108 protein-coding genes, 2 tRNA genes and 1 riboswitch (2 of these 111 cut by a window edge) are annotated in these 111,847 nt (G+C 67.6%); of the genes, 59 read left to right on the top strand and 51 right to left on the bottom strand.

The genetic code is table 11. The features are described from left to right. The 7 genes from ACIQJ5_RS15135 to ACIQJ5_RS15105 all read right to left on the bottom strand — a co-directional run. On the bottom strand, positions 1-1,093 hold the 5' portion of the coding sequence (locus ACIQJ5_RS15135; protein ID WP_402845079.1) for an MFS transporter. It extends 191 nt beyond the left edge of the window; 1,093 of the gene's 1,284 nt are visible here — the first part of the coding sequence; it begins with the start codon at positions 1,091-1,093; its stop codon lies beyond the left edge, outside the window. 72 nt (positions 1,094-1,165) lie between these two features. After that, complete coding sequence (locus tag ACIQJ5_RS15130) at positions 1,166-1,810, bottom strand: anthranilate synthase component II (protein ID WP_402845078.1); 645 nt, start codon at positions 1,808-1,810, stop codon at positions 1,166-1,168. After that, positions 1,788-1,952 (bottom strand): hypothetical protein, encoded by a 165-nt coding sequence (locus tag ACIQJ5_RS15125; RefSeq protein ID WP_231091291.1) that lies wholly within the window; start codon positions 1,950-1,952, stop codon positions 1,788-1,790. The genes ACIQJ5_RS15130 and ACIQJ5_RS15125 overlap by 23 nt, the downstream gene beginning before the upstream one ends. Further along, positions 1,952-2,734 carry a class E sortase gene (locus ACIQJ5_RS15120; RefSeq protein ID WP_231091292.1) on the bottom strand — a complete coding sequence of 261 codons (783 nt, stop codon included), beginning with the start codon at positions 2,732-2,734 and terminating at the stop codon, positions 1,952-1,954. The genes ACIQJ5_RS15125 and ACIQJ5_RS15120 overlap by 1 nt, the downstream gene beginning before the upstream one ends. Positions 2,735-2,782: 48 nt before the next feature. Beyond that, on the bottom strand, positions 2,783-3,016 hold the full coding sequence (locus tag ACIQJ5_RS15115) for a cell division protein CrgA (protein ID WP_231091293.1): 234 nt from the start codon (positions 3,014-3,016) through the stop codon (positions 2,783-2,785). Between the two features lie 160 nt (positions 3,017-3,176). Next, entirely contained in the window at positions 3,177-4,076 is a 900-nt protein-coding gene (locus ACIQJ5_RS15110) for a rhomboid family intramembrane serine protease (RefSeq protein WP_231091294.1), read from the bottom strand. 5 nt (positions 4,077-4,081) lie between these two features. Further along, a complete protein-coding gene (locus tag ACIQJ5_RS15105; protein WP_231091295.1) occupies positions 4,082-4,639 on the bottom strand; it encodes a peptidylprolyl isomerase in 558 nt (185 codons plus the stop codon). A 114-nt stretch (positions 4,640-4,753) separates the two neighbouring features. Between ACIQJ5_RS15105 and ACIQJ5_RS15100 the strand changes: the two genes are divergently transcribed. After that, positions 4,754-5,278, top strand: a complete 525-nt coding sequence (locus ACIQJ5_RS15100) for a DNA helicase (RefSeq protein WP_231091296.1) — start codon at positions 4,754-4,756, stop codon at positions 5,276-5,278. Next, the gene (locus tag ACIQJ5_RS15095; protein WP_231091297.1) at positions 5,275-5,757 is read left to right on the top strand and encodes an aminoacyl-tRNA deacylase; all 483 of its coding nucleotides are present in this window, start codon (positions 5,275-5,277) and stop codon (positions 5,755-5,757) included. Before ACIQJ5_RS15100 ends, ACIQJ5_RS15095 begins: the two co-directional genes overlap by 4 nt. A 1-nt stretch (position 5,758) precedes the next feature. Here the strand turns inward: ACIQJ5_RS15095 and ACIQJ5_RS15090 are convergent, their stop codons facing one another. Then, positions 5,759-6,094 (bottom strand): hypothetical protein, encoded by a 336-nt coding sequence (locus ACIQJ5_RS15090; RefSeq protein WP_402845075.1) that lies wholly within the window; start codon positions 6,092-6,094, stop codon positions 5,759-5,761. Positions 6,095-6,153: 59 nt separating this feature from the next. Beyond that, complete coding sequence (locus ACIQJ5_RS15085) at positions 6,154-6,996, bottom strand: hypothetical protein (RefSeq protein ID WP_402845073.1); 843 nt, start codon at positions 6,994-6,996, stop codon at positions 6,154-6,156. Between the two features lie 99 nt (positions 6,997-7,095). Here ACIQJ5_RS15085 and ACIQJ5_RS15080 point away from each other — a divergent pair, with 99 nt between their 5' ends. Together ACIQJ5_RS15080 and ACIQJ5_RS15075 are read left to right on the top strand one after the other, a co-directional pair. Beyond that, the gene (locus tag ACIQJ5_RS15080) at positions 7,096-7,452 is read left to right on the top strand and encodes a hypothetical protein (RefSeq protein WP_402845071.1); all 357 of its coding nucleotides are present in this window, start codon (positions 7,096-7,098) and stop codon (positions 7,450-7,452) included. A 205-nt stretch (positions 7,453-7,657) separates the two neighbouring features. Further along, complete coding sequence (locus ACIQJ5_RS15075) at positions 7,658-8,902, top strand: ROK family transcriptional regulator (RefSeq protein ID WP_231091310.1); 1,245 nt, start codon at positions 7,658-7,660, stop codon at positions 8,900-8,902. Between the two features lie 2 nt (positions 8,903-8,904). On the opposite strand, the gene ACIQJ5_RS15070 is transcribed toward ACIQJ5_RS15075, so the two are convergent. From ACIQJ5_RS15070 to ACIQJ5_RS15055, 4 genes are all read right to left on the bottom strand, one after another. Further along, the gene (locus ACIQJ5_RS15070) at positions 8,905-9,921 is read right to left on the bottom strand and encodes a MerR family transcriptional regulator (RefSeq protein WP_402845069.1); all 1,017 of its coding nucleotides are present in this window, start codon (positions 9,919-9,921) and stop codon (positions 8,905-8,907) included. Continuing rightward, positions 9,918-10,589 (bottom strand): HEAT repeat domain-containing protein, encoded by a 672-nt coding sequence (locus ACIQJ5_RS15065; RefSeq protein ID WP_402845067.1) that lies wholly within the window; start codon positions 10,587-10,589, stop codon positions 9,918-9,920. Before ACIQJ5_RS15065 ends, ACIQJ5_RS15070 begins: the two co-directional genes overlap by 4 nt. Before the next feature lie 78 nt (positions 10,590-10,667). Then, a complete protein-coding gene (locus ACIQJ5_RS15060) occupies positions 10,668-11,351 on the bottom strand; it encodes a type 1 glutamine amidotransferase domain-containing protein (RefSeq protein ID WP_402845065.1) in 684 nt (227 codons plus the stop codon). A gap of 33 nt (positions 11,352-11,384) precedes the next feature. Continuing rightward, positions 11,385-11,948, bottom strand: a complete 564-nt coding sequence (locus ACIQJ5_RS15055; protein WP_231091314.1) for a TetR/AcrR family transcriptional regulator — start codon at positions 11,946-11,948, stop codon at positions 11,385-11,387. 58 nt (positions 11,949-12,006) lie between these two features. On the opposite strand from ACIQJ5_RS15055, the gene ACIQJ5_RS15050 reads away from it, so the two are divergent. Then, positions 12,007-12,933 carry an NAD-dependent epimerase/dehydratase family protein gene (locus ACIQJ5_RS15050; RefSeq protein WP_402845063.1) on the top strand — a complete coding sequence of 309 codons (927 nt, stop codon included), beginning with the start codon at positions 12,007-12,009 and terminating at the stop codon, positions 12,931-12,933. A 115-nt stretch (positions 12,934-13,048) separates the two neighbouring features. Here ACIQJ5_RS15050 and ACIQJ5_RS15045 read toward each other — a convergent pair. Further along, positions 13,049-13,121 (bottom strand) — tRNA-Ala (locus tag ACIQJ5_RS15045). Between the two features lie 12 nt (positions 13,122-13,133). Continuing rightward, positions 13,134-13,207: transfer RNA gene (locus ACIQJ5_RS15040), tRNA-Ile, on the bottom strand. A 119-nt stretch (positions 13,208-13,326) separates the two neighbouring features. On the opposite strand from ACIQJ5_RS15040, the gene ACIQJ5_RS15035 reads away from it, so the two are divergent. Beyond that, on the top strand, positions 13,327-14,046 hold the full coding sequence (locus ACIQJ5_RS15035; RefSeq protein ID WP_402845062.1) for a VIT family protein: 720 nt from the start codon (positions 13,327-13,329) through the stop codon (positions 14,044-14,046). Positions 14,047-14,114: 68 nt separating this feature from the next. Here ACIQJ5_RS15035 and ACIQJ5_RS15030 read toward each other — a convergent pair whose 3' ends face one another. The 7 genes from ACIQJ5_RS15030 to dnaA all read right to left on the bottom strand — a co-directional run bounded on the left by ACIQJ5_RS15030 (position 14,115) and on the right by dnaA (position 24,169). Beyond that, on the bottom strand, positions 14,115-14,516 hold the full coding sequence (locus tag ACIQJ5_RS15030) for a DUF3566 domain-containing protein (protein ID WP_231091317.1): 402 nt from the start codon (positions 14,514-14,516) through the stop codon (positions 14,115-14,117). Next, positions 14,513-17,053, bottom strand: coding sequence for a DNA gyrase subunit A (gene gyrA / locus ACIQJ5_RS15025; RefSeq protein ID WP_231091318.1), 2,541 nt, complete (start codon positions 17,051-17,053; stop codon positions 14,513-14,515). Before gyrA ends, ACIQJ5_RS15030 begins: the two co-directional genes overlap by 4 nt. A 58-nt stretch (positions 17,054-17,111) precedes the next feature. Next, positions 17,112-19,163, bottom strand: a complete 2,052-nt coding sequence (gene gyrB, locus ACIQJ5_RS15020; RefSeq protein ID WP_231091319.1) for a DNA topoisomerase (ATP-hydrolyzing) subunit B — start codon at positions 19,161-19,163, stop codon at positions 17,112-17,114. A gap of 119 nt (positions 19,164-19,282) precedes the next feature. Beyond that, complete coding sequence (locus tag ACIQJ5_RS15015) at positions 19,283-19,765, bottom strand: DUF721 domain-containing protein (RefSeq protein ID WP_231091320.1); 483 nt, start codon at positions 19,763-19,765, stop codon at positions 19,283-19,285. Then, on the bottom strand, positions 19,758-20,933 hold the full coding sequence (gene recF, locus ACIQJ5_RS15010; protein WP_231091321.1) for a DNA replication/repair protein RecF: 1,176 nt from the start codon (positions 20,931-20,933) through the stop codon (positions 19,758-19,760). The genes ACIQJ5_RS15015 and recF overlap by 8 nt, the downstream gene beginning before the upstream one ends. 84 nt (positions 20,934-21,017) lie before the next feature. Beyond that, complete coding sequence (gene dnaN / locus ACIQJ5_RS15005; protein ID WP_231091322.1) at positions 21,018-22,160, bottom strand: DNA polymerase III subunit beta; 1,143 nt, start codon at positions 22,158-22,160, stop codon at positions 21,018-21,020. A gap of 605 nt (positions 22,161-22,765) precedes the next feature. Next, a complete protein-coding gene (dnaA, locus tag ACIQJ5_RS15000; protein ID WP_231091323.1) occupies positions 22,766-24,169 on the bottom strand; it encodes a chromosomal replication initiator protein DnaA in 1,404 nt (467 codons plus the stop codon). 316 nt (positions 24,170-24,485) lie between these two features. On the opposite strand from dnaA, the gene rpmH reads away from it, so the two are divergent. The 9 genes from rpmH (at position 24,486) to ACIQJ5_RS14955 (ending at position 37,231) form a co-directional block, all read left to right on the top strand. After that, positions 24,486-24,623, top strand: a complete 138-nt coding sequence (gene rpmH, locus ACIQJ5_RS14995) for a 50S ribosomal protein L34 (RefSeq protein ID WP_067196091.1) — start codon at positions 24,486-24,488, stop codon at positions 24,621-24,623. An 8-nt stretch (positions 24,624-24,631) separates the two neighbouring features. Beyond that, positions 24,632-24,967, top strand: coding sequence for a ribonuclease P protein component (rnpA, locus tag ACIQJ5_RS14990; protein ID WP_231091324.1), 336 nt, complete (start codon positions 24,632-24,634; stop codon positions 24,965-24,967). Continuing rightward, entirely contained in the window at positions 24,964-25,326 is a 363-nt protein-coding gene (gene yidD, locus ACIQJ5_RS14985; RefSeq protein ID WP_231091325.1) for a membrane protein insertion efficiency factor YidD, read from the top strand. The genes rnpA and yidD overlap by 4 nt, the downstream gene beginning before the upstream one ends. Then, positions 25,323-26,468, top strand: a complete 1,146-nt coding sequence (gene yidC / locus ACIQJ5_RS14980; RefSeq protein ID WP_231091326.1) for a membrane protein insertase YidC — start codon at positions 25,323-25,325, stop codon at positions 26,466-26,468. The genes yidD and yidC overlap by 4 nt, the downstream gene beginning before the upstream one ends. Positions 26,469-26,481: 13 nt before the next feature. Then, positions 26,482-26,979 carry a R3H domain-containing nucleic acid-binding protein gene (locus tag ACIQJ5_RS14975; protein ID WP_231091327.1) on the top strand — a complete coding sequence of 166 codons (498 nt, stop codon included), beginning with the start codon at positions 26,482-26,484 and terminating at the stop codon, positions 26,977-26,979. Between the two features lie 2 nt (positions 26,980-26,981). Next, on the top strand, positions 26,982-27,623 hold the full coding sequence (gene rsmG / locus ACIQJ5_RS14970; protein WP_402845057.1) for a 16S rRNA (guanine(527)-N(7))-methyltransferase RsmG: 642 nt from the start codon (positions 26,982-26,984) through the stop codon (positions 27,621-27,623). Positions 27,624-33,344: 5,721 nt separating this feature from the next. Continuing rightward, positions 33,345-34,250 carry a ParA family protein gene (locus tag ACIQJ5_RS14965; RefSeq protein ID WP_308071099.1) on the top strand — a complete coding sequence of 302 codons (906 nt, stop codon included), beginning with the start codon at positions 33,345-33,347 and terminating at the stop codon, positions 34,248-34,250. Continuing rightward, on the top strand, positions 34,250-35,332 hold the full coding sequence (locus ACIQJ5_RS14960) for a ParB/RepB/Spo0J family partition protein (RefSeq protein WP_231092754.1): 1,083 nt from the start codon (positions 34,250-34,252) through the stop codon (positions 35,330-35,332). Before ACIQJ5_RS14965 ends, ACIQJ5_RS14960 begins: the two co-directional genes overlap by 1 nt. A gap of 1,554 nt (positions 35,333-36,886) precedes the next feature. Further along, the gene (locus ACIQJ5_RS14955; RefSeq protein ID WP_231092755.1) at positions 36,887-37,231 is read left to right on the top strand and encodes a tryptophan synthase subunit alpha; all 345 of its coding nucleotides are present in this window, start codon (positions 36,887-36,889) and stop codon (positions 37,229-37,231) included. Positions 37,232-37,471: 240 nt separating this feature from the next. Here the strand turns inward: ACIQJ5_RS14955 and trxA are convergent, their stop codons facing one another. From trxA to ACIQJ5_RS14935, 4 genes are all read right to left on the bottom strand, one after another. Continuing rightward, complete coding sequence (gene trxA / locus ACIQJ5_RS14950) at positions 37,472-37,795, bottom strand: thioredoxin (protein ID WP_402845054.1); 324 nt, start codon at positions 37,793-37,795, stop codon at positions 37,472-37,474. An 85-nt stretch (positions 37,796-37,880) separates the two neighbouring features. Beyond that, positions 37,881-38,834 carry a thioredoxin-disulfide reductase gene (gene trxB / locus ACIQJ5_RS14945; RefSeq protein ID WP_231092874.1) on the bottom strand — a complete coding sequence of 318 codons (954 nt, stop codon included), beginning with the start codon at positions 38,832-38,834 and terminating at the stop codon, positions 37,881-37,883. 67 nt (positions 38,835-38,901) lie between these two features. Next, positions 38,902-40,518 (bottom strand): murein biosynthesis integral membrane protein MurJ, encoded by a 1,617-nt coding sequence (gene murJ / locus ACIQJ5_RS14940; RefSeq protein ID WP_402845052.1) that lies wholly within the window; start codon positions 40,516-40,518, stop codon positions 38,902-38,904. Further along, a complete protein-coding gene (locus tag ACIQJ5_RS14935; RefSeq protein ID WP_402845050.1) occupies positions 40,511-42,781 on the bottom strand; it encodes a DUF6049 family protein in 2,271 nt (756 codons plus the stop codon). The genes murJ and ACIQJ5_RS14935 overlap by 8 nt, the downstream gene beginning before the upstream one ends. A gap of 113 nt (positions 42,782-42,894) precedes the next feature. On the opposite strand from ACIQJ5_RS14935, the gene ACIQJ5_RS14930 reads away from it, so the two are divergent. From ACIQJ5_RS14930 to ACIQJ5_RS14905, 6 genes are all read left to right on the top strand, one after another. After that, positions 42,895-44,466: a methyltransferase gene (locus ACIQJ5_RS14930; protein ID WP_402845048.1), complete on the top strand. Its 1,572-nt coding sequence runs from the start codon at positions 42,895-42,897 to the stop codon at positions 44,464-44,466. Then, positions 44,463-44,891, top strand: a complete 429-nt coding sequence (locus tag ACIQJ5_RS14925) for an SMI1/KNR4 family protein (RefSeq protein ID WP_231092760.1) — start codon at positions 44,463-44,465, stop codon at positions 44,889-44,891. Before ACIQJ5_RS14930 ends, ACIQJ5_RS14925 begins: the two co-directional genes overlap by 4 nt. A 39-nt stretch (positions 44,892-44,930) precedes the next feature. Then, on the top strand, positions 44,931-45,590 hold the full coding sequence (locus ACIQJ5_RS14920; protein WP_231092761.1) for a GNAT family N-acetyltransferase: 660 nt from the start codon (positions 44,931-44,933) through the stop codon (positions 45,588-45,590). A gap of 33 nt (positions 45,591-45,623) precedes the next feature. Further along, positions 45,624-47,054: a CCA tRNA nucleotidyltransferase gene (locus ACIQJ5_RS14915; RefSeq protein WP_231092762.1), complete on the top strand. Its 1,431-nt coding sequence runs from the start codon at positions 45,624-45,626 to the stop codon at positions 47,052-47,054. Positions 47,055-47,159: 105 nt separating this feature from the next. Further along, positions 47,160-48,242 (top strand): magnesium and cobalt transport protein CorA, encoded by a 1,083-nt coding sequence (locus tag ACIQJ5_RS14910; protein WP_231092763.1) that lies wholly within the window; start codon positions 47,160-47,162, stop codon positions 48,240-48,242. 39 nt (positions 48,243-48,281) lie between these two features. Then, positions 48,282-49,274: a malate dehydrogenase gene (locus ACIQJ5_RS14905; RefSeq protein ID WP_402845045.1), complete on the top strand. Its 993-nt coding sequence runs from the start codon at positions 48,282-48,284 to the stop codon at positions 49,272-49,274. A gap of 25 nt (positions 49,275-49,299) precedes the next feature. Here ACIQJ5_RS14905 and ACIQJ5_RS14900 read toward each other — a convergent pair whose 3' ends face one another. Then, complete coding sequence (locus ACIQJ5_RS14900; protein ID WP_402845043.1) at positions 49,300-50,451, bottom strand: hypothetical protein; 1,152 nt, start codon at positions 50,449-50,451, stop codon at positions 49,300-49,302. 145 nt (positions 50,452-50,596) lie between these two features. Here ACIQJ5_RS14900 and ACIQJ5_RS14895 point away from each other — a divergent pair, with 145 nt between their 5' ends. The 4 genes from ACIQJ5_RS14895 (at position 50,597) to ACIQJ5_RS14880 (ending at position 54,714) form a co-directional block, all read left to right on the top strand. Further along, on the top strand, positions 50,597-51,199 hold the full coding sequence (locus tag ACIQJ5_RS14895) for an HD domain-containing protein (RefSeq protein ID WP_402845041.1): 603 nt from the start codon (positions 50,597-50,599) through the stop codon (positions 51,197-51,199). Positions 51,200-51,318: 119 nt separating this feature from the next. After that, complete coding sequence (locus ACIQJ5_RS14890) at positions 51,319-52,632, top strand: GAF domain-containing protein (RefSeq protein WP_231092767.1); 1,314 nt, start codon at positions 51,319-51,321, stop codon at positions 52,630-52,632. Between the two features lie 81 nt (positions 52,633-52,713). After that, positions 52,714-54,264 carry an aldehyde dehydrogenase family protein gene (locus ACIQJ5_RS14885; protein WP_231092768.1) on the top strand — a complete coding sequence of 517 codons (1,551 nt, stop codon included), beginning with the start codon at positions 52,714-52,716 and terminating at the stop codon, positions 54,262-54,264. A gap of 57 nt (positions 54,265-54,321) precedes the next feature. Next, the gene (locus tag ACIQJ5_RS14880; RefSeq protein ID WP_231092769.1) at positions 54,322-54,714 is read left to right on the top strand and encodes a DUF779 domain-containing protein; all 393 of its coding nucleotides are present in this window, start codon (positions 54,322-54,324) and stop codon (positions 54,712-54,714) included. A gap of 5 nt (positions 54,715-54,719) precedes the next feature. Here ACIQJ5_RS14880 and ACIQJ5_RS14875 read toward each other — a convergent pair whose 3' ends face one another. Continuing rightward, positions 54,720-56,114 carry a PLP-dependent aminotransferase family protein gene (locus ACIQJ5_RS14875; protein ID WP_231092770.1) on the bottom strand — a complete coding sequence of 465 codons (1,395 nt, stop codon included), beginning with the start codon at positions 56,112-56,114 and terminating at the stop codon, positions 54,720-54,722. An 87-nt stretch (positions 56,115-56,201) separates the two neighbouring features. Between ACIQJ5_RS14875 and ACIQJ5_RS14870 the strand changes: the two genes are divergently transcribed. Then, entirely contained in the window at positions 56,202-56,876 is a 675-nt protein-coding gene (locus ACIQJ5_RS14870; RefSeq protein WP_402845037.1) for a YitT family protein, read from the top strand. Positions 56,877-56,934: 58 nt separating this feature from the next. Here ACIQJ5_RS14870 and ACIQJ5_RS14865 read toward each other — a convergent pair whose 3' ends face one another. Both ACIQJ5_RS14865 and ACIQJ5_RS14860 read right to left on the bottom strand, forming a co-directional pair. Beyond that, positions 56,935-58,170, bottom strand: coding sequence for a hypothetical protein (locus ACIQJ5_RS14865; protein WP_402845035.1), 1,236 nt, complete (start codon positions 58,168-58,170; stop codon positions 56,935-56,937). After that, positions 58,170-58,349: a hypothetical protein gene (locus ACIQJ5_RS14860; RefSeq protein WP_402845033.1), complete on the bottom strand. Its 180-nt coding sequence runs from the start codon at positions 58,347-58,349 to the stop codon at positions 58,170-58,172. Before ACIQJ5_RS14860 ends, ACIQJ5_RS14865 begins: the two co-directional genes overlap by 1 nt. A 206-nt stretch (positions 58,350-58,555) precedes the next feature. Between ACIQJ5_RS14860 and ACIQJ5_RS14855 the strand changes: the two genes are divergently transcribed. The 4 genes from ACIQJ5_RS14855 to ACIQJ5_RS14840 all read left to right on the top strand — a co-directional run bounded on the left by ACIQJ5_RS14855 (position 58,556) and on the right by ACIQJ5_RS14840 (position 64,050). Continuing rightward, positions 58,556-60,214, top strand: coding sequence for an ABC transporter substrate-binding protein (locus tag ACIQJ5_RS14855; RefSeq protein ID WP_231092774.1), 1,659 nt, complete (start codon positions 58,556-58,558; stop codon positions 60,212-60,214). Between the two features lie 77 nt (positions 60,215-60,291). Beyond that, positions 60,292-61,365 carry an ABC transporter permease gene (locus tag ACIQJ5_RS14850; protein WP_402845031.1) on the top strand — a complete coding sequence of 358 codons (1,074 nt, stop codon included), beginning with the start codon at positions 60,292-60,294 and terminating at the stop codon, positions 61,363-61,365. 1 nt (position 61,366) lies between these two features. After that, entirely contained in the window at positions 61,367-62,362 is a 996-nt protein-coding gene (locus ACIQJ5_RS14845) for an ABC transporter permease (RefSeq protein WP_231092776.1), read from the top strand. Continuing rightward, positions 62,359-64,050, top strand: a complete 1,692-nt coding sequence (locus tag ACIQJ5_RS14840; RefSeq protein ID WP_231092777.1) for an ABC transporter ATP-binding protein — start codon at positions 62,359-62,361, stop codon at positions 64,048-64,050. The genes ACIQJ5_RS14845 and ACIQJ5_RS14840 overlap by 4 nt, the downstream gene beginning before the upstream one ends. A 75-nt stretch (positions 64,051-64,125) precedes the next feature. Here the strand turns inward: ACIQJ5_RS14840 and ACIQJ5_RS14835 are convergent, their stop codons facing one another. Beyond that, complete coding sequence (locus ACIQJ5_RS14835; protein WP_402845028.1) at positions 64,126-65,256, bottom strand: hypothetical protein; 1,131 nt, start codon at positions 65,254-65,256, stop codon at positions 64,126-64,128. Positions 65,257-65,331: 75 nt separating this feature from the next. On the opposite strand from ACIQJ5_RS14835, the gene ACIQJ5_RS14830 reads away from it, so the two are divergent. The 8 genes from ACIQJ5_RS14830 to dnaB all read left to right on the top strand — a co-directional run bounded on the left by ACIQJ5_RS14830 (position 65,332) and on the right by dnaB (position 72,075). Continuing rightward, positions 65,332-66,612, top strand: coding sequence for a hypothetical protein (locus ACIQJ5_RS14830; protein WP_402845026.1), 1,281 nt, complete (start codon positions 65,332-65,334; stop codon positions 66,610-66,612). A gap of 144 nt (positions 66,613-66,756) precedes the next feature. Then, positions 66,757-67,254: a GNAT family N-acetyltransferase gene (locus ACIQJ5_RS14825; RefSeq protein ID WP_402845024.1), complete on the top strand. Its 498-nt coding sequence runs from the start codon at positions 66,757-66,759 to the stop codon at positions 67,252-67,254. A gap of 72 nt (positions 67,255-67,326) precedes the next feature. Continuing rightward, positions 67,327-67,989: a peptidase M23 gene (locus ACIQJ5_RS14820; RefSeq protein WP_402845022.1), complete on the top strand. Its 663-nt coding sequence runs from the start codon at positions 67,327-67,329 to the stop codon at positions 67,987-67,989. Positions 67,990-68,168: 179 nt separating this feature from the next. Further along, positions 68,169-68,540 (top strand): 30S ribosomal protein S6, encoded by a 372-nt coding sequence (rpsF, locus tag ACIQJ5_RS14815; protein ID WP_231092782.1) that lies wholly within the window; start codon positions 68,169-68,171, stop codon positions 68,538-68,540. Between the two features lie 5 nt (positions 68,541-68,545). Further along, positions 68,546-69,061, top strand: coding sequence for a single-stranded DNA-binding protein (locus tag ACIQJ5_RS14810; protein WP_402845019.1), 516 nt, complete (start codon positions 68,546-68,548; stop codon positions 69,059-69,061). A gap of 37 nt (positions 69,062-69,098) precedes the next feature. Further along, complete coding sequence (rpsR, locus tag ACIQJ5_RS14805) at positions 69,099-69,353, top strand: 30S ribosomal protein S18 (protein ID WP_040168021.1); 255 nt, start codon at positions 69,099-69,101, stop codon at positions 69,351-69,353. 11 nt (positions 69,354-69,364) lie between these two features. Further along, positions 69,365-69,817 (top strand): 50S ribosomal protein L9, encoded by a 453-nt coding sequence (rplI, locus tag ACIQJ5_RS14800; protein ID WP_231092784.1) that lies wholly within the window; start codon positions 69,365-69,367, stop codon positions 69,815-69,817. Positions 69,818-70,698: 881 nt separating this feature from the next. Beyond that, positions 70,699-72,075, top strand: a complete 1,377-nt coding sequence (gene dnaB, locus ACIQJ5_RS14795) for a replicative DNA helicase (RefSeq protein WP_231092875.1) — start codon at positions 70,699-70,701, stop codon at positions 72,073-72,075. A gap of 466 nt (positions 72,076-72,541) precedes the next feature. Here dnaB and ACIQJ5_RS14790 read toward each other — a convergent pair whose 3' ends face one another. The 6 genes from ACIQJ5_RS14790 to ACIQJ5_RS14765 form a co-directional block, all read right to left on the bottom strand. Beyond that, entirely contained in the window at positions 72,542-73,000 is a 459-nt protein-coding gene (locus ACIQJ5_RS14790; RefSeq protein ID WP_402845017.1) for a hypothetical protein, read from the bottom strand. Between the two features lie 115 nt (positions 73,001-73,115). Next, positions 73,116-74,759 (bottom strand): ABC transporter substrate-binding protein, encoded by a 1,644-nt coding sequence (locus ACIQJ5_RS14785; RefSeq protein ID WP_402845015.1) that lies wholly within the window; start codon positions 74,757-74,759, stop codon positions 73,116-73,118. 49 nt (positions 74,760-74,808) lie between these two features. Further along, complete coding sequence (locus tag ACIQJ5_RS14780) at positions 74,809-75,762, bottom strand: ABC transporter ATP-binding protein (RefSeq protein WP_231092787.1); 954 nt, start codon at positions 75,760-75,762, stop codon at positions 74,809-74,811. Next, positions 75,755-76,777, bottom strand: coding sequence for an ABC transporter ATP-binding protein (locus tag ACIQJ5_RS14775; RefSeq protein ID WP_402845013.1), 1,023 nt, complete (start codon positions 76,775-76,777; stop codon positions 75,755-75,757). Before ACIQJ5_RS14775 ends, ACIQJ5_RS14780 begins: the two co-directional genes overlap by 8 nt. A 4-nt stretch (positions 76,778-76,781) precedes the next feature. Further along, positions 76,782-77,963: an ABC transporter permease gene (locus ACIQJ5_RS14770; RefSeq protein ID WP_402845011.1), complete on the bottom strand. Its 1,182-nt coding sequence runs from the start codon at positions 77,961-77,963 to the stop codon at positions 76,782-76,784. A 25-nt stretch (positions 77,964-77,988) separates the two neighbouring features. Continuing rightward, a complete protein-coding gene (locus ACIQJ5_RS14765; RefSeq protein WP_231092790.1) occupies positions 77,989-78,906 on the bottom strand; it encodes an ABC transporter permease in 918 nt (305 codons plus the stop codon). A 157-nt stretch (positions 78,907-79,063) separates the two neighbouring features. On the opposite strand from ACIQJ5_RS14765, the gene ACIQJ5_RS14760 reads away from it, so the two are divergent. After that, positions 79,064-79,591, top strand: a complete 528-nt coding sequence (locus ACIQJ5_RS14760; protein WP_231092791.1) for an Lrp/AsnC family transcriptional regulator — start codon at positions 79,064-79,066, stop codon at positions 79,589-79,591. 56 nt (positions 79,592-79,647) lie between these two features. Here ACIQJ5_RS14760 and ACIQJ5_RS14755 read toward each other — a convergent pair whose 3' ends face one another. From ACIQJ5_RS14755 to ACIQJ5_RS14735, 5 genes are all read right to left on the bottom strand, one after another. Further along, the gene (locus ACIQJ5_RS14755; protein ID WP_402845009.1) at positions 79,648-80,295 is read right to left on the bottom strand and encodes a hypothetical protein; all 648 of its coding nucleotides are present in this window, start codon (positions 80,293-80,295) and stop codon (positions 79,648-79,650) included. Positions 80,296-80,402: 107 nt separating this feature from the next. After that, positions 80,403-81,104 (bottom strand): SGNH/GDSL hydrolase family protein, encoded by a 702-nt coding sequence (locus ACIQJ5_RS14750; protein WP_231092793.1) that lies wholly within the window; start codon positions 81,102-81,104, stop codon positions 80,403-80,405. Between the two features lie 103 nt (positions 81,105-81,207). After that, positions 81,208-82,935, bottom strand: coding sequence for an acyl-CoA dehydrogenase (locus ACIQJ5_RS14745; protein WP_231092794.1), 1,728 nt, complete (start codon positions 82,933-82,935; stop codon positions 81,208-81,210). A gap of 75 nt (positions 82,936-83,010) precedes the next feature. Continuing rightward, positions 83,011-83,961 carry a DUF4349 domain-containing protein gene (locus tag ACIQJ5_RS14740; RefSeq protein ID WP_402845006.1) on the bottom strand — a complete coding sequence of 317 codons (951 nt, stop codon included), beginning with the start codon at positions 83,959-83,961 and terminating at the stop codon, positions 83,011-83,013. Between the two features lie 85 nt (positions 83,962-84,046). Beyond that, positions 84,047-84,967 carry a LysR family transcriptional regulator gene (locus tag ACIQJ5_RS14735; RefSeq protein ID WP_231092796.1) on the bottom strand — a complete coding sequence of 307 codons (921 nt, stop codon included), beginning with the start codon at positions 84,965-84,967 and terminating at the stop codon, positions 84,047-84,049. Between the two features lie 71 nt (positions 84,968-85,038). Here ACIQJ5_RS14735 and ACIQJ5_RS14730 point away from each other — a divergent pair, with 71 nt between their 5' ends. The 8 genes from ACIQJ5_RS14730 (at position 85,039) to ACIQJ5_RS14695 (ending at position 93,122) form a co-directional block, all read left to right on the top strand. Then, a complete protein-coding gene (locus ACIQJ5_RS14730) occupies positions 85,039-86,787 on the top strand; it encodes an L-aspartate oxidase (RefSeq protein ID WP_231092797.1) in 1,749 nt (582 codons plus the stop codon). A 185-nt stretch (positions 86,788-86,972) separates the two neighbouring features. Then, the gene (locus ACIQJ5_RS14725; protein ID WP_231092798.1) at positions 86,973-87,704 is read left to right on the top strand and encodes a hypothetical protein; all 732 of its coding nucleotides are present in this window, start codon (positions 86,973-86,975) and stop codon (positions 87,702-87,704) included. 45 nt (positions 87,705-87,749) lie between these two features. Then, a complete protein-coding gene (locus tag ACIQJ5_RS14720; protein ID WP_231092799.1) occupies positions 87,750-88,214 on the top strand; it encodes a helix-turn-helix domain-containing protein in 465 nt (154 codons plus the stop codon). Then, complete coding sequence (locus ACIQJ5_RS14715; protein ID WP_231092800.1) at positions 88,211-89,509, top strand: MFS transporter; 1,299 nt, start codon at positions 88,211-88,213, stop codon at positions 89,507-89,509. The genes ACIQJ5_RS14720 and ACIQJ5_RS14715 overlap by 4 nt, the downstream gene beginning before the upstream one ends. A gap of 31 nt (positions 89,510-89,540) precedes the next feature. Next, a complete protein-coding gene (locus tag ACIQJ5_RS14710) occupies positions 89,541-90,719 on the top strand; it encodes a trans-sulfuration enzyme family protein (RefSeq protein ID WP_402845001.1) in 1,179 nt (392 codons plus the stop codon). A 1-nt stretch (position 90,720) separates the two neighbouring features. Further along, on the top strand, positions 90,721-91,464 hold the full coding sequence (locus ACIQJ5_RS14705) for an SDR family oxidoreductase (protein ID WP_402844999.1): 744 nt from the start codon (positions 90,721-90,723) through the stop codon (positions 91,462-91,464). Positions 91,465-91,473: 9 nt separating this feature from the next. Next, a complete protein-coding gene (locus tag ACIQJ5_RS14700; RefSeq protein WP_402844997.1) occupies positions 91,474-92,289 on the top strand; it encodes an acyl-CoA thioesterase in 816 nt (271 codons plus the stop codon). Beyond that, on the top strand, positions 92,286-93,122 hold the full coding sequence (locus ACIQJ5_RS14695) for a suppressor of fused domain protein (RefSeq protein ID WP_402844995.1): 837 nt from the start codon (positions 92,286-92,288) through the stop codon (positions 93,120-93,122). Before ACIQJ5_RS14700 ends, ACIQJ5_RS14695 begins: the two co-directional genes overlap by 4 nt. Positions 93,123-93,125: 3 nt before the next feature. Here the strand turns inward: ACIQJ5_RS14695 and ACIQJ5_RS14690 are convergent, their stop codons facing one another. Further along, positions 93,126-93,734 (bottom strand): TetR/AcrR family transcriptional regulator, encoded by a 609-nt coding sequence (locus ACIQJ5_RS14690; protein ID WP_402844993.1) that lies wholly within the window; start codon positions 93,732-93,734, stop codon positions 93,126-93,128. 81 nt (positions 93,735-93,815) lie between these two features. Between ACIQJ5_RS14690 and ACIQJ5_RS14685 the strand changes: the two genes are divergently transcribed. Together ACIQJ5_RS14685 and ACIQJ5_RS14680 are read left to right on the top strand one after the other, a co-directional pair. Further along, positions 93,816-94,985 carry a hypothetical protein gene (locus ACIQJ5_RS14685; RefSeq protein WP_402844991.1) on the top strand — a complete coding sequence of 390 codons (1,170 nt, stop codon included), beginning with the start codon at positions 93,816-93,818 and terminating at the stop codon, positions 94,983-94,985. 32 nt (positions 94,986-95,017) lie between these two features. After that, a complete protein-coding gene (locus ACIQJ5_RS14680; protein WP_402844990.1) occupies positions 95,018-95,242 on the top strand; it encodes a hypothetical protein in 225 nt (74 codons plus the stop codon). A gap of 382 nt (positions 95,243-95,624) precedes the next feature. Here the strand turns inward: ACIQJ5_RS14680 and gnd are convergent, their stop codons facing one another. Further along, the gene (gene gnd, locus ACIQJ5_RS14675; RefSeq protein ID WP_402844988.1) at positions 95,625-96,683 is read right to left on the bottom strand and encodes a phosphogluconate dehydrogenase (NAD(+)-dependent, decarboxylating); all 1,059 of its coding nucleotides are present in this window, start codon (positions 96,681-96,683) and stop codon (positions 95,625-95,627) included. Positions 96,684-96,840: 157 nt separating this feature from the next. Between gnd and ACIQJ5_RS14670 the strand changes: the two genes are divergently transcribed. Both ACIQJ5_RS14670 and ACIQJ5_RS14665 read left to right on the top strand, forming a co-directional pair. Then, the gene (locus ACIQJ5_RS14670) at positions 96,841-97,488 is read left to right on the top strand and encodes an acyl-CoA synthetase (protein WP_402844986.1); all 648 of its coding nucleotides are present in this window, start codon (positions 96,841-96,843) and stop codon (positions 97,486-97,488) included. Beyond that, a complete protein-coding gene (locus ACIQJ5_RS14665) occupies positions 97,481-97,882 on the top strand; it encodes an amino acid transporter (protein WP_231092810.1) in 402 nt (133 codons plus the stop codon). The genes ACIQJ5_RS14670 and ACIQJ5_RS14665 overlap by 8 nt, the downstream gene beginning before the upstream one ends. Before the next feature lie 50 nt (positions 97,883-97,932). Here the strand turns inward: ACIQJ5_RS14665 and pnuC are convergent, their stop codons facing one another. The 4 genes from pnuC to ACIQJ5_RS14645 all read right to left on the bottom strand — a co-directional run bounded on the left by pnuC (position 97,933) and on the right by ACIQJ5_RS14645 (position 101,692). Then, on the bottom strand, positions 97,933-98,616 hold the full coding sequence (gene pnuC, locus ACIQJ5_RS14660) for a nicotinamide riboside transporter PnuC (protein ID WP_231092811.1): 684 nt from the start codon (positions 98,614-98,616) through the stop codon (positions 97,933-97,935). Positions 98,617-98,690: 74 nt separating this feature from the next. Continuing rightward, positions 98,691-98,819: riboswitch (FMN riboswitch) on the bottom strand. A gap of 71 nt (positions 98,820-98,890) precedes the next feature. Then, the gene (locus tag ACIQJ5_RS14655) at positions 98,891-99,727 is read right to left on the bottom strand and encodes a phosphotransferase (RefSeq protein WP_402844983.1); all 837 of its coding nucleotides are present in this window, start codon (positions 99,725-99,727) and stop codon (positions 98,891-98,893) included. Continuing rightward, a complete protein-coding gene (purB, locus tag ACIQJ5_RS14650; protein ID WP_231092813.1) occupies positions 99,727-101,106 on the bottom strand; it encodes an adenylosuccinate lyase in 1,380 nt (459 codons plus the stop codon). Before purB ends, ACIQJ5_RS14655 begins: the two co-directional genes overlap by 1 nt. A gap of 52 nt (positions 101,107-101,158) precedes the next feature. Then, the gene (locus ACIQJ5_RS14645; protein WP_231092814.1) at positions 101,159-101,692 is read right to left on the bottom strand and encodes a low molecular weight protein-tyrosine-phosphatase; all 534 of its coding nucleotides are present in this window, start codon (positions 101,690-101,692) and stop codon (positions 101,159-101,161) included. A 119-nt stretch (positions 101,693-101,811) separates the two neighbouring features. Here ACIQJ5_RS14645 and ACIQJ5_RS14640 point away from each other — a divergent pair, with 119 nt between their 5' ends. Both ACIQJ5_RS14640 and ACIQJ5_RS14635 read left to right on the top strand, forming a co-directional pair. Next, positions 101,812-102,087: a hypothetical protein gene (locus ACIQJ5_RS14640; protein WP_402844980.1), complete on the top strand. Its 276-nt coding sequence runs from the start codon at positions 101,812-101,814 to the stop codon at positions 102,085-102,087. Beyond that, positions 102,084-103,370 carry a hypothetical protein gene (locus ACIQJ5_RS14635; RefSeq protein ID WP_402844978.1) on the top strand — a complete coding sequence of 429 codons (1,287 nt, stop codon included), beginning with the start codon at positions 102,084-102,086 and terminating at the stop codon, positions 103,368-103,370. Before ACIQJ5_RS14640 ends, ACIQJ5_RS14635 begins: the two co-directional genes overlap by 4 nt. A gap of 14 nt (positions 103,371-103,384) precedes the next feature. On the opposite strand, the gene ACIQJ5_RS14630 is transcribed toward ACIQJ5_RS14635, so the two are convergent. Beyond that, entirely contained in the window at positions 103,385-103,783 is a 399-nt protein-coding gene (locus ACIQJ5_RS14630) for a phage holin family protein (protein ID WP_231092817.1), read from the bottom strand. Between the two features lie 70 nt (positions 103,784-103,853). On the opposite strand from ACIQJ5_RS14630, the gene ACIQJ5_RS14625 reads away from it, so the two are divergent. The 5 genes from ACIQJ5_RS14625 to ACIQJ5_RS14605 all read left to right on the top strand — a co-directional run bounded on the left by ACIQJ5_RS14625 (position 103,854) and on the right by ACIQJ5_RS14605 (position 109,219). Further along, the gene (locus ACIQJ5_RS14625) at positions 103,854-104,945 is read left to right on the top strand and encodes a histidinol-phosphate transaminase (protein ID WP_231092818.1); all 1,092 of its coding nucleotides are present in this window, start codon (positions 103,854-103,856) and stop codon (positions 104,943-104,945) included. A 284-nt stretch (positions 104,946-105,229) separates the two neighbouring features. Beyond that, a complete protein-coding gene (locus tag ACIQJ5_RS14620) occupies positions 105,230-106,384 on the top strand; it encodes a thiamine pyrophosphate-dependent dehydrogenase E1 component subunit alpha (protein WP_402845282.1) in 1,155 nt (384 codons plus the stop codon). Then, on the top strand, positions 106,381-107,364 hold the full coding sequence (locus ACIQJ5_RS14615; protein ID WP_231092819.1) for an alpha-ketoacid dehydrogenase subunit beta: 984 nt from the start codon (positions 106,381-106,383) through the stop codon (positions 107,362-107,364). Before ACIQJ5_RS14620 ends, ACIQJ5_RS14615 begins: the two co-directional genes overlap by 4 nt. Positions 107,365-107,378: 14 nt before the next feature. Next, positions 107,379-108,689, top strand: coding sequence for a dihydrolipoamide acetyltransferase family protein (locus tag ACIQJ5_RS14610; protein ID WP_231092820.1), 1,311 nt, complete (start codon positions 107,379-107,381; stop codon positions 108,687-108,689). A gap of 149 nt (positions 108,690-108,838) precedes the next feature. Beyond that, positions 108,839-109,219 carry a DUF2255 family protein gene (locus ACIQJ5_RS14605; protein WP_231092821.1) on the top strand — a complete coding sequence of 127 codons (381 nt, stop codon included), beginning with the start codon at positions 108,839-108,841 and terminating at the stop codon, positions 109,217-109,219. Positions 109,220-109,222: 3 nt separating this feature from the next. On the opposite strand, the gene ACIQJ5_RS14600 is transcribed toward ACIQJ5_RS14605, so the two are convergent. Then, complete coding sequence (locus ACIQJ5_RS14600; RefSeq protein WP_231092822.1) at positions 109,223-110,248, bottom strand: acyltransferase; 1,026 nt, start codon at positions 110,246-110,248, stop codon at positions 109,223-109,225. A gap of 34 nt (positions 110,249-110,282) precedes the next feature. Further along, complete coding sequence (locus ACIQJ5_RS14595) at positions 110,283-111,554, bottom strand: ATP-binding protein (RefSeq protein ID WP_231092823.1); 1,272 nt, start codon at positions 111,552-111,554, stop codon at positions 110,283-110,285. A 136-nt stretch (positions 111,555-111,690) separates the two neighbouring features. Between ACIQJ5_RS14595 and ACIQJ5_RS14590 the strand changes: the two genes are divergently transcribed. Then, on the top strand, positions 111,691-111,847 hold the 5' end (the start) of the coding sequence (locus ACIQJ5_RS14590; RefSeq protein ID WP_402844972.1) for a hypothetical protein. It continues 257 nt past the right edge of the window; the window shows 157 of its 414 coding nt (coding positions 1-157); the start codon lies at positions 111,691-111,693; the stop codon falls past the right edge of the window.

The raw sequence follows: 111,847 nt of genomic DNA, 5'->3' as shown, positions 1-111,847 counted from the left end.
CCGAGAACCGGCCGATCGCGATGATCGCGCCCTGTGCGGTGGAGCGCAGCAGCGTGGGGAACGCCTCCTGTGTCCACACCTTCATGATCCCCTCGAAGGCGAACGCACCCCCGACGGCCGCCAGCAGCGCACTCACGGCGTACGTGACGAGGTTGAGCCCCGCGACCACGACGAGCAGCTTCGACGCGATCATCAGGACCGCGCCCACCTGAAAGTACACAAAGCGACGCGGGCCGTCGGCGATCTTCATGAACCAGAGGTATCCCAGCACGGCGACCGGCACCATCGGCAGTGCGATCAGCGCGGCCTGTCCCACGGTGGCGCCACCATAGGTCACCACGATGTACGTGCCGAACTGTCCGCTGGTGTTCGCGACGAGGTTCGTGAACGCGTAGAAGGCGACGAGAGCGAGAAACGGCACCAGGAAGGGCGGACGGAGCAGGTCGCTGATGCGGGCGCGATCAGCACGCTCGCCGGACGTGCCGGCGCGCTTGCGGGTGCGAGCGGCCTGCCACGCGGCGGATTCCGGGATGGTCAGCCGTCCGACCAGGACGAGGGCGGCAACCACGCCGATGTGCGCGAACAGGACCTGGGCACCGGCACGCCCCCAGTCCCCGACCACGCTGGCGAGCACCGTGTTGACCACGATCCCGATGATCCACAACAGGTTGGAAAAGCCCAGCAGACGCCCGCGGTTCCGCTCCGTCGCCGCCTCAGCGATGGTCGAGAGCGAGACCGGCAGGTCTGCTCCGGTGCCGAGGCCGAGCAGCACGGCGCCGAGGACCACCATCTCGAACGACGGTGCCACGACGAGCGCTCCCACAGCCGTGAGGATCAGCACCATGGTGGCGGTGAAGACCGGACGACGCCCGAGCCGATCCCCCAGCCTGCCGCCGATCAACGCTCCGAAGGCGATCGACAGCGTGAGGGCTCCGGCCGCGACGCCCACCTGCCACTGGGTGAGGCCGAGGTCCTGCTGCAGGATGACGATCGAGGTGCTGAAGCCGGTGATGGCGGCGGAATCGATGTAGGACGCCATACCGGAGACGACGGCGACCCACCAGGGACGAGAGTGCAGGGGACGAGCGGACATGGCTTCTCCTTCGAAGCACGGGAAGGTATGCCGCCACACTAACGGATGATTGTCGTGTAGACAATCATCCGTTTATCGATGCGGTGTGAGCGTCGCCGCACGCGCGACCGCACCCGCGTCCCCGGTCACCTCGAGCCAGTTCGCCAGCATCCGGTATCCGTCCGTCGTGAGGATGCTCTCCGGATGGAACTGCACGCCGTGGACCTGCGCTGATCGATGCACGATACCCATCACCACTTGCCCCGCCCGAGCCGTGATCCGGAGTTCGGAGGGCAGTGTGCTCTCCTCGACGGTGAGCGAGTGATAGCGACCGACCGGAACCTCCGCCCGCACCCCGCGGAACACGCCGGTGCCATCGTGGCTGACCGCGGACACCCGGCCGTGCATCGGCTCGGGGGCGACCCCCACGACACCGCCGAGCGCGACAGCGATGGCCTGGTGTCCCAGACACACGCCGAGGAGGGGCACATTCGCCCTCACAGCGGCCTTCACCACGTCGATCGAGGCGCCGGCATCCTCGGGGCGACCGGGCCCCGGCGAGATCAGCACACCGTCGTAGCCGCGGACAACGGCGGTGGCATCGGCGATGTCATCCGCCTCGATGAAGTCGACACCCGCGCCGAGCTCGACGAGATACCCCACCAGCGTGTGCACGAAGGAGTCGTGATTGTCCACGACGAGGATGCGTGAAGCGCTATTGCGTGATGGTGTTGGCATCCGCGGGCGGGAAGAACGTCGCGCTGACCCAGGGGAACGCGTACCAGAACAGGCCGTACAGGATCGCGGCGACCACGACGAGCACGATGATCAGCTTCACGAACCAGGGTCCGGGAAGGACACGCCACAGAGCGCCGTACATCAGCTCTCCTTCGGGAGATAGAGCGACGCCGGCTGCTTGCCGTCTGCCACGCGCGGGGTGAAGGCCTCGAACACGGCGTAGCCGATGAGGCGCTCCGAGAAGCCGTACCGCGGGCTGCACGTCGTCATGGTCAGATAGCGCCCCGTCGCCTCCACCGTGGTGTTTTGCGGCGTGGGGTCGAGCACATCCACGGAATCCGGGGTGACGTAGACCATGTTTCGGTACCGGTAGGTGTACCAGCCGTCCGGGGTTTCCACGACCACCGCGTCGCCCACCTGCATCTCGGGCAGGTTCATGAACGGGGCTCCGTGGCTGCCACGGTGCCCGGCAACCGGGAAGTTGCCGATGTCTCCCGGCATCGCGGTGTCGTTGTAATGGCCGACCATGCCGAGATCGAGGCTCTCCCAGGTGGCGGTGCCCTCCGCGATCCTGACCTCCTGGCCCAGACGCGGGATGTGCAAGGTGGCGAACACCTCACCGCTGGCCGGCTCCTCGATGGGAGGCGGGTCAGCGACCAGGGTGTTGTACTTCTGCGAGGGGTCCGACGTGGGCAACGGCTGACCGCTGTTCTTCGCGTCGTCCGCCCAGGTCTGGCTGACATCCTGCGCCTGCTGGTTGGCCGCGGCGCCGAGGATCATGTCGCCGACCCACATCTGCCAGACGACGAAGAGCAGCACAAGCACACCGCCCGTGATCAGCAGTTCGCCGAGAACGCCGGTCACCGTGACGCGCCCGCGTTTGCGGGCGCGCGCTGCTCGGCGCGTAGGAAGCTCGGTGGTCACAGCGCGAGCCTAGTCAGACACTCTGGGAAGAATCCACACGCGGTGGAATCAGCGCCACCGCATCGTCATCAGGAATCCGATGAGTGCGATCCCGAAACCGATGGCGAGGTTCCAGCCGTAGATGCCCGGGATGGGGAACTGCTGGTCGCTGAGGTAGAACACCAGGATCCAGGCGAGACCGATCAGCAGGAACCCGATCATGACCGGCTTGAACCACACCGGGTTCGGGGTCGCGTCGGGGTGTACGTTCTCGCGCTCTTCCGGCGTTCCTCGTCGTGCCATGCCGACATCCTATCGACCCGCACCGAATCTGACGATCCGGGCCGTCCGCACCCGGAAATCACACGGATGTGATTTTCATCCCCAGGCTGTGGATAACTATGTGGACAACGTGTGCAGAAGCCCGGGCGAGCCGTGGACAACCCCGCCCGGACCGGGCGTGTCAGCCGACGATCGGATGGACCACCGGCAGGAGGAACACCGACGCGCACAACAGCAGCGCGAAGCCGGCGAGGAGGCCGATCTGCAGTCCCCGCTGGGACCGCTGACGTGTGGCGGCGTAGATCGCGCCGACCACAAGACCGCCGATCAGACCGCCGAGATGAGCCTGCCAGGCGACGTTGAAGCCCGGAATGAACCCGATCAGCAGGTTGATTCCCACGATGACGAGGATCTGAGTGATGTCACCGCCGAGACGCCGCGTGATCACGATGAGAGCGCCGAACGTTCCGAAGATGGCACCGGATGCGCCGACGACGAACTGGTCGAAAGCAAGGAACGCCATGAGCACCGAACCGGCGAGGGCGGAGATCACGTAGAGGGCGAGGAATCGCCAGCGGCCGAGCAGTGGCTCCAGGATGCGTCCCATCATCCACAGGGACAACATGTTGAAGAACAGGTGCAGGAAGCTGCCGTGCACCAGCGTCACGCTGAGTGCGCGCCAGGGCTGCACGTTGGATCCGAGTTCCGGGGTGATGGCATAGCCCACGAAGGAGAGCGCGCTGGTGACGGCGACGCCGATGGGCCCGGGGATCATCTGGATCAGGGAGACGACGATCGTCACCGCCATGATCGCGTAGGTGACACGCGGGGTGCGGGAGCCGGAGGCGGCGACGACCGCTCCGCTCCCGCGACCCCATCGACGTTCCGCCTTCTTCTGTGCCGCGGTTCGCTGGGCGGCCTGCTGCTTCATGCACTCCGGGCACACGACGCCGACGGCGCCCTGTGTCTGGCATTCCGGGCAGATCGTGCGCAGGCACTTCTGGCACAGCACGAAGCTCATCCGGTCCGGATGGCGGTAGCAGAAGTTGTCCCTGTTGCGGGTGACCTCGGCGGACGTCACGTGTGTCAGACCGCTGCGATGTCGATCGAGGAGATCACGACGGGCTCGACCGGACGGTCGCCGGCACCCGTGCGCACTGCGCCGATCTCGTCGACGACCTTGCGCGATGCGTCGTCGGCCACCTCACCGAAGATGGTGTGCTTGCCCGTGAGCCACGGGGTGGGGTCGGTGGTGATGAAGAACTGCGAGCCGTTGGTGCCCTCGACGGCGCCGGTGATGGCATTGCGACGCAGGCCCGCGTTGGCCATGGCCAGCAGGTAGGGCTTGCTGAAGTCGAGCTCCGGGTGGATCTCGTCGTTGAAGCTGTAGCCCGGGCCGCCAACGCCCTGCCCGAGGGGGTCGCCGCCCTGGATCATGAAGTTGGGGATGATGCGGTGGAAGATGACGTCCTTGTAGAGGGGTCCCTCGCCCGGCTTGCCGGTAGCGGGGTCGGTCCACTCACCGGTGCCGTCAGCGAGGCCGATGAAGTTCTTGACGGTGACGGGTGCGTGGTCACCGAACAGGTTGACCACGATGTCGCCGTGGTTGGTGTGGATGGTTGCGACTGCAGAGTGAAGAGCCATGTGGCGATTCTCGCAGAGTTGACCGTGAGACCGGCGGAAAGGCCCGTCAAGGGGGTCGATTCCAAGGCGTGGTCTGGCAAGATGGGGACGTTCGTTCTGATAGGGAGGGGTCACATGAACCTCAGCCGCAAGCGTAAGAAGGAGCTCCGCAAGCTCCAGGACACGGCCAACCAGCTGTGGGCCCACCAGCAGGACCTCGCAGGCGACGCCGCCGAACTCGCCCGTGAGGCCAGTCGCCAGCTCGGAAACTTCGGCCGTGAGCAGGTCGTTCCCACCGTGCAGCACGCGTACGAGTCGCGTGTGGCGCCGGTCGTGGATCGCAGCGTCAAGGCCGGCCGTGAATTCGTCGACCACCGCGTCGTCCCGGTCGTGGGCGGAGCCATCGGCACCGCGCTGTCCGCCTGGGACGCCGCCAACAACACGCGCCACCGCATCAACACCACCGGCGTGCAGCGCGCGTTCGCTCGCGCCGTCGAGCCGATCCAGCCGCAGAAGAAGGGCATCGGTGCGGGTGGCGTCATCGCCATCGTCCTCGGTGCGGCTGCGGCGATCGGCGTGCTCTACGCCGCGTGGCAGACGCTGCGCGCCGACGACGAGCTCTGGGTCGCCGACGACCCGCTGTCCGCGCCCGACGCGTGACACAGTCCACGGATCGAGTCATCGAGGCCGCGCGTGCGCGCGGCCTCGATGTCGATGTGCGTGAGCGACCGCAAGCGGGATCCTTGGAGGAAGCAGCCGCGCTCCTCGGTCTCCAGCCCGCCGACATCATCAAGACGCTCGTCGTCAAGCGGGCCGACGACACCTACCTGTTCGCGCTGATCCCCGGCGACAAGGCCATCTCCTGGCCGAAACTGCGAGCCGTGGTCGGAGTCAACAAGCTCAAGCTCCCGTCCCCCGATCTCGCCCTCGCCGCGACGGGCTACGAGCGCGGCACGATCGTCCCGATCGGCAGCACGACCGACTGGCCCATCTACGCAGACGAGTCCATCGTCGGACGCCGGATCGCGATGGGAGCCGGCGCACACGGGTACAGCCTGTTCGTCGACGCCGACGCGCTCATCACCGCGTACGGCGCCACGGTGGCAGACATCTCCCAGCCGATCACCGAGATCCGCTGACTCAGGCGCTGCCGAGCATCGCCCACAGCAGGAACGGTCCCATCAGCAGCAGATAGATGCCGCCGAGGCCCGCTCCGACGGCCCCCACCACAAGTCCGAGGATCGCTGCTGTACGAGCAAGACCGTGCGTCCGGCGAAGCGTCCTGACGGCGAAGACGATCGCCAGCACCGACGCCGCGACGCACGGCAGGACCAGCAGCAGGTTCGGCTCCCCGAGTTCGTTGCGGATGAACATCCAGATCAGGCCGACCAGAGCGCACGCCAGCGATGCGTATGCGAACCTGATCGCCCGCGCCCGGTCGTACGACCCGACGGCCCCCGGCTGTGGTTCATCCATATGCTCCCCCTCCCGGCTGAGCATAGGCGATGCTCGCATCCCTGGAGGAGATGCGAGCATCAGCCGGGAATCGTCGTATCGACCCGCGCTTCCGCCGTCTCGGCCGCCAGCCTGTTCCAGAAGCGACGCTGCGCCTCGCCGGGAAGAAGATCCTCGATGCGACGGCGGAGCTCGAACAGACTCAGGCTCGTGATGAAAGTGTCCGGGCGGAACATGCGCTCCTTCTCGAAGACGACGGTCAGGGCGCCGACAGGCGTGACCACCCACGTGTGGTCGATGCTCTGCAGGCCACCCTCGTCCACCAGATCGACGGAGAAGCTCAGCTGCCGCCCGTTGCCCGCGTCCAGTTGCTCGGCCATGCCGGGGCTGACGCCCCGGATGGCGTCGGCGATCGCGGCGAAGACCTCGACCCGCGGCGCGAGGGGTCGCACCGCAGATCGCTTCACGGGCACGCGGAACTCCGCGGGCACGTCCGTGGAGTTCGCGAGGCTCGCGATCTCGAGCACCGCGGGGGCGAGGCTTTCGAACGGCTGCAGCCACAGAACGCCGTCATCGGACGCGGGAGGAGTGGCAAAGCGGGATTGCGTGACCCCGTGACGGCTCACCCAGAACGCCTCCGTGCGTGCGGCTCCGGGGAAAGAGGAGGAGATGCTGACCACGGCGGACATCTCCGCGTGCGCGGCGTACAGCAGTTCGAAACCCGGAGCCGGGCGGCCCGCTGTGATGAGGACGCGACCGGTCACATCGACCAGGTCGAAGACGTCCAGCGTCCGGCGGCCGTATACGCTCGCCGGGTCGAGCGACGAGTCGAGCGGGTGAGCGGAGAGGAACTCGGGGTTGAGCCTGTCGGTGAACTCGCCGAGGTGCTCGTTCATCGCCCGAAACTCATGAAGCTGCTCCATCGCACCATCGTGCCCTATCTCGTGGCACGGCACACTGGACTTACTCCACCAATTTGAATTAGAGTGGTCCGCACCGACGACGCGCAAGGAGGCGGACCGGTGTCCATAGCCCCCGACGAGGATCTCCTCGTCATGGATGTCTACGCCGCCTATCCGCACAGCAACGGGTTCGCCCCCGACGGCCGGGCCGTGGTGGGCGACGCGACCCGGGCCGCGCTGCACCTGGTGGACCTCCCGAGCGGCGCTTCGAGCGAGCTCATCGATCTCGGGTATCTGGCCGACGAGGAGATCCTCTGGTTCGACGTCGCCCTGCGCGCACCGTTGCTCGTGACCGCGCGAGCCGGACACCTGCTTCTCGTCAGCCTGGACAACGGCGAATCCCGCCTGCTGCACCGTGCGGCGAAGGACGCCTCACTGGATCACCTGGTGGCGATCACACCCGTCGACGCTCTCTGACCCGCACACGAAGAGGACTGCCCCTCCCGGATCCGGGAGGGGCAGTCCTCTTCGTTGGTCAGCCCTTGATGGCGCCGGCCTGACCCGCGCTTCGCAGGAACTGCTTCCGGGTCGACCGCAAGCCCCCGGCAACCCTTCTTCAACCCGCTGGAATAAGGTGGGGGAACGCAGACGCGGCTGTCTTTGTTCGATTCGAGGAGCTCCAGTGACGCAGAACCACAGTCGCGGCACCAACATGCCGCGGGTCGCAGACTTCAACGAGGGCATCGTCCTGAGTTCGATCCGTCGCTCTCCCTCGGGACGCAGCCGGGTGGAGCTGACGGAGGAGACCGGCCTGTCCGCCCAGACCGTGTCGAACATCTGCCGACGGCTGCTCGACCAGGATCTGATCGTGGAGACCGGCAAGCAGGCGGTCGCGTACGGCAAACCCCGCACGATGCTCGAGCTGAACCCCTCCGGCTGCTACACGGTGGGCGTGCACATCGATCCGGCCGTGATCACGTACGTCCTCCTCGACTTCACGGGTCGCGTGGTGGTGGACGCCAGCCATGAGACCCCCGCCGTCCAGGACCCCGGCGCCGTCGTGTCGCAGATCACCACGCAGATCACCGCCCTGATCGCGGAGGCGCCGATCGATCGTGAGCGCATCATCGGCATCGGCATCGCATCCCCCGGTCCGGTGGATGTGGCCCGCGGCCTCGTGCTCGATCCGCCGCACCTCCCCGGCTGGCAACGCGTGGCCCTGCGGGACGAGATCCGCGAGGCCACGGGCCTGCCCGTCCTGCTGGACAAGGATGTGACGGCGGGCGCCGTCGCTGAGCAGTGGGCCGGAGCGTCCGTCGGTCCGCGAGACTTCGCCTTCCTCTATCTGGGGACGGGTGTCGGCCTCGGAATCGTCATCAACGATCAGGTCGTGCGCGGCATCTCCGGCAACGCGGGCGATGTCGGGCTCCTTCCGGTGTCCTCCGAGGAGTTCGGCGATCGCTACACCGGCAACTTCCGCGCGTTCTGGCAGTCCGGCTCACCGCAGAGCCTGGCGGAGCAGGCGGTGGCAGCCGGTATCCTCCCCGCTGGCACCGACATGTCCACGCCCGTTCTCGCCGAAGCGGCCTTCCGCGAGCTGTGCGCGCGAGCCGACGCCGGCGACGCCGGCGCCCAGGGTCTCCTCGAATCCGCCGCACGCTCCACCGCGTCGGCGATTCTCACGATCACCAATCTGCTGGACATCGACTCGATCGTCGTCGGCGGTGCGATGTGGGAGCACGTCTCGGAACGCTTCCTCGCCACGATCCGCCCTCTGGTCGCGCAGCACTCCATCGCCCGTCAGCTCCACGAGGTCACGATCGAGGGCACGGCGCTCGGTGCCGATGTTGCCGCCATCGGCGCGGCGTGCCTGGTGCTGGACGACAAGTTCTCCCCGAGCCCCGCCACGCTGCAACTCGGGCGCTGAGATCACGGCGACTCCCCCGCGCCGTGGGAGTCGAGGACATACTGCGCGGTCAGCGCGGTCGCACGGTCTTCGTCATCGAGCAGGCTTTCCAGGACCGGACGGGTGACCGCGGGCGGGTAGGGGACGAGCGCGGCGGCCAGCCTCCGCCGAGCCGGGGCCTCCGCCGACGACAGCGCCTGCGCGACGACGTTCACCGCAACATCGATGAGCCCGGTGCGATCGGCCAGCGCCGCGAGAGCATCCGATGCGTCGACGTCGCCCTGTCCGCTTCGGATCAGCTCCACCAGTGCGGCCATCGAATCCGCCTCGTCGTCTTCGGCGCGGGCGATGATCGCCCGTCGCCGGACCCGCTCATCCGGATGGCTCGCCGATTCTCTGATCACCTGACGCGCGGCTGGGCTGTCGATCTTCACCAGCGCGTCGAACGCACGGCGCCGTCGGCCGGGGTCATCTGACACGAGGGCATCGGCCAACACCGCAACCGCGGCATCGCCGCTGCGCGCGATCGCCCATTGCAGAGCACCGGCGGCGTCTTCCCCCTCCTCACGGAGCATCGCATCGATCAGCACCGGGAGGTCGCGCTGGTCCGCATCCTGCGTCCGCAAGGCGAGTCGCTGGCGTGCAGAGGCGTCCGACTTCTCCAGCCGGTGCATGAGGTGGATCGTTCGCAGCACGTCATCCCAGCTCCGCGGCTCGGTCGCGGTGATCCCCTCCAGGCGATGCACGAGTTCCTGTGCCTGCACGATCTGGCGACGGGTCTGCTCCACCACTCTCGTCACCACGATGGCCGGATCGAACTCACGATCATCGATCACCTCACTGATCTCTGCGAGGCTCAGCCCGAGCGACCGCAGGCTTTCGACGTGCAGAAGCCGGCGCATGTCCTCATCGGAGTACTCCCGGTAACCGCCCGTCGTGCGACCAGATGCAGAGACCAGCCCGATGCGGTCGTAGTGGCGCAGCATACGAGCGGAGATGCCCGAATGCCGCGCCACGTCGCCGATGAGCACGACGCTCACTCCCCCGGAGCCGGAGCCGACCGAAGCGCCACGACGCGTTTCGCCTCGGCGATCGCGGACTCGAACCCGGTTTCGGGATCGGCCATGATGGCCAGCGTGGCAGCGGCGTGCGCGTCCACGGCTGGATCGGCGTTCTCGATCTCCGCCTCAACGATCGGCTCGACGAGGTCACCGAGCACGGCGAAGGCGCGGCTAAGGCTTCGCTGGGTGTCGGCATCACCCCGGCCGAGCTGGGTGACCAGCTTCCGGGCGAGATCCGCTTCCTCCCCCGACGGTACGAGTCCCGCCGCGGTACGCCACGCGGCACGGGCCACCTCGACGTCCGCGTCCGTCAGCAGGTCGTCCCGGAGGGCCGGCCAGGTTCGCCGGTCACCGATCTTCGACATCGTGTGCAGAGCCTGGCTCCGCGCCCGGGCGGATGGCGAGGAGAGTTCCGGCAGCAGTCGCGTCACGGTCAGGTCGCGATCCTGGCGGGTCAACGCCCAGGTGAGCATGTCACGGACGAAGAAGTCCGCCTCGTGCTGGCAACGTTCCACGAGCACCGCGACGTACGCGGGATGCGGGCTGGTGCCCGCGGCGAGAGCCGCCTGAAGCCGGGCGGATGCGTCCGGTCCCCACAGCGCCTCCCGGAGCCGTTCCCCGGGGCTCACGTTTGTGTTCTCTGTCATCTTCTGACCTCCACTCACCACCATCCACCTTGTCACCGTGACAAGGTCAAGCCAGCAGATGACATCGGTTCGAGGTCGTCAGAGCATCCCGGCGACGAGCCGTGCCGTGGCTTTCGCGGATCCCGGGTTCTGTCCGGTGACCAGACGACCGTCCACGACGGTGTGAGAAGCGAACGGCAGCAGGCCCTTCTCGTACTGCGCACCGCGGGCGATCATCTCCTCTTCGGCGTTGTATGGCACGAGCTTGTCCACGCGCGCCAGCACCTCCTCACGCCAGGCGAACCCGGTGAGTCTGCGCCCCGCGACGAGCAGCGACCCATCCGAGAGCCGGGTGTTCAGCAGACCGCAATATCCGTGACAGACGGCGGAAACGATGCCGCCGCCCTGCCAGATCTCGCGGGTGATCCGTTGCAGCCCTGCACTGTCGGGGAAGTCGTACATGACCGCGTGACCTCCGGTGAAGAAGATCGCGTCGTAGTCGCCGGCGTTCACGTCGGCAGGCGCGAGCGTGTCCTCCAGGAGTGCCATGCGAGCGGGATCCTCCCGCCATGCCCGCGCGGAGCGATCATTATTGGGAAACGTGAGCGACCTCGGCTCCAGCGGCACCGCACCGCCGGCAGGACTCACGATCGTCTGTTCGAAGCCTCGCTCCTCGAACACCTGCCAGGCGTGAGTGAGCTCGGAGAGCCAGAGTCCCGTTGGGTGTGATGGATCGTCGTAGTGTCCGACGTTCGTCACGACGTTCAGGATGCGTCGGGTCATGGTGCACCTTCCTTCTGCGAGTAAGGGCTGTTGTCAGATGAGTGCCGCGAGGGCGGCGCGCACCCGGTCAGCGCGCTCCTCACGTGAGGCGGCGCGCAGTTTGCCGTCAAGGAAGAGGAACGCCAGGCCGTGTGCCGCGCCCCACAGCCCGGTGGCGAGCGCGACCGGGTCTCGATCGGGGAAGAGCGCCGCGGTCGCGCGCGCCAGAAGGTCGTGCAGCCGTTCCGCAGCCAGCACGCGCTCATCGTTGGCGTCATCGCACTCCTTGCCGAACATCACGCGGAACAGTGCGGGATGATCGGCGGCGAAGTCGACGTACACGACCGCGAACTCCAGGAACTCCTGCGGCGACTCCGGCAGAGCACCGTCCGGGGCGAGGAGGTCCCACAGGTCCCGGAATCCCTCCGCAGCCACGGCGGACTCCAGGGCGTCGCGATGGGGGAAGTGCCGATACGGCGCGGTCGATGAGACACCGACCTCTCGCGCCACAGCACGCAGCGAGAATGCCTCACCGGACTCCAGTGACCGGCGCGCCGCCGCCACCAGCGCGGCGCGAAGATCCCCGTGGTGGTACGGACCCGCTGATGATGTTGACACCGCTAACTTCCCCTCCTTATGATGTGAACACCGTTAACATACCGCATGAAGGGGAAACGTGCAGACCATACTCGGAGCGAACGGGCAGATCGCCATCGAGCTCGCTCGGGAACTGGATCACCGGGCAACGGACGACATCCGGCTCGTGAGCCGCAACCCGCGCGCGGTCAATCCCACCGACCATCTCGTGAGCGCCGATCTGCTCGATCCCGCCCGTACGGCGCAGGCCGTTCGGGGCAGCGAGATCGTGTACTTCACTGCGGGGCTGCCCGCCGACACCGAACTCTGGCAACGCCAGTTCCCCACGATGCTGCGTAGCGCGCTCGACGCAGCGCGCGCGGCCGGGGCCGGTTTCGTGTACTTCGACAACACCTACATGTATCCGCAGGACGCACGGGTGCAGACGGAGGACACCTCCTTCGCCCCCGTCGGGCCAAAGGGCCGAGTCCGCGCCGACATGGCGGAGATGGTCCTGGAGGAGATGAACCGCGGCGACATTCCTGTCCTCATCGCCCGCGCGCCGGAGTTCTACGGACCGGGGCGCACCCAGAGCTTCACGAACACGCTCGTCATCGACCGGATCGCGGCCGGCAAGAGGGCACTCGTACCCGTGCGCGACGACCGTCGCCGCACGCTCATCTGGACTCCCGATGCCAGTCGCGCGCTGGCGCTCCTGGGCAACACCGCCGACGCTTTCGGCCAGACCTGGCACCTTCCCACGCCGGAGGAACACCCCACCTATCGGGAGTTCGTCGCCCGCGCCGCGAGCGTCTTCGGCCGACCCCCGAGGCACACGGTGGTGCCTCGCTGGGCGCTGAGCGCTGTCGGGGCGTTCTCCCCCGGGGCGCGGGAGATCCGCGAGCTGCTCCCCCGCTACGCCCAGGACAACCTCTTCGACTCGGCAAAGTTCCGTACCCGCTTCGCCAACTTCGCCGTCACCGATCACCGATCCGGACTCGAGATCATCCGAGCGGCCGTCGCCTGAGCCGCGCGAAAGATAGGAGCGCACTTCTGAAGCGGATCGGGGGTGTGTTCTCGATCCTTCCCGCGGGAAACGACAGAAGCCGAACCCTGAGGGGTTCGGCTTCTGTCTGTAACTGTGGAGCCTAGGAGATTCGAACTCCTGACATCTTGCTTGCAAAGCAAGCGCTCTACCAACTGAGCTAAGGCCCCGAGATGAGGGAGTGGGGGTACCAGGACTTGAACCTGGGACCTCTTCATTATCAGTGAAGCGCTCTAACCGCCTGAGCTATACCCCCGAGCTTGCGCTCGGCAACCATACGAGTTTAGCCCACAGATCGACGCAACGCGAAATCGGTCGGGTTTGCACGGCTGTTTCGCGTTGCCCGGGCGTGGCGCAGTGCGGTTCACTGAACACATGAGCACCCCTACATCCCATCCCGGAGAAGCCCACGACACCGGCCTCAGCCAGCGATTGAACTGGCTGCGCGCCGGCGTCCTCGGCGCCAATGACGGCATCGTCTCGGTTGCCACCCTCGTGGTGGGCGTCGCTGGGGCGACGGCGGAGGTGGGCGCATTGGTCACGGCCGGTGTCGCCGGTCTCGTCGGCGGTGCGATCTCCATGGCGCTCGGCGAATACGTCTCGGTCAGCAGCCAGCGCGACAGCGAGCGAGCTCTCATCGCGAAAGAACGCCGGGAGCTGGCCACCATGCCCGACGAGGAATTCGCGGAGCTGGTTCAGCTCTACCGCGACCGGGGGCTCACGGAGCAGACCGCGCACCAGGTGGCCACGGAGCTGACCGCGCACGATGCGCTCGCTGCACACCTCGAGGTGGAACTGCACATCGATCAGGATGATCTGGTCAATCCGTGGCACGCGGCACTCTCGTCCGCCTTGGCCTTCACCATCGGCGCACTATTGCCGCTGCTCGCCATCCTGCTGACCCCGATCGGGTGGCGCATCCCGGTGACATTCGCCGTGGTGCTTCTCGCGCTCGCGAGTACGGGGACCATCGCGGCGCGCATCGGCGGCAGCTCGCCTGGACGGTCCGTGCTGCGACTGGTTTTCGGTGGAGCGCTGGCACTGCTCGCAACATGGCTCATCGGCACCCTGCTGGGGACGACGGGGCTGTTCTGAGGACGACCGACTGGTCCGGAAACGAAGAAGCGCCCCTTCCGCATCGGCGGAAGGGGCGCTTCTTTCGGTCAGTTGGAGGTGAAGCCGACCAGCAGGCCGCCGGTCACCTTGACCGCGAGGTTGTAGACAGCGGCGGCGATCGCGCCCAGCACTGTCACCACAATCAGGTTGATGATCGCCACGACCGCACCGAAGGCCATCACCTGCGGCAGGCCCAGGTAGCTCTTCAGGACGAACGACGGGCTCAGGCTCGAGATCAGCGAGGAGACCGTGTCCACCACACCGGTGGTGGAGACCACCGTGTAGATGAGGAAGAACATCACGACAGTGACGACCGCGACAGCGACGGCTGCCAGGAAAGACAGCTTCACCGCAGACCAGAAGTCGATGTAGACCAGCCGCAGGCGCACCTGCTTCGTGCTGGACTTGTTGCTCGACTTCTTGGCGAGCTTGTCAGCTACCGTGCTCATTCAGCACCCTCTCCGGACGTCTCGGACGACTCGGTGTTCGACTCGTCCTCTTCATCGCCGAGACCCCGCTCACTGTTGCGAGCGATGGCGAGAATCCGATCGTCCTTGCCCAGCCGGGCGAAGACCACACCCATGGTGTCACGGCCCTTCGCCGGGACCTCGGCCACGGCAGAGCGTACCACCTTGCCACTGGCAAGAACCACGAGAACCTCGTCGTCCTCGGCCACGATCAGGCCGCCCGCAAGATCTCCACGGTCATCGTTCAGCTTGGCCACCTTGATGCCCAGACCGTTGCGTCCCTGGACCCGGTACTCGCTCACCGCCGTGCGCTTGGCGTAGCCGCCCTCGGTGACCACGAACACGAAGCTCTCCGGCGCCACGACGGATGCCGACAGCAGGCTGTCATCGCCGCGGAACTTCATTCCGCCGACGCCTTCGGTGGTGCGGCCCATGGGGCGCAGCGTGTCATCATCCGCGGTGAAGCGGACCGACATGCCGTGCCGCGAGATCAGCAGGATGTCGTCATCGCCGTTGACCGCGAGCGCGGAGACCACCTCATCATCCTCACGCAAGCGGATGGCGATGACGCCGGCCTGACGGTTGGTGTCGTAGTCGCTGAGCGCCGTCTTCTTGATGCGACCCTGACGAGTGGCCAGCACCAGGTACTCCGCGGAGGTGTAGTCACGCAGATCGAGGATCTGACGGATCTGCTCGTCCGGCTGCATCGCGAGGAGGTTCGCGATGTGCGAGCCCTTCGCATCGCGCCCGGCCTCGGGGATCTCGTACGCCTTGGTGCGGTAGACCCGGCCCTTGTCGGTGAAGATGAGCAGCCAGTGGTGCGTGGTGGTGACGAAGAAGTGCTCCACGACATCGTCAGCGCGCAGCTGCGCACCCTTCACACCCTTGCCACCGCGGTGCTGCTGACGGTAGTTGTCGCTCCGCGTGCGCTTGATGTATCCACCGCGGGTGACGGTGATGACCATCTCCTCCTCGGGGATGAGGTCCTCGACGCTCATGTCGCCGTCGTATCCGTGGAGGATGTGGGTGCGTCGCTCGTCGCCGAACTTGTCGACGATTCCGGACAGCTCTTCCGAGACGATCGTGCGCTGGCGGGCGTCGGAGGCGAGGATGTCCTTGTAGTCCGCGATCTTCGCACGCAGCTCGTTGGCCTCATCGATGATCTTCTGGCGCTCGAGAGCGGCGAGACGACGCAGCTGCAGCTGCAGGATGGCGTCGGCCTGGAGCTCGTCGATGTCCAGGAGCGCCTGGAGTCCTTCATTGGCCTCGGCGGTGGTGGACGAACGGCGGATGAGCGCGATGACCTCGTCCAGGGCGTCCAGCGCCTTGAGAAGGCCGTCGAGGATGTGCATGCGCTTCTCGGCCTGAGCCAGGCGGAAGGCCGTACGACGACGGATCACGTCGACCTGGTGCGCCACCCACAGCGTGATGAAGCCGTCCAGCGGCAGCGTGCGCGGTACACCGTCGACGATCGCCAGCATGTTGGCGCCGAAGTTCTCCTGCAGCGAGGTGTGCTTGTAGAGGTTGTTCAGCACGACCTTCGCCACGGCATCGCGCTTCAGCACGATCACGAGGCGCTGACCGGTGCGGTCCGAGGTCTCGTCGCGGATGTCCGCGATGCCGGTGATCTTGCCTTCACGAGCCAGATCGCCGATCTTCACCGCGAGGTTGTCGGGGTTCACCTGGTACGGCAGCTCGGTGATCACGAGGCAGGTGCGACCCTGGATCTCCTCGATGTTGACCACCGCTCGCATCGTGATCGAGCCGCGACCGGTGCGGTACGCCTCCCGGATCCCCTTCGTGCCCAGAATCTGCGCGCCGGTGGGGAAGTCCGGGCCGGGGATGCGCTCCATGAGCGCGTCCAGAGTCTCCTCACGGCTGGCCGTCGGATTGGCGAGCACCCACTGCGCACCGGCCGCGACCTCGCGGAGGTTGTGCGGCGGGATGTTCGTGGCCATGCCGACCGCGATTCCGACGGATCCGTTGACCAGCAGGTTCGGGAACCGCGCCGGCAGGACCGTGGGCTCCTGGGTCTCACCGTCGTAGTTGTCGGTGAAGTCGACGGTGTCTTCCTCGATGTCCCGGACCATCTCCAGCGCGAGAGGCGCCATCTTGGTCTCGGTGTATCGCGGAGCAGCCGCCCCCATGTTTCCGGGTGAGCCGAAGTTGCCCTGGCCGAGTGCCAGCGGGTAGCGCAACGACCACGGCTGGACGAGGCGCACGAGGGTGTCATAGATCGCCGAGTCACCGTGCGGGTGGTACTGACCCATCACCTCGCCGACGACGCGGGCGCACTTGGAGAACTTCTTGTCGGGACGGTAGCCGCCGTCGTACATCGCGTAGATGACGCGGCGGTGCACCGGCTTCAGGCCGTCACGGACATCCGGCAGCGCTCGGCCGATGATGACCGCCATCGCGTAGTCCAGGTAGCTGCGCTGCATCTCCAGCTGCAGGTCGACCTGGTCGATCTTGCCGTGGTCGTGCCCGTCGACGATGTTCTCGCCGTTCTCGTCCGTCATGTTCGTTCTCTTCGTTCGTCAGTTCTGCGTCGTGGGCAGGGCGTCGTGGGCTTCCGGATCAGATGTCCAGGAAGCGGACGTCCTTGGCGTTTCGCTGGATGAAGTCTCGGCGGGACTCGACGTCCTCGCCCATCAGCACCGAGAAGATCTCGTCGGCGGCAGCCGCATCCTCGATGGTCACCTGGCGGAGCGTACGGGTGGCGTGGTTCATCGTGGTGTCCCACAGCTCACTGGGGTTCATCTCGCCCAGACCCTTGTAGCGCTGGATGCCGGCGTCCTTCGGGAGCTTGCGACCATCCGCCTGGCCCGCGGCCATGCGCGCGTCGCGCTCCTCGTCGCTGAACACGTACTCGTGCTCGCCCTGGGTCCACTTCAGGCGGTACAGCGGCGGCATCGCGAGGTACACGAAGCCGGCCTCGATGAGTCCGCGCATGAAGCGGAACAGCATGGTCAGCAGCAGGGTGGTGATGTGCTGGCCGTCGACGTCGGCATCCGCCATCAGCACGATCTTGTGGTACCGGGCCTTGTCGATGTCGAACTCTTCGCCGATGCCCGTGCCAAACGCCTGGATCATCGCCTGGACCTCGCGGTTGGCGAGCGCCTTGTCGAGACGCGCGCGCTCCACGTTGAGGATCTTCCCGCGTAGGGAGAGGATCGCCTGCGTGTGCGGGTCGCGCCCCTGCACCGCGGAACCGCCGGCGGAGTCACCCTCCACGAGGAAGATCTCGGAGATCGAGGGATCCTTGCTGGTGCAGTCCTTGAGCTTGTCGGGCATCGCGGCCGACTCGAACACGCTCTTGCGGCGCGCGGTCTCGCGGGCCCGACGCGCCGCCATGCGGGCGGATGCGGCGTCGATGGCCTTGCGGACCACGTTCTTCGCCTGCACCGGGTTGCGCTCGAACCAGTCGCCCAGCTCGTCGCCGACAACCTTCTGCACGAACGCCTTGGCCTCGGTGTTGCCGAGCTTGGTCTTGGTCTGTCCCTCGAACTGGGGCTCCGAGAGCTTCACCGAGATGACCGCGGTGAGTCCTTCGCGGATGTCCTCACCGGTGAGGTTGTCGTCCTTCTCCTTGAGGAGGTTGTTCGCGCGCGCGTACCGGTTCACCAGCGTGGTGAGCGCGGCGCGGAAGCCCTCCTCGTGCGTCCCGCCCTCGTGCGTGTTGATGGTGTTCGCGTAGGTGAAGACGTTCTCGGTGTAGGAGGTGGTCCACTGCATGGCCACCTCGAGCGAGATCTTCCGTTCGCTGTTCTCCGACTCGAAGTCGATGATCTCGTCGTTGACGACATCGGCCTTGCGCACCCGGTTGAGGTACTCGACGTAGTCGGTGAGCCCGCGCTCGTAGTGGAAGACGTCGCTCGGCTGGACGATCTCGATCTTGCCCTCGCCGAGGTCCTTCTCGTAGGCGCTGGCCTCGCGCTCGTCGCGCAGGGCGATGCGCAGGCCCTTGTTGAGGAAGGCCATCTGCTGGAAGCGGGTGCGCAGCGTGTCGTAGTCGAAGTCGGTGGTCTCGGTGAAGATCTCCGCGTCCGGCCAGAACGTGATGTGCGTTCCGGTGTCCTCGGTCTCTTCACCCTGCTCCAGCGGCCCCTCGGGCACCCCGCCCTTGCTGAAGGTCTGACGCCACGCGTACCCCTGCCGACGCACCTCCACCTCGAAGCGCGTCGACAGCGCGTTCACCACGGACGAGCCGACGCCGTGCAGACCGCCCGAGACGGCGTACCCGCCGCCGCCGAACTTGCCTCCGGCGTGCAGGATGGTGAGGACCACCTCGACGGTGGACTTCGTGGGATCCGACGCATGCGGATCCACCGGGATGCCACGGCCGTTGTCGATGACGCGGATGCCGCCGTCTGCCAGGATCGTCACATCGATGTTGTCGGCGTAGCCGGCGAGCGCCTCGTCCACCGAGTTGTCCACGATCTCGTAGACCAGGTGGTGCAGACCGCGCGGGCCCGTGGAGCCGATGTACATGCCGGGGCGCTTGCGGACCGCCTCCAGGCCCTCGAGGATCTGGATCGCGTCGGCCCCGTAGTCGCCGCGGGGGGTTGAGTTCGTCCCCTGTGCGTCGGTCGTGTTCTCCGGCTGGTTTTCAGGGGTGTCAGACGTCATCGCTCAGGTTGCTCCAGATCTTCCAAAGGCAACCTCCATCCTATCAAGAAAGCGGTCCGCCAGCGCCCTGAACGCGCCTGTGCGCTCACAGAATCGTTGCGCAGGGGATCGTACGTGGGTCAGCCGTAGGTATCGCGCGGGCCCCGCCCTGGAGCCGTTCTGGGGCCCCAATTCCACGAGGGGACGTCCGGCCCGAGAAAACGGATGCTCTGCACGCCGGCCTCCGGGTGACGCAACTGGATCTGCGTCAGGATGTGCGAGCGCATCAGTTGGAGCTGTTTCGTCCATGCCGTGGTGTCGCAGCGGACGGTGAGGACGCCGTTGACGTACGACACCGCCTCCGTGTGGGCAGCGGTGTCGGGACCGGCCACCTCCGGCCACTGCAGGAGGAGGTCCTCCTGGGCCAGTTGCGGGTTCCAGCCCGCCTGCTTGGTGAGCGCGGCCAGGGCATCGCCCAGTCCCTGCGGATCACGCCCGGGCATGAACGGCGCGTTCGCATCATCCGGATCCACGCGGGTGCGGCGCTTGCGCCGCTGGGGGGCCTTCAGTCCGCGCAACCGCAGATAAGTGGCCAGCGTCTCCGGGACCTCGTCGTCACTCATCGGCGTCTTCCGGTGCCGATTCATCGATGCCGATGATGGTGCCGTGCTGCACCCGCACCGTCCGGGCGCGCAGCCCGATCGGCACGTCCTCCTCCACGGCTGAGGTGATGATCACCTGTTCGTAGTCGGCGACGAGGTCGGCCAGCCGGCGGCGGCGGTCGGCGTCCAGCTCGGCGAAGACGTCATCGAGGATCAGGACGGGGTCGCCCACTCCGGTCTCCTCGCGCAGGAGCTCGGCCGAGGCGAGACGGAGAGCGAGCGCCACCGACCAGGACTCGCCGTGCGACGCGTATCCCTTCACGGGCAGTCCGCGAACCTGAAGAAGGAGATCGTCCCGGTGCGGGCCCACGAGCGTGAGTCCGCGTTCGAGCTCGGCCGGTCGTTTCGCGGCGAGAGCGGTGCGGAAGAGATCGGCGGTGCTGCCGTCGGCCGCCGATTCGGCGGTGGTCTCGTCGTCCTCGGGCTGAGCGCCGGTCACCGAGAGCGCCCACCCGAGGCCGGGATGATGATCCTCACCGGCAATGGCCGTGTACGCCGCGGCGAGCGGAGCGGCCAGCTCCTGTGCCAGCGCCGTGCGCGCGTCGATCAGCTGCGAGCCGAGTGTCACCAGCTTCTCGTCCCAGACATCCAGTGTCGACAGCCCTTCGCCCCGGACACCACGTGCACGCGCCGACTTCAGCAGAGCATTGCGCTGACGGACGACCCGCTCGTAGTCGGCGATGATCGAGGCCATCCGCGGGCGGCGCTGGATGAGGAGCTGATCGGTGAAGCGCCGACGCGATGACGGCTCCCCCCGGACGATCTGCAGATCCTCCGGCGCGAAGAGCACGACGTGCGCGTATCTCGGCAGTTCGGCCGGCTTGACCGGCGAGCCATTGATCCGCGCGCGGTTGGATCCCTGTTTGTTCAGCTGCAGCTCGAGCTGCACGCGACGCTCACCGTGCGCGAGGCGGGCGCGCACGAACGCCGCGTCCTTGCCGTTTCGCACCATCGGGGCGTCGGCGGAGACGCGATGTGAGCCGAGGGTGGCCAGATAGGCGATCGACTCGGCGAGATTCGTCTTTCCCTGGCCGTTGCGGCCGACGAAGACGTTCGAGCCGGGAGCCAGCGGGACATCCGCGTGCTCATAGTTGCGGAAGTCGGTGAGGCTGAGGTGCTCCACGAACATACGTCAACGATCTCCGTGCGCCATCGCAGAACGGCGTGAGCAGCTCACGCCGTTCGCTGCGAGCCGGCGCGTCAGCATCGCGGCTCAGCGCAGCAGCAGGTTCGGCTGCAGCAGGTACTTGAAGTTGTCGCCGCTCGCGCCCTCCACCGACGTCTGCGCGGTGATGAGCACGGGGCTCAGCTTGTTCGCGTTGTCGCTGGAGGTGAACGTGATGCGGGTGAACTCGCTGCGCACCGCCGACAGGGCGTCCTGCAGGTACTGCGGGTTGAGGCCGAGAGTGACGTCGTCGCCGCCGGTGAGGGTCGCGTCGACGGTCTCGGATGCGCGAGCCTGCTCATTGCCGGAGGCGTCCATCGTGACGCCGTCGGCGGAGAACGTGAAGCGCAGCGGGGCGGAGCGGTCGAGCACCAGCGCCACGCGACGCACGGCCTCCATGAGGTCGGCGGTGTTGACCACCGCGTAGTGCTCGGTCTGCTCGGGGAACAGGCGACGAACCGGCGGGAAGTTGCCCTTGATGAGCAGCGAGGTGACGGTCTTGTTGCCGGCGGTGAAGGCGATGATCTCGCGGTCCGACGATCCGGAGAAGGCGACCGAGATGGTGTCGCCGTGGGAGAAGGTCTTACCGACCTCCTGCAGTGTCCGAGCCGGGACGAGAGCGCTGGTGTCGGCGGCCTGTCCGTCCCACGCGATGTCACGGACGGCGACGCGATAGCGGTCGGTGGCGACCAGGCTGAGCTGCGTGCCGCTCACCTCGAGCAGCACACCGGTGAGGACCGGGGTGACGTCATCACGCGATGCGGCGAAACCGACCTGTGCGATGGCGGTGGCGAAGTCCTCCGCAGGGACCAGACCGGACTCGCCGGTGACCTCGGGGATCGCGGGGTACTCGGCGACGGGCATCGCAGCCAGGGTGAACCGAGCCGAACCGCACGTGAGCACGATGGTCCCGTCGTCCTCGACCGCGATCTGGATCGGGGCGTTCGGGAGACGGCTGGCGATGTCCGAGAGCAGGCGACCGTGCACGAGGATCGTGCCGGGCTCGTCCACCGTGGCCTCGATCGTGGTGCGTGCGGAAGCCTCGTAGTCGAACGCCGACAGCGACAGACCCGACTCGGTGGCCTCGATCAGCACGCCCGCAAGGATCGGCTGCGGGTTGCGCTGCGGCAGCAGCTTCACCACGAACGACACAGCTTCGCTGAAGACATCACGATTGACGTGGAACTTCACGACCGCTCCCTCTGCTCATCCCGGTTCCCGGGTTTCCCATGGTAGTGCCCGTGTCTGCGGAGTCCATGACCGACCTCGACCCGGCCAGGCACCCTCCCCCTCCATCCCCAAGGTGATTGAACCGGGCTTCATTGAGAGAGATCTGGTTAACAGTGTTAACGCTTGTGGAGACTGTGGATAACTCAGTGCTTTCCAGTCGAGACAAGGGATTGCGACGCGGGACTCCTGTTGAGAGCGGTGGAAAGCCCCGAGAAATCAACGATCGGCGCGAACGCGTTAACGCGGAAGTTGTCCACAGGCTGCTCCGAATCGCTCACAATCACCCACCGTATCGTTCGAGTTGTCCACAGGTTATCCACATGGGGATTTCATGGCGTGTCGCAGGTGTGTCGTCGCGGCCCGAGGTGTCCGCGTGCCGCGGTTTCTCGCACCCTGGCGCGGTTTTCGAGGTCGCGAACGAGGGGGCGCTGAGCGTCCGCGTGTGCCCGTTGGTGAGGGGTGAGAGGGGGTGAGCGCTGTGGATGGACCTGTTAACTCAGCGGTTAACTGCGTCGCGGTTAACCCAGTCGCCCCGTGGCGGAGTCGCGTGCTGGGTGAGCGTCGTTTCAGCGGCGTCCGAGCTGGGTGGTGATCTCGCTCACCTGGTTGAAGATCGAACGGCGCTCCTTCATCAGGTCGCTGATCTTCTTGTACGCGTACATCACCGTCGTGTGGTCGCGGCCGCCGAAGAGCTGGCCGATCTTGGGCAGCGAGAGGCTGGTCCGCTCACGGCACAGGTACATCGCGATCTGCCGCGCCGTGGCAACGGCCTGCGAGCGGCTCGAGCCGTAGAGGTCATCGACGCTGAGCTTGAAGTACGCCGCCGTCGCGTTGATGATGTCGGTCGGCGAGATCACATTGGTCTCGGTCTGATCGATGATGTCACGCAGCACCGTCTGGGCGAGCGTAATGTCCAGGCTGGAACGGTTGAGGCTCGCGAAGGCGGAGACGCGGATCAGGGCGCCCTCGAGCTCCCGGATGTTCGAGGAGACCACCGTGGCGATGTACTCGAGCACTTCGTCGGGGATCTGCAGGCGTTCGCTCTGCGCCTTCTTGCGAAGGATCGCGATACGCGTCTCCAGGTCGGGCGCCTGCACATCGGTGATCAGTCCCCACTCGAAGCGACTGCGCATGCGGTCCTCGAAGCCGGTGAGCAGCTTGGGCGCCACATCGGAGGTGATCACCACCTGCTTGTCGTGGTCGTGCAGGGTGTTGAACGTGTGGAAGAACGCCTCCTGCGTCTCCGCGCGTCCCTGCAGGAACTGGATGTCGTCGATGAGCAGGATGTCGACGTCGCGATACCGCGCCTGGAAGGCCGCACCGCGGTTGTTCGCGATCGAGTTGATGAAGTCGTTCGTGAACTCCTCGCTGGACACGTACCGCACCCGTACGCCGGCGTACATGCTGATCGCGTAGTCGCCGATCGCGTGGAGGAGGTGGGTCTTGCCGAGACCGGAGTCACCGTAGATGAACAGCGGGTTGTAGGCCTTTGCCGGTGCCTCAGCCACTGCCACGGCAGCGGCGTGGGCGAAGCGGTTGGACTGGCCGATCACGAAGTTGTCGAAGGTGTACTTCGGGTTGAGGCGGGTGTCGCTGCGAGAGGAGAACGAGGGCACTGCTGCCTGAGAGGGCGCCGGCGTGGAGGGCGTCTCGATGATCGGCGCGATCTCGTCGGGTGCGGCTGCCAGCGGCAGATTCTCCAGCTCCGGGTTGACGACCACGCGGAAGGTGCTCGCGGCGGGCTGGGCGTCCACGGTTGCGAGCGCCTCGAGGATCGACGCGCGGATGCGCTTGATCTGGACGGCGGTGAGGTCATTGGGGACGTCCAGATAGAGCGTGCCGCCCATGATCCCCTGCGCCACAGCGAGGTTCAGGAAGCCTCGCAGCTGAGGGGTGACCCGCTCGTCCGTGTCCAGGTGTGCGAGTACCGCTCGCCAGACGGGTACGTCCGGGATCTCCTGCTGCGTCATGTTCGTCCCCCTCCAATGGTCTGATCTCGGCACGGCTGCCGGTCACGTCGGGGTGGACCTGTGGATAACTCGTGCTGGAGACACGCTAAACGAGTGGCCGGGCGAGAGCAAACTCCTTGTGGGAACTCGGTGCGCGTCGCTGCTGTCGACTGGGCATCACCTGGGGATAATTGTCTGTTCAGCCCGCTGGTTTGCACGGGAGCACCCACTCGACGTAGCCTAGATCGGTTGACTTGTGCCTGTTAAGGCACGAGCCTTTGTCCGCACGTCTCCGGTCGCAGTGATCCCGGGTGACAGCATTTCCGGAGTTAACACTATGAGCAAGCGCACTTTCCAGCCGAACAACCGTCGTCGCGCCAAGAAGCACGGCTTCCGCGCCCGCATGCGCACCCGCGCCGGTCGTGCCATCCTTTCGGCACGCCGCGCCAAGGGCCGCGTCGAGCTCTCGGCGTAACCCCCTCGGTGCTCGCGCGTCCGCATCGTCTCACCCGCGGCGCCGACTACAAGTCGGTCGTCCGTCGGGGAGGTCGATGCGCGGGCCCGTCGACCGTCACGTACGTGATCCACTCCGGTGAGGATCGTCCGGCACGGTTCGGGTTCATCGTGAGCAAGCAGGTGGGTGGAGCCGTGGTGCGCAATACTGTGCGCCGCCGGTTGAAGGCCATTTGCGCGGAGGCTCTGCCCTCCGTGCGACCGGGCGCGGATGTTGTCATCCGCGCCCTTCCGTCGTCTGCCGGCACGGGATTTCCCGAGTTGCGCGATGAGGTCGTTCGCTGTCTCGGCAAGCGCGCATCATGAGTGTCCTCCCGGCGGCCTACACCGGCACGGCGCGCTTCGCGGGTCGTGACTTCTTCCGTTCGATCCCGCTGTGGCCGCGCGATGCCACCCTGGCTCTCCTGTTCGCCTACCGTAAGGTGATCTCGCCGCTCTACGGCGAGGTGTGCAAGTACTACCCGTCCTGCTCGGCTTACGGCGTGGGTGCCGTTCAGCAGCACGGCGCGGTGAAGGGCATGGCCCTCGCCGTGTGGCGGATTCTCCGCTGCAACCCCTGGTCACTGGGCGGCGTCGATGACGTCCGGCCCCACAAGCACTTCCACTACGGACTCACCACGCGTGGGTTCGTCGTGCCCTCCTCCGCAGAAAGGACCGCTTCGTGACGAATCTCCTGTTCGCCGCGGCCAGCGCCACGCCGAGCCCGTCTTCTTCCGCTGCTGCGGGTGGTGGGTTCGACCTCATCAGCATCATCCTCTGGCCGCTGAAGTGGGTCGTCGAGCTCATCCTGGTGGCCTGGCACTGGCTGTTCTCGTCGGTGGGGATGAACCCGGCCGGCGGTCTGACGTGGGTGCTGTCCATCGTCGGTCTGGTGATCGTCGTGCGTGCCGCCCTGGTGCCGCTGATGGTCAAGCAGATCAAGTCTCAGCGGCGCATGATGGAAATCGCGCCTGAGATGAAGAAGATCCAGGACAAGTACCGCGGCAAGCGCGACCAGCTCTCTCGTGAGGCGATGAGCCGCGAGACCATGGCGCTGTACAAGAAGCACGGCACCAGCCCGATCTCGGGATGCCTGCCCATCCTCGTGCAGATGCCGATCTTCTTCTCCCTGTTCTCGGTGCTGCGTGATGTGAAGGCGCACGCCGACGCCGGGAAGGGTGGTGTGTTCTGGCTGTCGCCTGAGCTCACCCAGCAGTTCAACGACGCGAAGCTGTTCGACGTCGCATCGCTGCACGACTCGCTCGTCGACGCATGGACCAAGCACACCGAGGGCTGGCAGGTCACGGTCACGATCCTGGTGATCCTGGTGATCCTGATGATCGCTTCGCAGTTCATCACGCAGCTGCAGATCATCTCGAAGAACCTGTCCCCCGAGGCCAAGACCGGCCAGGCCTACCAGATGCAGCGCATCATGCTGTTCATCCTGCCGTTCGCCTTCGTCTTCTCGGGAGTCTTCTTCCCGCTCGGTGTGGTCATCTACTGGTTCGTGTCGAACCTCTGGACCATGGCGCAGCAGTTCATCGTGATCCGCAACCTGCCGACCCCGGGCTCGGAGGCGTGGAAGGAGCGCGTGGCGCGCCTGGAGCGCAAGGGCAAGACGCTGGACCCGAAGGGCAACGTCATCTCGATCGCCGAGTACGAGGCCGAGCAGCAGCGCCTGTATGAAGAGGCGGAGCGCCTGAAGGCTCAGCAGCCGAAGCGCCAGCAGCCGATGGGCAAGAACCGCGCGAAGAAGCAGGCGCAGAAGCAGCCGGGCACGAGCTCCCCGGAGACCCGACCCGCACGTCCCGACGAGTCGTCGAAGTAGGAGAAGATCAGACATGACCGATTCCCCCGTCTCCGACGACCGCACGCCCGCAACCGTCGCCCAGCTTGAGGAAGAGGGCGACATCGCGGCGGACTACATCGAAGGTCTGCTCGACATCGCCGACATCGAGGGTGATCTGGAGCTCGATGTACGCCAGGGGCGTGCGTACGTCTCGGTGGAGTCCGATGACGCCACGCTGCGCGTACTGTCGGACCCCGACACCGTGCAGGCTCTCCAGGAGCTCACGCGCCTCGCCGTGCAGAGCAAGACCGGACGTTTCTCGCGGGTGATCCTCGATGTCGGTGGCTCTCGCGATGCCCGCCAGGTCGAGCTCACCGCTCTCGTCGATCGCGCCATCGCACGTCTCGACGAGGGTGCCTCTCAGGCGTCGCTGCCGTCGATGTCGTCGTACGAACGAAAGCTCGTGCATGACATCGTGGCCGAGCGAGGTCTCGTGTCCGAGTCCTACGGTGAAGGCGCCGACCGCCACACCGTCATCCGCCGCGCCTGATCGTGACCGGCGAAGGCACCACCGCAGTGGTGGAGACAGAGCCCGCCGCTGCGGTTCTGCTGTTCGGTGACCGCATCGGGCTGGCCCGGCGGTTCACCGCGGCCCTGGCTGCCGAGGGCGAGGAGCGTGGACTCATCGGTCCGCTCGAACTCCCCCGGCTGTGGACGCGACACATTCTGAACAGCGCCATCGGTGCTCCCCTGTTCTCCGGACGGGTCGCCGATGTCGGCTCGGGTGCCGGCCTTCCGGGCCTGGTTCTGGCGATCGCGCGTCCCGATCTGGAATTCACGCTCATCGAGCCGATGGAGCGCCGGGTTGCGTGGCTCACCGAGCAGACCGAGGCGCTCGGGCTGTCGAACGTCACGATCTTCCGTGGCCGTGGTGAAGAGTTCGGAGACGACGGCACCTTCGACGCGGTGACCGCGCGGGCTGTCAGCGCGCTGCGGACGCTGATTCCGTTCACCGCTCCGCTTGTGCGCGACGGCGGTGAGCTCATCCTCTTCAAGGGCACTTCCGCACCGAACGAGATCGCGGCCGCGGAGAAGTCGATCCGCAAGTTCAAGCTGTCAGATGTACGCGTCGAGGTGCTCGGCGAGGACGTGCTGACGGAAACGACTCGCGTCGTTCGAGCCACCGTCCGATAAACCCCTGATCAAATCTGGTTTCCCTTCGTTCTCGCGCTGTGAGAGCGATTCTCCGCGATTTGTGATGTGAGTGGACCTGGGGTCCACCGTGATCGGGGGCATTTCGGCCCGGTTCGTGTCTTCGCGTTCGCGGGTTGACTCATCGACCGTCGGCGTGAGTTGATCCTTCGGTGCTCGGTGCTCGGTGCTCGGTGCTCGGTGCTCGGTGCTCGGTGCTCGGTGCTCGGTGCTCGGTGCTCGGTGCTCGGTGCTCGGTGCTCGGTGCTCGGTGCTTGGTGCTTGGTGCTTGGTGCTTGGTGCTCGGTGCTCGGTGCTCGCTCCGCACATGATTTATACACGTTTCAGGCTTGGCGCGGCTGCCGTTCTCGACGGGCAGGCGGCGCGGGTGCCGTGTTCTGGAGCATGGACACCATCCCTCACACCTTGTGCTGCCAGTCGCACGGGGTGCGCAGTCCGGGAGGATGTGCCCGCTGGGTTCGTGGTTCGTGGCTGGTTGGCCTCTCCTGGCTACCGTTCGCCACGAGGTCTGCCGGAGGCCCGCGGTGAGCGCTGGGCTCTGGTAGTCGGGTAGTCGGGGCTCGTGGATGGCGCGCTCCCGAGGTGGCTGGGTGCAGCGACATCGTGGTGTGTGACTGGCGGATGGCCTGGAATGGAGAGCTTTCCCTGACATCCTCCTGCTCGTGATTCATCCGCAGTTCCCTCCCGGGCCGCCGGCGGTTGCCAGGCTCATACGGTCAGCTCTCCCCTCACTCGCGGGCTGGCGAAGCGGATCACCATTGACCGGTGAGCTCGGTCCCGGCGTCTCCTCAGCTCGCGCGCTTGGTGCCGCGATCCTGGTTCCGGGCGCATGCGCTTCCGTGTTCCGGATGTCGGGCTATGGGGCACAGTGTCTGGTTGCTGGTTGCTGGTTGCTGGTTGCTGGTTGCTGGTTGCTGGTTGCTGGTTGCTTGTTGCTTGTTGCTTGTTGCTTGTTGCTTGTTGCCTGTTGCCTGTTGTCTGGCCGTCTGCGTCTGGGGCTGCGTCTGGGGCTGAGGCTGGGGCTGGGGCTGGCCCTGGGGCTGGGTGTGCGGCTGGGTCTGGGTCTGGCGCTAGGTGCCCACCGTGTGGTTCTTGCGGTCTGACTTCGACGCACACGTGCCCCTCATGCGGCGTTCGCGGCCTGCTGGCCGGTGCCTGGCGTCGTTGGACGCTGAGGACCGAGATTAGTACCGGCGCCATTGCGGGATTTCGCTTGGAGCCGAGGCGTTTGGCGGGCTGTGTTTACGTGATCTGGTCCGGTGTGCTGATCACCCGCACGTAGCCAGCGTTCGTTGTGGGACTGACGCTGCGTAGATGAACCCGCGCCGATACCGGTTCTCGCGCGGTACTTCCTGGCGCGACGGCCACTGTGCAGGGTCGTTGGGCGAGTATCTGGACTTCACTTCTGACCGGCGGGTGCTGCTCGTTCGACAGTCAGCTATCGTCGGCGGGTGGCGCGACCCCCGGCCCTGTTCCCCTCGTCTCGAAGGGTGGCGTTGATCTCGTAAGCAGCCCCCCTGGTATGGCATGCCGCGTCCTTACCCGCCTCCCTTGGCCTGCTCGTGATGGGGATCTGACTGCGGCGCGTATGCGGCAGTCCTCGTAGGCCGGTCATGATTGAGCGATCTCGCCTCCTCCCGAGTGCCGGATGTCGCCCTGGGACGTTGTTCCACGTGAAACACGCCGGACGAGGTGAGATGCCCGCCGAGGTGATCAGCCGTCTTCAGGGAGCAGTGACAGCCTCGTCAACTCGCTCATGCGCCGTTACGCCGTGCGTTGAGTTTCCGGTGAAACGTGTGTTTCACGTGGAACCACTCAACAGTGGTGGTTCCGCGGCGCATGGACGTCCTCCTTTGGGGCTCACGGCCGTGGCGCACGCGGCCACGGTGGTCCCCAGTCAGTTGACGTTTGTCGCAGTGCGGCACTCTGGCTCCGCGCAGTGACGCTGCTCCTCGTCTGTGGTGCTTCACGTGACACACCACAGGCGGTGCCGGTGTTCTCGTCCATTCGTTGTCTGGGTCCACATCTTCCCGGCAGAAGCGAACACAATCCCGGGGTTGCGTCACGCTAAGTCGCGGTGCGCGGTGGACACGCGCGTGAGTGGGAACAGAACCGCGCTCAGGTTGTCTCGCTCGAGATGACGCTGGTCCTCCTTCTCGACTGCCCTCGCGTGGAGGGGGGGCAGGGGTCAGGTTCTCCGGGCGCGGCGGTGGGGCCACCGCCGATCAAAGGTCGGTTCTGCTGTGTTTCACGTGGAACATTCGGCGAGAGGGCGTGCACGGCATTCTCTACGTACGTGGCCAGCAACGGCGCGGGTCCGGACCTCGCACGAACAACGCGATTGGGGGGGCGTAGGCCTGGCGGTGATCCTTGGTTTGCCCTGTCTGCCCCTCCCCTGCTTGTTGGCGTCTCCGACTCTCGGCTCCGTTCTCACTTCCGCCCCGGATCGCATCTTCTGGCTGTTTCACGTGAAACAGCGCGCCCTCGTGCGCTGCGTCGAAGACCACAGCTGACCGCTGTCGCCGACGATGCCGCACAACCGCTCCGCCAGCCTGTCGCAACGGGCGAATAGATGACTTGCCCGCGATGCGGGCTGCGCCTTATCGGCGGCCTCCGAACTCTCTCGAGTGCACAAGTAGGGCGTGCGCGGCGCTCCACGCCTTGTCGGTGTTTCACGTGAAACAACGTGGTCACCCCCTCCGGGTACCGCGGCCGTCTCCTTTTGAGGCGGTCTGAGTTGGGGCTCCGGTCGATATCGTTCGACGGATGGGGGTTTCCCAGCTGGCGCCTCACCGGCGCCGCTGTGTTTCACGTGAAACACAGCGCTCTGGGTGGGGGCTGTGGCGACCGGGGCTAGGCGCGCCTCTGTGGAGCCTGGCTGACGCGCAGTGGGCGTCGACGGTACGCCTGGCTGTGGGCGTGGTCGCCGGATGTTCGGCACCTATGTTGACTCCAGGACCAGTGTGTCGAGCGGAGCGGCCGACGCGCTGTCGAGGCGCGGGTGAATGCATGATGTGCCTGTGCCTGTGCCTGTGCCTGTGCCTGTGCCTGTGCCTGTGCCTGTGCCTGTGCGTATGCCTGTGGTCCGTCTGCGCGAGCGCGTGCGTTCGGCCTGTGTTCGTAGGTGCGCGCTCGGCTGTGGCTGTGGCTGTGGCTGTGGCTCTGGCTGCGGCTGTGGCTGTGGCTCTGGCTGCGGCTGCGGCTGTGGCTCTGGCCATGGCTGCCTGCGTGGTTGTGTGCTTGGACGCGCGATTGGGTGTGTGCGTGGCTGTGGGCTTTGGTCTGGGTGTGGGTGCGGGTGTGGGTGTGTGCGTGTGGGGGTGTGTACCTGTGCCTGTACCTGTACCCGCGTGCGTGCCCCGGTATGCTTCCGCGTCCGCGCGTCTGAGCGCTTGTGTTCTTGCCTGTAGAGGTGCATGTGACGCCGGCCGTGCGCGTTGTCGTGGTCGTGCGCTAGCAGCCATGGGGGCGCGATCCGTGGGGTTAGGTGGCTACTTGACCGGAGTGGTCCGATGAAGTCCGTTCTCTACTGACCGACGGCGATGTTCCGGAGTGCGTGCTGATGGCAGGGCAGTCGCGGAAGTCCGGAGATGACCACCTAGCGCTTCCACCCTTCCGGTGTTTCCACAGGAGGTTCGTCTGACCGCCAGCGCCTGCGGAGACCGGTCGTCTGACACGGTGAGCATTGTCGCTTCGGGTGTCGAGGGCCAGGTAGAGAGGGTGAGCCTGCGGATCCATGCGCCCGCAACCCCATTGAGCATTGGACCTTGGGCTGTTTCACGTGAAACGTTGGCACCCAGTCGCTCGGCATCGGGACAGCCGCGAAGAACCACTGGCGATCTGCGTGCTGGGGCGTCCGCGTACGGTGGGACTGGCCTCTCAATTCGATGACGCCTCCCCCGATATTTACAAGCCAGGCCGTCGATGTGCCGCAACGCGGTGACCCTTCGGTCGCACTATGCGCGAGATCACCTCGTAGAAGGCGAAGGGTCACGTGCGAACGGAAGCCCATTCCTATACGGGCAGGGAGTGCTGGGCGACTCCGCTCGAGCCGTGATGTCGCCTTTGCCCTTAAACGAGCGACGGGAGCGATCGGACTCCACGACATCGGAGTCTGCGGGGCGCGGGCCGAGTCGGTCGATACCTAGTGAAACCGACTGAGGCGCGGTGCCAGTGACACATTGGCTGTGGCTGTGGCTGTGGCTGTGGCTGTGGCTGTGGCTGTGGCTGTGGCTGTGGGTGTGGGTGTGGGTGTGGGTGTGGCTGTGACTGACACATGGGCTGGCGCTGGCGAGAGACGCCTTCAGCTGAGCTCGACACAGCCGATGCGTTGCTGTTCGGCCGCTGGTGAACTGAACCGAGCGCGTTTCACGTGAAACAGTAGGACCCTCTGAACGCTCTCCACGCCTTCGCTGGCGTGAGCGCTGCCCAGCTCGTAGGACGAACTGTGCGAGCCATCATGGGGATGTTTCGCTGCCCCGATGGCGCTAGATGCTGGTTCGGGACGGGAGCGATGAATCATGGACACCGAGCCCAGTACGTTGAGCGCAGACCGCTGCCGTGCGGGTGCGTTCTGTTTCACGTGAAACAGCGAGGTGTTCGTCCCGGGTCTGCGACGTGTCGGGGAGCCTGGCGAGTAGTGGGAACGTCACCACCGCCCCGGCACCGACCTGCAAGAGTCCCGCGAGAACCATCTCCTATCTGTGGGGCGAAGAGGGAACATCCGTCGGCGCGCGAGCGCTGGATCGCCACTGCGAGACCAAGGCCGCGATGAACTCACCGGCATGTCATCGCGGTCATCGAACGGTGTCACTCCTGGCGCTTCGGCAAATGATGAAGGGTGAGACGGCCCTGCATCCGCGAAGTGTTCCCCCACGCTGGTCCGCCCACCCCTCTCCCCCAGCACGCGACGGGAGCGTCAGCTCAGGCATCACCGGAACACGGCCGCGCGAGATCAGCGCACGGTGAGGTGGCATCCGTCGGCCTCTCACCAGCGATGCCCGGTGGCGCATGACGATGGGATGAGAGGTCACGCAGATCTCTGGCGCGGTCGACCGCCCTCGGCGGCCCGCCACTCATGATCACCCGGCATGCTGAGTGATCCACCACGCACGGCGACCCCTCTCGCTCGTGGATAGCCGTCACCGTCAGCCGCGCGACGACAGTTGCGCAGCCAGCCAGCCAGCCAGCCAGCCAGCCAGCCAGCCAGCCAGCCAGACACCCAGTCAGCCAGACGAGGCGACCCCGTGAGCACGATGCACAGCGCTGCCAGACGGACGGAAGGCTCATCGCGAACATGATCCAGCAGTCGGACGCGCGCTCGTCCCCGTCGCCTGTGGCCAGTGGAGGGTGGGAGGCGAGGAGCTTCAGGCTGCACGCTGTCATCCTTCGAAGGCGTGCCCGCATCGCCTGTGGAGGAATCTGGGGAAAGGCGCACGCAATGACGGTGTATTCCGCAGAATTACGCGGGGCGAACGTCTGTTCGACTGTGAGTAGATCTGTGGATTACTCGTACAGCAACTTCACACAATCACCGAATTCCGTACTCGCGATGCCGCGCTCGGAGCCACACTGAGGGCCTCCAACGGCTCGCAGGTCGCTCCTCAACCCGAGCCAAATCGGGTCCGATCGCATAGAGTAGAACGTGCTGGATTCGCGCGCGTAAGGAGTGTGTTTCACGTGAAACAGTCCCCCAACGCGGACATGACAGACGGCTTTGGAGATGACACCCCGCTGGCGCGTGAGCTTGCGGATCTGAGCGCTCGTCGCCGCCGGCTGGAGCAGTCCGAAGTCACGTTCTCGGGTCGCACGCGAATCATGACGGTGTCCAACCAGAAGGGCGGCGTCGGTAAGACCACCACCACGGTCAACATCGCTGCCGCCATTGCTGCCGTTGGTGGACGCGTGCTCGTCATCGACCTGGACCCGCAGGGAAACGCGTCGACCGCACTCGGGATCCCTCACAGTGCCGACACCGCCTCGATCTACGACGTGCTGATCGATGACTTCCCTCTGGCAGACGTCGTGCAGGTGAGTCCGGAGTCGCCGAACCTCCTGTGCGCTCCCAGCACGATCCACCTGGCCGGTGCTGAGATCGAACTCGTATCCCAGGTAGCCCGAGAGCACCGGCTCCGCACAGCCCTCACCGACTTCATCGAATCATCGCCGGAACCGATCGACTTCGTCATCATCGACTGCCCTCCCTCGCTCGGGCTGTTGACGATCAACGCCTTCACGGCAGCGACCGAGGTCTTCATTCCGATCCAATGCGAGTACTACGCACTGGAAGGTCTGAGCCAGCTGCTCGGCAGCGTGCAGATGATCCAGAAGCACCTCAATCCGGTCCTCCACGTGTCTACGATCCTCCTCACCATGTACGACGGCCGAACGCGGCTCGCGCAGCAGGTGGCGGATGAGGTACGTTCTCACTTCACCGATCAGGTTCTCGACACGGTCATCCCGCGCTCGGTCCGCGTATCGGAAGCCCCGAGCTTCGGGCAGACGGTGGTCGCCTACGACCCACAGTCGGCCGGAGCCATCGCATACCGCGAGGCCGCTGTCGAAATCGTGCAGCGGAGCGCGTCAGAAACGAAAGAAGGGACGCGCTGATGGCTAAGCGCACTGGCCTGGGACGAGGAATCGGAGCACTCATCCCCACGAGTGAGCCCAATGAGTCGCGTCCCGTCGACGTCTTCTTTCCCGACAACAACGCCAGCAACAAGGCTGCCGCTGCAGAGGGTGCCCCCGCGGCACCTCAGCAGGAAGAGCCGGCGCCGGTGAAGCGGACCGCGAAGAAGCCCGCTGCGCGTAAGCCAGCGGCACAGGCGTCGAAGCCGGTTCAGAAGGCGGAGCCCACGGCTGACGATGAGCTCGTGCCCGTTCCGGGACTGACGCTGATCCAGGTCGACCCGCACTCCATCGTTCCGAACCCACGCCAGCCGCGCACAGTGTTCGATGCTGAGGATCTCGCCGAACTCGTCCACTCTGTGCGTGAGTTCGGTGTCCTTCAGCCTGTCGTTGTGCGCACCGCACCCGGCGGCGACGGATACGAACTCATCATGGGTGAGCGGCGCACCCGGGCCGCGCGGGAGGCCGGGCTGGCAACCATTCCCGCGATCGTTCGCGAGACCGATGATGTCGACCTGCTTCGTGACGCCCTGCTCGAGAACCTGCATCGCTCCGAGCTCAATCCGCTGGAAGAGGCGTCGGCCTATCAGCAGCTGCTCGACGACTTCGGCATCACGCACGAGGAACTCGCGAGCCGCATCGGACGGTCTCGTCCGCAGGTGTCCAACACCCTGCGTCTCCTCAAGCTGCCGGTTGCCGTCCAGCAGCGCGTGGCGGCCGGTGTTCTCTCTGCAGGACACGCGCGCGCGATCCTCTCCCTCGACTCCCCCGAAGCGATGTCCCGACTCGCGGACAAGATCGTGAACGAAGATCTGTCGGTGCGCGCCGCGGAGTCGGCGGCGAAGACCATCGAAGGTTCCACCGGTCGTGCCACCAAGCCGCAGGCCGGCGCTCGACGAGCATTCCTCGACGATGTCGCTAGCCGTCTCGGCGACCGTCTGAACACGCGCGTCAAGATCGCCCTCGGCGCGCGCAAGGGGCAGGTGAGCATCGAATTCGCGAGCATTCAGGACCTCAATCGCATCCTGGGAGAGCTCGGCGAAGACGAGTTCGGGGCAAAGTAGGATAAAACCCCAGGTCGAGGGCACACTATTCGGCGTGGTGGCCGGCTGTGGGACGCGGTGATCGCACGCCGAGGCGTCACCAGTCTCACCGAATCTGAGATTGATGATCGGTCGGGGCACGGGGTCTTCTCCGGCCCATCCCTAAGCCCGGCCGGTGTTCGTCGGTGACGTGAGACAGTGCCGCCGTGCGAACCGCTTCGGCGGTGTACCCGTGCCGTGCATGAAGCGCGGACCAGGCCGTGGTTCACGGCGCTCGGCCGACCGGTGATGAGCCCCGGCGACCGCGGTCCATCGCCTTACGGCTACACCTTATGGCTGCGCTTTGCGGCTGCGCCTCACGGCTATATCTCACGGCTATATCTCACGGCTATATCTCACGACTGCGCCTTATGGCTGCGCCTTATGGCTGCGCTTTGCGGCTGCGCTTTGCGGCTGCGCCTGACGGCTACGCCTGACGGCTACGCCTGACGGCTACACCTGACGGCTACACCTCACGGCTGCGCCTCACGGTGACGGCTGGGCTCGCATGGTCACGTATGACCGCGGGCGCACCATGGCGCAGTTCCCCGGGGCCTCGTCCCCATGCCGTGTGTCTCTCATGGTCGTGCGCTTCTTCGTGTTGTCGCGCGTCGCTCCTCCTCGTCGCGTAGCGCAGGTCCTTGCCGTTGTCCCGTGGATTCTCCCGTCGGCTCCTCGCCACGGAGCGCCCTCTGGCTTCTCCTCGCCACGGAACGTCTCTGGCTTCTCCCCCGGCCCTGGGCCCGCCTCTGGCTTCTCCCCGGCTCTGGGCGCGCCTCCCGCCTTCGCTCCCGGCCCTGGGCCCGCCTCGGGCTTCCCCCCGGCCCTGGGCCCCTCTCTCCCCCCGCCGACGGGGCGCCTCCGGCTTCTCCTCGCCGCTGGCGCCTATCCGGGCCACCTTCGCAACTGGTGTGATGCGCTAAGCGCCTATCCCCCGAGCGTGGCCTGTGGGGCGGCACTCGCAACCCCAGTGACCCATCGATCCTCTCGTCGTCCCCGTGCGCGTCTACCGAGCCTCCAACCACCCTCATGCCGCCATCCATGGCTCCGTGGCCTCCACGACGCCGCAGGGCGGCTGCAGCGGCCTCTCGGGCAGCCGCCGCTGCGCGTCTGGGCGAGACGTGATGAGCGGACCACGTGCTGGATCGCCGTACCTGGTGGCCCGATGCGATCCGGTCCAGCACCCACGACAGATCGGTGACGCTCCCGAAGCCGGAATGAGTAACAACGAGGCCGGAACGAGTGACAACGAGGCCGGAGATTCCGAGTCGGGTTCGACGACGTGCTGGATCTCGCCGGCCTGCACGGGATCCCGCGCGAACTGTCCGAAGCAGCCGCCGTCGACCGGCAGACGCGCTCCTGCTCCCGTCATGCGGGCGGGCATGTCGCGGCGTCTCCCGCCGCCGGAGGCGAGAGTGGGAACAGAGTCATCCCGCGACCCGCTGCAGCGCCACGCCGGAACGGAACCATGTCGCCGAAAGCGAACCATCGCGCGATCCGGAGCCGTGGTGCTCGACGGGCCGTAGTCTGGAAAGGATGACTCCCGAGTACGAACCCCGTCGACGCGCCAGCCTTGAGCTGCTGCGCGCTGAGGCGATCGACGAGCTGAGCGTGCTCATCGCCGAGCGCATTCGCAACGGGGAGGACCCGTGGGACTTCATGGAAGAACTCCCCAGCGTCGATGAACTCGTGGTCTACACTCTCCGCGCGGAGACGATCATGGCCAACGACGGCTTGCGCCCGAACCAGGCTCGTCACTATCGCGTGCTGCGCCAGATCTCACTGGACTATCCCGAACTCACGCCCGCGGTCTGGAAGCTCCTCGGTGATGCCAACACGCACCGTCGCTGGGATCCCACGGTGCGCGTCGACGTCGGCTGATCTGCGCGAGTTGCGGAGACTTCGCGGGAACCTTCCCGTCGGAGACCGCTGATCCACAGCGGGAGCAGCACTTTCGTTTCGCCCCCGCCCCCCCGGAGGGCGCGTCACCGCCGTCCTCCCAGTCAGCTCAGTGCCCCGGCAGGGGAGCCGGGATCCTGCGCGGAACAGGAACTGACCTCCCACAGCGCACCCCGGATACGACGAAGGCCCCGGGCGAACCCGGGGCCTTCGTACGTGCGATTACGCCAGGTACGCGGCGAGGTCGGCTTCCAGAGCCGGCTTGCCCTTGGCGCCGATGATGGTGGTCTCCACCTGGCCGGCGTTGAACACCTTCATCGCGGGGATGGAGGTGATCTGGTACTTCATGGCCAGGTCGGGATTCTCATCCACGTTGAGCTTGAGGATGGTGATCTTGCCTACGTTCTCGGCAGCGATCTGGTCGAGGATGGGCGAAACCATGCGACACGGGCCGCACCACTCGGCCCAGAAGTCCACGAGCACGGGACCCTCGGCCTGGATGACGTCCGCATCCCACGTCTGCGAACTCGTCGCCTGAGCGGTCATATCGGAATCTCCTTGATCTGGGGCTGACACTTCGAGAGCCCGATGGATAGAACCGGGAAGGATGCAGGATCATTCCCGGCAGGCATCATGCCGTGGTGACGAGGTCCTCTGCGCCGGCCTCGCGGGCGGCGAGGTAGTGTTCCACGTCCAGCGCCGCCACGGTGCCACTGGCAGCCGCCGTGACCGCCTGGCGGTAGAACGGGTCGACCACGTCACCCGCGGCGAACACGCCCGGGATGGACGTGCGCGACGTGCGCCCCTGCACCGCGATGGTGCCCTCGGCGGTGAGGTCGAGCTTGGAGTGGACCAGGTGCGTGCGCGGGTCGTTGCCGATCGCGACGAACAGCCCCTCCAACGGGAGCTCGGAGAGCGTTCCGTCGACGGTGTTGCGCAGGGTCACGGCCGTCACCGCGGACTCGCCGTGGATGTCCGCGACCTCTGCGTTCCAGATGAACTCGATCTTGGGGTTGTCGATGGCGCGCTGCTGCATGATCTTCGAGGCACGCAGCGAGTCGCGACGCACGATCACGTACACCTTGTCCGCGAAGCGGGTGAGGAACGTGGCCTCTTCCATCGCGGAGTCGCCGCCACCCACCACGGCGATGGTCTTCTCGCGGAAGAAGAAGCCGTCGCACGTGGCGCACCAGGACACGCCGTAGCCGCTGAGACGGTCCTCCGACTCCAGGCCGAGGCGGCGGTACGCCGAACCGGTGGCGTAGATGATGGTCTCCGCCTCCTCCTCGCGGCCGCTGCCCAGCACGACCTTCTTCACGTCACCCGACAGGTCGAGGTCCTCGACGTCGTCGTAGACGACCTCGGCGCCGAACTTCTCGGCCTGCTTCTGCATGAGGTCCATGAGCTCGGGGCCCATGATGCCCTCCGGGAAGCCGGGGAAGTTCTCGACCTCGGTGGTCTTCATCAGCTCGCCGCCCGCCTCCACGGAGCTTGCGATGACGAGAGGCTCCAGGCCCGCGCGCGCGGTGTAGATGGCCGCCGTGTAGCCGGCAGGGCCCGATCCGATGATGATGACTTTCCGCACTGTTCCTCCAGAGTTCGTCATGCTCAACCAATGGTACGCGCGGCGCATTCCCGCAGGCTGTGGGCGTTCAGCGGCGGAGCATCCGCTTGCCGGTGTCGATGGCCACGCGCAGCTCCGGAGCCCGCAGCAGAAGCAGCACCAGCACGTACACGACGGCAGCCACTGCGCCGATGATGGCGAGTCCGGGCAGGGCCGTCAGCTTGCCCACGAGGGACGGATCGTTCGACACCATCCAGCTGTGCGATCCACCCAGCAGCTCGTAGGTCACCCATCCGACCGCAGCGGCGGCGATGCCGGCCACGATGAAGCGAGCGTATGCAGTGAGCCAGCTGCGCGAATGGAGGGATCCGATCCGACGACGCAGCAGCAGGATCGCGACGACGGTCTGCACGATGGTGGCGAACGTCTGCCCGCCCGCGATGCCGACCGCGAGGAACTCCTTCGGCAGGAACCAGTACGCGGCATATGCGGTGATGATCACGATCGATTGCTGCAGCACCGTGAAGTAGAAGGGCGTCCGCGTGTCGCCGTACACGTAGAAGGTGCGCTGCACGATGAACAGGATGGCGACCGGGATGAGGTTCGCCAGGTAGGCCCACAGCACGGGTGCCACCTGCAGCGCGGAATCCGCGTTCGAGGTGAACAGGCGGCTGGCTGGAACGGCGGCGACGGCCAGAGCGGCGGTGGCGAGCACGATGAAGATGCCGAGTGTGCGGATCGAGGAGTCGATGTCGTCGACCAGTTCAGACTTGCGTCCTGCCGCGGCGTGCTCGCTGATGCGGGTGAAGTACGGCGTCCCGATCGAGAGCACGATGATCGAGTACGGGAGGATGTACACCAGGAACGCATTGTTCATGCTGAGCTGCGCGGGTGAGACACCGGACGCATCGGCGACGAGGTTGGACTGGATCGCCCCGGCGATCTGCGCCACGATCACCATCGCGAACGTCCACCCGCCGAGCCGGGCGACCTCGCTGAGCCCGACACCGCGCCACCGGAAGTCCGGTCGCAGCGTGAGGCCGGAACGCCGCCAGAACAGCAGCAGCACCAGGAACTGGGCGATGATCCCACCTGTGGTGACGATGCCGATGAAGGCGATCCGATCCGGCGTCCAATCCGCCATCTCCGTCATCGGCGTCTCGAACATCGCCATGAACAGCGCCAGTCCCGCGATGGAGAAGACGTTGTTGACCACGGGCGCCCAGGTGTACGGTCCGTACACCTTGCGGGCGTTGAAGGTCTCCCCCACCAGCGCGAACAGCCCGTAGAAGAGCACCTGGGGGATGCACCAGTAGGCGAAGGCCGTGGCCAGCGCGATCTGCGCGGCGCCGCCGTTGAACTTGTTCGCGTAGATCAGCACCAACAGCGGAGCCGCGATCGTCGCCACGACGGTCACCACCGTGAGAACCACGGTCGACAGGGTGAACAGCTTCGAGACGAACGCGTTTCCGCCGTCCTCGTGCTGACGTGACTTGACGATCTGCGGCACGAACACGGCGGTGAGCACGCCGGCCGAGATGATGTTGAAGATCGTGCTGGGAAGACCGTTGGCCACCGCGAACGCGTCACCGACGAAGAACTCGCCGAGCACCTGCACGAGCAGGACCGTTCGGACCAGACCCAGTACGCGCGAGGCCATGGTTCCGGCGGCGATCATCGCGCTGCTGCGTCCGAGACTAGCCACGGGGCTCCTTCTCCGCGGCGGAAGCCGCATCATCCGGCGCGGCCGAGCCGGCACGATATGCGGCGCGCGCCTCGCGCCGACCGGGTTCAGGTGCCACGCCGCTGGCGGCATCAGCGCGGCGTCGGCGAATCGTGCGCCAGGTACCCAGACTGAAGAGCACGACCACGATGGTGCCCAGCACCACGAGACCGATCGTCTCCCAATCGGCCCGTACGCGGATCTCGGCGTACTGCACCGACCCGATCGCCACGCCGGTCGGGGACGCCGCACTCAATTCGAGAGTCACGTCCCCGTTGCTGATCCCGGCGGTGACCGGCACCGAGAAGCTGGTGTTGCTGTGCGCTGCCGCCTCCACGACCGTGGTCTTGCGCACGCCCAGTCGCAGATCGTGCGGAGTGGCCGTCACCACCACGGTCACCGGCAGGTCCAGATCATTGCGGATCTTCATCGGGATGTTGGAGCCGGAGCTCACCAGCGTCACGGTCTCCGGCCGCACGATGCTCACTGCGCCGATGATCTCGTCACGCGTGCGCGTGCGCTGGGCGGCGACGAGGGAATCCCAGTCGTCGCGGCTGATCTCCGCCACCGAAAGCAGCTGGAGGATGCGCGCGCGTTCGCGTCCGATGAGGACGGCCGGCTCAGCGAGTACGGAGGAGAACGCCGTCACCTTTTCCTCGTCGGCCAGCAGCCCGCGCAACGCCTCTGCATGATCGGCAGAGGCATCTGTCGGGGTCGCGGACGTCAGCGCTGCGGCGACCGGCTGGGCGGCGAGCAGCTGCGACATCGGCTGCCCCGTGATGAGCGAGCCGGATGACACGGCATCGAGGGTGGCTCGCAGTGCTTCGGGGTGCGTTCCGGTGCCGCGGCCGATGACGGCGACGACACTGCCTCCCGCCTGCTGGGCATCGAGGCGGAGCAGAGCGGTTGCTGTCGCGAGAAGGGTGCCACGAGCCGTGGCGGACGGCTCCTCCGCGGCGGCGCGCAGGACATCGGCCAGTGCGGCGTCGTATCCGATCAGGGAGGAGTCGCCTACGACCTGCCGGGCGGCCATCGTGGCGAGCTGGTCGCTCGAGACCAGAACGGGATTGCCCGCGGCCAGCGGGAGGACGGCGTCCGTCACGGTACCGGCGGCGGGCCACACCAGCGTGCCGAGTGCGTCGCCGACCTCGACCAGCTTCTCCAGCGAGGGCAGCGCAGGAGCACCGGAGGGGGCGGGCGTGGTCGGCGTGGGCGTCGGCGCGTCCGCGGCCGTCGGCGTCACCGATTCCGAGGGTGTCGGCGACGGAGATTCGGAAGGGAGCGGCTCCGCTCCCGGAAGACCCACGGCAGACTCGCGGAAGTTGTCCGGGGAGAGGTAGGCCTCCAGCGACAGCGGGGCAAGGAGCTCGGTGAGTCCAGCAGCCGCCTGCACCTGCGGGTCGGCATCGGCGAAGGGCAGGAGGAAGCGCTCGTTCTTCAGCGACAGCAGCTCTGCCAGCCATGTGACCGCGGACGGGGGCGCCGTCGAACCCAGGGCGCGAATGGCCGCAGGGATCGCCGGGTCGATGGCCAGGACCACGCTCGGCTCGTCGGCCGCTTCCAGGGCCGCGGTGAGTGCTCCGGTCGGACTCGTGAGCTCCGCGAGCCGATCCAGCGACAGCAGACCACCGCCGGCAGCCGGCGCGGTGATCGGCAGCACCGTGGTGGTGGTGATCGGCGCTGCATCTGCGGCGACGACGGTGATCACCGTGCGCTGCGTGAGGGACTGCGTCCCCGCCGAGTAATGCACCTGAGCGGCATAGACGCCGGGAATCAGAGCCAACACGATCGGATCGGTCACCGCGGTGGTGATGATCGCCGACTCGACCGCTCCCCCGTTGACCGCAGGGACCGGTGTGCTGGATACCGGAACGGCGTCGGCGGTGCGTGCGCCGCTCATCCAGCCGAGCACCGCCGCGCGATCTGCGAGCGGTTCGCGACTGAGCGAGAGGGAGACCGTTCCCGCCGGAAGGGGTTCGTCGCCGGGATTGGCGACATCGGCCGTCACGCGCAGGGGCTGACCGGGGCGGAGGATGCCGCCTGCCGCCGGAGACACCGAGAGCTCGGGCTCCGCGAGCGTGGGAGAGGGCGACGGGGTGGGCGCGGCGGATGCCGGTGTGGAGATCCCGCCGCCGAAGACCGCGAGCACGATGGCCATGACGATGAAGGCGGCGGCACCTGCAGAGCGCAGGCGACGGCCGCGCGCGATCCGGGACGCCCGGACATCGAGGCTGATGGCAGTCATTGTGTCTTCGGGAGCCCGGGCGGACGCCCGCGAACCCGTGTCGATTCTAGGTCGTGCCGCCTGACAGTTCGGATCCTCCGCGTCGTGTCCCTGACCGCCGTCACCCCGGGGGAATGCCGATCCACGGCCGTTGGCGCTTGAATGGGGAGGTGAACGTGCATCCCGATCCCGAGCTCGTCGCGCTCCTCGCGCACGACCTGCGAACCGCCGACTACACGTCCGAGCGCATCCGGGCCGCGTGGGGCGAGAGCGCCGATGACGCATATGGACGCGGGATCCGCGTCGCTGCTCTGCGGGCGCTGGCCGATCGGGCCGACCCCCTCGCCACGCTCGCGCGACTGTTCGTGCTGGGTGTCCCGCAACCTGTCACCGCGGTTGCGGTAGCGCTGCCGTCGATCGGATTGGACGGGCTGCGCGCGCTGGGGATCGTCGCCGTCGAGGCGGATCAGGTGCGCGCCCGGTCGCTGCTTCGACCGCAGTCCTATGTCGACGAGTCCGGAATGGGTGAATGGCTGATCGCCAGTGATCTGGACGAAGTGGCTCTGGGTGGTCCGCTGCCGGATGACCACGTGCTGGGAGTGGGCGGTGCGTCGCTCACTCTCGCCGGTCTCCAGCTCCCCCTCCCCGCAGGGCGGGTGCTGGACCTCGGCACGGGATGCGGCATCCAGGCGCTGCGGGCGCGTCGCTACGCCGACCGCGCGACCGGCACCGACATCTCCCCCTCCGCACTTGCTTACGCACGGTTCAACGCCCTGCTCAACGGCGTCGGCGACATCGATCTGCGCGAGGGCAGCCTGTTCGAGCCGGTGACCGGTGAGCGGTTCGACCGGATCGTCTCGAACCCGCCCTTCGTGATCACCCCTCGTCGCGACGACGTCCCCGCCTTCGACTACCGGGACGGCGGCATGCAGGGTGACGATCTGGTGGCGGCGGTGTTCGCGGGGGTCGGCGAGCACCTGGTCGACGGCGGGATCGCCCAGTTCCTCGGCAACTGGGAATACCGCTGGGGCTCGGACGGGCTCGATCGCGTCCGTGAGTGGGTGCAATCGTCTCCCGTGCCCCTGGACGCCTGGGTCATCGAACGCGAGCAGCTCGACCCGGTCGAGTACGCGTCGCTGTGGATCCGCGACGGCGGCACGGTGCCAGGAACCGCCGGACACGAGGCGCTGCTGAATGCCTGGCTGGACGATTTCGCGCACCGGCGCGTCACCCGGATCGGCTTCGGCTACGTCCTTCTGCGCCGCGCCATCGGTGAACCGACCCTCCGGCGCTTCGAGCGCGTCGACACCCCGATCCCCGCCGAAGGCTCGCTGGGCTCGCACCTCGCCGCGATGCTGGCCGCGCACGACCAGCTGGCGGAGCTGGATGACGACGCGCTCGCGGCCCGCGCGCTCATCACGGCCCCCGACGTGTCAGAGGTTCGACACCATCTTCCCGGGCATGAAGACCCCACGGTGATCGAGCTGCGCCAGGGGACGGGCTTCGGTCGTGCTCTGTCGGTGGATCCCGCCGTCGCCGGCCTCGTGGGTGCCTGCGACGGCGAGCTCTCGGTGGGCTCGCTCGTGGCCGCCATCGCCCAGCTTCTGGAGGTGGACGCCGCAGAGCTCCGCGCCGACGTGATGCCGCGCGTGCGCGAACTCGTGCTCACCGGCTTCCTCCGCCTCCCGGGCGGGGATGCCGTATGAGCGTGGACGCACTGCTGCGCATGCTGCCGGAGCATCCGGCGCGGATCAGCGCGGACATCACCGCCTTCGACGAGGCGATGGCCGTGGGCGAGACCGCCCGCTTCCGTGACCCGGCTCGCTGGGAGGGCCTCGAGGTCGACCCGCGCTGGGCGGTGATCGGCGGCAACGACCACGGCGACACCTGGCTGCTCGGCCCGGATGGCGGGGTCTGGCTCTTCGACAGCAACCATGGCCTGCAGTCGGCGCACCTGTTCGAAGCGCTCCGCATCGACATCACGGAGTGGCTGGTGCTGGCGCACGCGCTGCGCACCTTCGAGCGCATCCCGGATGCCTCCGACGACGACGTGATGAGACTGGACATGATGCTGGAGTCCATCTCCCCCGGGCTCGGCGATCGCTACCCGTATCCGCTCCCGTTCGCCTGAGGCTCCGTGCCGCCGCCGGGTGGCACGTAAGCTGTCGCGATGACGACGATCGACGATGTGTGGCCGCTGTTCGGCCTGGAGCTGCGGACGCCCCGGCTGGTGCTCCGGCCGGCGCGGGACGAGGACATCCCCGCCGTCGTCGACGCCGCGACGGCCGGAGTGCACGATCCTGCGGTGATGCCGTTCTCGTTCCCGTGGACCGACCAGGCCCCCGAGGTCATGGGCCCGGCCATCGCGCGCTATCACTGGAGCATGCGTGCCGCCATTCAGCCGCAGTCCTGGACCGTGCTGTTCGCGATCATCCACGACGGCGTCGTCATCGGCGTGCAGGACCTCGCCGGACACCAGTTCCCGCAGCTTCGGGAGGTCTCCACCGGTTCGTGGCTCACGCAGTCCGTCCACGGGCGCGGGCTGGGCAAGGAGATGCGCCAGGCGGTGCTGAGCTTCGCCTTCGACCATCTCGGCGCGCGCGAGGCGACGTCGGGCGCCGCCGAATGGAACGCCTCCTCGCTCGGAGTCTCTCGTGCTCTTGGATATACCGATGACGGCATACAACGTGCCGTCACCCGTCCGGACACCGTCGAGACGATGGTCCGGCTCCGTGTGAGCAAGGAGGATTTCGTCCGCCCGGAATGGGACCTTGAGGTCAGCGGCGTAGCTCCGGTTCGCGCGTTCCTCGGTCTCGGGGACCACGCATGAACGCGTGACAGCCGCCCCGGTAGGCTGGAAGTCATGCTGAACATGGCTGAGGGAGTTGCGCGCCTGGGCGCCATCGCAGCGAATCCGGTGGTAGCCACGGTCGCGGAGGCGTTCGCCGCCGCCGGTCACGATCTGTCGTTGGTGGGCGGTCCGGTGCGCGACGCGCTGCTGGGCCGTCCGGTGCACGACCTCGACTTCACCACCGACGCGAGCCCCGACCAGATCCTCGCCATCGTGAAGCCCATCTCCAGCACGCACTGGGACATCGGGCGCGCGTTCGGAACGATCGGTGCCCGCGTCCAGGGCGAGAACGTCGAGATCACCACGTACCGCGCCGACGAGTACGACGGCGTGACCCGCAAGCCCGTGGTGGCCTTCGGCGACTCCCTCGAGGCCGACCTCACCCGTCGTGACTTCACCGTGAACGCCATGGCGCTGCGCGTTCCGCAGGCGCAGCTGGTGGATCCCACCGGCGGCATCGAGGATCTGGTGGCCGGCGTGCTGCGCACCCCCATCGACCCCGCCATCAGCTTCGGCGATGACCCCCTGCGCATGCTGCGCGCAGCGCGCTTCTCCTCGCAGCTGGAGTTCGAGGTCGCTCCCGAGACCGTCGCGGCGATCACCTCACTGCGCAGCACCCTCGGCATCGTCTCCCCGGAGCGCATCCAGTCCGAACTGGTCCGGCTGCTGCAGACCGACGATCCCTCGCGCGGGCTGCGACTGCTGGTGGACACCGGGCTGATCGAGGAGTTCCTGCCGGAGATCTCCGAACTGCGGCTCGAAACGGATGAGCACCACCACCACAAGGACGTCTACGAGCACTCGCTGACGGTGCTCGCCCAGGCGATCCAGCTGGAGAAGAGCCGTTTCCCGGATGCCGAGCCGGACGTCGCGCTTCGACTTGCGGCGCTGCTGCACGACATCGGCAAGCCCCGCACCCGCAAGCTCGAACCGGGTGGTGTCGTGAGCTTTCACCACCACGACGTCGTGGGTGCTCGGATGGCACGCAAGCGGCTTCAGGCCCTGCGCTTCGACAACGACACCATCTCGTCCGTCACTCAGCTGATCGAGCAGCACCTGCGCTTCTTCGGTTACGCCGAGGGCACGTGGACGGACTCGGCCGTTCGTCGTTATGTCCGTGACGCCGGCGATGAGCTGGCACGGCTGCACATCCTCACCCGCGCTGATGTGACCACGCGCAACAAGCGCAAGGCCGCGCGTCTTGCCGGTGCCTATGACGACATCGAACGTCGCATCGACGAGCTCGCCGCGCAGGAGGAGCTGGATTCGCTGCGTCCCGCCCTGGACGGCAATCGCATCCAGGAGGTGCTGGGCATCCGCCCCGGCCGCGAGGTCGGCGAGGCCTACCGCTTCCTCATGGACATCCGGCTCGATGAGGGTGTGATCTCGGAGGCGGATGCGGAAGAGCGACTGCGCGCCTGGTGGGCTGAACGCTCGGGCTGAGACACCTCTCCTCATCGACTCCTGTGACGAGCGCGTTCACGGTTCGTTCCGGTTGAGGGCGTACGGTGGAACGTTGCACACGCACACACAACCCGGGGAGGTCCGATGAGTATCCGCAATGATCAGCCGCGAGTGAACCGTCTGGATCCGCATCGCCTCATCCCGGCACGAAGGCCCATCCCGCCGGCACCGCCCGCGGGCAGCCGCGGCACCCGCACGGTCCACCTCTTCCGCGACGGTTCACGGATTCCCGGCGACGAGTCCGCCACGCTCGCCGAGGCCGTCGCGTACGCCGATGGCGAGTCGAATCACCTCGCGGTGATCGGCTACGACCTGCCCACACCGGATCAGATCGCAGAGCTGGCCGAGCAGTTCGACCTGCACCCGATCCTCGTGGAGGATCTGGAGAACGCGGGTCAGCGTCCGAAGGTGGAGCGCTACGGAGACGTGCTCTTCGTGGTGGTCCGCTCCGCCCTGTACCGCGACTGGACGGAAGAGGTCGAGTTCGCGGAGTTCCACCTCATCGTCCGCGGCAACACCGTGGCGGTCATCTGCCAGGACCGTGAGAAGGAGCAGAAGTGGGACCTGGAGCAGTTCGGTGGCGACCCCGAACTGCTCGCGCTGGGCTCCGAGGCCGTCGTGTACACCGTGCTCGACACGATCGTCGACGGCTACGCTTCTGCGCTCGACGGCCTGGACGTGGACAAGGAGCAGATCGAGCGTCAGGTGTTCACCGGGGAGCGCTCGGTGACGGAGCGCATCTATCGCCTGAGTCGCGAGGTCATCGACCTGCAGCACGCCGCGAGCCCGATGGGCCTCGTCCTGGTGCGTCTGCGCGCGGGTTTCGGCAAGTACCGGGTCGCGGAAGAGCTGCAGACCCATCTGCAGGATGTGGGTGACCACCTCTCCCGAGCCACCACCCGGACCACCGATCTGCGCGACGCGCTCAATCAGATCCTCAGCGTGAACTCGACCCTGGTGACACAGCGCCAGAACGAGGACATGAAGAAGATCTCCGGCTGGGCGGCCATTCTGTTCGCCCCCACGCTCATCGGCGCGATCTACGGCATGAACTTCGACAACATGCCCGAGTTGCACTGGGATTTCGGTTACCCGCTGGCCGTGGGGGCGATGCTCCTGCTCGGGGTGGGACTGTGGCTGGTGTTCCGCCGAAAAGACTGGATGTGACGCTCCCGGCGGCGGTGCGGGGTGGCGTAGCGTGAGGGCATGACCCACACCACGCAGAGCCCGCTTCGCATCGCCGTCACCGGAGCCGCCGGACAGATCGGCTACAGCCTGCTGTTCCGCATCGCCAGCGGGGCGATCGCCGGCGATCGCCCCGTGGAGCTGCGCCTGCTGGAGATCGAACCAGCGCTGCCCGCCCTGGAGGGCGTGGTGATGGAACTGCAGGACGGAGCATTCCCGGGACTTGCCGGTGTGGAGATCGGATCCGACCCGGAGAAGGTCTTCGACGGCGTCAACCTGGCCCTCCTTGTGGGTGCCCGGCCCCGCGGTCCCGGCATGGAGCGCGGCGATCTGCTGGCGGCCAACGGCGCGATCTTCAGCACACAGGGTGCCGCCCTGAACACCGTGGCCGCCGACGATCTGCGCGTCATCGTGACGGGGAACCCCGCCAACACCAATGCGCTGATCGCCTCGACCCACGCGCCCGACGTTCCCGCTTCGCGCTTCAGCGCGCTCACGCGTCTTGACCACAACCGTGCCCTGGCCCAGCTCGCCCAGCACACGCACCGTCCGGTCTCCGCCATCCGGCGCATGAGCATCTGGGGCAACCACTCGGCCACCCAGTTCCCCGACATCTCGGCGGCCACGATCGACGGCGCCCCCGCGGTGGACTATGTGGATCGCGCGTGGGTGGAGGAGTTCTTCATTCCGACTGTGGCGCAGCGCGGTGCGGCCATCATCGCCGCTCGCGGCCTGTCTTCGGCGGCGTCGGCGGCCTCCGCGACGGTGGACGCAGCGCGTGATCTGCTCGGCGGAACGGCTCGTCACGACTGGACGTCGATGGCGGTGGTCTCGGACGGCTCCTACGGAGTGCCGGAGGGCCTGTTCTCCTCGTTCCCGGTGACCACCGCGGATGGAGACTGGAGCATCGTGCCGGGTCTCGCCGTGGACGACTTCGCGCGTTCGCGTATCGATGCATCAGTGGCCGAGCTGATCTCCGAGCGCGACGCGGTTCGCGAGCTCGGGCTGATCTGAACGTATTCCGCGCGCGGAATGTCCCTCAGTTGGCGTCGGCGATCAGGATGGGAATCAGGATCGACCCGAAGACGACGGCGATTCCGCCGAGGATGATGCCGCCCGTCATGAGCTGACGCCTGATCCGGCTGGCCCGCGAGAGATCCTTCAGGCGTGCGCCTGCGGCGGCCACATCCGGCTTGGGGCGTGCCAGCGCGCGTGGTGTGCCGCGAGGGGCCACGCGCCGCTTCGAGTCATCCCGCCACTGATCCCACTGCTCGAGTTTGTCCTCGATCGCGGCGATGAGCTCGAGCGTGCGCGTCCACGACTCCACCTTCGCCCCTCGCAGGCGCCGCTCGTTCCCCGACACGATGAGCCAGTTGTCGACGATCTCCACGCTGCAGCCGTGCGCGCGGTCGATGAACAGCGCCATGATGTCGGGCGTGAACAGGTACAGCGCATCGCGTTCGTAACCCGGCGGGCAGTACAGGCGGAAGTACCGGTCGAAATCGCCCTCCAGGCTGAGGAACTGATCCGGATCGACGCCGTTCGGAACCGCGACCGCGTTGCCCAGACGGAACCCGGTCGGCATCGCCTGCAGCACGATGTTCGGGAGCTTCTGCGGCAGTGCGAGAGCGAGATAATCCTGACGGACGATCGCCGTCGACTTTCCGGAGTCGACGGTGGTCTGGAAAATGCCGAGTTCGATGCGCGGTGCACGGCGCAATCGCACGAGATCGAGCACCTTGCGATCGGTGCCGAACTTCATCGAGCGCGCCGGCGGGATGGCGAGGGTCTCGATGTCGAAGTCCCAGCCGTTCTCCCGCGTCAGCAGCAGGGTGCGTGCGCGCCGGATCACGCGCTGACGCTCCTCGTACTGCTGCAGGATGCCGAGGGCGACCGCCACCAGCCCCAGCGGGATGATCCAGCGCAGCGAGCCGATCGGATCGTTCCACACGTTCAGCGCGATGACGATGATGCCCGCGGCGGCACTCACGACGATGACCGCTCCGATGATCCAGGCGACGGTCGTCAGCGCTCCCAGCTGGATGCGCGACCACAGGGGCAGTTTCAGGCTGATGCGTCCCGAGGCCTGCTCGCGCGGCGTCGGCGTCACCGCATCGATCAGCTCGCGAGCCTCTCGATACGAGAGTGGACGGGTGAGCGCACTCGTCGTCATCCCCACGCGCATCGCCATGGATCCACCGTACCGAGCACATCGGTGAGAGCGCGCGGTCTGGGGGCCGCGTCTGGGAGCCTGTTCGTGCGGTGTGGCGCGATCTCGCGGTTCGTTGGCGGCATTCGCACGGTGCCGGCTGTCCACGTTCACTAGCCTGGCTCCCATGCGCATCGCCGACTTCGCCGTGCCGGAAACCGCTGCCGCACGCGGCGCGCGGGACCTCGTGAAGCAGTACCACTCTCCCGCGCTCGGCAACCACGTGCTGCGGTCGTGGCTGTGGGCCGAGGCGTTCGCCGTGGTGGAGGGGCTGAGCGGGGTCGACCACGAACTCCTGTACGCCGCCGCACTGCTGCACGACATCGGTCTGGCCCCCGAGTTCGACAATCACCGCCTCGGCTACGAGGAGGCGGGGGGTCACGTGGGTGCGGCGATGGCCGCGGGTGCGGGGTGGCCCCAGCACCGCCGACAGCGCATCACCGAGGTCATCGTGCGCCACAACTGGCCCACGGTCGATCCGGGCCATGACCTCGAGGGCTACCTGCTGGAGATCGCCACCGGGCTCGACATCGCGGGCCGGCGAGACACCGATATCCCGCTGGAGTTCCGCCGCGAAGTGCTCGCCGCGCACCCGCGCCTCACTCTCGCCGACGAGTTCGGCACGAGGGTGCGAGACCAGTCCGAACGCAAACCGCTCAGCCACGCCCGGCGCCTGTTCGACGGGGGTGTCGTGGCCAGGCTCGCGGGCAACCCCCTCGAACGACTGTGATGCCCTACCGGCCGGCGACGCAGAGCCGCCCGTCACGCACTGACGAGCACCGGCGGTGACGCGACGCCGGGGCTGGCCTACACTGGCGCCACAGCCGCAACCTCGCCCCAGGATCTCCCATGTCATCGAGCTGGTCGCAACGACGCGACGTCTCGCCGCAGACGTCGCGTCTGATGGTGGAGCGCGCTCACGAGGAGTTCGTCACCGGCAACGCCGACGACCGTCGTCTCGCGGACGTCCGCCAGCTCGTGCGCGAATCGTGGCGCCGCAGCCGTGACGGCGCGGTGGCGGCAGAGGCTCTGCCGCCCGTCGCGCTCTCGGGATCCGCTCTGGAGGAATATCGGCGCGCGCACCCGCTCGCCGGCGTCCGCGACATGATCCGGTCGCTTCTGCTGCCCGGAGTCGCCGAGGAGGCGGGGGTCGTGGTGGCCGTCGGCGACGCGGCGGGGAGGTTGCTGTGGGTGGAAGGGGATCGGGAGGTGCGCAGTCGCACCGGCGAGATGGGGTTCGTGGCAGGTGCCGACTGGTCGGAGTCCGCCGTGGGCACCTCCGCTCCCGGGACGGCGCTGACCTTGGGCACCGGCGTGCAGATCCTCGGGGCCGAGCACTTCAATCGGTTCGTGCAGCCGTGGTCATGTACGGCGGCACCGGTGCGGGACCCCGAGACCGGACTCATCGTGGGCGTCATCGATGTCACGGGCGGCACCGAGGTCATCACACCGCAGGCACAGCTCCTCGTCGATGCGGCCGCGCGCGCCGTGGAGGGTGAGTTGCTGATCACCCGCATGCGCTCCCGCGAATCCTCACCGCGCCGGAGTGCGCCCCCACAACGTCCGCAGCGTGCGACACTGCGCGTGCTCGGCCAGGAGCGCGCCCTCCTCGACGTCGATGACGGACGTGAACTCACCCGCCACGTGCTCTCGGGTCGTCACGCGGAGATCCTCCTCCTGCTGACCCTTCACCGGCAGGGACTCAGCGCCGAGCGCCTCACCGAACTCGTGTACGGTCCCGATGCTCCGGTCGACACGCTCCGACCGGAGATGGTCCGGCTGCGCAAGACTCTCGCTCGCGTCGCTGCCTTCATCGGCGTGGAGTCCAGGCCCTATCGGCTGACCGCCGAGATCGACACCGACGCGCAACGCGTGCTCTCCCTGCTGGATCGCGGCGCTCATCGGGTGGCGTTGGCGTCTTACGCCGGCGACGTACTCACCGATTCGGTGGCTCCGGGGGTGGAGCAGTTCCGTGACACGGTGCGCACGACGCTCCGCGACGCCCTGATCGCGGAAGCAAGCGCCGATGTGCTGCTGTCCTATGCCGACACCGCTGCGGGTGAGGACGACGAGGAGGTGCTGCGACTGGCACTCGAACTGCTGCCGCCCCGGTCCCCGAAGCGCACCGGGCTGGTGGCACGTATCGAGCGTCTCGCGCACTGACCGCAACCCGGTGCAACGTTGCCGTGCATATCGTCTCTGCCACGGCGGGACACCGCTGCTGGATCGGTCAAAGGAGACACCATGACACTCGTCGACGAGGACGTCACCACCGCGTACGCCGCACCCGGACAGCCCGGGGCCGTCGCCAACTACCGCTCGCGCTACGGCCACTACATCGGTGGCGCCTGGGTGGAGCCCGCCCAGGGACAGTACTTCGAGAACATCTCCCCGGTGAACGGCAAGCCGTTCTGCGAAGTGGGGCGCGGCACCGCGGAGGACATCGATCGCGCGGTGGAAGCCGCATGGTTCGCCTTCAGCAGCTGGCGGCGCACCAGTGTTGCCGAACGAGCGCTCGTGCTCAACCGCATCGCGGATCGCATGGAAGCGCATCTCGAGGAGATCGCGGTCGCAGAGACGTGGGAGAACGGCAAGCCGGTGCGCGAGACGCTGGCGGCGGACATCCCGCTGGCCATCGACCACTTCCGCTACTTCGCGGGCGCACTGCGAGCACAGGAGGGTGGCATCAGCGAGATCGATGGCGACACCATCGCCTATCACTTCGCCGAGCCCCTGGGAGTGGTGGGACAGATCATCCCGTGGAACTTCCCGATCCTGATGGCGGTGTGGAAGCTGGCCCCCGCGCTCGCGGCCGGCAACTGCGTGGTGCTGAAGCCCGCCGAGCAGACACCGGCATCGATCCTCTACCTCTTCGATCTCATCGGCGATCTGCTTCCCCCGGGAGTCGTGAACATCGTCAACGGCTTCGGCATCGAGGCGGGGGCGCCGCTGGCGCAGCACAAGCGCATCCGCAAGATCGCTTTCACCGGTGAGACCACGACCGGTCGCCTCATCATGCAGTACGCCTCCCAGAACCTCATCCCGGTGACGCTGGAGCTGGGTGGCAAGAGCCCGAACTTGTTCTTCGAGGACGTCGCGCGCGACACCTCCGATGCCTATTACGACAAGGCGCTCGAGGGTTTCACGCTCTTTGCGCTGAACCAGGGCGAGGTGTGCACCTGTCCCTCGCGCGCGCTGATCCAGCGATCCATCTACGACGGCTTCCTTGCCGACGGTCTGGAGCGTGTCGGCAAGGTGGTGCAGGGCAACCCGCTGGATCCGCGCACGATGATCGGGGCGCAGGCCTCGAACGACCAGCTCGAGAAGATCCTCTCCTACATCGAGATCGGCAAGGCCGGAGGCGCAAAGCTGCTCACCGGTGGTGAGCGCGTGGACCTCGGCGGCGATCTCTCCGAGGGGTACTACGTCGCTCCCACGGTCTTCGAGGGCACCAACGACATGCGCATATTCCAGGAGGAGATCTTCGGGCCGGTGCTGTCGGTGACCTCCTTCACCGGCTTCGACGACGCCATCTCCATCGCCAACGACACCCTGTACGGCCTGGGTGCCGGTGTCTGGAGCCGGTCGGGAGACACGGCCTACCGCGCGGGCCGCGCGATCGAGGCGGGACGAGTGTGGACCAACACGTATCACCAGTACCCCGCCCATGCAGCGTTCGGCGGATACAAGCAGTCCGGGATCGGACGGGAGAACCACCTGCGCATGCTGGATCACTACCAGCAGACGAAGAACCTCCTGGTGTCATATGCCGAAGGAAGCATGGGCTTCTTCTGATCCGTCGGGGAGCGCCCGCCGATGCGGGCGGGTGCTCCCCCCGTGGAAGGTGACGTTATGACTGACGATCTGACACGTGTTGCGGTGACCGCCGAGGCTGCGCAGCTGCTTCGCGAGCTGGCCGCTCAGCACGGACCCCTGATGTTCCATCAGTCCGGCGGCTGTTGCGACGGCAGTGCCCCCATGTGCTATCCCGTAGGGATGTTCATCACCGGTCCGGGTGACGTCCACCTCGCAACGCTGGAGGTCACCGGCATCGATCCGGTCGACGTGTTCATGTCGTCGAGCCAGTTCGAGTACTGGAAATACACGCATCTCACCATCGACGCTGTTCCGGGGCGCGGGGCCGGCTTCAGCGTCGAGTCGCCCACCGGGAGGCGATTCATCGTGCGGTCGCGGATGCTCACCACGCCTGAACTGGAGCACTTCGAGCTCATCCCCCGCGGATGAGGCGATCACACCACCGCGAGATGCTCCATCGCGGCGTGGGTCACGGGTCCGCGGTGCACGTCCTGCCAGGCCGCAGCCAGGCGCAGCATGCCGTCAGCCGTGGTCTCCGGATCCAGCGTGATCGGCAGTCGCAGATAGCCGTTGAGCACGCCGGACGCGGAGAATCGCGGTCCGGGCGGCAGCCGCAGGCCGTGGTCGTGGGCGGCCAGCGAGAGCGCGGTGGAGTCGAAGCCGCGCAGGCCAATCCACACGGCGAGTCCTCCGTGGGTGTCCGGCATCGTGAGACCGATCGACTCCAGGCCGGTGCGCACCGCCGCACGCCCCGCGGCCAGTCGCGAGCGCACGTGCTGCTGCAGGGCCGGCACGTCATCGAGCAGTTCGATGGCGATGCACTGTTCCAGCGGTGCCGTCCCGAGGTCGATGGTGGGGCGCACCGCGAGGATACGGCTGACCACCGCGCGCGAAGCCCGGATCCACCCGATGCGCAGGCCCCCCCAGGCGATCTTCGAAAGGGAGCCCAGCGTGATCACGTCGCCGAAGGCCGCGAACGGACTCGGCGTGAACGGGCGGTCGATGTCCAGGTCGGCGCAGGTTTCGTCCACGATGAGCATCGTGCCCGCGCTGCGCGCCGTGGCCACCACCACGCTGCGATCCGCATCGGGCATGTTCGCACCGGTCGGATTGTGGAAATCCGGGATCAGATACGCGAGGTGCGGGTGCAGGTCGAGCAGAGTCGTCGTCAGGTGCCCCACATCCCAGCCGCCCGCCCCGACCGGAGTGGTCACGAGGCGATGTCCGGCACGGCGGATGGCGTCCATGGCGTGCGGGAACGTGGGCTCCTCGACCACCGCGACGCGTCCCGGACGTGAGAACGCCGCGAGCACCAGCGCCAGTGCATGCATCGCCCCGGACGTGATGATGATCTCGTCGGCCTCCGTGGGCACGCCGCGCTCGCGGTATCGGGCCGCGATCATCTCCCGGAGCTCCCGGAGCCCCTCCAGCGTGTAGCCGGTGCCGCCGCGCTGGGCGGCGAGACGCGGCAATGCGCGGATCGTGGCCTCGTGCAGGCCGGGCGCCGATCCGGTGGAGGCGATCGAGAAATCGATCGGGGCGCTTCCGGGCAGCGTCGGCCGCACGGACGAGGAGTGCGGCAGGGCGATGTGCGTGCCTCCGCCATGGGTTCGCACCACGTAGCCGGCAGCTTCCAGCCGACCGTATGCCGCCGTGATCGTGGCACGGGACCGACCGAGCTCCTGCGCGAGCACGCGCTCGCTGGGCAGCCGCTCCCCCACGGTCAGCCGGCCGTCCAGCACGAGCGCTCGGACTCGCTCCGCCAGCGAGGCCGCGACGCCGCGATCGGGTTGCCAGGTGCCGAGGAGGAGGACGAGCCGGGAGGTCATGAGACCACTGTGCCACCATGTGGCCTGTACGTAACAGGCCACTTATCGGGTAGTGGACCGGAAACCACGGGCCGGACCAGGAGCACCATGGCAGCTATGGCCCTCCGCTCACCCCTGCTGCCCATCACCGCAACGTCGCCGCGCGATCTCACGGAGCGTCTCGTGCAGCTGCTGATCGGCCTGTTCGTCTACGGCATCAGTCTGGCGATGATGATCCGCGGGGGCATCGGGCTCTCACCCTGGGACGTGCTGTCGGTGGGCACCACCTTTCACCTGCCGATCGACTACGGCACGGCCACGGTGGCCATCTCCATCGTGGTGCTGGTGCTGTGGATCCCGTTGCGCCAGAGGATGGGGCTCGGTACCGTGCTCAACGCACTGCTGGTGGGGCCTTCCGCCAACGTGGGCCTCTGGCTCATCCCCGAGATGCCGAACGTCGTCGCCGGGGCGGCGCTGTTCCTGGCCGGTCTCGTGGTGCTCTCGATCGCCACCGGTGTGTACATCGCAGCGGACTTCGGTCCCGGGCCGCGTGACGGGCTGATGACCGGGCTGGTGCGCGTGACGAAGTGGAAGGTGTGGATCGTTCGCACCATCATCGAGGGCAGCGTGCTCCTGATCGGATGGCTGCTGGGTGGCCCCGTGGGCGTGGGCACGGTGATCTTCGCGTTCGGGGTGGGACCTCTGATCGGCGTCTTCTTGCCCCGCATCACCGCCTGGCGGGCGCGTCGGTCGGCTCGGCTGGCTCCTGTTCCCACTCCCTGACTTCGGCGGAGATCGAAAACGCACCTCGGACGCCTGTCGGAGGTGCGTTTTCCCTCTCTCAGCGCACGGATCCGGCGATCGAGCCCAGCACGATGCCGAAGATCGCGATCGCCGGCACCACCACCACGGCAAGCGCGACGACCACGATCACCCAGGCCCGACCGCTGCAGCCGCCGCGAAGGCGCCGTCCCGGATGGGCGACTCCGGGCGGCTGGAGCACGAACGCGGCCGGCGGCGCCGGGTGACCCGGTGCCGCGAACGGGACCCCCGCGTGAGGTGCCGGTGCACCGGGCGCATATCCGCCCGGTGGCAGTGTTGACGGCGACGGGACGACGGCGATGCCGCTGCCCGGGCGAACCCCGGCCAGACGTTCGTCACGCCAGCGCTCCCACTGCTCCACCTTGGTGAGCATCGCGTGCACCAGCGAGAACAGCCAGGCCCAGACCGCCGGATCCATCGACGGGATCGATCGGTTGGCGTAGAAGAAGATCCAGTTGTCCACCAGCTCGACATCCAGCACCGCAGCCTGCGTCATGAGTCGCAGCATGATGTCGGGCGTGAACAGATACAGCGCGTCGGTCTCGTAGCCGGTGGGGCAGTACAGCGTGAAGAAGCGGTCGAAATCACCCTCCAGGCTCAACCTCTGCCTGCGATCGAGGCTGAGTCCGCCGAACGGGCCGTCGTTCCCCTTCGCATCCAGCACGATGTTGGGCAGCAGGTTGTCCACCCGGATGGCGATGTAGCCGCGCCGCACCCGCGTCGAGCTCTTGCCGTTGCTCACCGTGAAGGCGTAGTCGCCGAACTCCACCACGCGCGGCGCCATGCCGCGAAGCACGTTCTCGCTGGCCGGATCCGTGCCGTTGCGACCGCGAAACAGCAGGCCGGGAAGCGGTGGTTCGGGGATGTAGGGATGAAACTCGAGCCCGTTCGCCGCGGCGAAGCGCGAGAAGCGGTACCACTGGGCGTCCTGGGCGCGGCGCGCGGAGCGCGTGACGGCCACAGCGAGGGCGACGATGCCCGCGATGAAGGCGGCCATCAGCACCAGGAAGAAGACCAGTGCCGGAATGAGCGTGGGCCTCGCCACGGCGGTCGCGATCATCGGCAGGAACGTCACGCCGATCGTCAGCAGCAGGAACGGGCCCAGAGTGGCGAGCAGGATCACCGTCGTCTGGCGTTGTCTCCCCGCCGTACGGGCGATCAGCGGATCACGCTCCCGGCGCATGCTGCCTTCCGCGCGCGCGGCTCGCTCATCGACGGGTGCGAGGAGAGGCCGGGGATCGAATGGAACGCTCATCACACCAACACCTTCATCACGAACTGCACCAGCCACCACCCCAGAATCAGCACGAGACCGCCGATCCAGGCCCAGCTCACCCCGCGCCGCAGCCGGCGCCCGGAGGTGGCCCGGAAGCCCCGAAGGGCCTCGGCGGTGATCGGCTGGACCAGCGGGCCCGCGTCGAACGTGACGGTCATGCATCCCCCTTCGTGCTGTGCACGATCCACAGATCTTACCGAGAGCGTGTGCGGCGTGCCGGAGCGCAGTGTCACGCTCGAAGAGTCTCAGTCTCGTCACGATGTGCAACGTGCGCTTCCTGTGAAACCGCTTGAAGGGAGAGGATGACGCAACGGTCGAGCCCGGAGGGCCGGCCCCGTACCCGATTTCACAGAGGTAGCAACATATGTCATCGCACAACAAGCGGAGCCGTCTGGTTCTCGCCCTCGGCGCCGTGGGCGCCTCCGCACTGATCCTCGCCGGCTGCACCACCAGCAGCACGGGCGGCGACACCTCGCCGTCTGACGGAGCCAGTGGCGGTTCCGAGTCGTCGGGCTCTGACATCGTCGTCGGAACCACCGACAAGATCACCAAGCTGGACCCGGCCGGTTCCTACGACAACGGCTCGTTCGCGGTGATGAACCAGGTGTACCCGTTCCTCATGAACAGCGTCTACGGCACCGCCGAGGTCACGCCGGACATCGCCGAGTCGGCGGAGTTCACCTCCCCCACCGAGTACACCGTCAAGCTCAAGTCCGGTCTGAAGTTCGCCAACGGCCATGACCTGACCTCCTCCGACGTGAAGTTCTCCTTCGACCGCGTCGTCAAGATCGCCGACGCCAACGGCCCCGCGTCGCTGCTCGGAAACCTCGACTCGATCGCCACCCCGGACGACACCACGGTGGTCTTCACGCTGAAGAACGGAAACGACCAGATCTGGCCGCTCATCCTCTCCAGCCCCGCGGGCCCCATCGTCGACGAAGAGGTCTTCTCGGCCGATGCGCTCACCGATGACCAGGCCATCGTCGACGGCCACGCGTTCGCCGGCCAGTACGACATCGCTTCCTACAAGTTCAACGAGCTGATCCAGTACAAGCCGTTCGAGGGCTACCAGGGCAACCTCGGCAAGCCGGACAACAACGGCGTCACGGTCAAGTACTACGCCGATGCGTCCAACTTGAAGCTGGACATCGGCAAGAACGCGATCGACGTGGCCTTCCGCAGCCTCTCGGCCACCGACGTCGACGACCTCAGCAAGAACGACAAGGTCAAGGTGGTCGACGGCCCGGGTGGTGAGATCCGCTACATCGTCTTCAACTTCGACACCATGCCCTTCGGAGCCAAGGCCGAGGGTGCGGACCCCGCCAAGGCGCTGGCCGTGCGCCAGGCGATGGCGTCCCTCGTCGACCGCGAGGCGCTCGCCACCGACGTCTACAAGGACACCTACAGCCCGCTCTACTCGTTCGTCGCAGACGGCATGCCCGGTGCCACCGAGCCGCTGAAGAAGCTCTATGGCGACGGCAACGGCGGCCCCTCGCTCGAGAAGGCGCAGGAGATCCTCTCCGCCGCCGGTGTCACCACCCCGGTCACGCTCAACCTGCAGTACAACGGCGACCACTACGGTCCGTCCTCGGGCGACGAGTACGCCGCCGTGAAGACCCAGCTGGAGGAGGGCGGCCTGTTCACGGTCAACCTGCAGCAGACCGAGTGGGTGCAGTACGCCGAGGACCGCAGCGCGGACGTGTACCCGATGTACCAGCTGGGCTGGTTCCCGGACTACTCCGACCCGGACAACTACCTGTCGCCGTTCTTCACGGCGGACAACTTCCTGAACAACCACTACAACAACGCCGAGGTGCAGCAGCTCATCACCACGGAGCAGACCGAGACCGACTCGGCCAAGCGCCTGGAGGAGATCGGCAAGATCCAGGACCTGGTGGCCGCTGACCTGTCCACCCTGCCGCTGCTGCAGGGCAAGCAGGTGGCGATCGTCGGCACGAACGTGGACGGCACGACGCTGGACGCGTCGTTCAAGTTCCGCTACGGACCGCTCACCAAGAAGTGACGACCTGAGGCCGGGGGATCCAGCGCTTCCATCGCCGGATCCCCTGGCCTCTGTCGCGTTCCAGATAAGGTTCACGCATGGCAACAGTCGTCGCGGACCCCGTCGTGGAGAGTGCTGCCAAAGCACCCTCCGGCGGGCTCTGGCGGTACATCCTCATCCGCCTCGTCCTGATCATCCCCACCGTCTTCATCCTGGTGACGATGGTCTTCTTCCTCATGCGCCTGACGGGAGATCCGATCACCGCCGCACTCGGTGGTCGCCTCACCCCGGACGCGTTGCAGGAGCGCATCCATCAGGCCGGTTATGACCGGCCGATGCTCGTGCAGTACGTCGAGTACCTCGGAAACGTCTTCCGTGGTGACTTCGGCACCACGATCACCGATGGCCGTCCGGTCATCGAAATCCTCTTCCTCTACGGCGCAGCCACTCTGGAGCTGGTGATCTACGCGGTGATCGTCGCGCTGATCATCGGCATTCCGCTGGGTCTGATCGCCGCCTACAAGCGGGACAAGTGGCAGGACGCAGCGCTGCGGATCATGGCCATCCTCGCTTACGCCACGCCGATCTTCTTCGTGGGACTCCTCCTCAAGCTGGTCTTCTCGGTGTGGCTGGACGTCCTGCCGGTGGCGGGGCGTGCCAGCACCGACACCGAGCTGCTGATGAGCGGCGTGCAGAATCCCACCGGCATCTACCTGATCGATGCGTTGCGCGTGGGCAACATGAACGCCGTCGGCGACGTGCTGCAGCACGCCGTCCTGCCGGCGATCGCGCTGGGTCTGCTCACCGGTGGCGTGTTCCTGCGACTGGTGCGCACGAACGTGATCGGGACCCTGGGGCAGCAGTACGTGACCTCCGGCCGGTCGCGCGGCGTCAGCGAGTCGCGACTGGTGACCAAGCACGCGTTCCGTCCCGCTCTGATCCCGATCATCACGGTGATGGGCATGCAGATCGCGATGCTGCTGGCCGGCGCCGTGCTCACCGAGACCACCTTCGAGTGGAAGGGACTCGGCTTCATGCTGGCGTCCTACCTGAAGGCGCGTGACTTCGTGGCGGTGCAGGGCATCGTCGTGATGATCGCCGTGATCGTCGCGGTGACCAACTTCCTGGTGGACGTCGTGGCCGCCATGATCGACCCGAGGGTGAGGTACTGACATGTCCGAGTCCTCTCGCGACCTGCCCACGCCGAAGACCTCGACGCTCGCGGCCATCGCGCCCCAGAAGCGACCGCTGAAGGATCGCCTGCCGGTGATCTCGCAACTGCGACAGAGCGTCGGCCTGCAGCGCGGCATGCTGGTGGCCGGCCTCATCATCGTCACGGTGTTCATCCTGATCGCCGTGTTCGCCCCTCTGATCGCCCCCTTCGGCTGGGCGCAGCAGAAGCTGCCGGACGGCACGTCGTTCGGCACGCAGCAGCCGCCGAACGCGACGAACATCCTCGGCACCACGGTCTCGGGCTTCGACGTGTTCTCCCGCGTGATCTGGGGTGCGCAGACCGCGTTCCTCGTGATCGTCGCCGGCATCGTCTGCTCGATCTTCCTCGGCATCGCCCTCGGCCTGATCTCCGGATACTTCGGCGGCTGGCTCGATCGCATCCTCGTGGTCATCTGCGACGCGATCTACGCCTTCCCGTCGCTGCTGCTGGCCATCGTCATGACCATCGTGATCAGTCGTGGGCAGTCCAACCTCTGGGGCGGGGTGATGGCGACGGCGCTCTCGATCACCGTGGTGTTCGTTCCGCAGTACTTCCGCGTGATCCGCGCCGAGGTGGTGCGGGTGAAGCAGGAGCCCTTCGTGGAGTCGGCCAAGGTCATCGGCGTTCCGACCGGGCGCATCCTCATCCGTCACGTGCTGCGCAACTCCACGCGGTCGCTTCCCGTCGTCATCACGCTGAACGCCTCGGAGTCGATCCTGACGCTGGCCGGCCTCGGTTTCCTGGGCTTCGGCATCGAGGCGACGCAGGCGGCAGAGTGGGGCTACGACCTGAACCGGGCCATCGCCGACGTCACCAGCGGCATCTGGTGGACCGGCGTGTTCCCCGGCATCGCCATCGTGCTGGTGGTTCTCGGCATCACCCTCGTGGGTGAGAGCCTCAATGACCTGAGCGATCCGCGACTGCGCAAGCGTCGCCGGGCGGGAGGTGCGGCATGACCGACATCGCAGAGATCCGTGATCTGCGGGTCACGTTCGCCACGGATGGCGAGCCCGTACATGCCATCAACGGCATAGACCTGCAGGCGCATGCCGGCGAGGTTGTGGCCATCGTCGGCGAGTCCGGATCCGGCAAGACGGTGACAGCGAACACGCTGCTCGGTCTGCTGCCGGAGACGGCGACCATGTCCGGAGCCGTCGTCATCCGCGGCCGCGACGGGCGGGAGACCGACGTCGTGCACGCTACGCACAAGCAGCTGCGCGCCATGCGGGGCCGCGACGCGGCAATGGTGTTCCAGGAGCCGTCCACGGCGCTCAACCCCGTGTACACCATCGGCTGGCAGATCATCGAGGGCCTGCGCGCTCACGGCACGATCAACCGGAAGGACGCGCGCGCGCAGGCCATCGACATCCTGCGACGGGTCGGTATCCCCGATCCGGAGCGGCGCATCGACGACTATCCGCATCAGTTCTCCGGCGGGCAGAAGCAGCGTGTGGTGATCGCGATGGCGCTGGTGCTCAACGCCGGACTGATCATCGCGGACGAGCCGACCACGGCCCTGGACGTCACGGTTCAGGCGGAGATCCTCGATCTCCTCCGCCGGTGCCGCGATCAGTTCGGTGCCACCATCGTCCTCATCACCCACAACATGGGGGTGGTCGCGGATCTCGCTGACCGGGTCATCGTGATGTACCGCGGTGACATCGTGGAGCAGGCGCCCGTGCGGGAGCTGTTCGCCGCCCCGCAGCAGGAGTACACGCGGGAGCTGCTGGCCGCCGTGCCCCACGTCGGCAGGGGCAAGTCCGCCACCCAGGATCCTGCGCTTGAGGCCCCGACGTCGCCGCCCACCGGCAGCCTCGTGGTCGCCGACAACGTCCAGATCGGCTACCCCGGCCGCTTCGGAACCGCGGGCGTCGTCGCCGTGAAGGGTGCGAGCTTCTGGATCGGTCCGGGCGAAGTGGTCGGTCTCGTCGGCGAGTCCGGTTCGGGCAAGACGACCATCGGCCGCGCAATGGTGGGGCTGACGCAGGTGGTCGGCGGCTCCATGACTGTGCTCGGCCAGGAGATGTTCCACGTGAAACCGCGTCAGCTTCGCGCGCAGCGAGCGGACATCGGTTTCGTGTTCCAGGATCCGGCGACCAGCTTCAATCCGCTGCTGACGATCGCCGACTGCATCGCCGAGCCGCTGGTCGTGCACGGCCGCGCAGGATCGACGGCGGAGGCGCGGGGGCGGGTGAACGAATTGCTGGATGCGGTGCGTCTGCCCACCAACTTCGGTGACCGCTATCCGCATGAGCTGTCCGGTGGGCAGCGTCAGCGTGCGTCGCTGGCACGGGCACTGGCGCTGGACCCGAAGCTGCTCATTGCGGACGAGCCCACCAGCGCGCTAGATGTGTCGGTGCAGGCCAAAGTGCTCGAGCTGTTCGTGCAGCTGCAGCAGGAACTCGGCTTCGCCTGCCTGTTCATCAGTCATGACCTTGCTGTCATCGACGAGGTCGCCGATCGCATCATCGTGCTCCAGCGCGGGGTGATTCGTGAACAGGGGACGACGGCGCAGGTGCTCAACCGCCCGGCCGATCCTTACACGGTGGAGCTGCTCGCCTCGCTTCCCGTGCCGGACCCGGTGGCGCAGGAGCTCCGCCGGGCCGACTGGGAGAAGGCTCGCGCGGCGTCGCGCGGTCAGTGATGCGCCACATGCCGTAATCGGCATATGAGATCGAGGGCCCGCGACCTGCGTCGCGGGCCCTCGATCGCGGTGTGGTTACGAGCCGAGCGAGATCAGCCAGGTCACGAAGTCGCTGATCAGCGAGTACAGGCCGAAGCCGAGCAGCAGCACGCTGGCGATCACCCACCACCACTCGAACCGCTGGCGGAGTCGGCGTCCTGCGGGGGCGACGCCGATCGGGCGGTCCAGCGGGTCGGCCGAATCGGGCGTGAGGCGGTCATCTCGCCACGCCTCCCACTGACGAGCCTTTGCGGAGATCGCGTCCACGGCGGTGAGCAGTGACTGCCAGCGCTGGGGATCCGTGCTGACGACGTTCTTCGGCGCGCACAGATAGAGCGTGTCGTCGACGATCTCGACGTCCAGGTCGCGGGCGTGATCCAGCATGACGGCCAGCACGTCCGGCGGGAACAGATAGAGGGCATCGGTCTCGTATCCGCTGGGGCAGTACAGGCGGAACGCATCCGCGAAGGGGCCCTCCGGAATGAGGCGCTGATCGGAGGTCAGGCCGATCGGGAGGTTGGTGCGTCCGAACGGTCGATCGTTCGCTCGCGCGTCCAGCACGATGTGCGGCAGGACCACCCCCAGCTGCACCCGTACGTAGTCGGTTTGCCGGATCGTGCGGCTCTTGCCGGTCCCTGTGGTGCCCCGATACGTGGCCACCTCCACAGGCGAAGCCCCGGGAATCACCGTTCTGTCGAAGACGTCCTCGACCGCGCCGGGCATCGCGTACATCCCGTGGTACCAGCTGGTGGGCAGCCACGGATCGTAGCGCCAGCCGTTGTCCGCGGCGAAGCGGTGGAGCCGGTAGCGGCGACGGTCCTCGCGGATCAGACGCACGCACAGCCACACCCACACCACGAGGACGCCGAGCGGTGCGATCAGCGCGATGGCGATGATGCCCAGGTCCGCCGCGTCCACGTCACCGCCGAGCAGGTCCTCCAGCATCGGCCACACCATCATCAGCATGACGAACGCGAGCAGCACGCCGATGAGCACGAGGTACCGCGCTCCGGACGACAGCCGCTTCGGCAACTCCGATCGCACCGCGCGGGCGTACCGGCGGACGTCGCCGAAGCGGATCGGCCCGGTGAGCGCGTCGGTGCGGAGTCCGGAACGGTCGGCCTCGTCACCGTGTCGGGGCACGGACGAGGAGCTCATGGCCATCATCCCGTCAGGATATCCGCGGCCCGATCCGTCCTCGGCTGGGTGGAGCCTGTGCTCGTCAGCGCATACGGTTGTTGCGTGCGGGGGGATTCGACAACGGAACAGGATCGATTCGTTGCCTATGCGCCGGGGTGGCTCGGCTCGCTGGCGGCGACGCTGCGCGACGCGTCGATCGGTGCGCTCCTCGGCGCCGGGGTCACCTTTGTGATCGCCCTCGTACTGGGCATCCTGCACGAGCAGATCGACTATCCGATCGAGGATCTCGGCTTCCCGAACGACGCCCGCGGGTTGCTGGGTCTCGTATCCGGCATCCTCGTCGTGGCACTGCTCATCTGGCCGCTCGCCCACCGGGCCGAGCAGATCGGGGTGCTGCGCTCCATGCATCGCGGGGCGGAGCGGACGCCGCACGACGTCCCCCCGCGGTACCAGCGCGTGCAGCTGGGCGCGGGCAGTCACAACGCCGTGATGGTGAGCATGGGCTGGGTGCTGGCTGCCATCTTCGGACTGCTGGCGGTCATCTCCTTCTTCGTGATGTTCTTCGAGAACGACGGCGGAGTGGGAGTGATGATCTTCGGGGCGTCCGCGCTGATCGCCGTCATCGGAGTTCTGCTGATCCGGGCCAATGCCCCGCATGGCGCCGCCAACCGTCGGCTGCAGGAAGCATCGGGTCGCGCGGCGCAGGTGTGGGCGCGAGGCGCCGTGGTGCGCGCGGACAACGCAGCGGCGGCACGATCGTCCCGGCTCACGATCACGCCTGTCCCCCGCTTCCGCGGGGTGGTGCTCGCGGGTCGGGTGGTGACGTGGCCCGGCACCGCCCTGATGGTTGTGGCGCTCTTCGTGCTCACCGCGTGGCAGCCCAACGATGCCCTACGACGAGTGTCCACACCGCCGCTCTGGCTCCAGGAGACCCTCTACATCTGGATCGTGCTGTTCGCGGTCGGTCTGGGCATCGCGATCCTCGGCAGTGCGATCACGGGTCTCGTGGTCGTTCTTCGGGTTCACGCGATCGTCCGGATGCTGCGCGGGGTGGAGGTGCGCCAGGAGCGTCCCTCTCGCGACGACCTCGGCGTGGTGCTGGGTGATGATCCTGCCCCGCGGCGCTGGGCGCGGACCCTCATCGCCGCGTCGCTGCCGCTGTCGGTTCTCACGTACGTGGCCGTCCATGCCGCGAGAATCGACATCGACGCTCGGGTGCCGGCCGCGTGGGTCGGCGGCGTCCTTCTGGCGGCGGGCATCGCGGGCTCCGTGCTCGCCGTGGCACTGCAGGCGGGCATCGCGCGCCGGGTGCTCGCCGCCTTCGGGGTGCGGGATGCGGAGACGCAGCGCACCGACCGGGTCCTGGAGGATCCCACGGGCTAGCCGCCACGCCGGACACAGCGCCCGATTGTCGATGCCGTGAGCGGAATGAGCCTCGGTGCCTTCCGGGGACGGCCGTGCTCGTTCCTGTGGGCGTCGCCCCGTGTGCGTCTCCGGCGGTGCACCGATGGATGCGAAGCTGGATGGGTGGTGATCACCCTCATTCCCGCCGCCCCCGGCGACGTCGACTACGTCATCGATCTCAAGGCGACCGTGCTGAGAGCCGACCTGGAGCGCGCGGTCGGGGCGTGGAGCCCGAGTCGATCCGCCCAGCGTGTCCGCGATCACTTCTCCCCCGCCTGGACGCGCATCGTGCGCGACGATGACGAGCGTGTCGGAACCATCACGATGCGCCCCGAAGGCGGCGCGGTCTGGCTGGAGATGTTCTACCTCGAGCCCGTGGCACAGGGCCGGGGCATCGGCTCCGCGGTGCTGGAGATCGTGCTCGCGGAGGTGGCCGATCGCGACGTCCAGCTTCAGGTGCTCGACGGGTCACGCGCCCGTCCCCTGTACGAACGGCACGGTTTCGTGCTGGTGAGCGCGGACGGTGTCGATGACATCCTCGTACGCTCCGCGCGCCCTGCCGATGCAGGGCAACCTCACGGCGGTGAGACAGTGCACGCACGTGCCGGCGTGCTGGAGTGAGCGGATGACCTCCGAGCCCGAGACCACCACCGCCCGGGACCGGTGCACCCGGTGCATCACGGGAGGCGCCGCGTGGTGAGGGCAGGTGCGCGACGCTCCGCGCCGCAGCGCCGGAAGCGACCGCGAAAGCGCCGCCTCACGAAGAAGCAGCAGGCGGTCCGTCGCGAGTGGCGGCTGCGGGGGGTCATCCTGGCGTCGATCGTCGGTGTGGCCGGCATCACGATCGCCGTCATCGCCACCGCTCCCCCGGCGCCCGTGCTCCCCGACGTGGTGAGCGTCAGCGTCGATCCATCCGCCGTGCCGGCGATGACGGTGGACGGCTACGACCAGGAGCAGCTGGTCAACGCAGCCGTGATCATCGACGTCGGCAACCAGCTGGGGCTCGGACCTCGCGACCAGGCGATCGCCGTGATGACAGCCATGGGTGAGTCCAGCCTGCGCAACATCGACTACGGCGACTGGGAGACCTCGCAGCGGACCAATCCGGACGGTTCGCCGACGTCGTCGCTCGGGCTCTTCCAGCAGCAGGACTGGTGGGGATCGCGTGACGAGCGACTTGATCCGCCCACCAGCGCCCGCCTGTTCTACGCCGCCATGCTGCGCAAGGTCCCGGACCGCGACAACCTGGAGCCCACCATCGTCGCCCACCTCGTCCAGGTGAACAGCGACGAGGAGCACTACGCGAAGTACTGGGAGTCGGCGGTCGCGGTGGTCGCCGCACTGGCGCAGTCCTGACCCCCGCGCCGCCTCCGCCAGGGCGTGCGAGGAGTGCTGTGCGGACTCGGAGGTTCCCGCCCCGATCCGTACGGTAGGCTGTTGTGGTTGCCTGGGCTCACTTTGCCCGGGCACGTGCAACACACCCTCCTGCCGCGGAGAAAGTCTTCGCGGCCGATTAGTCCGAAGGAGGTGGGTCTGTGACGCACCAGTACGAACTCATGGTGATCCTTCACCCCGAGCTCGACGAGCGCCAGGTGGCCCCCAACCTCGACAAGTTCCTGAAGGTCATCACGAACGATGGTGGCTCGATCGACAAGGTCGACGTCTGGGGCAAGCGCCGTCTTGCATACGAGATCCAGAAGAAGAACGAGGGCATCTACGCCGTCGTCGACTTCACCGCGACCAGCGAGGCCACGCTGGAGCTCGACCGTCAGCTGAAGCTGAGCGAGCTCGTCATGCGCACCAAGGTGCTGCGTGCCGAAGAGGCGATCGCTCAGGTCGCTGCTGAGGCCAAGCGCGCCGAGGAGAAGGCCGCGCGCAAGCCTAAGGCTCCGAAGAAGGACGCGTAATCACGATGGCCGGCGAAACGATCATCACCGTCGTGGGTAACCTCACGGCAGACCCCGAGCTGCGCTACACGCAGAACGGGCTGCCGGTGGCGAACTTCACGATCGCCTCGACCCCGCGTACGTTCGACCGTCAGGCGAACGAGTGGAAGGACGGCGAAGCGCTGTTCCTGCGTGCGAGCGTGTGGCGTGAGTTCGCCGAGCACGTCGCCGGATCGCTGACGAAGGGCTCGCGCGTCATCGCGACGGGTCGCCTGAAGCAGCGCTCCTACCAGGACCGCGAGGGCCAGAACCGCACGGCGATCGAGCTGGAGGTCGATGAGATCGGCCCCTCGCTGCGCTACGCGACGGCTCAGGTCACCCGTGCAGCCTCGTCCGGCGGTGCCGGCGGAGGCTTCGGTGGTGGCGGCGGCCAGAGCCGCCCCCAGCAGCAGGTCTCGGACGAGCCCTGGTCGACCCCGGGTTCCTCGGGCGGCGACGGCTGGGCAGCTCCCGGCGCCTACGGCGACGACACCCCGTTCTGATTCGCCTTCGGGCACACATTCTCGATAAGGAAAAACCATGGCTGGAAAGTCGAGCGGCGACCGCCGCAAGCCGCGGAAGGGCGCGAAGAACGCCGCTCCCGCGAAGTCGATCCGGGTTGGCGTCATTGACTACAAGGACGTCGCAACCCTTCGCAAGTTCATCTCGGAGCGTGGGAAGATCCGCGCCCGTCGTATCACCGGTGTCTCGGTGCAGGAGCAGCGTCTGATCGCCAAGGCGATCAAGAACGCACGCGAGATGGCACTCCTGCCCTACGCCGGCGCTGGCCGCTAAGGAGCACCGGAATGGCAAAGCTGATTCTCACGAATGAGGTCGCCGGGCTCGGTAGCGCCGGTGATGTTGTCGAGGTCAAGAACGGGTACGCCCGTAACTACCTCGTTCCCCAGGGATTCGCCGTCAACTGGACGCGCGGTGGCGAGAAGCAGGTCGCTTCGATCCAGGCCGCTCGTCAGGCTCGTGCGATTCACGACCACGATGAGGCCGTCGCGCTGAAGAACAGCATCGAGGGCGCCAAGGTCCGCGTGGCTGTCAAGGCCGGCGCCGAGGGCCGTCTGTTCGGCTCGGTGAAGACCGAGACCATCGCGAACGCCGTCGAGGCCGCTGGCCTGGGCAAGATCGACAAGCGCAAGGTGCACATCACCTCCGCGATCAAGTCGACGGGCGAGCACGAGGCCACCGTTCGTCTCACCGACGACGTGACCGCGGTCATCACCCTTCAGGTCGTCGCTGCCAAGTAAGCAGCTACACCGCAGAGCGCCCCTTCTCCTTCGGGAGGAGGGGCGCTCTGCGCTGTGCCGACGACGATCGACGCGCGGGTGCCGCTATCCGCGCGCAGCCGGCGCGCTGCCGCCCGGAGCGTCGGTGCTGTGGCGGCGGTGTGGAGGCGCGGTGTGGAGGCGGTGTGGTGGTGCGGTGTGGAGGCGGTGTGGAGGCGCGGTGGGGCGGTGCTGTGGAGGCGCGGTGTGCCGGTGCTGTGGAGGCGTGCGGTGTGGCGGTGCGTCGGCGGCGTCGCGCCGGGCCTCGACGCCGCGAACCGAGGACAGCGTGGTGAGGCGAGGGCGAGCAGCGTCGCGACGGTTTCATCTCGTCGGCACCCCTTCGACGCAGCGCAATCCTGCGGCGCACACCGGCACGGTGGTTAACATGCCGCGCCGCTCATACGAGCAGGATCCCCTCCCCGTTATCCCCCGACTTGTACACAGGGCGCGCCCGGCTGGCGTTAACTTTCAACGACCACTTCAAGATTCTTTCCCCAGACCGGGTGTGGACGGAGAAAGCCCCGATCAACTTACATAAAAAAGTTGGCAGTCCACAAGTTATCCCCAGTTCTCCCCAGGGTTTGTCCACAGTTCGAACGGCGTTTCACGCATCCTCTCCACAGAGTTATCCACAGGGCCATTTGACCTGTGGAGGAGTCGGTCCTAGCGTGGGTTCACGACCGGATCTCGTTCCCGCGCGCGTGTCCCTCACCTCTCGATCCAGAGGATGTCGGAGGCCCGTGATCTGATGCTGGAAAGCGATTCCGGTCGGAACCGGCGGGCTGCATCTCCCGTCACGTCGTTGCGCCCGGCGCGGGGAAGGAGTGCGTGTGTCTATCGCTGACATCACGGAGGACCGGATGGGTGGGGCTCCGCGCCCCGAGCGCACGCCACCGCACGACCTGCTCGCCGAGCAGTCCACCCTGGGCGGCATGCTCCTGTCGAAGGACGCGGTCGCCGATGTCATCGAGACGCTTCGGGGCACCGACTTCTACATCCCCAAGCACGAGGTCATCTACGAGGCGATCCTCTCGCTGTACTCCCACGGCGAGCCCACGGACGTGGTCGCCGTCACGGATGAGCTCATCAAGACGGGCGATCTGCAGCGTGCCGGGGGAGCCGACTACCTGCACACCCTCACCTCGATTGTCCCCACGGCGGCCAACGCGGGCTATTACGGCAGCATCGTGGCCGAGCGGGCCCTCCTCCGCCGCCTCGTCGACGCCGGTACACGCATCGTGCAGATGGGCTACGCCGGGGAGGGAGACGCCACAGAGATCGTCAACAGCGCGCAGGCCGAGATCTACGGCGTCACCGGGCAGCAGACGGCCGAGGACTACGTCCCCCTGACCATCGCCGTCGACGCCGCCGTCGAGGAGATCGAGGCGGCACGCGGGCGCGACGGTCAGATGACCGGAATCCCCACGGGATTCCGCGAGCTGGACGAGCTCACCAACGGTCTGCACGGCGGTCAGATGATCGTCGTGGCCGCGCGTCCCGCCATGGGAAAGTCGACGCTCGCGCTCGACTTCGCCCGAGCCGCCGCCATCAAGCACGAGATGCCCACCATCTTCTTCTCGCTCGAGATGGGCCGCGCCGAGATCGCCATGCGTCTGCTCAGCGCGGAGGGCGGCATCATGCTGCAGAACCTCCGCAAGGGCATGATGGACAACCGTGACTGGACGCAGGTCGCCGCCACGCGAGGACGCATCAACGACGCCCCCCTCTACATCGACGACAGCCCCAACATGACGCTCGTCGAGATCCGCGCCAAGTGCCGTCGGCTCAAGCAGCGCGTGGGCCTGCGGATGGTGGTCATCGACTACCTCCAGCTCATGACGAGCGGCAAGCGCGTCGAGTCGCGTCAGCAGGAGGTCTCGGAGTTCTCGCGGGCCCTGAAGCTGCTCGCCAAGGAGCTCCAGGTGCCTGTCATCGCCCTGTCACAGCTGAACCGTGGTCCCGAGCAGCGGCAGGACAAGAAGCCCGCCATCAGCGACCTGCGTGAGTCGGGCTCCATCGAGCAGGACGCCGACATGGTCATCCTGCTGCACCGCGAGTCCGCCTACGACAAGGACGTGCGCCCCGGCGAGGCCGACCTCATCGTGGCCAAGCACCGTAACGGACCCACCGCGACCGTCCCCGTGGCATTCCAGGGCCACTACTCCCGCTTCACCGACATGGCCCCCGGGGAGGCTCCCGGCGGCCCCGGTCCCGACGACGGCGGCGGCTTCGACTGAGGCGAACCGGCGCGGGGGCGCCGGGACAGCAGTCAACGTCGGCGCGAAACCATGATCAGGTCCCGAATGCATGACGAATCCGCTGGATTCATCATTCATTCGGCAACCAGTCATGGATTCGACGCCGATCATGAGCGTGAAGTCGATACGCCGTCCACGTCGCCGGGCGCATCCCCACTGCCCCATGAAGACGGGAAGCCGGGGCACGACGTCGTGAGGTCATGACCACGTCGCGAGTTCATGACGTATTCGCCGGATCCGTCATGGATACCGCACCCAGTCATGGACTCAGTGCCGCTCATGAACGACGCTGCCGGCCAGTCATCCGCCGCGCCGCCGTGGCGCGGACCCGGGGTTCAGCATCTCGCCAATCGCCCTGGACTGCGGGGCGCCAACTCGGCTGCCGCCTACCGGCGCGTCCGCGGATCGCAAAGCCGTCCGGAAACGGGAGCCGCCACCGATCCCGTCAGCTTTCCTCGCGCGGCGCGCGGCCGATGATCGTCTGCGGCACCAGCCAGTCGCGCATGCGCGAGAGGTTCCCGAGCGGCGACCAGATGCCGATGTGCTCCTTGTCCAGCACGACCCCGGCCACACCGTGCGGAGCGAGGGATTCCAGGTAGTCGATCGCGCGGGGCGTGGGCAGCGCAAGCACCACCGACGCGTCCTGACCGAGCTGCGTCGCCGCCTCCCGTGCTCGAGCCCGGCAGCTGTAGATACAGATGACCGGACCCATTCCCGGCGGCTGCACAGCGTAGGGGGTGGGGGAGTCCGGCGTGCCCCGGTTCACGAAGAACCACAGCCCCAACCGTGCCGCAGCCTGCCACACCGCGATCTGACCGTCCTGGCCCGCTTCGCCCGATTCAGCATGAATGCGGTCGAGCTCCGTCACCAGCACGGGTGCGTTGTCGAGGTTCTCGGTGTCCATGTGTGAGCCCTTCGCCGATCGATGTGTCGAGCCTATGGCGCTCTCCGTCCCGAACGCCCCAGAACAGAGGCGGGGCGGGGATCTGCGATCCCCGCCCCGCCTTCCGTCGTCGCGCTTACTGAGCGGCGACCTCCTGCGCGCCCTTGAAGTAGAGAGTGCTGAGCGGGGTGAGCGTCCAGCCCTCCACTGTGGGCGCGAACATCACGTTGCGCGCACGGTAGTAGGTGTTGATGAGGGCGCTGTCCTGGCCGATGAGGATGTCCTCGGCCTGGTGCATGAGCTCGGCGCCCTTGGCGGCGTCGGTCTCCGAGTTGATCTGGGTGAGCAGTGCGTCGAACTCCGGGTTGGAGTACTTCGCGTTGTTCAGCTCGGAACCGCTGGCCCATCCGGCGAGGAACGTCATGGGGTGCAGGTAGTCGCCGCCCCAGCCCATCGCCGCGATGTCGAAGTTGCCGGCCTTGATGCCGTCGTAGTAGACCTTCCACTCCTGGGTGGTGATGGTCATGTCGATGCCGAGGTTCTTCTTCCACATCTGCTGCAGGGCCTCGGTCACCTTCTTCACCGTGTCGTCCGTGTAGTAGGACAGCTCGATGGGCGGCAGGCCTTCACCGTTCGGGTAACCGGCCTCGGCGAGGAGCTTCTGTGCGGCCTCGACGTCACCGGTGGGCGTGATGCCCCAGTCCGGCCGGTCCTCGGTGAAGTCCGTGCCGTCCAGCACATAACCGGGGGCGACGATGCCGGTGGCCGGCTTGTCGGTGGACTGCAGCACCTTGTCGATGAGGGCCTGACGGTCGATCGCGAGGCTCAGCGCCTGGCGAACCTTCGGGTTGTCGAAGGGAGCCTTGGTGAGGTTCATGATGAAGTAGCTCGTGCCGAACTGCGGAACCGTGTAGAGGTCCTCGCTGTCGGTCTTCAGGCGCGGGAGATCATCGGTGGGCACGGCGGAGATGCCGTCGACCTGGCCCGACTCGAACGCCGTGAGGGCCGTCGCCTGGTCGGGGATCACGCGGAGGGTGATCTCCTCGAGGCTGACCTTGTCGGCGTTCCAGTAGTTCGGGTTCTTCACCAGCGTGATGCTCTTGCCGAACGTCATGTCGCTGACCATGAAGGCGCCGTTGCTGACGTAGGTGTCGGCCTTCTTCGCCCAGGTGTCGGCGTTGCCCTCGACGACGTCCTTCTTGACGGCGTTGAACGGGTACATGTTCAGCATCGGCAGGAAGAACGGCGTGGGGGTCTTCAGCTTCACGACGAAGGTGTTCGCGTCAGGAGCAGTGATGCCCACGGCTTCCTTGTCGCCGGTTCCGGCGTAGAACTCCGCGGCACCCACGATGTAGTCGGTGAGCAGGTTCGCGTACTGCCCGGCGAGGTCCTGGTCGAGCACGCGGAACCACGAGTACAGGAAGTCCTCGGAGGTGAGCGCGCTGCCGTCGGACCACTTCAGATCCGGACGCAGGTGGAACGTGTACTCGAGGCCGTCGGCGCTCACGTCCCACGTCTCTGCGAGGCCGCCCACCAGTTCGTTCTTGGCGTCGTAGGTCACCAGCGGCTCGAAGGTGTTCATGATCACGGGGGAGGCGAAGCTGTTGCTCGTCACTCCCGGGTCGAGGCTATCGGCCTCCTCGTTGACGGCGAACACGATCTTCTGGTCGGCTGCGGCTGTGTCATTGCCCCCGCCGCCGGTGTCCCCGGCGGAGCAGCCGCTGAGCAGCAGGGCCGCGACCGCCACGAGCGCCGTGGCGCCCAGAGCGAGCTTCTTCATTGCGTTACTCCTTCGATTGTGGTGTTGCTGTGCGACGGGCGCGGGCCCGTCACGAGACCATGTGGCACGCGACCTGATGTCCGTTTCCGGTATCGCGCATCTCGGGGACGACGGTCGCGCAGATGTCCTGTGCGAGCGGGCAACGGGTGCGGAAACGGCACCCGCTCGGCGGCGTGATGGGACTGGGCAGGTCGCCATCGATGGACGCCTCGACGCGACGGCTCGACGCCGAAGGATCGGCGATCGGCACCGCCTTCAGCAGGCCCTGTGTGTACGGGTGGAGCGGGTTGCGGTAGATCTCTTCGCTCTCGCACAGCTCCACCAGCTGACCGAGGTACATCACGCCGACCCGGTCGGAGACGTGGCGCACCATCGCGAGGTCGTGCGCGATGAAGAGGTAGGTGATCCCGCGCTCCTCCTGGAAGTCGCGGAGCAGATTGATGACCTGCGCCTGCACCGACACATCCAGTGCGGAGATCGCCTCGTCGGCGATCACGACGCGAGGGTTGAGGATGAGCGCGCGTGCGATGCCTATCCGCTGACGCTGGCCGCCGGAGAATTCGTGGGGGTAGCGCGCGATGTGCTGCCCGGACAGCCCGACCGCCTCCAGCATGTCGCCCACGAGGTCGCGTGCCGCACGCGCGTTGCGCACCACGCGCTGTGCGATCAGCGGCTCGGCGATGATCTCTCCCACCGTCATCCTGTCGTTCAGCGACGAAGCTGGATCCTGGAAGATCATCTGGATCTGGGGTCGGATCGGGCGCAGCTCGCGGTCCTTCATCCGGGCGATGTCGACGCCACCCAGCCGGATGCTGCCCGCCGTCGGCTCATACATCCGGATGACGGTGCGTGCGACCGTCGACTTGCCGCAGCCCGACTCGCCCACGAGCCCCAGCGTCTCGCCGGCACCCACGGAGAAGCTCACGCCGTCGACCGCGTGCACCACGGCACCCCGCTTCCCGCTGACCGGGAAGTGCTTGACCAGACCCTCGACCTCAAGCATGAGCGCTCCTCACCTGGGTGAGCGGGTTGTTCTCGCTGGGCGCCTCCGGAGAGAGCAGATGACAGTGCGACACGTGGGTGTCGGACAGCCGGGTGGCCGGCGGGGGAGTGGTCTGGCAGATCTGTCGCGCGTAGGCGCACCGATCGGCGAACGCACAGCCCTGCGGCGGGAACATGAGATCCGGCGGGGTGCCCGGGATCGAGGCGAGCCGCTGGTCCCGGTCACCGTCGATGCGCGGGACGGAGGCGAGCAGGCCGAGCGTGTACGGGTGCGCGGTGTGCGAGAAGATCTCCTCCAGCGTCCCCTCCTCAACGATGGTCCCGCCGTACATGACGGCCACGCGCGAGCAGACCTCTGCCACCACGCCCAGGTCGTGGGTGATGAAGATCACACTCATCCCGAGCTCGGCCTGCAGGCGCCGGAGGATACGCAGGATCTGGTCCTGGATGGTGACATCCAGCGCTGTGGTCGGCTCATCGGCGATGAGCACATCGGGGTTGCACGCCAGCGCCATCGCGATCATCACGCGCTGGCGCATGCCGCCGGAGAACTCGTGCGGGTACGCCGAATAGCGGCGCTCGGGTTCAGGGATGCGCACCATGCGGAACAGCTCGAGAACGCGCTCCTTGGCCTCGGCCTTGGTCATCTTCTCGTGGGTGTCCAGCAGCTCTCGCACCTGCTTGCCCACCGGGATCAGCGGGTTCAGGCTCGACATCGGGTCCTGGAAGATCATCGAGATGCGCGCGCCGCGGACCGCGCGAAGTTCGGCATCCGACGCCGTGGCGAGGTCCTTTCCGTCGAACGTGACGGAGCCTGCGACGATGCGACCGCCGTGCGCCAGCAGCTGCATGATCGACATCGCGGTGACGCTCTTGCCGCTGCCGGACTCGCCCACGATCCCCAGGGTCTCGCCGGGAGCGAGCGTGAAGTCGACGCCGCGGACGGCCTTCACCTCACCCTTGCGGGTGAAGAACGACGTGTGGAGGTCGCGGACCTCGAGGACGTTCGTGCTCATGTCGTCACGACCTGTTCTGCCGGGGATCGAGCGCGTCGCGCAGCCCGTCGCCGATGAAGTTGAAGGCGAACATCAGGATGCAGATGGCACCTGCCGGGATGAACAGCTGGAACGGCGAGGAGCGCAGCGTCGCGAGCGCATCGTTGGACATGGTGCCGAGGCTCGCCATGGGCGGTGCCACACCCAGGCCGATGAAGCTCATGAACGCCTCGATGAAGATGGCGGAAGGGATGAGCATGGTGGCGGTCACCACGATCGAGCCCGTCACGTGCGGGATGATGTGCCGGCCGAGGATGCGCGCGTCGCTGGTGCCCATGGTCTTCGCGGCGGCGACGAACTCGCGCTGGCGGATCGTGAGCACCTGCCCCCGGACCACGCGCGCCATGTCGACCCAGTACACCGTCGACAGGGCGATCACGATGCTGAGGAATCCGCTGGAGCCGGCCATCAGCACCTGAATCAGCACCACGTACAGGATGAGCGGGATGGTGCTGACGATGTCGACGAAGCGCATCATCACCGCATCCACGTTCCCGCCGATGTAGCCGGAGATGCCGCCGTAGATCACGCCGATCACGAGGTTCACGGCCATGGCGATCAGGGCGATGAGCAAAGAGATGCGCAGGCCGAACATCAGGCGGGTGAGCATGTCGCGCCCCAGCCCGTCGGTTCCCAGCACGTGGTCGGTGTTCCACATCGTCGTGGAGTGCGTGATGGTCTTGCCGTCCTGCATCAGGGTGGGCGGCTTCACGCGGTAGTTGATCGTGAGCTCCTCACCGCCGCCGATGTCGAAGGTCATCCGCTTGGCGACCGGATCGTCCACGCCACCGCCGATGGTTCCCACCAGATGGCCGCCGGAATCCAGTTCCACGAGGGTCAGGCTCTGCGTCGCGACGAAGAGCCGGCCGTCGACGTCGGTGGCCTGCATGACCGGTGGCAGATTGACGTGGTCCAGGTTCTGCTCGTCGTACGAGTATGGCGACAGCGCCGGCCCGATCAGCGCGAACAGAGCCATGATGACGACGACCACCACCCCGGTCACGGCGGAGGGCCGGCGCAGGAAGCCGGTGACCGCACGGCGCGCGAAGGACTCGCTCGGGCGGCGCAGCTGCTCCGCGTCACGGGGCGTGCGAGTGGCCGGGGCCCACGGGTCGGCCGGGGCAGCGGCGGTGATGTCCTGGGTCATGAGACGAACTCCATCTTGCGCTCGCTCATTTCAGCCGGATCCGCGGGTCGATCAGGCTGTAGAGGATGTCGACCAGGAACATCATTGCGATGAGGATCGCCGCGTAGAACACGGTGACGCCCATGATGGCCGTGTAATCACGGTTCGAGATTGAATTGACGTAGTGCTGCCCGAGACCGGGAATGGCGAAGATCTTCTCGATGACGAACGAGCCGGTGATGAGGCCCGCGAGGATGGGCCCGAGAACCGCGAGCACGGGGATCATCGCGTTGCGCAGTGCGTGGCGCAGCACGATGGCGCTCGGGCGCAGCCCCTTCGCCTTCGCCGTGCGGATGTAGTCGCGGCCGAGTTCTTCGAGCAGGCTCGCCCGCACCAGACGGGTGATGAAGGCCAGCGCGAACCCGCTGCCGGCGATGATCGGCATGATGTACGCGGCGGGGCTGTCGAGGCCGAAGGCGGGCAACACGCCGAGCTTCAGTGAGAACACGTACATCAGCAGCGTGGCGATGACGAAGGATGGCAGGGCGACACCGATCGTCGCGAGCACCATGGTCACGAAGTCCTGCCAGCGGCCGTTGCGCACCGCGGCGACGATTCCCAGGGGCAGGGCGATGAGCAGCGCGAACGCGACGGTGAGCACACCGAGTTGCGCCGAGATGGGAAACCCGGAGCCGATCAGCTCGTTCACCTGCATGCCCTCGTACTTGAACGAGGGGCCGAGGTCCAGGCGCAGGAGCCCCAGCATGTACGTGCCGTACTGCACCATGATCGGGTCGTTGAGGTGGTACTTCGCCTGCAGCGCGGCTTCGACGGCGGGGGGCAGATTGCGATCCGACGTGAACGGTCCGCCCGGGATCGCGTGCATCATGAAGAAGGTGAGCGTCGCGATGATCCACAGAGCGACGAGCATGAAGGCGATCCGCTTCATCACATACTTCGCCACGGCCACCTCCCTGTCGTCTGGTACCTGAGATTATTCTGCAATCCCACCGTTTCGTACCAACTCAGTCCATAGAATCGCCGTAACGTTTCTGCATCGCCCGCCTAATCCGACAATTCGTCCAGATTTTGCCCACTTCGACGTTCTCCGGGAGGACAGAATGAAGCTCGATGAGACGCATCGCGCCATGATCGACCTGTTGCGTGTGGACGGGCGGATGTCGGTCAACGCCCTGGCGGCCGAGCTGGGCATCTCGCGATCGAACGCGTATCAGCGATTCGAGCGGCTGGTGGAGGCGGGCGTGATCACGCGGTTCACCGCGGAGGTGGACCCTCGCGCGGTCGGACTGGGGGTGTCGGCGCTGGTGTTCGTCACGATCGAACAGAGCCGCTGGGCGGAGTTTCGAGCATCGCTGGGGGAGATCCAGGAACTCGAGCATTTCGCGGTGATCACGGGCGAACACGATGCGATGCTGCTCGTGCGCGCCACCGACGTCACCGACATCCACCTGCTGGTATCCGTGCAGCTGGCGCAGTGGCCCTCGATCAAGTCGACAGAGACCGTGTTCCTCATGGACGAGGAGCGCGCGCTCGCGGCCCTGCCGGTGGGGAAGGGGCGTGCCCCCGCCGAGGTGCTGGACGGCCAGGCGGCCGGGAAGACCCGCTTCGTCCGCTCGCGGGCACGCTGAGCGGAGACGACGGATGCCGGCGCGGATCACTCCGCGCCGGCATCCGGGTGGCGAGCTCAGCCCGCCGTGAGAGGCATCTTCTCGTCGAGCGCCGGGATCTCCTTGTCGCCGTCCTTCGCCGCGAGTCGCGTGTAACTGACGGTCAGGTTGTCCTTCGTCGGGTTCTGCACGTAGTACATGCACCACCCGGTCCCCGTCGCACCGCTCTCGACGTCGTCGAGGGGCGTCAGGCCCTGCGCGACCATGTCGTCCTTCACCGAGGAGGTGATGTCCGAGGTCGGGACGTTCATGTCCGAGGTGGCGAGCTGGAGCGAGGTGCAGCTCACGCCGCCGTAGTACTTCTCGCCGCGCGAGACCGTGTACTCCACACCGACGTAGGTGGCACCGCCGGGCGCGGTGGCCCAGTCTCCCGAACCCGTGAAGCCGAAGGCGATGGCCGTGGCGGTCGCGGTGTCCTCACGTGCCGGGTCGGTGACAGTCGGCGAGGTGACGGTGATCTTCTCGATCTCACCCGAGGATGCGGGTGCATCCGTTGTGGGCGAAGCGCTCGGCTCCTCGGTGATGGGCGTGCCCTCCGCGGTCGGCTCAGCGGCCGGGGTGCTGGGCGAGGTGTCGCCGGAGTCGGACGCGGGTGCGCTGCATCCGCTGAGAGCGATGGCACCCGCCGTGAGCAGTCCGGCGAGCAACAGTGATGTCCGCTTCATGATTCCCCCTGAATCCCTGTCCGCGAGTCCCGATGACTCGCGGACCAGCAGTCAGTATAGGCAGGTCAGGCGACCGAGCGTGGGTGCGGGCTTCGCCGCCGGCCCGATCAGCGCGGGTCCCCGACGATGCCGCGCAGCCGCGTGAGGGTGCCGGAATCCTTGCGGGCGAGCCCGAGGACCGTGGCGACCTCGAGCGCGATCAGTGCGTGGCCGGTGGCGTTGGGGTGGAACGGATCGGCGAGGAGCTGCCACGGGATGCCGTCGATCCGCCCCCGTCCGCGATCCTGGAACCGCGCGAAGACGTCGACCAGGATCACTCGGTGGGCTTTCGCGGTGGCGCGCATCGCCTCGGCGAACTCGGGTACGCGGGCCCGCTCGGGGGCATGGAGCTCGTCCACCGGAGGCGGCGTGAGCAGCACGGGGATCGCGCCCAGTCGTCGGACGCGCGCGATGAAGTCATCGAGTGACGCAGCGTACTCCTCCGCCGAGATCAGCGGCACCTTTCCGGAGGCCGAGCAGTCGTTGGTGCCGATCATCAGCGTCACGATGTGGGGACGCCACCGGGCGACGCGCTGATCGAAGTCGGCGAGCAGTTGCGCCGTGCGCCAGCCGCTGATCGCCGTGTTGATCATCGCGTCGCGGGAGCGGCCGAGATCCCCGCGCACCAGCTCATGGAGGTGGTCGACATAGTTGCGTGCGCCCTGGGTGTGCACCAGGCCATGGGTGATGGAGTCGCCGGTGTGCACCCACGTGATCGGGTCTGCGGCGGACAGCAGCGAACGCAGGCGGCGGGCCTCAGAGTTCCACATGGGTACCAGTCTCTCGGGATCGGCCGGTCAGGGGCTGCAGCGCGCGAACCCGGTGCCGGAGACGACCCTCCGGCACCGGGTTCACGCATGATGCCCCTGCGACTCAGGCGATCTCGCCCGCGGCGACCGCTTCGGCGTAGGCGGCGACGCGGGGGAGGTGGTGCGCGCCGTAGAAGTCGGCGGCGGTCAGGCGCCCGGCGTCGTCGGCCGCGGGCGACTCGTGGCGCAGCACCGCGATGACGGCCAGGGCGTGCATCCAGCCGCCGGCGAGAGTGCCCAGGAGCATCAGGTACGGGACGCTGACCGCCGCGGCGTCACGTGGTGAGGCGGCGAAGCCGAGGAGATCCGTCGTCGCCTGGCGGGCTGCCTCCACGGCACGTTCCAGCCGGCGTGCGGAGCGGGTGGCCACGGGGTGAGCCAGCGCGCCGAGATCGGCGATGGTGGTCTCGATTGACGCGAGGAGCGCCGCGGCGGTGGCTCCGCCGTCGCGGATGGTCTTGCGGCCGACGAGGTCGTTCGACTGGATGGCCGTGGTGCCCTCGTAGATCGGGGTGATGCGTGCGTCGCGGTAGTGCTGGGCGGCACCGGTCTCCTCTATGTAGCCCATACCGCCGAACACCTGGATGGCGTCGCTGGTGAGACGCAGCGCCTCCTCGGTGGTCCAGCCCTTGAGGATCGGAACGAAGAACTCCGCCATCGCGCGGAGCGACGCGTCGTTCTCGCTGCGGTCGAGGAGGTCGGCCGAGTACACGCCGAGAGCGCGCATCGCGAAGATCTCGCTGGAGGTAGACAGCAGCAGACGACGCACGTCGGGATGCTCGGCGATGGTGGCTCCGGCCGGGCGATCCAGCACCGGACCCTGGACGCGCATCGCGGCGTAGGAGCGGGAGAGCTGCTGTGCACGATCGGCGATACCGGTCGCCTGGAAGCCCATGCCGGCGCGTGCGGAGTTCATCATGATGAACATGCCCGCGAGGCCCCCGCCCACCTCACCGACGAGGTAGCCGGTCGCGTCCTCGTAGGACAGCACGCAGGTGGGGGAGCCGTGGATGCCGAGCTTGTGCTCGATGGACACGGTGGTGATCGCATTGCGGGCGCCGAGGGAGCCGTCGGGGTTCGGAAGGAACTTCGGGGCGACGAACAGCGACAGGCCCTTGGCCCCGGCGGGCGCTCCGGGCGTGCGCGCGAGCACCAGGTGCACGATGTTCTCGGCCACGTCGTGATCGCCCCAGGTGATGAAGATCTTCTGACCGGAGATGCCCCAGCTGCCGTCATCGCGGGGGGTTGCCAGAGTGCGGATGGCGCCGAGATCCGTGCCGGCCTCGGGCTCGGTGAGGTTCATCGTGCCGGTCCACTCGCCCGAAACGAGCCGGGTGAGGTACATCTCGCGCAGTTCATCCGATGCGTGGGCGTCGAGGGCATGGATCTGTCCCGCGGTGAGCAGCCAGCACAGCGCGAACGCCGCGTTGGAGGCGTTCCAGATCTCGCCCAGGCCGGCGCGGATCGCGCCCGGAAGACCGTCGCCCCCCGCGGATTCGGGGGCCTCCGCGCTGATCCAGCCCGCCTCCACGAACTGCCGGTACGCGTCGGCGAAGCCCGCGGGAAGGTGCACCTTACCGTTCTCGAAACGAGCGCCCTCACGATCACCGACCGTTTCCAGCGGTGCGAGGACCGCGCTCGCGAACTCGCCGGCACCGGTGAGCACCTCGACGCCGTCGTCGGCGGAAAGCGCTCCATCGGTGGCACGGTACACGATGTCCTCGCCGAACAGCTCGTTCAGCAGGAATGCATAGTCCTCGATAGGTGCGCGGTACTCGGATGCGTCGGCCACGGCATGCTCCTCAGGGCGATGGATGAGACTGAGGTTCAGTGTACGTGACACGCGGTCTCAGAACAACGGTTCGACTCATACCCCGGGATCGGCGGGCCGCACGCCCTGCTGCTGTGACGCGGTCGGCGGCGGGGTGTGAGTCGTTGCGGCGACCAGGTCAGGGGTCGTGTGCGTGGGCGCCGCTGCCGCCTCGGCCGCGCGGGCACGGTCTCGCCGTCGCCGCATGATGACCAACACCACGGCCCCGGCGAGGGCGATCAGCACCAGCCAGGGGAGTGCGACGCTCACGTTCAGCAGAGTGGCCAGCCAGAATCCGGCGAACCCGTTCCACCCGACCGCCAGGGCGTCGCCGACCGTCTGCGGCTGGGTCGGGTCATGGTGTCCGTCGCCGCCGATGACGAGGGTGATCGTGCTCATGGCGACCTTGTCGGCCATCGCCCGCAACTCGGATTCGATGGTCTCCAGCCTGGTCTGGCGCTCGCTCAGCGACTCCTCGAGCTCGGCCAGGTCGCTGGGCGTCTGCGCGGCGGCGAGCCAGCTCTCGTAGCGCTCGACAGATGTGCGCAGTGAGCTCGCCCGTGCTTCGAGGTCGCGCTGCGCGGTGCTGACGTCCTCGGACGTCACCTGGGTTCGGCTGACGGTTCCGATGCTCGTCAGCTGTTCGCGCACGTCCTCGATCTTGGCCACGGGGATGCGGGCCGTGAGGGTGGCGCGTGCCTCCGTGAGATCGGCCGACGCGTACTCGTCGCGATCCTCGATGCGCCCGCCCGCCGCGACGACGGCCTCCGTCGCCGAGCGCGCCGCGGCCATCGGGTCGGACGAGGTGAGCCAGATGGTGCCCGTGATGATCTCCGCAGCCTCGGCGGGTGCATCGGCAGCCGCCGGCTGCGCATCGGCGGGCTGGACGGCGGCGGGCTGGGCTGCGGAACCCGCCGATCCCGCGTTCGAGGCCGAGCATCCGGTGAGCAGGATCGCGGCCGTGAGGAGTGCTGCGGCGAGCGATCGGCGTCGTTGCGTGATCGTCATGCCGACACGTTAGGTCTCTGCCTCGCCTGACGGCTACGGCTCCCGGTCACGATCGCGTCTCCGTCCGATCACGGCTCGGCCACGCTCAGGTGACGGTCGGATAACGGCCGGTGAGAACTGAATCCGGAGGCGCCGCGGCGCGCAGGAAACGCTCCATGGCTGCGGGTGCGGCGGCCAGCGGCACCCCCACGCGCCGCGACAGGTTGACGGTGCGGCGGAGGTCGGCGCCGAGCCGGTCTCCACGGAGGGCCGGGCGGCCGGACAGCACCGTCTGCGGGACGACGGCCACGCCCACCCCGCGCTCCACGAACCGCAGCACAGCGTCCATCTCGGCACCCTCCACGGCGATGGTCGGCACCAATCCCGCGGAGGCGAAGGCGGCATCGGTGGCCACGCGCAGGTCGTAGCCGCGGTGGAACATCACGAGCGGCAGCGTGGCCAGGGTGGCCAGCGTCATCGGCGTTTTTCCGGTGGGCTCCCCGTCGGCAGCCGATGCCAGCACCAGTTCCTCCGTGAACAACGGTTCCGAGGCGACTGCCGGATCGTCGGGCACGCTCGGCCGTGTGACGGTGAGCGCCAGGTCCAGGGCGCCACCAGCGAGCTCCTCGACGAGCTCGCGCGAGCCCGCTTCGCGGATGACCACGTCCACCCCCGGATGTGCACGCCGGAACGAGGCGAGTGCATCCGCCACGATCGACACGCACAGCGTGGGCGGCGCCCCGAGCCGCACCCGGCCACGACGCAACTGCGCGAACTCGTCCATCTCCTGCCGCGCCGCCTCCGCATCGGCGAGCATGCGCCGGGCGATCGGCAGCAGCGCCTCGCCCTCGGTGGTGAGCACTGCCCCGGTGCGGCCGCGGATGAACAGCGTCACCCCGAGCTCGACCTCCAGAGCCGCGATCTGGCGGGACAGCGATGGCTGCGAGAGGAAGAGCTCGTCCGCCGCATGGGTGAAGTTGCCGCTGCGGGCGACCGCTTCGAAGGATCGGAGATGGGCGAGTTGCATGTCCTGAGCGTATGGGATCGAGACCAACTATGCATTGGAGTAATCCGTCGCGCGCTCCTAGCGTCGAAGACATGAGCACAACCCTCCGCACCGAGCGGCAACTGACCACCTCCGTCCTCGTCATCGGAACCGGTGGCGCGGGTCTTCGCGCCGCCATCGAGCTGGCCGAGCGGGGCATCGACGTGCTCGCGGTGGGAAAGCGCCGCAAGCACGATGCCCACACCACACTCGCGGCGGGCGGCATCAATGCGGCACTGGCGACGATGGATCCCGAGGACAGCTGGCAGCAGCACGCCGCCGACACCCTGCGGGAGTCGTACTTCCTCGCCGATCCCGGCATCGTGGAGGTCGTCACGCGCAACGCGGCGCGCGGCATCGAAGACCTGGAGCGCTGGGGCATGCCGTTCGCCCGGGAGGAGGACGGCCGCATCAGCCAGCGCTTCTTCGGCGCCCACACGTACCGGCGGACCGCGTATGCGGGGGATTACACCGGTCTGGAGATCCAGCGGACCCTGCTGCGCCGAGCTGCCGAACTCGACGTCCCGATCAACGACAGCGTGTACGTGACCCGGCTCCTCGTCGCCGACGGGCAGGTCTTCGGTGCCTACGGCTTCGACGTGGTCGACGGAACCCCCGTGATCATCCACGCCGACGCCGTCATCATCGCCGCCGGCGGTCACAACCGGATCTGGCGCTATACCTCCTCGCGGCGCGACGAGAACACCGGGGACTCGTTCCGGCTGGCCGCCCTCGCCGGCGCTCGAATCCGCGATGCGGAGCTGGTGCAGTTCCACCCGTCCGGGATCCTCGAGCCGGTGGAGATGGCCGGCACCCTGGTGTCGGAGGCGGCGCGGGGTGAGGGTGGGATCCTCACCAACGCTCAGGGCGAGCGGTTCATGGCGCGCTACGACCCGGAGCGCATGGAGCTCTCGACCCGTGACCGGGTGGCGCTGGCCAACTACACGGAGATCGCGGAGGGTCGCGGAACGGCGAACGGCGGCGTCTGGCTGGACGTCTCCCACCTGCCGCGCGAGACGATCATGGCGAAGCTGCCCCGGTTGTACCGCACCATGATCGATCTGCAGATGCTGGACATCACGCAGCAGCCGATGGAGGTGGCGCCCACCGCGCACTACTCGATGGGCGGCGTATGGGTGGACGCGGCGGATCACGGCACCGGTGTGGAGGGGCTCTATGCCATCGGTGAGGCATCCAGCGGATTGCACGGTGCGAACCGGCTGGGCGGGAACTCCCTCATCGAGCTCATGGTCTACGGACGCATCACGGGGGAAGCGGCGGCAGAGTACGCCCGCTCGCGCACCCGGATCCACCGTTCACCGGCGGCCGTGGCGGAGGCGCGCGCGGAGATGGCGCGACTCCTCGACCCTGCAGGCGGGGAGAGCGCACGGGTGCTGCAGCGCGCGATCCGCGACATCATGACCGAGCACGCCGGCGTGGTGCGCACCGAAGAGGGCCTTCGCGAGGGGCTGCGTCGCCTGGCGGAGGTAGAAGAGCGCGCCACCCACGTCTCCGCCCACCCCGACATCGCGGGATACGACGACCTCGCGCACGCCTACGATCTGCTCGGTTCCCTCCTGGCTGCACGCGCCACCCTCGAGTGCGCTCTCGAACGGCGTGAGACGCGCGGGTGCCACAACCGCGCCGACTTCCCCGAGACGGATCCCGCGCTGCGCGGGAACATGGTGTGGACCCCCGGCGGCGGCGTGGTGTTCGAGGAACTGCCGGAGGCGCCGGACTCCTTCCGTGACCTTGCGCAGGTGCAGACCTCATCCGACGTCGCGGGCAAGCTCGTCGAGTGATGTCGCGGAGGGCTCATCCAGACGAAGGGTGAGCCCTCCGCTTTCTATCCACAGGACGAGAACGCCGTCGCCGTCCGGGAGCTAGAGTTTCGGCACGATCGAGTTCGGGACGACTCGTTCGTGCATCTGGGGAACTCGTCGCGATTCGCAATCGATGATGGGTGCGTGTGGGGGACGGGGGCCTGATGGCGCTATTCAATCGACGTCGGCGCGACGACGACGAGCAGCCGGGCAGCGGTACGGTCGCGGAACGGGCATCCGACGAGGACTCGCTCAGTGCGATCGAGGCCCTCTTCGCACCGCCCGCACCGCCTGCGGCGCTTGCGCTGGAACTGCCCACACTCATCGAACCCGCACCGCCAGCGGCGGCACCCGTCGCTCCCGCATCCGGCATCGGTCCGGCGCCGGCCACCGATGCACCGCTCGGCACCGTTGTGCCCGGCCAGATGATCGATCCCGTCCCGGCCGATTCCGACCCGGCGCCGCCGGACAACCGTGGGCGAGGGTGGTCGCCCGGCCGTATCGGCACCGAAGAAGAGAGAGCAAGAATGGCACATCTGGAGCAGTCAGTACAGGACCTCCTGGCGATCGACGGGGCTATCGGCGCGGCGATCGTCGATTCCGGATCGGGGATGACGCTCGCGGAGGGCGGACAGCCGGGCTTCGATCTGGCCATCGCCGCAGCCGGAACGTCCAACATGGTCCGCACCAACGTGCAGACGATGCGCGATATCGGCCTGACAGCCGCGACCGAGGACATCCTCATCACGCTGGATCAGCAGTACCACCTCATCAACGTGCTCCACAGCGCGGGCAACGAGGGGCTGTTCGTCTACCTCGTGCTCGACCGCGCCCGCGCCAACCTGGCTCTGGCTCGGCACAAGCTGGCGCAGGCGGCGGGCCAGATCCAGATCTGATCATCGCACTTGACATGGGGCTACTTTCTTCAAGAAAGTAGCCCCATGCCTTTGCGTTCCGACTGGTCCGAGGCCGGGTGCGTCATCGCACGCGCGGCCGACGTGCTCGCCGACCCGTGGGTGCTGGTCATCCTCCGTGAGCTCTTCAGCGGGCGCAGCCGATTCGACGAGCTCCGTGATGCGACGGGTGCAGCAGACAGCGTGCTGGCCCGCCGGCTGCGGACCATGACCGATGCGGGCCTCATCCGGCACGCAGAGAGCGGCGGATACGCGCTGACGAACGCAGGTGAGCGGACCCTGCCGATCCTGCACGCGTATGCGGGCTTCACGCGCGCGGTCGAGCCGCCGAGCGACGGCGGACTGCGGATCAGCTGTACGCGATGTGGCACAGAGGCGGTATCGGCGGACTGGTGCCCCACCTGTGCCGCCCCCCTCGATGCCGAATCCACCACGTGGATGCGTCCGAGCATGGGTGAGCCGTTCCCCGTCGTCGGGGGAGGCCCGCGGTGAGCCGCCGTGGCACCGGCCGCATCCATCCGGCGTGGTTCGTCGCAGGCGCCGCCCTGGTGGCGCTGATCGGTGCGGCGGGCTTCCGCGCCGCACCCGGCGTGCTGATGGTGCCGCTGCACGAGGAGTTCGGCTGGTCCATGACGCAGATCAGCCTGGCGGTGACGGTGAACCTCGTGCTCTACGGCGTCACCGCGCCGTTCGCCGCCGGCCTGATGCAGCGCTTCGGAATCCGCCGTGTCACCACGGCTGCGCTGCTGGTGATCGCGGCCGGTGCAGCACTCACCGTGTTCATCGACGCTCCCTGGCAGCTGCTGCTCACCTGGGGGCTGCTCATCGGGCTCGGTACCGGATCCATGGCCCTCGTGTTCGCGGCGACCGTCACCGACACCTGGTTTGTGAAGCGTCGCGGTCTGGTCTCCGGCGTTCTCACCGCCGGGAGCGCCACCGGTCAGCTGATCTTCCTTCCGGTGATCGCCACGACCGCCGAGGAACTGGGCTGGCGGATTGCCTCGCTCATCATCGCGGGTGGTGCCCTCGTCGTGGTCCCGGTGGTGGTGCTGCTGCTGCGGGATCGCCCGTCGGATATCGGTGTGCTGGCCTACGGCGCGGCGGCAGCGGATGTGGAGACGGCGGTGGCGCCGGCTGCGGAGGTGACCATGGCGCCGCGGGAGAGCGCGGTCCGTCTGGCGCTGGGTGCATTGCGTGAGGCGAGCCGTTCCCGTGCGTTCTGGGCGCTCGCGGTCGGTTTCGCGATCTGCGGCGCCACCACCAACGGGCTGGTGGGCACCCACTTCATCCCGAGCGCCCATGATCATGGGATGCCGCAGACCACCGCGGCAGGACTGCTCGCGGTGGTGGGCATCTTCGACATCGCCGGGACCGTGCTGTCGGGGTGGCTCACCGACCGGGTCAATCCACGCATCCTCCTGGCGGCGTACTACGCGCTGCGCGGCGTCAGCCTGTTCCTGCTGCCGACGCTGCTCTCGGCCACCGTGCAGCCCAGCCTCGTGGTCTTCATCGTGATCTACGGACTGGACTGGGTGGCCACGGTGCCGCCGACGATCGCCCTCTGCCGTGAGCTGTTCGGGGCACGCGGGCCGCTGGTGTTCGGGTGGGTCTTCGCGGCGCACCAGGTTGGGGCCGCGTTCGCTGCGACCCTCGCCGGCATCGTCCGCGACCAGACGGGCCAGTACACGGTCGCCTGGATCACCGCCGCCGTGCTGTGCCTCGTCGCGGCACTGGTGAGCGGCACCATCGCACGCCGACGCGAGGCGGTGTCCGAGCCCGCCTCCTGACGTGGCGGCGGCGATCGGGCAGGATCGGGGTATGACCGACGAACTCCACCTCGACACCATGGCGGTACATGCCGGACGCGACGATCTCGCGGCCCTCGGCGTGCACGCCCTGCCCATCGATCTGTCCAGCACCAACCCGCTGCCGGACATCGAGCACGGCGGCGACTCCTATGAGTCCATGGCCACCGGAGGTCACCCCGACCCCGCGGGCGGGATGGTGTATCAGCGGTTGTGGAACCCGACCGTCGCCCGCTTCGAGGAGGCGCTGGCGAAGCTGGAGCATGCCGAGGCCGCGGTGGCCTTCGGATCGGGGATGGCGGCGATGACGGCGGCCATCCTCGCCCTCACGGCCGCCGGCGGGCGGCATGTGGTCGCCGTGCGTCCGATCTACGGCGGCACCGATCACCTCCTCGGAACCTCCCTTCTGGCCACCGAGGTCACGTTCTGCACCGCGGCGGAGGTGGCTGCGTCGGTGCGTGAGGACACCGCTCTCGTTGTGATCGAATCGCCGGCGAACCCCACCCTGGAGCTGGTGGACATCGCCGCGGTGGTCGAGGCGGCCGGCGGCGTGCCGGTCCTCGTCGACAACACCTTCGCCACCCCTGTGCTGCAGAACCCGCTGGATCTGGGAGCGGCCCTCTCGCTGCACAGCGCCACGAAGTACCTCGGCGGCCACGGCGACGTAGTCGGGGGCATCATCGCGACCGACGAGGCGACTGCCGTGAAGCTGCGCCAGGTCCGAGCGGTGACCGGAGCCCTGCTCCATCCGCTCGCCGCCTACCTGCTGCACCGCGGCCTTCCCACGCTGCCCCTGCGCGTGCGGGCACAGCAGGCTTCGGCCGAGATCATCGCGCGGCGGCTCGGGGACCACCCGGCCGTTGCCCGTGTGCACTATCCCGGGCTCGACGGCGACCCGCAGGGCATCCTCGCCCGTCAGCAGCGCGGCCCCGGAGCCATGATCGCGGTGGAGCTCGTCGGCGGCTACGCTGCCGCCGCCCGCGTCACCGAGCACGTGAAGCTGTTCACGCACGCCGTGTCACTGGGCGGGGTCGACTCGCTGATCCAGCACCCCGCCGCCCTCACCCACCGTCCGGTCCCGCCCGAGGCGCGTCCGGCCGCCAACGTGCTGCGCCTGTCGATCGGCCTCGAAGACGTCCGCGACCTCATCGCCGACCTCGAGGGCGCGCTGGACGCGGTCGCGGGCGACTGACATGCGCGTGGCGGTGGCCGGCGGCACCGGCGTGGTGGGGCGGCTCATCGTGTCCGAGGCGCGCGATCGTGGCCACGACGTGATCTCGCTCTCGCGTGCCGACGGCGTGGATCTCACCACAGGAACGGGGCTCGATCTGAGCGGCGTCGGTGCCGTGGTCGACGTCTCCTCGGTGTCTGCCACGGCTGCTGATGCGGCAATCCGCTTCTTCCGGACCGTTTCGCGGACGCTGGTGGACGCCGGTGCCGCCGCGGGCGTGAAACACCACCTCGCGCTGTCGGTCGTGGGCGTCCCCGAGGCGCCATTCGGCTACTACGCGGGCAAGGCGGCACAGGAGCGCGTTGTGCGGGGCGGCCCGGTGCCGTGGACGATTCTGCGGGCGACGCAGTTCCACGAGTTCGCGGGGCAGGTGTTGGACGCCGCCCGGATCGGTGGCGTGTCCCTGGTTCCGAAGATGCGCTCGCAGCCGCTCGCCGCGTCCGTCGTCGCCCGCCGGGTCGTGGAGCTGCTGGAGACGGGGCCGCAGGGCGTCGCCCGGGAGATCGCCGGTCCCCGCGAGGAGCGGATGGCCGACCTGTCGCGACGGTGGGCGGCGCATCACGGCGAGCGCCGGCGGATCGTCGAGGTGCCGCTGCCCGGTGCGTGGGGTGCGGCGATCCGCGACGGTCGCATTCTGCCCGGCCCCGATGCCGATCTGCTGGGACCGTCGTTCGATGACTGGCTCAGCGCGAGCTCTCGGCAATAGGGTCGGGACATGGTGCATGTTCTCGATGAAGCGATCGCCGTCACCCGCACGAACGACGAAACCGTGGCGGCACGAACGCATCCGCAGTGGGAGAACATGGTCGGCCCGTTCGGCGGGATCACCGCGGCCACGGTGGCTTCGGCCGTGCTCTCGCATCCGGACCTGCTCGGGGAGATCGTCGCGGTCACGGTGAATTTCGCAGCGCCCATCGCGGCGGGGGAGTGGAGCATCGTCGCCGAACCGGTGCGCACCAATCGCACCAGCCAGCACTGGGCGATCACCGCTCGTCAGGGTGCGGACGTGGTCGTCACCGCCACGGCCGTCACGGGCGTGGACCGGGACACGTGGGGCGATACCGAGGCCGTGATGCCGGAGGTGGGTGCGCCCGACACCTATGCCGAAACCCGCATCCCGTTCCCGCTGAAGTGGCTGGAGAACTATCGGATGCGCTTCATCGCGGGCGAGATCCCGATGCCGCCGGCTCCGCTGGCCGACGACGCGGACACGATGTTCTGGCTCCGCCACGCTGAGGAGCGAGCCTGGGATGCGCCCGCACTCATCGCCGCGAGCGACGCGTTCTACCCCCGTGTGTTCCGCCGCCGCGGGCCCGCCGTACGCGCCAGCACCATCACGCTGACCACCTACCTGCATGCGCCCGCCGGTGAACTCGCCGCCGCGGGCGCCCACCTCCTGCTGCGGGCCGGAGCATCGCGGTACGGGCGCGGGCTGTTCGAGCAGCGCGGCGAGATCTGGAGCGAGGCCGGTGCACTGCTGGCCACGACGTATCAGCTGGTGTACTTCTCCGAGCCCCGGACCGGCTCATGACGGATCTGCCGCTGCGACCCGGCGACGACGCCTTCCCTCGTCACGTCTTCGATGCGCTCGGAACGCCTCCGGTGCCTTTCGAGGAGCGCATCGGCGGCGCGATCCAGGTGGTGGAGAAGAGACCGAAGAACGGCCCGATCACCCTGATGACCTCGGGGGCGTCGCGCCTGCAGACCGACTCGGGCGAACGTGTGGAGCTGGCGATCGAGGTGCTGCCGGACCAGGTGGGTGCCGCGTTCGTCGCCTTCACGATCGTCTGTGACGACATCGCGCAGAACCGTCGCGTGCCGCCGCTGGAAGTGCCCTGGCGCAACGATGTTCCGTTCCTCAACGGAACGCGCATCTCGGCCATCCTGGCGACGGGTTCCCGGTGGGGAAGCCGATTCGACGACGTCCGTGTCCGGCGACGCACCGTCGGTCATGTGCGCACGCTGCGACTGCTCACGGACGACGAGGCCCGGTTCGCCGCGCATGCCGGGTGGGACGGGCTGGCCACGCGCGCGGGCTCCATCGACGAGCTGTTGGATGTGACGCGCACCGGCGTGGTCTCCCCCGAGGACGCGCCGGGGTACCGCCCGGACGCGCCGGTGATCGTGTCGCGGCTGCACGAGCAGCATCCGCCCCGCTGGCTGACGGCCGCGCCGCGGGAGTTCCGCTCGGTGACCGGTCTCGAGTCGCCGGAGTACATGGCCGACGCCGCCAACTTCGAGATCTGGTCGCTGTCGACCTACGTCTCCCGCTTCCCGTGGGTCGAGCACTTCCTGCGAATCGCGGAGACCGGCCAGACGGCGAGATTCACCGATGAGTCCGGTGACTTCGCCTACGACGACTGAGTGTCAGCGGGCGAGCGCGACGGGCTCGATGCCGAGTGCGAGGGCGATCCCCGAGAGATACGCCTCCTGATCGAAGTCCTCCAGCAGCGAGGAGAAGAGCAGGAAGCCGGGGCCGAGCCCCGCGATCACTAGTCCCACCCGCCGGGACCAGTCGTCCACGCCCGCGGGAACGACCTCCGGATGCGCTTCGCCCCAGGCGCTGACCACGGCGATGAGTGTGGCCCGCAGCTCGGAGAAGACGCGTGTGAGCCCGGCGCGGAGATGCTCATCCGCTGCCGCCTCGGCCCAGAGCTGCACCACGACGCCGCTGAACGGCTCGTTTCGCACGCCCTCGAGCACGGCGCGCATGACCGCGGAGGGGTGGGGGACGTCCGACCCCGACAACGCCTGCACTTCGGCGATGCGCGCTCCCAGCACTCGCTCCGCGACCGCGTGCACCAGCGCCTGCTTGCCGTCGAAGTAGCCGTAGATCGCGCCGGCGGACAGCCCCGACTCCGCGATGATGTCCGCCATCGAGGTGCGGGAGTAGCCGTTTCGCAGGAACACCCGCATAGCGGCGTCGATGATCGCGCTGCGCCGCGCGGCGCGGTGCTCGTCGCTGACCTTCGGCATCGCCACCTCCCTGTGTTGACAACCTTATCGCTCGAGAGCATCATACAGAACGAACATTCGTTTTTATTTTGAGGGGCACCCATGAACGCCACAGCGCACGACCCGCGCTTTCACACCCCGCTGCTGCGCGCCACCGGCATCGGCGTCGCGCTGTCCATCGTGATCGGGGTGATCCTGCTCGCCTTCGCCTGGCCTTCGGTGACTGCGTCGCCGAAGGACGTCCCGGTGGGGATCGTCGGCTCAGGCGAGCAGCTCGCGGCCATCGAGGAACAGGTGAATGAGAAGGCCGACGGTGCCATTGCCCTCGTCGATTACGACGACCGGGACGCCGCGGTGGCTGCGATCGAGCGACGCGACGCCTACGGTGCCGTCATCCTCGGCGCGGATGCGACCACGGCACCCGAGGTGCTGACCGCGTCCGCGGCGAACCCGGCGGTGGCGCAGCTGCTGCAGGGCGTCGCGACGCAGGTCCAGGCCGCGGTGGACGCGCAGATCCGAACGCAGGTGGAGGCCGGCATCGCCGCCGCCCAGCAGCAGGCGGCGACGCAGATGCAGCAGGCGCTCGCGGCGGTGCAGGCAGGTCAGCAGCCGCAGCTTCCCGCTGCCGACGCAGCTGCGCCGTTCACGATCCCGACCGTCACGGTGCAGGTGACCGACGTGGTTCCGCTCGCCGACACCGATGAGCGAGGCACGGGCCTGGCCGTCGCAGCCTTCCCGCTCGTGCTGGGCGGCCTGCTCGGCGGTGTGCTGCTGTCGATTCTGATCAAGGGCGCCGCCCGTCGTCTGTTCGCCGTCGTGGTGTACTCGGCCGCCGCGGGACTCGTGGTGGCGGGCGTGCTGCAGGCGTGGTTCGGCGTGCTGCAGGGCTCATACGCACTGAACGCCCTCGCACTGGGGCTCGCGGTCGGCGCGATCTCCGCCACGGTGACCGGCCTCTACGGACTGCTGGGGACTCCGGGCATCCCGGCGGGTGCGGTCGTCATGATGCTGTTTGCCAACCCGTTGTCCGCTGCGACCATGCCCGTCGAATTCCTGCTGCGACCCTGGGGCGCGATCGGGCAGGCGTTCCCTCCGGGAGCGGCCGGAACGCTGCTGCGCGATCTGTCCTACTTCCCCGCTGCCGACGTGTCGGGTCCATGGACGGTCCTGCTGCTGTGGTTCGTGGGCGGACTGCTCGCCACCGTCGTCGCCATCTTCCGCGAGCATCGCCGCGCCCGCGCCGCCGTCGCCCCCGCCGTCGCCGTGGCATGAGCCGTAGGATCGAGAGTCGCGAAGGGAGTGAGATGGCACTGAGCGAGCAGTCCACCGTGCAGGAATGGCTGGAGGACCCGATCGGCGGCTACCTCGTCCGCGACCTGCTCCGCCACATCGGACGCGACGAGACGTTCCTCGCCCCGGTGCACGCGACTCCGATCCAGTACCTCGTGCCCCTCAGCCAGGGCCAGCTGCCGCAATCCGTCGTCGACGATCTCGTCCGGGCCTACGAAGAGCATCGACTCGCCGGCTAAAAGATCGAAAACGCAGCCCCCAGCGATGCGGGAGCTGCGCTTTTCATCTTCCACGACGAGAACATCCGCGTAGACGTGTGGAAGGGGCACCGGGATCCGGTGCCCCTTCTGGATCTGAAGGCTGATCCTCGTTTCCGCTGGAGCGGACGGCCCTAGAGTGTGCGAGTCGTCTGTTCGCCCCGATTCGCGATCTCTCGCGTCGGTTCTTCGAGTTGCCAGCCGGGTTTTCTCTGCTGCGGGTTCGCCGTCAGGCGTCGCCCGTCTTACTGTCATCCGGTGCCATAAGCACTCCCTTCGCCGGTGAAGTTGCTCCAATGTACGCCCGGGTCCGGAAAAAGGGAAGAGGCGCACGACGTGTCGTGCGCCTCTTCGGAAACACCCCTCAGGACTGGGCGTCGGACTTCTTTCCGCCGGCCTCCAGAACATCGCCCGCGGGCAGCTCCTGGTGGCCGCCGAACTGCTGGCGCATGGCCGAGAGGATCTGGTTGGCGAAGTGGTCCTCGTCGCGCGAGGCGAACCGCTCGAACAGCGCCGAGGAGAGCACCGGGGCGGGAACGCCCACGTCGACGGCGGCCTTGACGGTCCATCGGCCCTCACCCGAGTCGGAGACCCGACCGGCCAGACCGTCCAGCCGCGGGTTCTGCTGCAGTGCCGCTGCGGTGAGATCCAGCAGCCACGAGGAGATCACCGATCCCCGGCGCCAGAGCTCGGCCACCTTCGGCACCGGGATGTCGAACTGGTAGAACTGGGGCTCCTCGAGCGGGGCCACCTCGGCGGAGTGCTCCGCCTCGTCCTTGCCCGCGTCGGCGTGCTGGAGGATGTTCAGCCCCTCGGCGAAGGCGGCCATGATGCCGTACTCGATGCCGTTGTGGACCATCTTTACGAAGTGACCGGAGCCGGTCTGCCCGCAGTGCAGGTAGCCCATCTCCTCGGGGGACAGGTCGCCGGAGCGGCCCGGCGTGCGCTCCACGTCGCCGGATCCGGGGGCGATCGTGCGCAGGATCGGGTCGATGTGCGCGACCGCCTCATCGGGACCGCCCACCATGAGGCAGTATCCGCGCTCCAGGCCGAAGACACCGCCCGAGGTGCCGATGTCGATGTAGTTGAGACCGCGCGGCGCATACTTTGCCGCACGACGCACGTCGTCCTTGTAGTTGGAGTTTCCGCCGTCGATGAGGATGTCTCCGGCCTCCATCAGCTCGGCGAACTGATCGACGACCTTGCCGGTGATGCCGGCGGGGATCATGAACCACGCGACGCGCGGGGTCTGCAGCGCGGCGACGAACTCCTCCGGCGTCTTCGCGCCGGTGGCACCTTCCGCTGCCAGTGCGTCGACCGACTCCGGGTTGACGTCGTAGACCACGCACTCGTGACCGTCACGCATGAGGCGGCGCACAATGTTCGCGCCCATCCGGCCGAGGCCGACCATTCCGATCTGCATTTCTCCTCTTTCCGCGAGCGATCCACCCCCGCGTCATCCATCTAACTCCCGTTCCGCGCTGTGCGCTGCGTTCTGAGCGCCTGACCTCCCAACCCTTGTTCAGATGTTCGGCGGATAGACTGGCGGGGCTTCCGTTTCGCCCTGATCGAGAAGGCCTATGTCCTCCGCAAGCACCCCGACGTTCACCGAACGTCATGTCGCTCTCGCGCGCGCCGCCGTCGCGGCGATCGCCGCTGTCATGATCACGTTCACGGGAGATCACTCCGCGGCCGTCGGCCTCTCCGTCTTCAGCGGTTTCGCCGTCGCCACCGGTCTCGTGTGGGCGCTGGCGGCCTGGCTCGTCTACCCGAGCGGCCAGCGCATCCCCGCGATCCTGCTCGCCGTTGTCAGCGTCATCGCCGGCATCGCGGCGGGGACCGTGTTCCGGGGACCCGTGCTGCTCAGCGTGCTGATCATCTCGTGGGCACTGCTTTCGGGAGTCATCGAGCTGGTCTGGGGCCTGCGGGATCGGCGGGTGCCCGAGCGCCGCACCAACGCGCGCGACGAGATCACGCTCAGCGCGATCACCCTCGTGCTGGGCATCGCCGCACTGTTCATCAACGTCGGCTTCGAGCTGCCGTACTACATCAAGGACGCGGGCCAGGAGTTCACCCTCACCGGCGTCACCATCCTCGTGGGCGTCTTCGGAGGCTATGCGGCAATCGTCGCGGTGCACCAGGCGATCCTCGGATTCTCACCCGCGCGGCCCGCCCTCTCGGCCGAACCCGCGGCGACCGCCGTGACCGGGAAGGCAGACAATGACTGACGATCAGCCCACCACTCGCAAGGACCTCATGCGCCCCGCGCAGATGCTGGGCCTGGCCGCCGTGTGCGCGGTGTTCGCGGGTGTGGTGACCGCTGTGTCCATGGGGCTGCTGCAGAACCCCACCAAGCCCGGCTGGTCCGACGCCCGGCGTGCCGAGGTGCATCAGGAGATCGTCACCCACGCTGCGATCGGCGGCCTCATCGCCGCGGGCATCGCGTTCATCGTCGTGCTGCTGAGCATCTCGCTGCTGCTGCTGGCCGTGAAGCCCGCCGATGTGACCCGCACCATCGACCGCCCGGTGCTGTACGACTCCAAGCCGGGAGAGGCGCCCGCCGCCTCCGCCACGGACGGTCCCACCGCCGCCCCCGGACGAGACGACAAGCATCACGGCTGACTCGGCTGACACGAGCGCCCCGGCAGGCATCTGCCGGGGCGCTCGTTCGTTCAGGCCGCAGCCAGGGGGGATTCGCTCGCCCTCTGCCGGCTGCGACGCCACCACACGAAGAAGCCGACCAGCGTGAAGAAGCCGTAGAACAGGTACATCAGGCCGGACGCGTAGTAGCCGGCCGAGAACAGCAGGGGCACGCCGACCACGTCGACGGCCACCCAGATGAGCCAGAACTCCGTCCAACCGCGCGCCATGCCGTAGGTGGCCAGCAGCGACCCGACGAACGTCCAGGCGTCCGCCCACACCGGATCGTAGGAACCCAGCGCGCCGAACAGCGGGGTGAGGGCCGCTGTGCCCGCCACCATCACGACGGCGAGTCCGATGCGTGTGGGCCAGCTCGCCCAGCGCGGCTCCACGGCCTCCCCGGTCTCGCCCTTCGTCTGACGCCAGCGCACCCAGCCGTAGATCGAGACGGCGATGAACATCACCTGGCGTCCAGCCTGACCCAGCAGATGCGGCAGCGTGGAGGCCGGATCCAGGATCGATCCGAGGAACACGGTGAGCAGCAGGGCGTTGCCGATGATGCCCACGGGCCAGGCCCAGACCTTGCGCCTCATGCCGCCCAAGGCGGAGGCGAGGCCGAAGATGTTGCCGATCACCTCGCGAACCACGAGGGTCTGGCCGTTGCCGAAGTCGATGTGTGCGTTGAATGCGTCGATGAGCCACCGCAGGATGTCCATTGTTCTCCCTTCCGTTGCGGCGGCTCCGGGGGAGATGGACGTGCGGGGCGCGGGTGCGCGACCGTCACGTCACATCCGTGCTTCTCCCATCCAGACTGTGACTGTCGGTCCTGGAATCCCACCAGGTCAACCGGCGCCTCAAGAGGCGCCGGGTCGCGGACTATGACCGCCGGCTCGGAATTTCACCGACCCCGGAGCACGTGTGTGTCGTTGCCATTGTGGCACCACTTGCAACCCGGGGCGGACAGTGCGTATTCCGTGGTGATCCGGGCGATCAGAACGCCGTGAGAGCGGCCGCCAGCATGCGGTGGCCCTGTGCCTCGAACGCCTCGTCTCCCACCTGGTGCGCCCACACCGCAGTTCCCACCGCCTGACGCAATTTCTCGAGATTCCAGGTGTCGTCGCGCGGGTCGTCACCGTATCCGTCGAAGAACGCCGCCTCCAGACCCGGGGCGATCAGCCACTGGCGCGCATCCATGCGCGCGAGGTCGGTCTGCGGCGGCCGCCAGGCGAAGCGGCCGAAGTCGATCGCCCGCACCGTCCCGTGGTCGATCAGCCAGTTGCGGGGATGCCAGTCGCCGTGGGTGGGGACGATGCGGACGGGGCGCGCCGGTGCCGCGCGCAGGACCCGTCGGGCCTCCGCGGCGATAGCGGACGACACCCGGTGCGGCCGCTCCAGCCACGCGAGCGCCTTCGCGTTCTCGCGTTCCTCGAGCTCGTCGTCGAGGCGGGCGGCCTGGTCGTGCAGGAGGCGCAGGAGTTCGCCGGCCTGCCGGTACGTGTCCGCCGCGTACTCGGCGGGCGATCCCTCCACCAGGACCCCGTCCTGATACTCCAGGACGATCACCCCGGCATCGGAGTCGGCGTGCAGCATCCGGGAGGTCCGTCCTGCTTCGACGAGCGGACCCGTGGCCCCGGTGTGCGCGGCGATCTCGCGCAGCAGGTGGTGGTGCGCCTTCGGGCCCGCCGCCTTCACGATCCGCTCGCCCGCCGCGGTGCGCACGTGCAGCACGACGGTGTCGAGGTTCCACGACATGTCCGCAACGGGCGAGGCGTCGCCGATCCAGGTCTGGACGAGCGACGCCTGCTCGGGTGTCAGCGACGGTGGCATCAGATCCCGCGGGCGAGCTCCCCGGCGACTCCGGTGTAGGTCGCCGGTGTGAGCGCGAGCAGGCGCTGCTTGGCCTCGTCGCCGATCTCGAGTCCCTCGACGAACGCGCGCATCTCCGCGGCGCCCACCTTGTGACCGCGGGTCAGCTCCTTGAGCAGCGCGTAAGGGTCGCTGATCGTGGAACGCCCGGCGACGACCTCGGCGCGAACGACGGTCTGGATCGCCTCACCCAGGATCTCCCAGTTGCCGTCGAGGTCTGCGTCGAGCACGTGCTGCGACAGCGACACCTCCGTGAGGCCGCGGGTGAGGTTGTCGATCGCGAGCAGCGAGTGCCCGAAGGCGACGCCGATGTTGCGCTGCGTGGACGAGTCGGTGAGGTCACGCTGCATGCGGCTGGTCACGAGCGTGGTCGAGAGCGAGTTCAGCAGCGCACCGGCGATCTCGAGGTTCGCTTCGGCGTTCTCGAACCGGATCGGGTTGATCTTGTGCGGCATGGTGGAGGACCCGGTGGCTCCGGCGACGGGGATCTGTGCGAAGTAGGCCATCGAGATGTAGGTCCACATGTCGGTGGCGAGGTTGTGCAGCACGCCACCGGCGTGGCGGATCTTGTCGTACAGCTCCACCTGCCAGTCGTGGGACTCGATCTGCGTGGTGATGAGGTTGAAGCCGAGGCCCAGCGATTCGACGAACTCCCGCGCGACGGTGGGCCAGTCGGTCTCCGGAGAGGCGACCACGTGAGCCGACCACGTACCGGTGGCGCCGGAGAACTTGCCGAGGAACTCGTTCTGCTCGATCTGCTTCGCGATGCGCTCGAGGCGCCACGCGAACACGCCGAGCTCCTTGCCCATGGTGGAGGGCGTCGCGGGCTGGCCGTGCGTGTGCGAGAGCATCGCGGCATCGGCGTTCGCGTGTGCGAACGTCCGCAGCGCCTCGATCACCCGGCGCAGCGCCGGCAGCCACACCTGCAAGGTGGCCCGCTGCACGACCAGGGCGTAGGAGAGCGAGTTGACGTCTTCACTGGTGCAGCCGAAGTGCGTGAGCTCGGCGATTGCGTCGAGCCCGAGCCGCGACAGCCGGTCACGGACGAAGTACTCGACCGCCTTCACATCGTGGCGCGTGACCGCCTCCTTCTCGCCCAGCCAGTCGATCGAGGCCTGGTCGAAGTCGAGGTAGGCGGCGCGCAGTGCGCTCTTGTTCTGCTCGCTCAGCGGTGACGTGCCGAACATCGAGCGGTCGGTGAGAGCGATGATCCACTCCACCTCCACCTCGACGCGGGCGCGGTTCAGGCCTGCTTCGGAGAGGTATTCGGACAGCGGCGCGACGGCTGCACGGTAGCGTCCGTCGAGCGGGCTGAGGGGCTGGATCGGAAGAGCGGCCACGGCAGTTTCTCCTGATGAAGAGGCGGGACACGCCGCGAATGCGACCCCTCGATCATACCGAGCCGTCGATGCGCCTCATCGGGGTCGTGGGGGTGCGCAGGGCGGGCTCGAGCTGGTGGAAGAGTGCACGAACGGAGGATTCGATCATTTCCAGCACGTCGTCGAACATCTCATCGCCCGCGTAGTACGGATCGGGCACGTCCTGTCCGGTTGCGGCAGGATCGAACGACAACAGGAGGGCGATCTTCTCCGCCTGGTCTTCGTCAGCGGCCCAGTTCTGCAGGATGCGCTCGTGTGAACGATCGAGCGCGACCACGAGGTCGTTGGCCTGGAAAGCAGCGGCCGTGAACTGCTTCGCCCGATGGGCGCTGCCGTCGTATCCGCGGCGCTCGAGGGCGTCGAGGGTTCGGCGATCGGCGCGCTCACCCACGTGCCAGTCGCCGGTCCCGGCGCTCGTGGAGGAGATCCGCTCGCTCAGGCCGGCACGCTGTGCAAGCGAGCGCATCACCACATCGGCCATGGGGGAGCGGCAGATGTTGCCCGTGCACACGAACACGAGCCGAAACGGTGCGGATGCATCGGCCATGTGCACATTCTGCCGAAGATCCGAGCATTTGCCCCTCCCCAACCGGGAAAGCGACCTCCACTGTTCAGCGTCGGCGGCTTCGGATACCGCCGTTCCCACTCCTGGCCGACGATCGGGTGATGAGCACACCGACCCTCACCGCCGAAGAGACCCGTTCCCGCATCCGAGTCGCCCGCCAGCACGTTCATCAGGCATCCCTGCTCCTGCAGCAGGCCAGCGCAGCGTGGAGCGCGCTGGTGCGCATCACCTCCTGGGAATCGCCCGCTTCCCGTGGCTACCACGACCGCGCCCAGGACCGGCTGGGGGAGGCAGCATCGCTGATGGGGCTGGTTCAAGTGCACGAGCAGCAACTGGCGTGGGCCGAGTCGCAGATCGTCGAGGGATGCGCGCCGTGAGCGGGCCGAGCATCTCATCCGGCGGTGCCATCACGGTTGATCCGGACGAACTGCGGGCAGCGGCTCAGCGCACCGATGCGGCGGCCGGCATGATGACGGACGCGGCGGACTGCCTGCTGGTCGCCGCAGGCATCATCGAGTCCGCATGCGCCGTCGGCATCGCGGCAGATGGGAACGAGCTCGCGGTGCGGGCTCGTCGTGCCACCGGCGACGGCCGGGCGCTCGCGACCGATCTGCGCAACGCCGCGATCATCTACGAGATCACCGAGCTGCGACTGGCGCTGCAGCAGCCCGGCGCCGACGCCGATGCTCTTCACCAGCGCATTCGTCACCTGTTCAGCGGCTTCTCGGCAACGTCCTACCTCGGCACACTGCAGTCGGATGCGCTCATCGCGCAATGGCGCAGCCGAGATTCGCGAAGCACCATCGGGCAGGTGTTCCGTGGCGCCGGTCCCTTCGGAGCCACGGCGGTGGCAGCGCTGTGGGCACTGCAGGGCATCGTTCACGCCACTGGACGCGGCCGGATCGCCGCGGGAACGTCGCTCGCGGGTCCGTCGCCCGCTGTCACCGTCACCCAGACCCGACTGCCCGAGCCGGCGAAAGCGCCCGTCTCCCTCACCGACGCCTTCTCGCGGATCCCGAACTCCGCCGGCGATGCCCGCATCCGCATCGAGAAGTACGAGATGGCTGACGGGGAGAACAGATTCGCCGTCTACGTCACCGGCACCCGGGAGGACACGCCCACGGAAGCGTTCGACGGCGAGTCCAACCTGCAGTTGTACTTCGGTGCGCAGTCGGCGTCATCCGTCGCCGTCGCCGAGGCCATGCGGCAAGCCGGCGTTCAGCCGGGTGACTCGATCATCAACTACGGCTATTCGCAGGGAGCAATGATCACCGAGTACCTGGCGATGGACCCGCGCTACCAGGTGGAGGGCCAGTACACCCTCGGCGGTCCGGTGGAGGGCGAGATGGGCGCGGACACCCTGCACGTGGCCGTCCGTCACGACGACGATCCGGTCGTGCTCCTCGCTGACGGCGGATTTGCCGGCCAGAACGGGAGCGGTGACAGCATGGTGATCCGAGATACGGCGCACCCGGAGGTCACGCCGGAGGACGCGAGCATCCCCGGCCATTCGCTGGAGCGCTATCTGCAGACCACGCGCTGGGCGGATGGCTCGGAGGATCCCCGCATGGATGCCGTGCGGCAACAGCTGGCGGAGCTTGCGAGGGCGCAGCGAGTCACGGCCTACGAGTTCGGTGCCGAGCGGGAAGCGCGCCCGTGAGGCTCAGGCGGGTCTCAGCGGCTCTTCTTCTTCTGCGGGCGCAGCAGAATACCGAAGAACCAGTTGATGAGCGAGATCACGATGGCGGCGACCACGCCCCACCAGAACTCGCCCACACCCAGTCCCCAGCCCCAGAAGCTCGTGATCCAGGCCGTGATCCACAGCAGCAGGCCGTTCACCACGAACGAGATGAGCCCGAGCGTGAGGATGTACAGCGGGAAGGCGACGATGCGGATGACCGTCCCGATCACCGAGTTCACGAGGGCGAAGACAGCGCCCACCGCCAGCAGGGTGAGCACCTTCTGCAGGTCTTCGCCCGGGGCGAATGCCGTGATCGTCACCGTGAGGGCCGGGATGAGGCTCACGACCCACAGCGCGAACGCGTTGACGACGACTCGGATGATGAAGCGCATAGGGGAAGTGTGGCATGTCCGCATGAACGGCGGCAGGGTGTCCGCGCGGCCCGGGTCGTAGAGTGATCACGTGACCGATGCCGCAGCCCCCGCTCCTGTGAAGATCCGTCCCGAGATCGCCTCGCTCCCGCCGTACAAGCAGGGCAAGCCGGCCGGTGCAGACGCCTTCAAGCTCTCGAGCAACGAGAACCCGTTCCCCCCGCTGCCTTCCGTCGTCACCGCCCTCCAGTCCGAGACGACGATCAACCGCTATCCGGACGCCACGGCGGCGCGTCTGCGGGCGCGCATCGCCGAGCGGTACGACACCACCCCCGACGGCGTCCACATCGCCTCGGGGTCGGTGGCGATCATCGCTCAGCTTCTCCTCGCCGTCGCCGCACCCGGCGACGAGGTCATCTACGCGTGGCGTTCGTTCGAGGCGTACCCCGGCCTCGCGCTGGTCGCCGGAGCACGCAGCATCCAGGTGCCCCTCACCGAGGACTTCCGCCACGATCTGCCGGCCATGGCCGCCGCCATCACCGACCGCACGCGGGCGATCATCGTGTGCAGCCCGAACAACCCCACGGGGGGCGTGCTCGCACAGGCCGAGGTGGAGGAGTTCCTCGCGGGAGTCCCCGCCGATGTGCTCGTCATCCTCGACGAGGCGTACGCGGAGTTCGTGACATCGCCGGATGCCGTGAACGGTCGCACGACGGGCTTCCTCGCCGCGCACCCCAACGTGGTCATGCTCCGCACGTTCTCCAAGGCGTACGGGCTCGCCGGGCTCCGGGTCGGCTACGCGGTGGGCCACCCGCGGGTGCTCGATGCGGCCCGCTCCACGGCCATCCCGCTGTCGGTCACGGCACAGGCGGAATCCGCAGCGCTCGCCAGCCTCGACGCTGAGGACGAGCTGCTCGAGCGCGTCGGAACGCTGGTCGAGCGACGCGAGCGCCTGGTCGCCGGCGTGCGCGCCACCGGCTGGACGGTTCCCGACACCGAGGCGAACTTCCTCTGGCTGCCCGCGGGTCCGGCAGCGCTCGCCGTGGCGGAGCTGTTCGCCGAAGGCGGGATCATCACCCGGCCGTTCGCGGGCGAGGGTGTTCGGATCTCGGTGGGCGAGGAGGAGGCGGTCGAGCGCATCATCGCACTCGCCGCCCGTGCCCTCCCTCTCCTCGCGGACTGACCCGACCAGCCGTTCCGTACGGTTTGCTCGGTGCTCGGTGCTCGGTGCTCGGTGCTCGGTGCTCGGTGCTCGGTGCTCGGTGCTCGGTGGCCGGCGCCCGGTGCCTGGTCGCCGGGTCGCTCGGCGCACGGCAGAAGGGCGCGTCCGTGCACGGCGGACGGGTCGCCGGGGCCTCCGTGGCCGCGTCCCCGGCCTCGATAGATGGACGTGAAAGCATCTGTTTCGGGTGCCGAATGATGCGCCGCGACGCATACGGGCACTCGTAGGCTGACCACGTGACTGACATCCTGGACACCTCCGACCAGGCGGGAACGGTTCCGGCCGATTCGCCCGATGTGGTGCGCATCCTGAACCCGGACGGGACGATCGCGCCCACCGCTGCGGCCGAGCAGTACCTGCCCCTCATCGACGCACTGACCGAGTTCGATCTCGAGCAGTTCTACCGGGACATGGTGATCAGCCGTGTCTTCGACCAGCAGGCCACCAACCTGCAGAGGCAGGGCCAGCTCGCCCTGTGGCCGCCGTCGTTCGGCCAGGAGGCCGCGCAGGTCGGCTCAGCCCACGCGGCGCGCGCGCAGGACCACATCTTCCCGTCCTACCGTGAGCACATCGTCACGGCGATCCGTGGTGTGGATCCGCTCGACATCATCAAGCTGATGCGCGGACTCAGCCACGGCGGCTGGGATCCGAAAGACCCGAAGAACGGCAACACGCACATCTACACGCTGGTGCTCGGCAGCCAGACGCTGCACGCCACCGGCTACGCGATGGGCCTGAACTTCGACGGCCGCGCCGCCGGCGGGGACATCGAGCGCGACGAAGCCGTGCTGGTCTACTACGGCGACGGCGCCTCCAGCCAGGGCGACGTGCACGAAGCCATGGTCTTCGCGGCCAGCTACCGCACGCCCGAAGTGTTCTTCATGCAGAACAACCAGTGGGCCATCTCCGTCCCGGTCTCGCGGCAGTCGCGAACGCCGCTCTACCGTCGCGCCGCGGGGTACATGCCCTCCGTGCAGGTCGATGGCAACGATGTGCTCGCGAGCTTCGCGGTCACCCGTCGCGCCCTCGACGAGGCGCGTGCCGGCGACGGACCGCGCGCGATCGAGGCCGTCACCTATCGTCGCGGTGCGCACACCACGAGCGACGATCCGACCAAGTACCGCACCCGCGATGAAGAGGCCGCCTGGGCGCAGCGCGATCCGATCGCCCGCATGCGCGCATACCTTCAGAGCCGTGGCGCCGAGCAGGCGTTCTTCGATGACGTGGACGAGGAGGCCGCCGCGACGGCGGAAGACGCGCGCCAGCGCACCACGCAGCTGCCCTCGCCCACCGCGGAGAGCATGTTCACGCACGTCTACACCGACGCGCACCCGCTGATGGCCGAGCAGCGCGCGTGGCTCGCCGACTACGAGGCATCCTTCGAGGAGGGTCGAGCATGACCGTGGAGACGATGACGTTCGGCAAGGCCCTCAACGCGGGATTGCGTCGCGCAATGGCTGACGACTCGCGTGTGCTGCTCATGGGAGAGGACATCGGTCCGCTCGGCGGCGTCTTCCGCATCACCGAAGGCCTCCAGGCGGAGTTCGGGGAGAGCCGCGTGCTCGACACCCCGCTGGCAGAGTCCGGCATCGTGGGAACCGCGATCGGTCTCGCGATGGCCGGCTTCCGCCCCGTGGTGGAGATCCAGTTCGACGGGTTCGTCTTCCCGGCCTTCGATCAGATCACCACGCAGCTGGCGAAGCTCACCAACCGGCACGACGGCACGCAGTCGTTCCCGGTCGTGATCCGCATCCCGTACGGCGGGCACATCGGTGCGGTCGAGCATCACCAGGAGAGCCCGGAGGCGTACTTCGCCCACACGCCTGGTCTCCGTGTGATCTCCCCGTCCACGCCGAACGACGCCTACTGGATGATCCAGCAGGCCATCGCGGGCAATGATCCCGTCATCTTCCTCGAGCCCAAGAGCCGCTACTGGCCGAAGGGTGAGGTGGACCTGGATGAGCCCGCCGCCGCGACCCCGTACCAGGCGCGCGTTGCCCGCTCGGGTACCGATGTCACTCTCGTGGGCCACGGCGCCATGGTCACCGTGCTGTTGCAGGCGGCGGCCCAGGCCGAGTCGGAAGGGGTCAGCTGCGAGGTGATCGATCTGCGTTCGCTCTCTCCCATCGACTACCAGCCGGTGCTGGATTCGGTGCGGAAGACCGGTCGCATGGTCTACGGTCAGGAAGCGCCGGGCAACGTCAGCGTCGGAAGCGAGGTGGCCGCCACCGTGATGGAACGAGCCTTCTTCTCCCTCGAAGCGCCCGTGCTGCGGGTGAGCGGATTCGACACCCCGTTCCCGCCCGCCAAGCTGGAGGGCCTCTACCTCCCCGATGCGGATCGCATCCTCGAAGCCGTCGATCGCTCACTCGCGTACTGATACCGGAGCCGGACATGCAGACCTTCAACCTTCCCGACGTCGGCGAGGGCCTCACCGAGGCCGAGATCGTGCAGTGGCGCGTCGCCCCCGGTGACACCGTCGCCGTCAACGACGTGCTGTGCGAGATCGAGACAGCCAAGTCCCTCGTCGAGCTGCCCTCGCCGTTCGCGGGCACGGTGGGTGAGCTGCTGGTGGGGGAGGGCACCACGATCGACGTGGGTACGCCCATCATCACCGTCGACGACGGGTCCACGCCCGCAGCTCCCGCCGCCCCGGCGGCGCCCGCCACGGAGGAGGCCGGCGGATCGGTGCTGGTGGGCTACGGCACCGGTGGCGAGGTGCGCTCGCGGCGGCGCAAGCCGGCGCAGGCACCGGTGACCCAGTCGGTCGGTGTCATCGCCAAGCCCCCGATCCGCAAGCTCGCCCGCGATCTCGGCGTGAACCTCGCCGAAGTGCGCGGCAGCGGAGAGGCCGGGGAGGTGACCCGCGCCGATGTCGTCGGCCACGCCGAGCAGGCGAGTGTGTTCCGCAACATCCAGACGCCCGAGTGGGGCGCGCAGCGCGAAGAGACCATCCCCGTCGCAGCTCCCGCGTCTCCCGCCCCGGCACCGCTCGTGGCGGGCGAGCGTGAGGAGGCCATCCCCGTGCGCGGTGTCCGCAAGGTCACCTCCGCCGCCATGGTGCGCTCCGCCTACTCCGCCCCGCACGTCACGGTGTGGAAGGACGTCGACGCGAGTCGCACCATGGAACTGGTCAAGCGCCTCAAGGCATCGCCCGACTTCGCCGACATCAAGGTGTCGCCACTTCTGATCATGGCGCGCGCCGTCATCTGGGCCGCCCGCCGCACCCCGATGGTCAACGCGGCGTGGGTCGACGGAGAGGACGGGGCATCCATCCTGGTCCGCAACTACGTCAACCTCGGAATCGCCGCCGCCACCCCGCGTGGTCTCATCGTTCCCAACATCAAGGATGCGCAGAGCCTGTCGATGCGCGAGCTCGCCAAGGCCCTGGAGAAGCTCACACTCACGGCGCGTGAGGGAAAGACCGCACCCGCGGACCAGCAGAACGGCACGATCACCATCACGAACATCGGCGTGTTCGGCATGGACGCGGGTACTCCCATCATCAACCCCGGCGAGGCGGGGATCGTGGCTCTCGGCTCGATCACGCAGAAGCCCTGGGTCGTCGACGGCGAAGTGCGACCGCGGTGGGTGACCACGGTGTCGGGCAGCTTCGATCACCGCGTCATCGACGGCGACGGCATGAGCCGCTTCATCGCCGACGTCGCATCGATCCTGGAGGAGCCCGCCCTGCTGCTGGACTGAGCGGCAGATCAGGCGAAGGGGACGGGCACCGCTCGTCCCCTTCGTCTGTGTGGCCCGCCACCGCTATCGCACCGTGATGAGTACCGCCAGGGCCTGGTCCGCGGCGCGCGCCACGGCTAGCGTCGAAGGCGAACCGATCGGAGGCGCGCATGGCGGCATGGGACGAGGCGGCGCTGACCGCCCTGGACGACGGCGACGAGCTGGACATCGAGATCGCACGCGGCGACGGCACCCGGCATGAACCGGTGATCATCTGGGGCGTGCGGGTGGGAACGGACTTCTACGTCCGCTCCGCGCGCGGCCCCGAGGGGCTCTGGTACCGCCGCGCCCTGCGCTCGCTCGCCGGAAAGCTCAGCGCGCGCGGCGTGCTGCAGGACGTGAACTTCGAGCAGGTGTCGGCGTCCGATCCGGTGAACGCCGACATCGACGCCGCCTACCACCGCAAGTACGACCGCTACGGTGCCGCGATCGTGGGTTCGGTCGTCGGCCCGGGAGCTGCTCGCGTCACCCTTCGCGCGGTCCCGCGCTGAGGCTCAGCCGGTCACTGATCGAGCGCTGAGGCGCGCACCGAGTGCGATCGCCTGCTTCTCCAGCACGTGCCAGGAGAGATAACCCGCACCGGTGGAGAGCACGAGGACAACGAGGATGTTCAGGGCGATCGGCAGGGGCGGGCCTGTCGCGATGAGAGTCTGCTGAATCGGGAACGCCCACAGGTACATGCCGTACGACGGGTCGCCCCAGCGCTGGACGCGGCGCGCGATCGCGCTGATCCGAGATCCGACGGAGACCACCACGACAGGGACGACGATGCAGGCCGCGATGATGCCCGCCTCGCCACGGAGGGGTACCAGGGCAGCGAGCCCGAGCACCAGCGCCCACCAGGGCACATGCGAGAGTCGGGGGACCCCGGTCAGCAGCGACCCGGCGAGGAAGAACACCACCGCCACGACGGTGATTCGGAGAGGCCGATCCAGAGGCGCCGCCACGGCGACAACCAGCAGCACGCCGGCGAGGACGCCGCGTGTGATGATGCTCACGCGCGCGCCGAGGACACCCAGCGCCACGATCATCAGGTAGCAGCAGAACTCCGGTCCGAGGCTCCAGAGAGAACCGTTCACCGCGGATTGGTCGTTGTCGGAGAAGAGGCCCGGCAAGTCGTACTGTGCGATCAGGACCAGGTTCCACAGATAGCGCCACGTCTCCGGTGAGCTCAGGTACTCGGAGACAGTGAGGGTGGTCAGCGCCGGACCGAGCACCGCGATCGTGAGCAGGACCACCAGCGCGAGCGCGGGAAAGATGCGCAGACACCGGCGGAGAAGGAACGCGCCGGGGCGCGGGGAGCGCGTCCAGCTCGTGCTGAGCAGGAAGCCGCTGATGGCGAAGAAGACGTAGACGCCGAGGTGGTGGATCGTGATGCCGGCGAGGGTGGGCACGCCACGCAACCCCAGCAGCGACCAGGAATGCCCGATGATCACCATCGCTGCGGCCACCAGCCGGAGCAGATCGAACAGGTTCGCCGGACGTGCGGCTCTCGCCGCCGGAACCGCCGTGTCCGTCATTCGACCCACCCTAGGGGAGCGGATCCTCGCCGGTTCAGAGGCGTGCCAGGGTCTCGATGTCTGCGGTGAACTCGGCGATCGCCTCGGGCGAGACGGTCGCTCGAGTGCCTGCCAGGGCGCGGGTGTAGTCGGTGGTTCCCAGCACGGCGTCCGCTCCGTCATCGCGCAACGAGCGCGCCAGGGCGTCCTGCGATGCGCGACGGGCCGCGTACTCGATGTCCGCGGGCGTGAGGCCATCGCTCTCTTCGACGAGCAGGTCCACGTCGACGCGGGCGACGGCCTCCGCCGGGATGTAGCGGCCCCAGATGGCGCGCCGCGCATCGGCGTCGGGCAGGCCGATCGGCAGCACGTAGTCGAAGCGTCCGTGTCGCAGGAAAGCGGCGTCGAGGGCGCGAACGAAGTTCGTCGCGCAGATCAGCAGCTTGCCCTCGTGCTCGCGGAACTCGGCCACCTGTTTCAGCAGCTCGTTCGTGACGCCCTGCGTCGGTGAAGGCGGAGTGCCGCCTCGGTGCGCGGCGATCTCCTCCACCTCGTCGATGAACACGACCGCGTGCTCCAGGTCGGCGATGGCCTCGAAGCTGGAACGCAGCGCGCCCGCGAGTCCTCCGCCGTCTGCCAGACGCGAGGGGAACAGCTCGACGAACGGCCAGTCCAGGCGGGAGGCCACGGCGCGCGCGAACGTGGTCTTCCCGGTGCCCGGCGGGCCGAAGAGCATCACCGCACGCGGCGGCACCACGCCGAATCGTTCGGCGAGATCCGGACGGGACAGCGGTGTGACCAGACGCTCCTCGAGAAGCGTCTTCTCGTGCGTCATTCCCGCGACCTTCCGCCAGAGGTTGCGTGGCAGGATCCGCCCGCCGACCTCCTTGAGCGTGTCCAGCTCTCGTCGCTGCACGGGCATCGCGCGCTCCAGGTAGCGCACCGATCGATGCACGGAGAACGCGTTGTCGGTGAAGGGTGCGAGGCCGTGCGACTCCGGAACGAGTGCCGACAGCTTTGCCAGTCCCAGCGCGGCCATCCGCCTCTCCAGCGCGTCGAGCAGGCCCGCCGCCAGTACTCCGTCCGGGTCGGGCGCGGCCAGGCCGAAGAACACGATCCACCCCTGGGCGTGTGCTGCGCGCCCCACCGCGGCACCGACGAGCTCGTGATCGCGCATCGCCACGACGGCGTGGTCGGCCTGGCACGAGGCGATCACCTCGGCGAGCGAGTAGATCGGAGCCTGCGCGTCCTCGGTCACTGCACCCCACAGGCGGACGAGCTGATCGAGGTCGTCTCCGTGGAAGTCGCGGATGTGGGTGCGGGACATGGCATCCTCCTTCATGCAGCGCTGCACGTGCGATTCGCATCGCGTTGAGCAACGCTAACCGCCGCCGGGGATGTCGCGTGACCAACCGCCCGAGAAGAACCGGCTTTTTTCTGCCGGGCGGGCCTACGCTGAAGACATGGCACCCGAGGCAGCACTGCTGGGGCACTGGACCGGCCGCGAAGAGCTCTTCCCCACCGCCTGGACCACGGGCGGGTACGCGGACGGGGCGCTGACCATCGAGCCGGGCCCGGGCGGTCTCATCCTGGATTATTCCGAGACCCAGGACCGGGGCA

It is taken from the genome of Microbacterium sp. GXS0129 (assembly GCF_044769785.1).
GTDB classification, from domain to species: Bacteria; Actinomycetota; Actinomycetes; order Actinomycetales; family Microbacteriaceae; genus Microbacterium; species Microbacterium nymphoidis.
Note: the sequence above shows the minus strand (reverse complement) of the source record. Positions and strands in the feature narration are given on the sequence as shown.

What these genes read in the sequence shown, in the direction of transcription:
- ACIQJ5_RS14755 (WP_402845009.1), bottom strand. Translation starts at nt 80,295, where the DNA reads ATGAAGCGGACATCACTGTTGCTCGCCGGACTGCTCACGGCGGGTGCC.
- ACIQJ5_RS14935 (WP_402845050.1), bottom strand. Translation starts at nt 42,781, where the DNA reads ATGACTGCCATCAGCCTCGATGTCCGGGCGTCCCGGATCGCGCGCGGC.
- ACIQJ5_RS14860 (WP_402845033.1), bottom strand. Translation starts at nt 58,349, where the DNA reads ATGACCGTCACGTTCGACGCGGGCCCGCTGGTCCAGCCGATCACCGCC.
- ACIQJ5_RS15100 (WP_231091296.1), top strand. Translation starts at nt 4,754, where the DNA reads ATGAACCTCAGCCGCAAGCGTAAGAAGGAGCTCCGCAAGCTCCAGGAC.
- ACIQJ5_RS14645 (WP_231092814.1), bottom strand. Translation starts at nt 101,692, where the DNA reads ATGGCCGATGCATCCGCACCGTTTCGGCTCGTGTTCGTGTGCACGGGC.
- ACIQJ5_RS14965 (WP_308071099.1), top strand. Translation starts at nt 33,345, where the DNA reads ATGACAGACGGCTTTGGAGATGACACCCCGCTGGCGCGTGAGCTTGCG.
- ACIQJ5_RS14910 (WP_231092763.1), top strand. Translation starts at nt 47,160, where the DNA reads ATGAGTATCCGCAATGATCAGCCGCGAGTGAACCGTCTGGATCCGCAT.
- ACIQJ5_RS14865 (WP_402845035.1), bottom strand. Translation starts at nt 58,170, where the DNA reads ATGAGCGTTCCATTCGATCCCCGGCCTCTCCTCGCACCCGTCGATGAG.
- ACIQJ5_RS14905 (WP_402845045.1), top strand. Translation starts at nt 48,282, where the DNA reads ATGACCCACACCACGCAGAGCCCGCTTCGCATCGCCGTCACCGGAGCC.
- ACIQJ5_RS15085 (WP_402845073.1), bottom strand. Translation starts at nt 6,996, where the DNA reads ATGGAGCAGCTTCATGAGTTTCGGGCGATGAACGAGCACCTCGGCGAG.
- ACIQJ5_RS14780 (WP_231092787.1), bottom strand. Translation starts at nt 75,762, where the DNA reads ATGCTTGAGGTCGAGGGTCTGGTCAAGCACTTCCCGGTCAGCGGGAAG.
- gyrA (WP_231091318.1), bottom strand. Translation starts at nt 17,053, where the DNA reads ATGACGGACGAGAACGGCGAGAACATCGTCGACGGGCACGACCACGGC.
- ACIQJ5_RS14595 (WP_231092823.1), bottom strand. Translation starts at nt 111,554, where the DNA reads ATGTCCCGCACCCACATCCGCGACTTCCACGGAGACGACCTCGATCAG.
- trxA (WP_402845054.1), bottom strand. Translation starts at nt 37,795, where the DNA reads ATGACCGCTCAGGCGACGAGTTCGCAGACGTGGGATGCGGACGTCATC.
- ACIQJ5_RS14855 (WP_231092774.1), top strand. Translation starts at nt 58,556, where the DNA reads ATGTCATCGCACAACAAGCGGAGCCGTCTGGTTCTCGCCCTCGGCGCC.
- ACIQJ5_RS14770 (WP_402845011.1), bottom strand. Translation starts at nt 77,963, where the DNA reads ATGACCCAGGACATCACCGCCGCTGCCCCGGCCGACCCGTGGGCCCCG.
- ACIQJ5_RS14710 (WP_402845001.1), top strand. Translation starts at nt 89,541, where the DNA reads ATGACCGACGAACTCCACCTCGACACCATGGCGGTACATGCCGGACGC.
- yidD (WP_231091325.1), top strand. Translation starts at nt 24,964, where the DNA reads ATGAGTGTCCTCCCGGCGGCCTACACCGGCACGGCGCGCTTCGCGGGT.
- ACIQJ5_RS14685 (WP_402844991.1), top strand. Translation starts at nt 93,816, where the DNA reads ATGAACGCCACAGCGCACGACCCGCGCTTTCACACCCCGCTGCTGCGC.
- ACIQJ5_RS14730 (WP_231092797.1), top strand. Translation starts at nt 85,039, where the DNA reads ATGAGCACAACCCTCCGCACCGAGCGGCAACTGACCACCTCCGTCCTC.
- ACIQJ5_RS15125 (WP_231091291.1), bottom strand. Translation starts at nt 1,952, where the DNA reads ATGTACGGCGCTCTGTGGCGTGTCCTTCCCGGACCCTGGTTCGTGAAG.
- ACIQJ5_RS14955 (WP_231092755.1), top strand. Translation starts at nt 36,887, where the DNA reads ATGACTCCCGAGTACGAACCCCGTCGACGCGCCAGCCTTGAGCTGCTG.
- ACIQJ5_RS15130 (WP_402845078.1), bottom strand. Translation starts at nt 1,810, where the DNA reads ATGCCAACACCATCACGCAATAGCGCTTCACGCATCCTCGTCGTGGAC.
- dnaB (WP_231092875.1), top strand. Translation starts at nt 70,699, where the DNA reads ATGGGTGGGGCTCCGCGCCCCGAGCGCACGCCACCGCACGACCTGCTC.
- ACIQJ5_RS14925 (WP_231092760.1), top strand. Translation starts at nt 44,463, where the DNA reads ATGAGCGTGGACGCACTGCTGCGCATGCTGCCGGAGCATCCGGCGCGG.
- ACIQJ5_RS15015 (WP_231091320.1), bottom strand. Translation starts at nt 19,765, where the DNA reads ATGAGTGACGACGAGGTCCCGGAGACGCTGGCCACTTATCTGCGGTTG.
- ACIQJ5_RS14930 (WP_402845048.1), top strand. Translation starts at nt 42,895, where the DNA reads ATGCCGATCCACGGCCGTTGGCGCTTGAATGGGGAGGTGAACGTGCAT.
- gyrB (WP_231091319.1), bottom strand. Translation starts at nt 19,163, where the DNA reads ATGACGTCTGACACCCCTGAAAACCAGCCGGAGAACACGACCGACGCA.
- ACIQJ5_RS14695 (WP_402844995.1), top strand. Translation starts at nt 92,286, where the DNA reads ATGACGGATCTGCCGCTGCGACCCGGCGACGACGCCTTCCCTCGTCAC.
- ACIQJ5_RS14725 (WP_231092798.1), top strand. Translation starts at nt 86,973, where the DNA reads ATGGCGCTATTCAATCGACGTCGGCGCGACGACGACGAGCAGCCGGGC.
- ACIQJ5_RS15065 (WP_402845067.1), bottom strand. Translation starts at nt 10,589, where the DNA reads ATGACAGAGAACACAAACGTGAGCCCCGGGGAACGGCTCCGGGAGGCG.
- recF (WP_231091321.1), bottom strand. Translation starts at nt 20,933, where the DNA reads ATGTTCGTGGAGCACCTCAGCCTCACCGACTTCCGCAACTATGAGCAC.
- ACIQJ5_RS14920 (WP_231092761.1), top strand. Translation starts at nt 44,931, where the DNA reads ATGACGACGATCGACGATGTGTGGCCGCTGTTCGGCCTGGAGCTGCGG.
- ACIQJ5_RS15115 (WP_231091293.1), bottom strand. Translation starts at nt 3,016, where the DNA reads ATGGCACGACGAGGAACGCCGGAAGAGCGCGAGAACGTACACCCCGAC.
- ACIQJ5_RS14665 (WP_231092810.1), top strand. Translation starts at nt 97,481, where the DNA reads ATGACTGACGATCAGCCCACCACTCGCAAGGACCTCATGCGCCCCGCG.
- ACIQJ5_RS14690 (WP_402844993.1), bottom strand. Translation starts at nt 93,734, where the DNA reads ATGCCGAAGGTCAGCGACGAGCACCGCGCCGCGCGGCGCAGCGCGATC.
- pnuC (WP_231092811.1), bottom strand. Translation starts at nt 98,616, where the DNA reads ATGGACATCCTGCGGTGGCTCATCGACGCATTCAACGCACACATCGAC.
- ACIQJ5_RS14960 (WP_231092754.1), top strand. Translation starts at nt 34,250, where the DNA reads ATGGCTAAGCGCACTGGCCTGGGACGAGGAATCGGAGCACTCATCCCC.
- ACIQJ5_RS14790 (WP_402845017.1), bottom strand. Translation starts at nt 73,000, where the DNA reads ATGGACACCGAGAACCTCGACAACGCACCCGTGCTGGTGACGGAGCTC.
- ACIQJ5_RS14835 (WP_402845028.1), bottom strand. Translation starts at nt 65,256, where the DNA reads ATGATGGCCATGAGCTCCTCGTCCGTGCCCCGACACGGTGACGAGGCC.
- ACIQJ5_RS14885 (WP_231092768.1), top strand. Translation starts at nt 52,714, where the DNA reads ATGACACTCGTCGACGAGGACGTCACCACCGCGTACGCCGCACCCGGA.
- ACIQJ5_RS14705 (WP_402844999.1), top strand. Translation starts at nt 90,721, where the DNA reads ATGCGCGTGGCGGTGGCCGGCGGCACCGGCGTGGTGGGGCGGCTCATC.
- ACIQJ5_RS14900 (WP_402845043.1), bottom strand. Translation starts at nt 50,451, where the DNA reads ATGGCGATGCGCGTGGGGATGACGACGAGTGCGCTCACCCGTCCACTC.
- ACIQJ5_RS14810 (WP_402845019.1), top strand. Translation starts at nt 68,546, where the DNA reads ATGGCCGGCGAAACGATCATCACCGTCGTGGGTAACCTCACGGCAGAC.
- ACIQJ5_RS14735 (WP_231092796.1), bottom strand. Translation starts at nt 84,967, where the DNA reads ATGCAACTCGCCCATCTCCGATCCTTCGAAGCGGTCGCCCGCAGCGGC.
- ACIQJ5_RS14600 (WP_231092822.1), bottom strand. Translation starts at nt 110,248, where the DNA reads ATGACGGACACGGCGGTTCCGGCGGCGAGAGCCGCACGTCCGGCGAAC.
- ACIQJ5_RS15105 (WP_231091295.1), bottom strand. Translation starts at nt 4,639, where the DNA reads ATGGCTCTTCACTCTGCAGTCGCAACCATCCACACCAACCACGGCGAC.
- rpmH (WP_067196091.1), top strand. Translation starts at nt 24,486, where the DNA reads ATGAGCAAGCGCACTTTCCAGCCGAACAACCGTCGTCGCGCCAAGAAG.
- ACIQJ5_RS14680 (WP_402844990.1), top strand. Translation starts at nt 95,018, where the DNA reads ATGGCACTGAGCGAGCAGTCCACCGTGCAGGAATGGCTGGAGGACCCG.
- ACIQJ5_RS14670 (WP_402844986.1), top strand. Translation starts at nt 96,841, where the DNA reads ATGTCCTCCGCAAGCACCCCGACGTTCACCGAACGTCATGTCGCTCTC.
- ACIQJ5_RS14850 (WP_402845031.1), top strand. Translation starts at nt 60,292, where the DNA reads ATGGCAACAGTCGTCGCGGACCCCGTCGTGGAGAGTGCTGCCAAAGCA.
- ACIQJ5_RS14605 (WP_231092821.1), top strand. Translation starts at nt 108,839, where the DNA reads ATGGCGGCATGGGACGAGGCGGCGCTGACCGCCCTGGACGACGGCGAC.
- ACIQJ5_RS14895 (WP_402845041.1), top strand. Translation starts at nt 50,597, where the DNA reads ATGCGCATCGCCGACTTCGCCGTGCCGGAAACCGCTGCCGCACGCGGC.
- ACIQJ5_RS15090 (WP_402845075.1), bottom strand. Translation starts at nt 6,094, where the DNA reads ATGGATGAACCACAGCCGGGGGCCGTCGGGTCGTACGACCGGGCGCGG.
- ACIQJ5_RS15030 (WP_231091317.1), bottom strand. Translation starts at nt 14,516, where the DNA reads ATGAGCACGGTAGCTGACAAGCTCGCCAAGAAGTCGAGCAACAAGTCC.
- ACIQJ5_RS14630 (WP_231092817.1), bottom strand. Translation starts at nt 103,783, where the DNA reads ATGCGCTTCATCATCCGAGTCGTCGTCAACGCGTTCGCGCTGTGGGTC.
- ACIQJ5_RS15060 (WP_402845065.1), bottom strand. Translation starts at nt 11,351, where the DNA reads ATGACCCGACGCATCCTGAACGTCGTGACGAACGTCGGACACTACGAC.
- rpsR (WP_040168021.1), top strand. Translation starts at nt 69,099, where the DNA reads ATGGCTGGAAAGTCGAGCGGCGACCGCCGCAAGCCGCGGAAGGGCGCG.
- ACIQJ5_RS14785 (WP_402845015.1), bottom strand. Translation starts at nt 74,759, where the DNA reads ATGAAGAAGCTCGCTCTGGGCGCCACGGCGCTCGTGGCGGTCGCGGCC.
- ACIQJ5_RS14720 (WP_231092799.1), top strand. Translation starts at nt 87,750, where the DNA reads ATGCCTTTGCGTTCCGACTGGTCCGAGGCCGGGTGCGTCATCGCACGC.
- ACIQJ5_RS14740 (WP_402845006.1), bottom strand. Translation starts at nt 83,961, where the DNA reads ATGACGATCACGCAACGACGCCGATCGCTCGCCGCAGCACTCCTCACG.
- ACIQJ5_RS14615 (WP_231092819.1), top strand. Translation starts at nt 106,381, where the DNA reads ATGACCGTGGAGACGATGACGTTCGGCAAGGCCCTCAACGCGGGATTG.
- gnd (WP_402844988.1), bottom strand. Translation starts at nt 96,683, where the DNA reads ATGCAGATCGGAATGGTCGGCCTCGGCCGGATGGGCGCGAACATTGTG.
- ACIQJ5_RS14775 (WP_402845013.1), bottom strand. Translation starts at nt 76,777, where the DNA reads ATGAGCACGAACGTCCTCGAGGTCCGCGACCTCCACACGTCGTTCTTC.
- ACIQJ5_RS14700 (WP_402844997.1), top strand. Translation starts at nt 91,474, where the DNA reads ATGGTGCATGTTCTCGATGAAGCGATCGCCGTCACCCGCACGAACGAC.
- ACIQJ5_RS14845 (WP_231092776.1), top strand. Translation starts at nt 61,367, where the DNA reads ATGTCCGAGTCCTCTCGCGACCTGCCCACGCCGAAGACCTCGACGCTC.
- ACIQJ5_RS14975 (WP_231091327.1), top strand. Translation starts at nt 26,482, where the DNA reads ATGACCGATTCCCCCGTCTCCGACGACCGCACGCCCGCAACCGTCGCC.
- ACIQJ5_RS15035 (WP_402845062.1), top strand. Translation starts at nt 13,327, where the DNA reads ATGAGCACCCCTACATCCCATCCCGGAGAAGCCCACGACACCGGCCTC.
- ACIQJ5_RS14875 (WP_231092770.1), bottom strand. Translation starts at nt 56,114, where the DNA reads ATGACCTCCCGGCTCGTCCTCCTCCTCGGCACCTGGCAACCCGATCGC.
- rplI (WP_231092784.1), top strand. Translation starts at nt 69,365, where the DNA reads ATGGCAAAGCTGATTCTCACGAATGAGGTCGCCGGGCTCGGTAGCGCC.
- ACIQJ5_RS14880 (WP_231092769.1), top strand. Translation starts at nt 54,322, where the DNA reads ATGACTGACGATCTGACACGTGTTGCGGTGACCGCCGAGGCTGCGCAG.
- ACIQJ5_RS14655 (WP_402844983.1), bottom strand. Translation starts at nt 99,727, where the DNA reads ATGCCACCGTCGCTGACACCCGAGCAGGCGTCGCTCGTCCAGACCTGG.
- ACIQJ5_RS14760 (WP_231092791.1), top strand. Translation starts at nt 79,064, where the DNA reads ATGAAGCTCGATGAGACGCATCGCGCCATGATCGACCTGTTGCGTGTG.
- ACIQJ5_RS14890 (WP_231092767.1), top strand. Translation starts at nt 51,319, where the DNA reads ATGTCATCGAGCTGGTCGCAACGACGCGACGTCTCGCCGCAGACGTCG.
- ACIQJ5_RS14640 (WP_402844980.1), top strand. Translation starts at nt 101,812, where the DNA reads ATGAGCACACCGACCCTCACCGCCGAAGAGACCCGTTCCCGCATCCGA.
- dnaA (WP_231091323.1), bottom strand. Translation starts at nt 24,169, where the DNA reads ATGACGCAGCAGGAGATCCCGGACGTACCCGTCTGGCGAGCGGTACTC.
- ACIQJ5_RS14750 (WP_231092793.1), bottom strand. Translation starts at nt 81,104, where the DNA reads ATGTGGAACTCTGAGGCCCGCCGCCTGCGTTCGCTGCTGTCCGCCGCA.
- ACIQJ5_RS14610 (WP_231092820.1), top strand. Translation starts at nt 107,379, where the DNA reads ATGCAGACCTTCAACCTTCCCGACGTCGGCGAGGGCCTCACCGAGGCC.
- ACIQJ5_RS14840 (WP_231092777.1), top strand. Translation starts at nt 62,359, where the DNA reads ATGACCGACATCGCAGAGATCCGTGATCTGCGGGTCACGTTCGCCACG.
- ACIQJ5_RS14870 (WP_402845037.1), top strand. Translation starts at nt 56,202, where the DNA reads ATGGCAGCTATGGCCCTCCGCTCACCCCTGCTGCCCATCACCGCAACG.
- ACIQJ5_RS14915 (WP_231092762.1), top strand. Translation starts at nt 45,624, where the DNA reads ATGCTGAACATGGCTGAGGGAGTTGCGCGCCTGGGCGCCATCGCAGCG.